92 protein-coding genes, 11 tRNA genes, 1 pseudogene and 2 riboswitches (1 of these 106 running past the window's edge) are annotated in these 115343 nt (G+C 41.2%); of the genes and pseudogenes, 71 read left to right on the top strand and 33 right to left on the bottom strand.

All coding sequences use genetic code 11. The annotated features are described in order from the left end of the window. A protein-coding gene (gene bamC, locus B6K83_RS09180; protein WP_085284626.1) for an outer membrane protein assembly factor BamC crosses the window boundary here: on the top strand, positions 1–474 show its end. The gene continues 612 nt to the left of window position 1, outside the view; 474 of the gene's 1086 nt are visible here — the last part of the coding sequence; its start codon lies beyond the left edge, outside the window; it ends in the stop codon at positions 472–474. A gap of 270 nt (positions 475–744) precedes the next feature. Here the strand turns inward: bamC and B6K83_RS09175 are convergent, their stop codons facing one another. From B6K83_RS09175 to B6K83_RS09160, 4 genes are all read right to left on the bottom strand, one after another. After that, a complete protein-coding gene (locus tag B6K83_RS09175) occupies positions 745–978 on the bottom strand; it encodes a DUF2789 family protein (RefSeq protein ID WP_085284625.1) in 234 nt (77 codons plus the stop codon). A 160-nt stretch (positions 979–1138) separates the two neighbouring features. After that, on the bottom strand, positions 1139–1705 hold the full coding sequence (locus B6K83_RS09170) for a paraquat-inducible protein A (RefSeq protein ID WP_085284624.1): 567 nt from the start codon (positions 1703–1705) through the stop codon (positions 1139–1141). 98 nt (positions 1706–1803) lie between these two features. After that, positions 1804–2418 carry a 5'-deoxynucleotidase gene (gene yfbR, locus B6K83_RS09165; protein ID WP_085284623.1) on the bottom strand — a complete coding sequence of 205 codons (615 nt, stop codon included), beginning with the start codon at positions 2416–2418 and terminating at the stop codon, positions 1804–1806. Positions 2419–2451: 33 nt separating this feature from the next. Continuing rightward, on the bottom strand, positions 2452–3666 hold the full coding sequence (locus tag B6K83_RS09160) for a pyridoxal phosphate-dependent aminotransferase (RefSeq protein ID WP_085284622.1): 1215 nt from the start codon (positions 3664–3666) through the stop codon (positions 2452–2454). A gap of 222 nt (positions 3667–3888) precedes the next feature. Between B6K83_RS09160 and B6K83_RS09150 the strand changes: the two genes are divergently transcribed. Then, on the top strand, positions 3889–4479 hold the full coding sequence (locus tag B6K83_RS09150; RefSeq protein WP_085284620.1) for a C40 family peptidase: 591 nt from the start codon (positions 3889–3891) through the stop codon (positions 4477–4479). Between the two features lie 81 nt (positions 4480–4560). Here B6K83_RS09150 and B6K83_RS09145 read toward each other — a convergent pair whose 3' ends face one another. Together B6K83_RS09145 and B6K83_RS09140 are read right to left on the bottom strand one after the other, a co-directional pair. Then, positions 4561–6273, bottom strand: a complete 1713-nt coding sequence (locus B6K83_RS09145; protein WP_085284619.1) for a proline--tRNA ligase — start codon at positions 6271–6273, stop codon at positions 4561–4563. A gap of 178 nt (positions 6274–6451) precedes the next feature. Continuing rightward, on the bottom strand, positions 6452–6823 hold the full coding sequence (locus B6K83_RS09140; protein WP_085284618.1) for an RNA-binding S4 domain-containing protein: 372 nt from the start codon (positions 6821–6823) through the stop codon (positions 6452–6454). 180 nt (positions 6824–7003) lie between these two features. Beyond that, positions 7004–7086, top strand: a riboswitch (cyclic di-GMP riboswitch). A 64-nt stretch (positions 7087–7150) separates the two neighbouring features. Here B6K83_RS09140 and B6K83_RS09135 point away from each other — a divergent pair. After that, positions 7151–7495, top strand: a complete 345-nt coding sequence (locus tag B6K83_RS09135; protein WP_085284617.1) for a DUF3718 domain-containing protein — start codon at positions 7151–7153, stop codon at positions 7493–7495. 198 nt (positions 7496–7693) lie between these two features. Next, a complete protein-coding gene (locus tag B6K83_RS18710; protein ID WP_101706240.1) occupies positions 7694–8014 on the top strand; it encodes a transposase domain-containing protein in 321 nt (106 codons plus the stop codon). Positions 8015–8498: 484 nt separating this feature from the next. Here B6K83_RS18710 and B6K83_RS09125 read toward each other — a convergent pair whose 3' ends face one another. Together B6K83_RS09125 and B6K83_RS09120 are read right to left on the bottom strand one after the other, a co-directional pair. After that, the gene (locus B6K83_RS09125) at positions 8499–9455 is read right to left on the bottom strand and encodes a sugar-binding transcriptional regulator (RefSeq protein WP_085284616.1); all 957 of its coding nucleotides are present in this window, start codon (positions 9453–9455) and stop codon (positions 8499–8501) included. A 99-nt stretch (positions 9456–9554) separates the two neighbouring features. Beyond that, positions 9555–10466, bottom strand: a complete 912-nt coding sequence (locus B6K83_RS09120) for a hypothetical protein (RefSeq protein ID WP_085284615.1) — start codon at positions 10464–10466, stop codon at positions 9555–9557. 570 nt (positions 10467–11036) lie between these two features. On the opposite strand from B6K83_RS09120, the gene tsgA reads away from it, so the two are divergent. The 5 genes from tsgA (at position 11037) to B6K83_RS09095 (ending at position 18404) form a co-directional block, all read left to right on the top strand. Then, on the top strand, positions 11037–12212 hold the full coding sequence (gene tsgA, locus B6K83_RS09115; RefSeq protein ID WP_085284614.1) for an MFS transporter TsgA: 1176 nt from the start codon (positions 11037–11039) through the stop codon (positions 12210–12212). Positions 12213–12261: 49 nt separating this feature from the next. Next, positions 12262–13674: an amidohydrolase family protein gene (locus tag B6K83_RS09110; RefSeq protein WP_085284613.1), complete on the top strand. Its 1413-nt coding sequence runs from the start codon at positions 12262–12264 to the stop codon at positions 13672–13674. 399 nt (positions 13675–14073) lie between these two features. Then, a complete protein-coding gene (locus B6K83_RS09105; RefSeq protein ID WP_158088332.1) occupies positions 14074–16440 on the top strand; it encodes a TonB-dependent receptor plug domain-containing protein in 2367 nt (788 codons plus the stop codon). A 74-nt stretch (positions 16441–16514) separates the two neighbouring features. Further along, positions 16515–17435: a hypothetical protein gene (locus tag B6K83_RS09100; RefSeq protein ID WP_085284611.1), complete on the top strand. Its 921-nt coding sequence runs from the start codon at positions 16515–16517 to the stop codon at positions 17433–17435. A gap of 30 nt (positions 17436–17465) precedes the next feature. Then, positions 17466–18404, top strand: a complete 939-nt coding sequence (locus tag B6K83_RS09095; RefSeq protein ID WP_085284610.1) for a cyclase family protein — start codon at positions 17466–17468, stop codon at positions 18402–18404. Positions 18405–19058: 654 nt separating this feature from the next. Here B6K83_RS09095 and B6K83_RS09090 read toward each other — a convergent pair. The 8 genes from B6K83_RS09090 to B6K83_RS09055 form a co-directional block, all read right to left on the bottom strand. Beyond that, complete coding sequence (locus B6K83_RS09090; RefSeq protein WP_085284609.1) at positions 19059–20219, bottom strand: RuBisCO large subunit C-terminal-like domain-containing protein; 1161 nt, start codon at positions 20217–20219, stop codon at positions 19059–19061. Then, complete coding sequence (locus B6K83_RS09085; protein ID WP_175474823.1) at positions 20216–21223, bottom strand: transketolase family protein; 1008 nt, start codon at positions 21221–21223, stop codon at positions 20216–20218. Before B6K83_RS09085 ends, B6K83_RS09090 begins: the two co-directional genes overlap by 4 nt. 3 nt (positions 21224–21226) lie before the next feature. Beyond that, positions 21227–22144, bottom strand: coding sequence for a transketolase (locus tag B6K83_RS09080; RefSeq protein WP_085284607.1), 918 nt, complete (start codon positions 22142–22144; stop codon positions 21227–21229). A 3-nt stretch (positions 22145–22147) separates the two neighbouring features. Then, positions 22148–23200 carry an S-methyl-5-thioribose-1-phosphate isomerase gene (gene mtnA, locus B6K83_RS09075; protein ID WP_085284606.1) on the bottom strand — a complete coding sequence of 351 codons (1053 nt, stop codon included), beginning with the start codon at positions 23198–23200 and terminating at the stop codon, positions 22148–22150. A gap of 73 nt (positions 23201–23273) precedes the next feature. Further along, positions 23274–24128: a purine-nucleoside phosphorylase gene (locus B6K83_RS09070; RefSeq protein ID WP_085284605.1), complete on the bottom strand. Its 855-nt coding sequence runs from the start codon at positions 24126–24128 to the stop codon at positions 23274–23276. 1276 nt (positions 24129–25404) lie between these two features. Next, positions 25405–25480 (bottom strand) — tRNA-Val (locus B6K83_RS09065). Between the two features lie 143 nt (positions 25481–25623). After that, positions 25624–25699 (bottom strand) — tRNA-Val (locus tag B6K83_RS09060). A 30-nt stretch (positions 25700–25729) separates the two neighbouring features. After that, a tRNA-Val gene (locus B6K83_RS09055) sits at positions 25730–25805 on the bottom strand. Positions 25806–26079: 274 nt separating this feature from the next. Between B6K83_RS09055 and gltX the strand changes: the two genes are divergently transcribed. Further along, the gene (gene gltX / locus B6K83_RS09050) at positions 26080–27492 is read left to right on the top strand and encodes a glutamate--tRNA ligase (protein ID WP_085284604.1); all 1413 of its coding nucleotides are present in this window, start codon (positions 26080–26082) and stop codon (positions 27490–27492) included. A 108-nt stretch (positions 27493–27600) separates the two neighbouring features. Here the strand turns inward: gltX and fabA are convergent, their stop codons facing one another. Further along, positions 27601–28116, bottom strand: coding sequence for a bifunctional 3-hydroxydecanoyl-ACP dehydratase/trans-2-decenoyl-ACP isomerase (fabA, locus tag B6K83_RS09045; RefSeq protein ID WP_085284603.1), 516 nt, complete (start codon positions 28114–28116; stop codon positions 27601–27603). A 178-nt stretch (positions 28117–28294) separates the two neighbouring features. On the opposite strand from fabA, the gene B6K83_RS09040 reads away from it, so the two are divergent. The 17 genes from B6K83_RS09040 (at position 28295) to B6K83_RS08960 (ending at position 39808) form a co-directional block, all read left to right on the top strand. Further along, positions 28295–28549, top strand: coding sequence for an anticodon-binding domain-containing protein (locus B6K83_RS09040; RefSeq protein WP_085284602.1), 255 nt, complete (start codon positions 28295–28297; stop codon positions 28547–28549). A gap of 163 nt (positions 28550–28712) precedes the next feature. Next, positions 28713–29357 carry a UvrY/SirA/GacA family response regulator transcription factor gene (gene uvrY / locus B6K83_RS09035; protein WP_085284601.1) on the top strand — a complete coding sequence of 215 codons (645 nt, stop codon included), beginning with the start codon at positions 28713–28715 and terminating at the stop codon, positions 29355–29357. Positions 29358–29359: 2 nt separating this feature from the next. Continuing rightward, a complete protein-coding gene (gene uvrC, locus B6K83_RS09030) occupies positions 29360–31213 on the top strand; it encodes an excinuclease ABC subunit UvrC (RefSeq protein WP_085284600.1) in 1854 nt (617 codons plus the stop codon). A gap of 69 nt (positions 31214–31282) precedes the next feature. Further along, on the top strand, positions 31283–31861 hold the full coding sequence (pgsA, locus tag B6K83_RS09025; RefSeq protein ID WP_085284599.1) for a CDP-diacylglycerol--glycerol-3-phosphate 3-phosphatidyltransferase: 579 nt from the start codon (positions 31283–31285) through the stop codon (positions 31859–31861). A gap of 147 nt (positions 31862–32008) precedes the next feature. After that, positions 32009–32084, top strand: a tRNA-Gly gene (locus B6K83_RS09020). A gap of 55 nt (positions 32085–32139) precedes the next feature. Further along, positions 32140–32213: transfer RNA gene (locus tag B6K83_RS09015), tRNA-Cys, on the top strand. Between the two features lie 4 nt (positions 32214–32217). Continuing rightward, positions 32218–32304, top strand: a tRNA-Leu gene (locus B6K83_RS09010). Between the two features lie 69 nt (positions 32305–32373). After that, positions 32374–32449: transfer RNA gene (locus tag B6K83_RS09005), tRNA-Gly, on the top strand. Positions 32450–32501: 52 nt separating this feature from the next. After that, a tRNA-Gly gene (locus B6K83_RS09000) sits at positions 32502–32577 on the top strand. A gap of 60 nt (positions 32578–32637) precedes the next feature. Continuing rightward, positions 32638–32724: transfer RNA gene (locus tag B6K83_RS08995), tRNA-Leu, on the top strand. A 48-nt stretch (positions 32725–32772) separates the two neighbouring features. Continuing rightward, positions 32773–32848 (top strand) — tRNA-Gly (locus B6K83_RS08990). Positions 32849–32935: 87 nt separating this feature from the next. Next, a tRNA-Leu gene (locus B6K83_RS08985) sits at positions 32936–33022 on the top strand. Positions 33023–33138: 116 nt separating this feature from the next. Then, complete coding sequence (locus tag B6K83_RS08980) at positions 33139–34215, top strand: tetratricopeptide repeat protein (protein WP_085284598.1); 1077 nt, start codon at positions 33139–33141, stop codon at positions 34213–34215. Positions 34216–34474: 259 nt separating this feature from the next. Further along, on the top strand, positions 34475–35788 hold the full coding sequence (locus B6K83_RS08975) for an outer membrane protein transport protein (protein ID WP_085284597.1): 1314 nt from the start codon (positions 34475–34477) through the stop codon (positions 35786–35788). 311 nt (positions 35789–36099) lie between these two features. Then, a complete protein-coding gene (locus B6K83_RS08970) occupies positions 36100–36327 on the top strand; it encodes a hypothetical protein (RefSeq protein WP_085284596.1) in 228 nt (75 codons plus the stop codon). Next, positions 36327–36998, top strand: a complete 672-nt coding sequence (locus tag B6K83_RS08965; RefSeq protein ID WP_085284595.1) for a DUF2959 domain-containing protein — start codon at positions 36327–36329, stop codon at positions 36996–36998. Before B6K83_RS08970 ends, B6K83_RS08965 begins: the two co-directional genes overlap by 1 nt. Before the next feature lie 131 nt (positions 36999–37129). Further along, positions 37130–39808 carry a DUF748 domain-containing protein gene (locus B6K83_RS08960; protein ID WP_085284594.1) on the top strand — a complete coding sequence of 893 codons (2679 nt, stop codon included), beginning with the start codon at positions 37130–37132 and terminating at the stop codon, positions 39806–39808. Positions 39809–39921: 113 nt separating this feature from the next. Here B6K83_RS08960 and B6K83_RS08955 read toward each other — a convergent pair whose 3' ends face one another. Beyond that, positions 39922–42531, bottom strand: a complete 2610-nt coding sequence (locus B6K83_RS08955; protein WP_092251269.1) for an EAL domain-containing protein — start codon at positions 42529–42531, stop codon at positions 39922–39924. A 519-nt stretch (positions 42532–43050) separates the two neighbouring features. On the opposite strand from B6K83_RS08955, the gene B6K83_RS08950 reads away from it, so the two are divergent. After that, on the top strand, positions 43051–43533 hold the full coding sequence (locus B6K83_RS08950) for a low molecular weight protein-tyrosine-phosphatase (RefSeq protein ID WP_085284592.1): 483 nt from the start codon (positions 43051–43053) through the stop codon (positions 43531–43533). A gap of 124 nt (positions 43534–43657) precedes the next feature. Here B6K83_RS08950 and rne read toward each other — a convergent pair whose 3' ends face one another. Continuing rightward, entirely contained in the window at positions 43658–46741 is a 3084-nt protein-coding gene (gene rne, locus B6K83_RS08945; RefSeq protein WP_085284684.1) for a ribonuclease E, read from the bottom strand. 648 nt (positions 46742–47389) lie between these two features. On the opposite strand from rne, the gene rluC reads away from it, so the two are divergent. Continuing rightward, entirely contained in the window at positions 47390–48352 is a 963-nt protein-coding gene (gene rluC, locus B6K83_RS08940) for a 23S rRNA pseudouridine(955/2504/2580) synthase RluC (protein ID WP_085284683.1), read from the top strand. Between the two features lie 202 nt (positions 48353–48554). On the opposite strand, the gene B6K83_RS08935 is transcribed toward rluC, so the two are convergent. Then, positions 48555–49142 (bottom strand): Maf family protein, encoded by a 588-nt coding sequence (locus B6K83_RS08935; RefSeq protein WP_085284591.1) that lies wholly within the window; start codon positions 49140–49142, stop codon positions 48555–48557. Between the two features lie 119 nt (positions 49143–49261). On the opposite strand from B6K83_RS08935, the gene yceD reads away from it, so the two are divergent. From yceD to pyrD, 32 genes are all read left to right on the top strand, one after another. Then, complete coding sequence (gene yceD, locus B6K83_RS08930) at positions 49262–49774, top strand: 23S rRNA accumulation protein YceD (RefSeq protein ID WP_085284682.1); 513 nt, start codon at positions 49262–49264, stop codon at positions 49772–49774. A gap of 36 nt (positions 49775–49810) precedes the next feature. Next, complete coding sequence (gene rpmF, locus B6K83_RS08925) at positions 49811–49981, top strand: 50S ribosomal protein L32 (RefSeq protein ID WP_085284590.1); 171 nt, start codon at positions 49811–49813, stop codon at positions 49979–49981. Between the two features lie 9 nt (positions 49982–49990). Continuing rightward, positions 49991–51025 (top strand): phosphate acyltransferase PlsX, encoded by a 1035-nt coding sequence (gene plsX / locus B6K83_RS08920; protein WP_085284589.1) that lies wholly within the window; start codon positions 49991–49993, stop codon positions 51023–51025. A gap of 91 nt (positions 51026–51116) precedes the next feature. Then, positions 51117–52052, top strand: a complete 936-nt coding sequence (gene fabD / locus B6K83_RS08915; protein WP_085284588.1) for an ACP S-malonyltransferase — start codon at positions 51117–51119, stop codon at positions 52050–52052. Positions 52053–52059: 7 nt separating this feature from the next. Beyond that, a complete protein-coding gene (gene fabG / locus B6K83_RS08910; protein ID WP_085284587.1) occupies positions 52060–52794 on the top strand; it encodes a 3-oxoacyl-ACP reductase FabG in 735 nt (244 codons plus the stop codon). Between the two features lie 164 nt (positions 52795–52958). Further along, the gene (gene acpP / locus B6K83_RS08905) at positions 52959–53192 is read left to right on the top strand and encodes an acyl carrier protein (protein ID WP_077286054.1); all 234 of its coding nucleotides are present in this window, start codon (positions 52959–52961) and stop codon (positions 53190–53192) included. A gap of 158 nt (positions 53193–53350) precedes the next feature. After that, positions 53351–54583, top strand: a complete 1233-nt coding sequence (fabF, locus tag B6K83_RS08900) for a beta-ketoacyl-ACP synthase II (protein WP_085284586.1) — start codon at positions 53351–53353, stop codon at positions 54581–54583. Positions 54584–54692: 109 nt separating this feature from the next. After that, positions 54693–55514: an aminodeoxychorismate lyase gene (pabC, locus tag B6K83_RS08895; RefSeq protein ID WP_085284585.1), complete on the top strand. Its 822-nt coding sequence runs from the start codon at positions 54693–54695 to the stop codon at positions 55512–55514. Next, positions 55511–56548: an endolytic transglycosylase MltG gene (mltG, locus tag B6K83_RS08890; protein ID WP_085284584.1), complete on the top strand. Its 1038-nt coding sequence runs from the start codon at positions 55511–55513 to the stop codon at positions 56546–56548. Before pabC ends, mltG begins: the two co-directional genes overlap by 4 nt. A gap of 48 nt (positions 56549–56596) precedes the next feature. Continuing rightward, complete coding sequence (tmk, locus tag B6K83_RS08885) at positions 56597–57235, top strand: dTMP kinase (protein ID WP_085284583.1); 639 nt, start codon at positions 56597–56599, stop codon at positions 57233–57235. A gap of 2 nt (positions 57236–57237) precedes the next feature. Continuing rightward, positions 57238–58173: a hypothetical protein gene (locus tag B6K83_RS08880; RefSeq protein ID WP_085284582.1), complete on the top strand. Its 936-nt coding sequence runs from the start codon at positions 57238–57240 to the stop codon at positions 58171–58173. Positions 58174–58175: 2 nt separating this feature from the next. Then, positions 58176–58502 carry a PilZ domain-containing protein gene (locus B6K83_RS08875; RefSeq protein ID WP_085284581.1) on the top strand — a complete coding sequence of 109 codons (327 nt, stop codon included), beginning with the start codon at positions 58176–58178 and terminating at the stop codon, positions 58500–58502. Positions 58503–58590: 88 nt separating this feature from the next. Beyond that, positions 58591–59367: a TatD family hydrolase gene (locus B6K83_RS08870; protein ID WP_085284580.1), complete on the top strand. Its 777-nt coding sequence runs from the start codon at positions 58591–58593 to the stop codon at positions 59365–59367. Positions 59368–59849: 482 nt separating this feature from the next. After that, positions 59850–61079: a nucleoside recognition domain-containing protein gene (locus B6K83_RS08865; RefSeq protein WP_085284579.1), complete on the top strand. Its 1230-nt coding sequence runs from the start codon at positions 59850–59852 to the stop codon at positions 61077–61079. 288 nt (positions 61080–61367) lie between these two features. Then, positions 61368–62069: a GntR family transcriptional regulator gene (locus tag B6K83_RS08860; protein ID WP_085284578.1), complete on the top strand. Its 702-nt coding sequence runs from the start codon at positions 61368–61370 to the stop codon at positions 62067–62069. A gap of 33 nt (positions 62070–62102) precedes the next feature. Beyond that, positions 62103–62993, top strand: coding sequence for a methylisocitrate lyase (gene prpB, locus B6K83_RS08855; protein WP_085284577.1), 891 nt, complete (start codon positions 62103–62105; stop codon positions 62991–62993). 83 nt (positions 62994–63076) lie between these two features. Beyond that, the gene (gene prpC / locus B6K83_RS08850; RefSeq protein WP_085284576.1) at positions 63077–64201 is read left to right on the top strand and encodes a bifunctional 2-methylcitrate synthase/citrate synthase; all 1125 of its coding nucleotides are present in this window, start codon (positions 63077–63079) and stop codon (positions 64199–64201) included. Positions 64202–64413: 212 nt separating this feature from the next. Beyond that, on the top strand, positions 64414–67032 hold the full coding sequence (acnD, locus tag B6K83_RS08845) for a Fe/S-dependent 2-methylisocitrate dehydratase AcnD (protein WP_085284575.1): 2619 nt from the start codon (positions 64414–64416) through the stop codon (positions 67030–67032). A 114-nt stretch (positions 67033–67146) separates the two neighbouring features. Then, positions 67147–68355 carry a 2-methylaconitate cis-trans isomerase PrpF gene (gene prpF, locus B6K83_RS08840; RefSeq protein WP_085284574.1) on the top strand — a complete coding sequence of 403 codons (1209 nt, stop codon included), beginning with the start codon at positions 67147–67149 and terminating at the stop codon, positions 68353–68355. A gap of 285 nt (positions 68356–68640) precedes the next feature. After that, positions 68641–69120 carry a GAF domain-containing protein gene (locus B6K83_RS08835; protein ID WP_085284573.1) on the top strand — a complete coding sequence of 160 codons (480 nt, stop codon included), beginning with the start codon at positions 68641–68643 and terminating at the stop codon, positions 69118–69120. Beyond that, entirely contained in the window at positions 69117–69404 is a 288-nt protein-coding gene (locus B6K83_RS08830) for a hypothetical protein (RefSeq protein ID WP_085284572.1), read from the top strand. Before B6K83_RS08835 ends, B6K83_RS08830 begins: the two co-directional genes overlap by 4 nt. A gap of 20 nt (positions 69405–69424) precedes the next feature. Then, positions 69425–70159, top strand: coding sequence for an RNA chaperone ProQ (gene proQ / locus B6K83_RS08825; RefSeq protein WP_085284571.1), 735 nt, complete (start codon positions 69425–69427; stop codon positions 70157–70159). A gap of 15 nt (positions 70160–70174) precedes the next feature. Continuing rightward, the gene (gene prc / locus B6K83_RS08820) at positions 70175–72211 is read left to right on the top strand and encodes a carboxy terminal-processing peptidase (protein WP_085284570.1); all 2037 of its coding nucleotides are present in this window, start codon (positions 70175–70177) and stop codon (positions 72209–72211) included. Positions 72212–72455: 244 nt separating this feature from the next. Further along, positions 72456–73913: a Na+/H+ antiporter NhaC gene (gene nhaC / locus B6K83_RS08815; RefSeq protein WP_085284569.1), complete on the top strand. Its 1458-nt coding sequence runs from the start codon at positions 72456–72458 to the stop codon at positions 73911–73913. A 116-nt stretch (positions 73914–74029) separates the two neighbouring features. Beyond that, on the top strand, positions 74030–76579 hold the full coding sequence (pepN, locus tag B6K83_RS08810) for an aminopeptidase N (RefSeq protein ID WP_085284568.1): 2550 nt from the start codon (positions 74030–74032) through the stop codon (positions 76577–76579). Between the two features lie 18 nt (positions 76580–76597). Continuing rightward, positions 76598–76813 (top strand): DUF2835 domain-containing protein, encoded by a 216-nt coding sequence (locus B6K83_RS08805; protein WP_085284567.1) that lies wholly within the window; start codon positions 76598–76600, stop codon positions 76811–76813. Positions 76814–77122: 309 nt separating this feature from the next. Then, positions 77123–79168, top strand: coding sequence for a DUF1302 domain-containing protein (locus B6K83_RS08800; RefSeq protein ID WP_085284566.1), 2046 nt, complete (start codon positions 77123–77125; stop codon positions 79166–79168). A 60-nt stretch (positions 79169–79228) separates the two neighbouring features. Further along, positions 79229–80578: a DUF1329 domain-containing protein gene (locus B6K83_RS08795; protein WP_085284681.1), complete on the top strand. Its 1350-nt coding sequence runs from the start codon at positions 79229–79231 to the stop codon at positions 80576–80578. A 311-nt stretch (positions 80579–80889) separates the two neighbouring features. Continuing rightward, on the top strand, positions 80890–81795 hold the full coding sequence (locus B6K83_RS08790; protein WP_233143891.1) for a WD40/YVTN/BNR-like repeat-containing protein: 906 nt from the start codon (positions 80890–80892) through the stop codon (positions 81793–81795). Between the two features lie 5 nt (positions 81796–81800). Beyond that, positions 81801–84116 (top strand): efflux RND transporter permease subunit, encoded by a 2316-nt coding sequence (locus B6K83_RS08785; protein WP_085284564.1) that lies wholly within the window; start codon positions 81801–81803, stop codon positions 84114–84116. 269 nt (positions 84117–84385) lie between these two features. Continuing rightward, positions 84386–89230, top strand: coding sequence for an NAD-glutamate dehydrogenase (locus B6K83_RS08780; protein WP_085284563.1), 4845 nt, complete (start codon positions 84386–84388; stop codon positions 89228–89230). A gap of 118 nt (positions 89231–89348) precedes the next feature. Then, positions 89349–90359 (top strand): quinone-dependent dihydroorotate dehydrogenase, encoded by a 1011-nt coding sequence (gene pyrD, locus B6K83_RS08775; protein WP_085284562.1) that lies wholly within the window; start codon positions 89349–89351, stop codon positions 90357–90359. A 162-nt stretch (positions 90360–90521) separates the two neighbouring features. Here the strand turns inward: pyrD and B6K83_RS08770 are convergent, their stop codons facing one another. Beyond that, positions 90522–91271 (bottom strand): hypothetical protein, encoded by a 750-nt coding sequence (locus B6K83_RS08770; RefSeq protein ID WP_085284561.1) that lies wholly within the window; start codon positions 91269–91271, stop codon positions 90522–90524. 222 nt (positions 91272–91493) lie between these two features. After that, entirely contained in the window at positions 91494–93158 is a 1665-nt protein-coding gene (asnB, locus tag B6K83_RS08765; protein ID WP_085284560.1) for an asparagine synthase B, read from the bottom strand. A gap of 342 nt (positions 93159–93500) precedes the next feature. Between asnB and B6K83_RS08760 the strand changes: the two genes are divergently transcribed. Beyond that, positions 93501–94691: a hypothetical protein gene (locus B6K83_RS08760; protein ID WP_085284559.1), complete on the top strand. Its 1191-nt coding sequence runs from the start codon at positions 93501–93503 to the stop codon at positions 94689–94691. A gap of 69 nt (positions 94692–94760) precedes the next feature. On the opposite strand, the gene B6K83_RS08755 is transcribed toward B6K83_RS08760, so the two are convergent. Both B6K83_RS08755 and gloB read right to left on the bottom strand, forming a co-directional pair. Further along, a complete protein-coding gene (locus B6K83_RS08755) occupies positions 94761–96413 on the bottom strand; it encodes a LysM peptidoglycan-binding domain-containing protein (RefSeq protein ID WP_085284558.1) in 1653 nt (550 codons plus the stop codon). A 79-nt stretch (positions 96414–96492) separates the two neighbouring features. Further along, a complete protein-coding gene (gloB, locus tag B6K83_RS08750; RefSeq protein WP_085284557.1) occupies positions 96493–97302 on the bottom strand; it encodes a hydroxyacylglutathione hydrolase in 810 nt (269 codons plus the stop codon). A 60-nt stretch (positions 97303–97362) separates the two neighbouring features. On the opposite strand from gloB, the gene B6K83_RS08745 reads away from it, so the two are divergent. Both B6K83_RS08745 and B6K83_RS08740 read left to right on the top strand, forming a co-directional pair. Further along, the gene (locus B6K83_RS08745; RefSeq protein ID WP_085284556.1) at positions 97363–98121 is read left to right on the top strand and encodes a class I SAM-dependent methyltransferase; all 759 of its coding nucleotides are present in this window, start codon (positions 97363–97365) and stop codon (positions 98119–98121) included. A gap of 59 nt (positions 98122–98180) precedes the next feature. Then, entirely contained in the window at positions 98181–98939 is a 759-nt protein-coding gene (locus tag B6K83_RS08740; protein ID WP_085284555.1) for a Nif3-like dinuclear metal center hexameric protein, read from the top strand. Between the two features lie 80 nt (positions 98940–99019). Here B6K83_RS08740 and B6K83_RS08735 read toward each other — a convergent pair whose 3' ends face one another. Further along, positions 99020–99772 carry an ElyC/SanA/YdcF family protein gene (locus tag B6K83_RS08735; protein ID WP_085284554.1) on the bottom strand — a complete coding sequence of 251 codons (753 nt, stop codon included), beginning with the start codon at positions 99770–99772 and terminating at the stop codon, positions 99020–99022. Positions 99773–100270: 498 nt separating this feature from the next. Continuing rightward, a riboswitch (Lysine riboswitch) is annotated at positions 100271–100459 on the top strand. Between the two features lie 209 nt (positions 100460–100668). Between B6K83_RS08735 and lysC the strand changes: the two genes are divergently transcribed. Continuing rightward, entirely contained in the window at positions 100669–102057 is a 1389-nt protein-coding gene (lysC, locus tag B6K83_RS08730; RefSeq protein ID WP_085284553.1) for a lysine-sensitive aspartokinase 3, read from the top strand. A 134-nt stretch (positions 102058–102191) separates the two neighbouring features. On the opposite strand, the gene queC is transcribed toward lysC, so the two are convergent. Further along, a complete protein-coding gene (gene queC / locus B6K83_RS08725) occupies positions 102192–102848 on the bottom strand; it encodes a 7-cyano-7-deazaguanine synthase QueC (protein ID WP_085284552.1) in 657 nt (218 codons plus the stop codon). Positions 102849–102917: 69 nt separating this feature from the next. Between queC and queE the strand changes: the two genes are divergently transcribed. From queE to B6K83_RS08705, 4 genes are all read left to right on the top strand, one after another. Further along, the gene (queE, locus tag B6K83_RS08720; protein ID WP_085284551.1) at positions 102918–103592 is read left to right on the top strand and encodes a 7-carboxy-7-deazaguanine synthase QueE; all 675 of its coding nucleotides are present in this window, start codon (positions 102918–102920) and stop codon (positions 103590–103592) included. A gap of 293 nt (positions 103593–103885) precedes the next feature. After that, a complete protein-coding gene (locus tag B6K83_RS08715) occupies positions 103886–104974 on the top strand; it encodes an endonuclease/exonuclease/phosphatase family protein (protein ID WP_085284550.1) in 1089 nt (362 codons plus the stop codon). A 139-nt stretch (positions 104975–105113) separates the two neighbouring features. Beyond that, positions 105114–105791 carry a DUF4386 family protein gene (locus B6K83_RS08710; protein ID WP_085284549.1) on the top strand — a complete coding sequence of 226 codons (678 nt, stop codon included), beginning with the start codon at positions 105114–105116 and terminating at the stop codon, positions 105789–105791. 519 nt (positions 105792–106310) lie between these two features. Next, positions 106311–106559: a DUF4282 domain-containing protein gene (locus B6K83_RS08705; RefSeq protein WP_085284680.1), complete on the top strand. Its 249-nt coding sequence runs from the start codon at positions 106311–106313 to the stop codon at positions 106557–106559. Positions 106560–106800: 241 nt separating this feature from the next. Here the strand turns inward: B6K83_RS08705 and pdsS are convergent, their stop codons facing one another. Together pdsS and pdsR are read right to left on the bottom strand one after the other, a co-directional pair. Beyond that, on the bottom strand, positions 106801–109035 hold the full coding sequence (pdsS, locus tag B6K83_RS08700) for a proteobacterial dedicated sortase system histidine kinase (protein WP_085284548.1): 2235 nt from the start codon (positions 109033–109035) through the stop codon (positions 106801–106803). A gap of 12 nt (positions 109036–109047) precedes the next feature. Next, entirely contained in the window at positions 109048–109764 is a 717-nt protein-coding gene (gene pdsR / locus B6K83_RS08695) for a proteobacterial dedicated sortase system response regulator (protein WP_085284547.1), read from the bottom strand. Positions 109765–110003: 239 nt separating this feature from the next. On the opposite strand from pdsR, the gene pdsO reads away from it, so the two are divergent. Next, positions 110004–110831, top strand: a complete 828-nt coding sequence (pdsO, locus tag B6K83_RS08690) for a sortase-associated OmpA-like protein PdsO (RefSeq protein ID WP_085284546.1) — start codon at positions 110004–110006, stop codon at positions 110829–110831. Positions 110832–111084: 253 nt separating this feature from the next. On the opposite strand, the gene B6K83_RS08685 is transcribed toward pdsO, so the two are convergent. The 4 genes from B6K83_RS08685 to B6K83_RS08670 all read right to left on the bottom strand — a co-directional run bounded on the left by B6K83_RS08685 (position 111085) and on the right by B6K83_RS08670 (position 113991). Continuing rightward, a complete protein-coding gene (locus B6K83_RS08685) occupies positions 111085–112185 on the bottom strand; it encodes a WD40/YVTN/BNR-like repeat-containing protein (protein WP_085284545.1) in 1101 nt (366 codons plus the stop codon). Positions 112186–112385: 200 nt separating this feature from the next. Next, the gene (locus B6K83_RS08680; protein ID WP_085284544.1) at positions 112386–112685 is read right to left on the bottom strand and encodes a hypothetical protein; all 300 of its coding nucleotides are present in this window, start codon (positions 112683–112685) and stop codon (positions 112386–112388) included. A 169-nt stretch (positions 112686–112854) separates the two neighbouring features. Then, the gene (locus tag B6K83_RS08675; protein WP_085284543.1) at positions 112855–113304 is read right to left on the bottom strand and encodes a hypothetical protein; all 450 of its coding nucleotides are present in this window, start codon (positions 113302–113304) and stop codon (positions 112855–112857) included. 36 nt (positions 113305–113340) lie between these two features. After that, on the bottom strand, positions 113341–113991 hold the full coding sequence (locus tag B6K83_RS08670; protein ID WP_085284542.1) for a hypothetical protein: 651 nt from the start codon (positions 113989–113991) through the stop codon (positions 113341–113343). A gap of 124 nt (positions 113992–114115) precedes the next feature. On the opposite strand from B6K83_RS08670, the pseudogene B6K83_RS08665 reads away from it, so the two are divergent. Then, a pseudogene (locus B6K83_RS08665) lies at positions 114116–114265 on the top strand (IS110 family transposase); the annotation flags it as partial. A gap of 430 nt (positions 114266–114695) precedes the next feature. On the opposite strand, the gene B6K83_RS08655 reads toward B6K83_RS08665, so the two are convergent. After that, a complete protein-coding gene (locus tag B6K83_RS08655; RefSeq protein WP_085284541.1) occupies positions 114696–114950 on the bottom strand; it encodes a hypothetical protein in 255 nt (84 codons plus the stop codon). Positions 114951–115343: the final 393 nt, after the last annotated feature.

Raw genomic sequence — 115343 nt, 5'->3', positions numbered from 1 at the left:
CAGCGTGCCGAAATGAACATGCTCAACGAAGTTATTGCACAAGTTGATTATCAATACCGTTTAAAACAGCAAGAAAACCGCTTGATGCGAGCCAACCAACTGTTTGTTAATTTAGGTGAAAATAGTGCTGGCGAAGCCGCATATATCGTTGAGATTGATGCGGACTTATTGTGGGCCAATTTGCCATTATTTTTTGAAGATCACGGCTTTACTATCAGCGATCTAAATGAATCAACAAAAATTTATTATGTTGACTATCAGCGGCCTGAAGCCAGTTTCTGGCAAAGTATTTGGGGTGAAAATCCTCCCGTTATTGATTTAAGCAATGGTAAATATCAATTTCAGGTAACGGCTAATGAAGGTCGCTCAATTGTAACTTTATATGATGAGCAAGGTGTGGCCTTATCTGCTGATACTTTGCAAAAGATATTTGAGGTTATGGAAGCCGGTTTATCCTTTAAAGAAGCTTTCTAGTAACGGATAAATTAACCGTGCACATGTATTATTGGAAAAGGGCCTTTAACGGCCCTTTTTTATGTTTAACCATGGCATATTTACAGCTGTTATTTGTTGGGAAGCAACATCACGCACTGTGACAAATACTTATCCGTTAGTGGCAGTTATTAGCTAAACTTTAAGCTTGGACAGCTTAGATTGGCAAAATAAAGCTGGGTTAATCGCGTTATTTTCGTGCTAATTTTTTCCGTCATCAGAGGGCTTGATAGTTATAACCGCTTCATTTAGTTAGGCTCGCAATAAGGCATCTAAGGTGTCAACCACTTCACTCCAGTCTGAGTCTAACTGAATGGCTTCTTGGATAAATTGAGCTTGACTGACACTCCAAAAAGGCGCAGAAACAAGTGTTTGTTTTTTTAATATGCCGCGATGGCTAGCAATAAACGCTTCTATATCTTTGTCACTGTTTTTTAAGCCCAATTGAGCAAATAAGCCGGCCATATCGTGCGCTGAACGATCCATAAAGTACTCCGCTAATAGCTGTGTAATATCAAAAAGCTAGCATCAATTAATTTGGTCATACTAGTATAGAAGTAATTTGCCTATTTTTAACCCTAGTTTGCGTTTTTATCTACCAAAGTAAAGTTATTGGCAAAATATAAGCTATCTGAAGATATTAGCGCTAATTAGATGTTTTATGAGCATTAAAGCTACTTAATGTTGTCCCAAAAAGTGCTAATAAACAGTAACCCGTAAAGTAGTAAAACCCCGCCCCTAAGGCTGATATTGTTTCACTACTGACTATAAAATTTAGCTTAAAGCCAAATAAAGCTAATTGTTGAGGGGAGGCGGTTTCGGCGTGATTGGTTGATAACACAGCTAGAAAAATAGCTACCACAAAAACATCGGCCATTGACCATTTACCAATCATGCTAATGAATCGATGGATCCGGCTTGCCAATTTTGCTTGGCGTGTTAAATAAGCAACACAGAGTAATAAAAATTTAACCATAGGAATACATATCGAAAAGATAAAAATTAATAGTGCCACTAGTAGGCGCTCATCTTGCCATAACTCTTGAATGGTTTGTAATAGTGACAAGTTTTTATCAATCAGGTTGTTGGACATTGCCACACCACTGGCATCAATGGTCATTGCCATATTGAGTGAAAACATGGGTAACAGTATGCCAGGAATGAACAACGCAATAGCGCAAACGTTTAACAAAAAGCCTAGATGTTTTAGCATGATAATTCGGTCATTTATTTATTATTTGGTGCTAAAGCTTAAGGTTTAAAATAGTAATTTCAAGGTCTGTAGCACTGGGTTTAATTCATACTTGGTTACTAAGGTGAGTTAGTCGTTGTATGAACTTCGTTGAGTTTGTCGACGGTTGCTGAGCAAGCGCTGATAAAGGTACTCATAAAATATTCTACTTCAGGCATTTGCTGTTTTAAGCTATTTAGTTTTAACTCTAAGCGCTCTTTAACGTGATCAAACTCATGATTTTGATGATTTAATTCATCAAGCGCCTTGATATATGCTACTAATATATCAGCGGCCTTAACGATTTGCTTATATTCTTGGTCGACATTATCTTGCACAATAATGTCAGTAAATAGGGCCTGAAATTCAGTAGGTAAAGATTCGAGGCATTGTTTTTCAGCTAAATATTCAATCTTTTTAAATTCGCGGGCAATTTCTGCGTTTGCATACTTAGTCGGGCTGACAATATCGCCAAAGCGAGTTTCGCTAGCTTCGTGGTAAAGTGCCACGGTGGCAACTTTGTCGGCATTAAGTTTACCGGCAAATTTTTGATTTTTAATCACAGCTAACAAGTGGGCAACAATGGCCACTTGATGTGAATGCTCGGCAACATTTTCTGGTTTGACACAAAACATTAACGACCAACGTTTGATCAGTGGCATTCTAAACAGCCAAGCGAGAAAGGTACTTTGCATTGTAAAACCTTATTTTTTTAAGTAGTTGTGAAGTTATTGGCGATAGGTACTAAAAAAATTTGCCAGTCGCTCTAAAGCGGGTTTTAACTCGTCAACATGGGGCAGAAAAACTAAGCGAAAATAATTATTTTGCTTGATATTAAACGCACGACCATGCACTAGCAGTATTTTTTCTTGTTTGAGTAAGTCTAAGATCATTTTTTCATCATCTTTGATGTTAAATTTTTCTTGGTCAACTTTAACAAATAAATATAATGCGCCCATGGCGGGGTTACAGGATAAGCCATCAATACTATTGATCATCTTATAGGCCAAGTCGCGTTGCTTTAATAATCGGCCATCTGCTTGTATCAGTTCGTTAATACTTTGATAGCCACCTAAAGCAGTTTGAATTGCATGTTGGCACGGCACATTGGCGCATAAACGCATAGAAGCTAATATGTTTAACCCCTCTAGGTAATCTTCAGCATGGAGTTTCGGGCCGGTGATAACCATCCAACCAGCACGAAAACCAGCAATACGGTAGTTTTTTGATAACCCACCCATGGTGATAATTAACACATCGTTGGCCAGTTTTGCGGTGGGAATATGCTGTGCTTGCTGATAGAGAATTTTATCGTATATTTCGTCGCTAAAGATAATTAAGTTGTGCTCGCGCGCTAGAGCAATAATGCCTTGTAAAATAGCTTCACTATAAACAGCGCCAGTGGGGTTATTAGGATTGATCAAAACAATGGCTTTGGTTTTATTCGTGATTTTTTTTGCCATATCATCGAGATTTGGATACCAATGGTTGTCTTCATCACATTGGTAATGCACCGGCTCGCCACCTGAAAGTGCAACAGCTGCCGTCCACAATGGGTAATCGGGTGCAGGAATGAGTACTTCATCATCATTGTTTAGTAAGCCTTGCATTGCCATCACAATCAGCTCACTGACACCGTTGCCAATATAAATATCATCAACGCTGACATCTAAAATGCCTTGCTGTTGAAAATATTGCATCACGGCGACACGGGCAGGGTAAATGCCTTTAGATTCACAGTAGCCTTGCGCGGTTGGTAAGTTGTGAATAACATCTTTTAAAATATCATCAGGCGCTTCAAAACCAAATGGTGCTGGGTTGCCAATATTGAGCTTAAGAATTTTATGGCCTTCATCTTCTAAACGCTTGGCTTCGGCCGCAACTTGACCGCGTATTTCATAGCAAACATTTTTTAATTTTGAAGACTTGTTGATTGTTTTCATAGTGGTGATCTTATCAATAATTGGTCAGTTAAGGCATTCGCAAGGCGAGCTACATCATGGCGTGCGGTCATTGTTACTAATAATGGCTGACTTTGAAACACTTACTTGCAACTTTTTTATAGCAAAACGCGAATATTTACAGCATCTTGTTATTAAGAACAAAATTTAAGCAATATCACCAAGCTAGTGTTTTGCGATTGCTCAGACACAGGAGATAACCTGATGCCGTTACCTTTATTATGGTTAGGAGTTGCTGCCGCCTCGGCAATAGCAGTAAAAGGTCTTGCAGATGATCGCAAGGCGCAGCAACGCCAGCGTTTGCAATATCGCTCGGCAAAAACTTTATCCGATTTAAAAGCACATGAGCCAAAGATTGCGAGCTATCCAACAGAGCTACTCATTACAGAGCAAGGGGTTCAGCCATGTGTAGGGGCAATTGTTTGTTGTGGTATTGGTGGTGTTTTAGAGCATACCGGTATTTGGATTGGCGATAATACGATAGTTGAAGTTGACGGAAACGGCTTAGTTAAAGCCGTATCGGCACAACGTTTTACTAAGCACCGCTCAGGTGAGAAAATATTTATTGCTTGTGATTCATTAGCTCAGCCGTTAGCGAGTGAGAAAGCAGCAGAGCTTGCCATTGCACAAATTTATCAGGTGCGTGACTATCATTTATTTGATAATAATTGCCACCAATTTGTTTGGCAGTGTTTTCATGTAGATAGCCAAACCATTACCACCTTTAAAGCTTTATCAAACAATATAGCGCACTTGTTTGACCGTGTTGTTTATTGGGACAATTGTGATTATTAACCTATAACAAATGGAACTCTAAAAAAAATGGCCTTGCAAGTTGTGCAAAGCCATTGTTAATTCGGGATAATTAGCGCTAGATTATTTCGTAAATAGTGACATTACATCGCTAATCGCCAGTAGAGACTTTTCGCCGCTAATGCGATTTTTCACTTCTATTTCTTGCTTGTCTAAGTTACGTTCACCGATCACTAATAACAGCGGTGTGCCAATTAATTCATGATCGGCAAACATCACACCGGGGCGCTCTTTGCGATCATCAAATATAACGTCAATACCAGCCGTTTGTAGTTGTTGATATAAGTGCTCTGCGGTTTCTTGTACGCGCGCCGACTTGGCCATGTTCATTGGTACAATCGCCACCTGAAATGGCGCAATAGCGGCCGGCCATTTTATACCATACTTATCGTGGTTTTGTTCAATTGCAGCCGCAACTATGCGCGACACACCAATACCGTAACAACCCATAGTTAAGGTTTGGTTTTTACCCGCTTCCGTTAATACGCCACAATTCATTGCTTGGGCATATTTTTCACCGAGTTGGAAAATATGGCCGACTTCGACACCGCGTTTAATGACAATCTTGCCTTCTCCACATGGGCTAGGATCACCTGCGACCACGTTACGAATGTCAGCAATGCTATAGTTTTTAGCATCACGGTCCCAGTTTGCACCACTATAGTGCACATCATCTTTATTGGCGCCACAAACAAAGTCGGCTAAGTGCGCGGCACTGCGATCAACGATAACTTCAACCGATAAGCCAACAGGGCCGATTGAACCTGCATGACAGCCTATTTCGTCTAGTAACTGTTGCTCAGTAGCAAAGGTTAATGGCGCTGCGACTTGTGGCAAGTTTTCTGCTTTAACTTCATTTAGTTGATGATCACCGCGCAACACCAAGGCGACAATAGGTGCTTGATTGTCGTCAGTTGCGATACCTTGTACCAACAAAGTCTTTACGGTTTTGCTGCTCTCTACTTTTAAGAAAGCGGCGACATCTTCAATGCTGCGCACATTTGGTGTTGCCACTTCAGTTAGTGCTGCTTTTGGCGTTGGGCGTTCGCCTGCCGGCGCTAGCGCTTCGGCTTTTTCAACATTTGCGGCAAAGTCGCTGACATCACTAAAGGCAATATCATCTTCGCCGGAGTCAGCTAATACATGAAATTCATGTGATGCGTCACCCCCAATTGAGCCAGTGTCGGCAATAACGGGACGATAATCTAACCCTAAGCGATCGAAAATTCGGCAGTATGCATCGAACATTACTTGGTAGGTTTTTTTCAAACAGTCTTCGCCTAAGTGAAACGAATAAGCATCTTTCATTAAAAATTCACGGCCACGCATAACACCAAAGCGCGGGCGAATTTCATCTCGAAACTTGGTTTGAATTTGAAATACATTTAAAGGCAGTTGCTTGTAACTACTGATTTCATTGGCAATCAGTTTAGTGATCACTTCTTCGTGAGTAGGGCCTAAAACAAACGGGCGCATATGACGGTCATTTAAGCGTAGTAACTCAGGACCGTAATCGTCTAAACGACCTGATTCTTGCCATAAGTCGGCCGGCTGCACCATAGGCATTAACACTTCTAACGCACCCGCGCGCTGCATTTCTTCGCGCACTATATTTTCAACTTTGCGTAATACTTTTAAGCCAGTGGGCAACCATGTATATAAGCCTGAAGCGACATTGCGCACTAGACCCGCGCGTAACATTAATTGATGACTGATAACTTCAGCGCTAGCAGGGGTTTCTTTCAAAGTTGAAAGTAAATATTGACTGGTACGCATTGAGCAAAAATTCCATTAGTAAGGGAGTTATAAATATGGTGTTATTCTATCAGGGCAGTTTCAGGGGCAAAAGGTTTAAATGCGCTGTGGCGTTAAAAATAACCACTACTTTTTAAAAACACTCACCTTTACCGGTTTAGCACCAAGAATATAAGCGTTGACAACAAAACATAGCAACTTAAAAGGAAATAGGTTTACGTTTAGCGGCTTTCGGCGCTGTGCTGTCGTGTGAAATAGCTTGTTTCCCTGAGTTTTTGGGATTTTTAGCTGTTATCTTTTTTTTCGCTACCTTGTGCAGGGCTTTGCTGGGCTCAATCGTTTTTTGTTCAATATAGTTAACCTGAATGACTTCACCGTTGAATTCTATAATATCATCGTGATAGATTTTTTTTCGTTTTTGAAATTCGACTTGATTATTTAACAACACATAGCCTTCGCTGATGACGATTTTCGCTTCGCCACCCCCGCCAACCATATTAGCGATTTTTAAAAGCTTACAAAGCTCTATAGGTTGCGTGGAAACATCGACACGCGGAATAACTTGAGTCATGACAGACCTATAATAATAAAACCTAAGCCGCCATTATAGCGGACTTGTTTAATAATGTCCTAAGCTTACGCCTTTAATGCTATAGCGAATAAAATTAATACCACAACCACTAAGCGCTTATTTTCATTGAACTATAAAAGTTACCTTGTTTAACAAGTATTTCTCTGTATAATGCGCCACCAGCAGAAACGGCAAGGTACTTGAAAAGGTGCTACGCAAAACTACCGGTCTAAGGGTATTCCTACGACAGCGGGGTTTCCAACGCAACTTAGTCCTAGTATTAAGAGTTCGTTTCATTATTTTACTTTTAATATTTTAAGGGACACCATGAAAAATATCTTATTAGCACTTGCCATTACTTTGCTATTGTCAGCATATTCTGCACAATCACACGCACAAAACGTTGCACTGTCGCTTTGTGAGTACGTTTCTGTTGATGATAAATCACGCTTACGCTCATTCTTAAAGACTAACAAATTAAAAATTCGTCAAATATTTGATGATGTTAAGTGTAACGGCCAAAACTTAGTAGCATTTGCCGGTAGCAATAATGCGATTAAAACCGGAAGTTTAATGTTAGCAAAATTACCTAAAGCAACCGTTGAAGGCTTAATTAGCACTATTTCTTCAACCGAGTTAACCGCGGTGGCACAAAAGCGCATTAATGGTTAATAACCAAGTTTTCTAAACAATGAAGCGGGCCAAAGCATAATGCCGATCAGTTAAGAAATATTTTACGAGCCATTGGTCGATCTGCTGGTTAGTTTATTAAGGCTGCTGAGTTTATTCAGCAGCCTTTTTTAATGCAACTTATTACCGCAATTTCTCTAGCCTAATGGCTATAACCCAAACTCAGAAGGCTTAGGTCAACTGAGTGACTTCTTATGCCCTGATTTCATCAAACAATGTGCTGAAACCGTTTATGTATCGACTAAAATGCGAAGAAAGTTACCTGTTGAAATGGCTGTTTGGACGATCATTTGTATGTCGTTTTATCGTGAAGACCGACTTTGGAGCATTGTCAGTAAGCTGGGTTTAGCATTGCCAGGTAAAAAATCGGCATTGGCTACAACCGATGAGAAAAAGCACTCAGTACGACGTCATTCGCTCTTTAGTGCGTCAAGACAAACTCATCAGGCTAAAAGCAACAGCACAAGCTTCACGCTACGTAGTAAAAGGCCAAGTATGTGAGCGCAAGAGCTATGAGGCATCGTGTTTAGCTATAACTTACTCTTATATTATATGGTGAAAATAGCACAAAAAATCCGAGACGCTGTGCCAAGCACCTGAGTATTACGACGTGTGCAATTGGTCTTATTAACTTAATTCACACCCTGTTTATCGAGCATGCCGGGCGGATCCTGAAATCAATAGAGCAACTTCAAGCACACGTTGAGCATCACATGTTACCGACAAAGCAGGAGCGAGTATATCCAAGGTGTGCTTGCGTTAAGGTTACAGTTACAGAACGGCTTTACTGAGATATAGGCTAAGTTACTCAGCTTTGCTGGCATATAGCACCTAAAGGATTTAGCTATTAGTCAAGGTGTTAGCAATATTATGCTTGCCCTGTTTACTGGGTTAGTGACGCTATATAAGGTCCAGATAACGTATAATTTAAACCAAGTTTAAATAGTGAAAAACAATAATGTTTACGCTGTTAATTGTTAATTAACTAAAAGGTAAGTGCATACAATGCTTCTGCTAAAGCCACATCGATCACTAACGTATCAATGATGTTACTTTTAATGACGCTATTCACCGCGTTAGCTTTGTCTTTCCCGGCGGCAACGCCAATAAGGTTATTAATGTTTTTTAAGGTTTCAAGATCGACAGAAACCATGCGTTCAGACCAAGGCGTGACGAGTTCTTTGCCGTTTTTATCAAAATAATGGCTTAATATTTCGCCTTCAGCCCCTTGTTTGTTAACTTCTTCTACTTCTATTTCTTTTAAATAACCCGCTTGCACCAAACTTGATTGTTTAGTAGCAACACCTATACCGACTAGGCCGATATTACAATTAGTGACCCACTTCATGGTATTGGCGACTGAAATATCTTTGAGCAGGGCCTGACAAACCATACTGTTTTCTAATAATACCGGCGCAGGAATGGTTTCTACCGGCGTATTAAGAACATTGCCAAGCTGTATAGAAATATTTTGTGCATTGGCCGTGCCCAGCCCTTGAAGATAACCGCCTAGTTGCACAACGCGATGTGGTGAGGCTTTGAGGTTTTTAACATACTTTGGAATATGGCTTAGGGTGCTGCTCCAACCGATACCTAAAATGTGATCTTTTTTAAGGTTCTGCTCTAAGTATTCTGCGACAGCAATACCAACGGCAATTTTTGCATCTTCTATATCACCATCATTTTCAACCACAATTATATGATTTAATTGACTTTCTGCGTATTTTGCTTGTAGTTGTGTTTCTAGCTCCATGGTGTGAGGCAACTTTTTGGTCATGCGAATTTCTACATAACCTTCGTCGACCGCTTTTTTTAACATGCGTACCACCGTCGGGCGAGATACACCAAATTGCTTGGCAATTTGCTCTTGGGTAAGTCCAGTCATGTAATACAGTGATGCGGCTTTAACGATTAAGGTTTCACTTTTGGTTAGCTCTGCCATATATTCCCTCAAAATCTACTCAATTACTTATCAACAAAAGCTTATAATTGCCTTTGAAAATAAGGCATTGTGCATAATACCTGAAATTTTTATCATCAGCTATGCTAATTCTGCTAGCACTTGATCGATTTTATCGAGAAACTGTTGTCTTTTTTCCAATAATTGTTCGCTACTTTGCATACCATCTAAGTATTGATAGTAGCCTTGCCCTTGTTGATCTGTGCTCCAAGTATTATGAGGAAAGAAAATCCATATCGGTTTAGGCGTGACTTTAAGAGAAATATCAGCATGAGACAAGTTTTCTAACCAATTAACAAGATCATTTATCACCTGCATTTCTTGGCTTTGAGTGGTTAAGTCTACAAAAGTAGAAAATACTTTTGACTCTTTATAGTAGCTATAACCTAAACCTTCGACACGGTTATGGGCACCCATCATCATGCCAAATAACAATGGCGCGTTGTCTTGATTAAGAAAGGTTTCTTTACCTTGATCTGTTAACTCTATTGAAGTTGTAGCTTGAAAAGCGCCGTCGATATTATCATCACAAATAACGAGTACACTGTCTTGCGCATAAATATAGCCAATTTTAGCCGCAACTTTCAACAGAGTCTGCGCGTTTTCTTTGCCATGTAATCTGGTTTTAATAACTACAGAGGGAATCGACTCACCTTCATAGCCACCAAGCATGACCTCATGACTGAGTAAGTCAATTTTTGCACTATCTTGCGCGATAACCGATTCAACTATACTTTGCGTCATGGGCATAAAAGCCTCACTGAAGTACACCATATCGGCAAAAGATAATGATAAAGTCTTGTTTAACCGTTGCGCTCCAATCGCTTTAACGGCAGTTTTGTGGGGATGTGGTGCATAGATGATTTCACAAAAATGAGTATTGTCATCTAACGTTAACGTGCTTGTTTTTTGCCCAACAGTGTTGGCTCCATTACTGCAACCATAAAAGGTGCTAATGACCAGCAACAGCCAGCTTGCTTGTAATAATTTCATGTTTATTTTCCTAAAATTTTGCGACGGCGATTTGTTGAGCGATAAATGACAACAGGAAACTCCGTCGTTTGAGGCAACCCTGTTGTACATATGTTCATGATGTGGTCATTTGTAACATGGCGTGGTATTATCAGCAAGTGCTTTCAAAAGATAGCTTTATTTAGCCCATGCTAGTTGCAGGTAAAAGCTACAAGCTATACTAGACGCTGCCTCAGTTTTTTATTGTTAGTTAGAGCAATGTTACCCGTTAGGTAACTAAAATTTATTACGGTGCAGATTTCGGTTAGCTATCATCAACAATGTGATGGCGTTTAATGAAAGCCGAAATGCTTTTAGCAGATAAATACGATGCTTTAGCTTGCTATTTAATAATTGCAGTGTTACAAATGCAAATCAGGTGAACTATTGTTTTGATGAAAATTTTTTACGCTAGTGAATTAACCGAAAATACAATTTATTAGTGAGATTTTCTCCGCTTTATGTTTAACAAACACTCATCACCAAGTGTGTGTTATCACTATTGTAGGCTGTTATTAGCTGATTAAATTTATTCGAGATGTGAGCAGTCGTATGTCCGTAAACAAAATATCATTAACTGTAATCAGTTTACTTATTTCTTTTACTTTATCAGGCTTTGGTACGCAAATAGGGTTATTGATCAAACCTATGTCAGAGCAGTTTGGTGTTGCGCTAACTTCAGCTTCATCACAGTTTTCTTGGTACCTTGGTGGTATTTTAGTCGGTAATATCTTGTCCTTAGCTATTTTTCGCTATTTCAAAGTTAAACTAGTGGTTATCAGCTGTTACTTAATGGTGTTTTTGTTAGCGCTATGGATGCACTTTGTGCCTGACTTTACAACTTTACCGTTATTACTCAGTATTATGGGGGTAGCTTGTGGACTGGGTGTTTGTGCTTCGAGTACTATCTTAACGGAAATATGGAGCGCTAAAAAGCGTGGTTCGTTATTGGTTTCTCAAGATGCCTTATATAATTCAGCCGGTATGATATTTCCGTTTATAACTGCCTATTTGCTAGCGAATAATTTTTCCTGGAGTATTGGTTACCTCGTTGTGGCATCAGCGACCTTACTGATTGTTATTCTTGCACTCTTTACCCGCTTTGATTTTGATACTAATACTCAGGCAACTGAAGATAAAAATACAGAATGGCATATTGGTCTTACCGTAGCCGGTATTTCATTATTTTTTGCGATTATTTGTAGCTTGACGCCGATTATTTGGTTACCTAATTATCTGGTTGAAAAGTTTGCCATTAGTGAAAATATGGCCGCCGAGATTATTCCGAAAGTATTTTTAGCGGCGTTAATTGGCTCTATCCTCTCGGCCTTTATCGTGGCTAAAATTAAAGTGCAAACATTTCTCATTTTTGTGGTGATGTTAGGATGCGGGAGCTTACTAACTTTCACGGCAATCGAATCACTTGCCAGCATCTCCTATATTGCTTATGCATTTGGTTTAGCGATTGCCGCCCTTTATCATTCATTTATGGCATGGGGCCTGTCTTATATTAAAAAGCCGAATTACCGACATGTGACCTTTATGTATTTATGTGGCGGCATTGGCGGCACGTTAGCGCCATATATGAGTAGTCTTTTGGTGGAAAAAAATAGCATAACTGCTGTGTTTATTGGCTGTGCAATCCTTTACGGTATCATTTTATTTATGATCTTAGCGCTCAAGTTTAAGCAAAGAAATAATGGTGTTATCGAAAATGCTATCGCATAAACTGGTCATTTATCCTTAGCTAAAGCATATTCGAATTGGATAGATCTAGATGAAAAAATCACATAAATATCTACAGCAAACACTTTGTGTGTTGAGCATGTTACTTGGCTTTATACCATTAACCTATGCCAAAGACGTGCAGGTCGATAGTATTGTTTACGGTGATTATGTTGTCACTATGATGCCTGAGCAAGCGGTCATTAAAGATGGCGCCGTAGCGGTTTTAGGCAATAATATTGTTGCCGTTGGCTCGCGCACTGCAATAGACAAAAAGTATAGCACTAAGCAAAAAATATTAGGTACAGGTCGAATTTTAATGCCGGGCTTAATTAACGGCCATACTCATAGTCCAATGACCTTGCTGCGCGGCTTTGCCGATGATCTCGATTTAATGACTTGGTTACAAGATTATATATTTCCGGTTGAGTCAACGGTTGTTAATGAAGACTTTATAAAAGTCGGATCTGAGCTTGCCTGTTGGGAAATGATCCGCAGCGGCACAACCACCTTTGTTGATATGTATTTTTACGCCAATGTGACGGCAAAAGTGGTGCAAAGCTGTGGGCTTCGCGCCATCATCACTGGCGTAGCACTGGACTTTCCTATACCGGGCTCGACTGGCTGGGATCAGTCATTTAATGACGCGGTGGCATTTGTTGAGCAATGGCAAGGAAAGCATGAGCGTATTACCCCAGGTTTTGGCCCCCACGCACCTTATACCGTCTCGCCTGAGCATTTAAAGCAAATAGCGGCGAGCGCGCAAAAAATGTCAGTACCTTTAAGCATTCATGTCGCAGAATCGGCTGCTGAAACTGATATTATCCAAGCACGTTATAAAAGCACGCCGGTTAAACATATTGTCGATTTAGGCTTGGCGCGAGGAAATTTAATTGCCGCGCATATGGTGCACCCTAATGTGGATGAAATAAACATGCTGGTTGAGCATAACGTTGGGGTTATTCATAACCCGACTTCTAATTTAAAGCTAGCCTCTGGCATTGCACCGATCAGTCAAATGTTAGCACAAGGCGTGCGTATCGGTTTAGGCACTGATGGCGCGGCAAGTAATAATGATTTAGACCTATGGGAAGAAATGCGCTTAAGCGCGTTAATTCATAAGGTTGAAATGAAAGACCCGACCGTTATCCCGGCATTAACTGCGCTAAAAATGGCCACTAGCATGGGCGCTGACGCGATTGGTCTTGGTGATGTGACCGGGCAATTGGTTGCTGGAAAACGTGCCGATATGATCCAAGTATCCTTTGATAGCCCACGATTAGCACCTATGTATGATGTTGTGTCACATCTTGTTTATGCCATTGACGCCAGTGATGTGGTTACCTCTATGGTGTCTGGAAAACTGCTAATGCAAGCGGGCAAAGTACTGACACTTGATGGAAAGCGCGTTAAAGCGGCGGCACATGCGAAAAGTGAAGTTATTAGGCAAAGTATCAAGCAATAACAAGCTTGATGAAAAATAACAGACAGTAGTATTGATTCGGTTGTAGCTTATTTAGTATTAGTTTGCACAAGCGCTAATTTTTAATTACGAATGCTGTTAGTGTTTCGAATTAATAAATACTGCGCCATCACTGGTCAGCCAGTAAGGTAAATTCCTGCCATAAATACAGTTTCTAAGCTAATCTCCTCGCTCATTTATCACGGTTGTTTTCTTGCGCTTCTAAATATTATGTGTTAAAAAAAGCGCAGCATTGAACATATGTAAAGATTGTGAACATGTGTAGTTGGTTGGTGGTTGATTTAGTGCATAGGGCTAAATTGCAATTTAATGGTTGATAGGGCGTAGAGCGAGATGAAAAAGATGGAGTCTAGATTTAATAAAAAGGCCTTGGTGTTAGCAATGAGTACTGCTTTGCTGGCAAGTGCGGTTAACGCAGAAGCAATAGAGAAAAATTCTGAAGCTGAAAAGGTAGAAAAAATTACCGTTGTTGGCAGTCGAGTGCCTGGTCGTAGTATTCAGGAAAGTACTGTGCCTGTTGATGTCATTTCAGCGGAAGACTTAACGCAATCAGCAACCATAGGCGGTGAAGTCGGCGGGCTGTTACAAGCCAATATCCCCTCATTTAACATGCCAAGACAATCAAACTCAGATGCTGGAGATATTGTCAGAGCGGCGCAGCTAAGAGGTCTCAACCCAGATCAAGTTTTAGTGTTAGTTAATGGTAAACGTCGTCACAATAGCGCCGTTATTAGTGCAGAATCAAAATTAGGCCGAGGTGCTGCGCCAGTTGATTTCAATGCGATTCCAGCCAGTGCCATTAAGCGAATTGAAGTATTAAGAGATGGTGCAGCGGCACAATATGGCTCAGACGCCATTGCCGGTGTCATTAATATTGTCTTAAAAAATAGCAGTGATGGCGGTAATATTTCAGTGTCATATGGGCAACATATGACTGATTTTAAACCAACTAATGAAAGCATCAACGATGGCAAGACTAAAATTTTATCGTTAAACAAGGGGCTTGATTTAGGCAACGGTTTTGTCAATATCAGTGGCGAATTTAAAGACAGGAAAAGTACCAACAGAGCGGGCTTTGACGAACTTCCTACTATAGGGTTTGCTGAGTGGATAGTGCCGGTACCTGCCAGCGGTAGTCCAGAAGCAGCAGCGAACGATGCTTTAGCCGGCCAGAAAAACTATCAAAGTGGTGATGGCGAGATCTCAGATATTAGCCTAGCGTACAACCTAGCATATGACGTATCGGCAGAAGCAACGCTGTACAGCTTTGGTACTTATGCAGACCGAGAAGCTCAGGGCTCGAATTTCTTCAGGTACCCCGTCAGTGCTGCTAATGTCACATCAGTTCATCCTAAAGGCTATATTCCCACTAGTATTGCCAATGTGAAAGATATTGCTATGACGTTAGGTTTAGAAGGTGAATATGCAGAATGGGAATTAGAAACGAGCCTTTCATACGGCAGTAATACCTTTGATGATGATTTAAAAAACTCCATTAACCCATCACTTGGTGCGTCAAGTCCAACTAGCTTTAACCGCGCTGAATATAAATATAGTCAAACCGTATTTAATCTAACGGCAGCTAAAGCCTTTGATCTTGGTTATATTCCGCTTTACTTCACCGCTGGCATAGAAGCACGCAATGAAGACTATTCAACCAAAGCGGGTGATGTTGAATCTTATATAGCAGGTGCAGATACTAGTAAAAGAGTGGGCTCACAAGGCGGTGCTGGACTTAGACCCGAAGATACGGTGAACGAAGACCGAAACTCGTGGTCGGTATTTATTGATGGGGAATTTGATCTTTCAGATGACGTGACCTTATCAACCGCCTTACGTTTTGAAGACTATAGCGATTTTGGCACTGATACTAACGGAAAAGTTTCAGCGCGGTGGGCGTTACTTGATGGCCTCGCATTAAGAGGCGCCGTTAGTACCGGTTTTAGAGCGCCGTCATTAGCACAGTCTTTTTATTCTGGCAGTAGCTCAAGTTTTGGTGATGGTGGCAGCTTAGTGCAAACGCTAAACTTACCGGTAAATGATGTCCTGGCACTTGCAAATGGCTCATCGGCGTTAAAAGCAGAGCAGTCAGTTAGTCGCAGTCTTGGTGTGGTTTACAATGTCGATAACTTCAACTTAACGGTCGATTATTACCAAGTTGATATTGACGATCGTATTGCGCTGTCAGAAAACATTTCTATTGATAATGTGCCAGATGTGAGAGCGATCCGGTTTTTTACCAATGTCGTTGATACGGAAACGAAAGGCTTTGATGTTGTTGCCTCATACGACCTAGATGCCTGGCATTTTATGGCGGCCTATAATAAAAATGACACTGAGGTTGTCAATAACCCTGACAATGCTGTGTTTGGCATCGAAGAAACCAATACCTTTGAAACCGCGGCTCCTGACGATAAAATTATCTTGTCGAGTCGATGGTCGAACGAAATCGTTTCTGTTTTAGTAAGAGCAACTCGCTATGGCGATACCACGCGGGTGTTTGATTTTGGTGACGGTTATGAGCCGACTCAAGTGTATAGCCCTAAATGGTCAGTTGATGCTGACGTGCAATATAATGTTACTGATGACTTAAGCGTGTCTTTAGGGGCCAATAACCTTTTAGATGAGTATCCTGATAAATCTATTTATGACATTAGCTACTTTGGTAACTTACCGTATGATGGTGGTATCTCACCGTTAGGTATTAACGGTCGTTTTGTCTATGTAAAAGCGTCATATAACTTTTAAGCTAAATAAGCAAAACCAATCGAGCGCATCACAATAAATAGTTATGATGCGCTCTTTTTTTAGGAGATTTTATCGTGCCGTTGAAAAAAGCTATTCATCTGATGCTAGTAACGTTGTTAATGAGCAGCTTGCTGTTCACCGCAAACGCGAGCTCTGCTGAAAGTCAAACAAGTCAAGGTATGGCATGTGAAATATTGTATGCCGCCCATCCGCATTATAAAGCGGTGCAAGCCGTAGGTGAAAATAGACTCAAGCAAACCACCTCGTTAAGTTTTCAAGAAACCGCAGCCTTTAGCCAAGCTTTTATGCCGCTAACGCAAGATATTATTAACAGCTTGGTAGCCGCAAACGGTAGCGATATCAAAGTGTTTGAGCAAGCATTAGTTATTGGTGGCTATGAAGGTGAGTCCGTCACTTCTGTGGCAATAAAGACCCAAGTTTTTAATGCCGCAGGGCATGAAAAGTTGTTAAAACTTGCCGCACATATTGGCTATGTCTACGCACAAGATAGCACCTTAGTGATGTGTGAAGGGAATGTGTACGATGTTGACAAAAATTGGCTCGCGCTTAAGTCAATCAACATCAAAGATCGAGGTAAAAGCGTATTTTTTGAAGAAAAGAATGTGCCTATTTTCTTTGGCATGATGATAGGGGCGTTTAACAGTCCTGAAAATGTTGGCTTTACTTTTTATAAAGATGCAAAGGTGTTTTCAACGTTAGCTGGCTCGGCGAATGCTAGTAAAGAGCTCGCCGTGGTAAAAAAGTTAGCGTCTTGGCTTAACGAACTCTCAAATGGTGATATTGAACTTGCAATTGTCACCAAAGATAGCTGGGTGTTTTTTCCTCATAATGATTGGCAAGCAGCGCCTTTAGGTCAATCATATAAAAGTTATATGGCGCAGGAGTCGATAGCAGGTTTAGATCTAAAAAGACAAAGGTTTTTAAAAGGTATTGACCAGTTTATGCAACAAAAAGCAAGCCGCAAATACGAGTAGTTAATATGTCTATTGTTAAGGGAAAAAAATATGAAAAATAAAGCAATTTTACTTATTTGTTTAGCGGTATCTGCATTTAGCACATCTGCATATAGCGAAGCAATAAAGCCAAAAGGGTTATGGGATTTGTATGAAAACACCCTCAAATCGGCAAAATATATTGATTTAACCCATGCCTTTGAGCCTAAACAAGCGGTTTGGGCGGGCTTTGGTAATGCGACCTTTAAACCGGCCATTGCTCATAAAGCGATGCCAGGGTATATCGACAAAGGTGAAGAATTTAGCTATGAAAAACATGGCTTTGTTGCCAGCGCTTACACCATTGAAACCGATCAATATGGCACACAGTTAGATCCACCGGCACACTGGAACCCTTATGGGGCAACCATCAGCGATCTACCGGCCACCTATGCCGTAAGACCATTAGTGGTGATTAATGTCGTTGATAAAGTGAAGAAAGATCCCGGTTATCATTTGTCTGTTGAGGATGTGCTTGCCTGGGAGAAAAAACATGGCCTTATTCCTGAAGGCGCGGTGGTGATGGTGCGCTCGGATTGGCATAAAAAATGGCGTGACATCGAAAGGTTTAATCAAAAGCCCTTTCCAGGAGTAGGGCTTGAGGCGTTAAAGTTTTTGCACCTTCAGCGTGACATTTTATTTCATGGTCATGAACCGCTTGATACCGATACCACACCAAACTTAGAAGGTGAACATTGGCTCATGCATAATAACTTTGCCCAAGCAGAAGGGGTGGCAAATTTAGATAAAGTGCCAGAGTCTGGCGCTTTGATCGCCATTGGTTTTGCAAAACCTTTAGGTGGCACGGGCGGGCTAGCGCGTTATATTGCAATTGCACCAGCTGACTGGTCGTATGGCACCAGTGTAAATGAAGTGCCTGGCGCACCTTTAAAAGCCCATGACAAGCCGCTAAAACGCGATGCCTTAGGAGTGATGAGGCCAACCAAGTAAGATGATTATTAAGCGGGCGCTGACTGCGCTCGCTGCCCCTTAGCGAATATTCCATCCCCTGAGTAGACAAAACATTTCTTGCTATTATCAGCTGCTTAACTCGAAAAATCCGCCAGTAAACCAAGCTTTACATCGGCTCTGATAGCATGATATTTGGTATTTATCTTCAGGTATTCCCCATGGCGCTGATGCCTGTGTTGACGCTAGCGGGCGTTCAGCCATTATCAGGCGTGGATAGTTAACGAGATAGCTGATGGCAACATTCATTGCATGGATAATTGCATATTTCATTACATAATTAAGCACGGCCAGTTTATCGTAGCCCTAACGTGGCTTTATTGTTATTTAGCATCAATGTTAAAGCAGAGGCGGGCCGCTTTGTCGGACTTTAGCATCGCTGCATGAAAGCAGGCGTGCCAATACTGTAAATTTAGTAGTACTTAAATTAGATAATAGGAGTTAGGTAATATTAGCTAATATAAACTCATACAGATTAATACGACCCAATAAAAAACGCCTAATACTCAGTTTATTATTTAACTGGTTATTAGGCGTTAGGTCTATATGTAAAGGTATCGCTAGGCAATTGTTAGTGAAAAAGGCGGTGAGTCTATTAGCGTCTTAATGCTCTGAGCTAAATTTACCCTAACACAGTTATTTCGCTAATAAGCGGACTTGTTGATTCACTAGCTGTCGTAATTCTTGGCAATTTTCAACAACGCCCTGGTCGCCTTTATGCAGCGCGCCGCCGATCAAAAACATGATATCTTTGCCATAAGCCTCAATCATCTCTGGCACGCTCGTTAAGTTCATACCGCCACCGGGTGAAGGGAAGATCGGCTTTATCGTACCCATATCACAGCTTGTACCTTGCACTATATTAAGACAAGCTTCGCGGCTAAACGAAAACCGGCCGCCAAAATTTGGATAAATACTGATATCAGCCCCGGCTAAACGCATAAACTGGCCAAATAACACCGCATGTGAATAACCACTTTGTGCTGAGGAGACCATGCCACCTAATAATGATGGATGACCTAATATCGGCAGGGCGATTTCGTCATCATCGGCAATGCAGCGCATGGTATCAAAACCTGATATGCCAGGTAATAACATTAAACCGCCAACACCTTGCTCTTTTGCCCAACGCGCATCGGCAAAAATTTGGTTAGCAGGGGTGTTAATGGTTGGCACATACTTACAACTTAAGCCGGTTTCTTTATTGGCCCGTTCAACGGCGGCTACACACAGTGGTACGCGCTCTCGAAAGGGGGCAAATACTTGATCAGAGATACCGTGATCATCTTTAATAAAGTGTATGCCGCCTTTGGCAAACTCATACGCCTGCGCTGCAAGCTGTGCTGACGATAGCCCCATCGGCTTTAAGGCCGAGCAAAATAGTGGGCTCTCGGGTTCATTACATAACTCACGTAAGCCTTGCATACCAAAACGCGGGCCTTTAAAGTGCTGAGTGAATGAATCAGGTAACAGCAACTGATTCACTTGCACACCGGGCTGCAAACTAATATTGCCAAAGATAACATTCATGGTTTGCGGTAAATTCGTACCGGTAATTTCTAAGGCGTAAGAAATGACCGCTTGCCACTGTGTTTCATTGACTTGTGAAAACGATTCCAGACGACCAAAGATATGGCGACGAATATCATCATCGCCTATCAACTCAGCTGGAAATTCAATGGTTTGTTCAATACAGATATGTTCGGCTCTATGTTTTGCTTGTGCTTCATTACCTGTGATGAAATAAACCACCGAAAAACGCTCACCCGAGACATTGAGTTGCGTATTTTCGATCATAGCGCCTCCACTTTAGCGCTGCTATTAGCATCTTCTATACGCACATTTTCAAGATCTGCTTCATTGATATTTAGCGATTTATTTAATAACTCTTCAACACCTTTGACTAAGGATATGGCATCAAGTCCGTATTCTTTCATTAAATAGTTTTTGCTAGCACCATGGGCGTACATATCTTTTAGGCCTAATCGAATTAACGGCTTGCCTATCGCATGCTCTGCCATTAATTCGGCCACCGCTGAGCCAAGCCCGCCAATTATACTATGGTTTTCCATGGTGATGACGCCGTTTTTGCTGCGCTTTATCGCTTCTAATACCGTTGGATCTGTAAAAGGTTTCAAGGTGGAGACATGTAAGTGATTAACCGAGGTGCCTCTGGTTTTTAATACAGATACCGCTCTTAATGCTTCTTCAGTCACTACGCTTGATGTCAAAATGGTCAGGTCATCACCGTCACTAAGTACCCGCGCACGGTTAAAGACCATAGGTTCATTTTTCGGGAATAAGCGCGGCATATCGCCACGTAAAAAGCGCACATACACGGGGCCATCAACGGCTTGCGCTACGTCGAGTACCGATTCAACTTCAGTGGCATCACCGGTATCAAAAATGGTCATATTCGGGGTTGCGCGCATGATAGCGACATCTTCAATGGCTTGATGGGTAACGCCACCTGGGGTAACAATACCGGGTAGGAAGCCCATTAGTCTGACTTTCAAGTTAGGGTAGGCAATCGACATTGCTAACTGATCATAGGGTCGACGATAAATAAACACGGCAAAGGTATGAATGAAAGGCGTAAAACCTTCTTTTGCCATACCCGCGGCCATGCCCATCATGTTTTGCTCTGCCATACCCATAGGGAAGAAACGGTCTGGGTAGGTATCGCGCCAGCGACCTACCTCACAAGAGTTGGATAAATCAGCGGTCAAAACCACCACTTCCGGCTTATCTTTTGACCATTCAATAAAGTTATTAACGTGTGGGCGTGAAACTATCTCCATGATTTATACCTCTTGAGCCATAGCATCATATGCTTTTTGAAAACTTGCTTTTTCATCTGCTGATGAAAAACGTAAATAGTGCAATGTTGGGCGCTTAGTTTCCATAATTTCAACGCCTTTGGTTGGGTTGGTTCTGGCTAAAATAAATAAGGGTTTGCCTTTGGTGTCTGTTTGCGCTAGGCGGTCAAAGGCCTCGATATCATGGCCATCTACATCAACAGCATAGGCGCCAAAGGCATTTAACTTATCCTCTAAAGAACCAATTGCCATCACCGACTCCATTGGTCCGTCACATTGTTGCTCATTAACGTCAACGATTACTTTAATATTATCTAATTTATAATTGGCCAGTGCTTGCACGGCTTCCCATGTCTGACCTTCTTGAAATTCGCCATCTGACATCATTACCCAAACATTACCGGTATCGCCTTTCATACGACGCGCTAAGGCAATACCGCCGGCAACACTCAGTGCTTGTGCCAGTGAGCCAGAGGTGACTTCTGCGCCAGGTGAGTGTTCTGCACTAATTAGCTCAACCGTGCTGCCATCTTGATTAAACTCTGCTAAGCCTTCGGGCGCCATTCTGCCAACTTCTATTAATGCCACATAAAGGGGCAGCGCATAGTGGGCAGGTGAGAATATAAATCTATCTAATGTTGGTCCTTTAGGGCCATTGTAATCCGCACCGGAAACATAGGGGCGTCCTTCACCTGGTACGCCTTTAAATGGCTCAGGGATCATCGGCGCCGTTGAAGGCCCTAAATTCATGCCTCGACAATACAGGTAAGCGAGCATTTCTGCTGAGGAACAAATTTGACTTAAATAGCCGCCATTATTTTGCATAACATAGCGAAAACCGCGTAAACGAATATTGGCAGCGACTTTTTTGACTTGCTCAGTCCACTCTATTTCTGCGTTCATATTTTATAGCTCTTTAATTTTTTGTAAGTTTTCTAAAAAAGGCGGATAAACAATGCCTTTTTCGGTAATGATAGCGGTGATGAACTCGGCTGGGGTAACGTCAAAGGCAGGGTTGTACACATCAATGCCGTCAGGGGCAACGCGCGCGCCATCAATCTCAGTCACTTCTTCTGATGCCCGTTCTTCAATTTCAATATCGGCACCGCATGAGGTTTCAAGGTCAATGGTTGATAGCGGCGCAGCAACATAAAAAGGCACGCCATTGGCTTTCGCCACCATCGCCAAGTTACATGTACCGACCTTGTTGGCAAAGTCGCCATTGGCCGCCACGCGATCACAACCAACCACACACATATCAACAGCAAATTTTTGCATGACGTGTGAAGATGCCCCATCAACAATCAGTTGGTGTGAGATACCTTGTTGTTGTAATTCCCAAGAGGTTAAACGCGCCCCTTGTAAGCGCGGGCGAGTTTCATCAACAAAAACATGTACCTGACGGCCAGATTCATGGGCCATTCTGATCACGCCAAGGGCAGTACCGTAATCAACCGTGGCGAGTGCGCCGGTATTACAGTGATGTATAAATGTCACCTTGTCTTTGGGTAATAACGTCAACGCATGAGTAGATAAATTTTTATTAATGGCAATATCTTCTGCTTCAAGCTCTTGCGCACAAGCGAGCACTAATTGGCGATATTCTGCCGCCGTTTTAGGCTGATGTTTTGCTACTCGCTCAGCCATTTGATCTAAGGCCCAAAACAAATTCACCGCAGTGGGGCGAGACGCTCTGAGTATGCGGTCAGCGTGTACCATAGACGCGGCAAGCTTTGCCACGTCATTAGACTCTTCATTGAAAACTGCAATAACTAAGCCATAGGCGGCGGCAACACCTATTACGGGCGCTCCTCTGACCGTCATGTCATTAATGGCCTGTGCTACGGCATTAACTGTGCTGTAGTTGTTATATTCAACTACACTGGGTAGCGCCTTTTGATCGATTAATCTAATAGCTTTTTCTTGCGCTAACCATTCAATACTTTTATAAGGTCTCATCTTGTTAGTTTCTCTTTACATCTTTAAAAATCATGCTTTATTCGGTTTGCTGCAACGGTTATTAACTGGCGTTTTAGCCGTATTTCAGAGTGGTTAGAAATTCAGCAAGCAAGGTGCGTAACTTCGGAACTATCTCAACAACACTTTCCCAAACTTCTTCTTCTGTAGTGATATTTGTTGAATTAACATCATGAATAGCCATATTGGTGATGGCGCTTATGGTCAAAACCTTCATGCCTGCGTTTCTCGCTACCATGACTTCGGGTACTGTCGACATGCCGACAGCGTCCGCGCCTATCATTGACAGGAAGCGTATTTCAGCAGGCGTTTCAAAACAGGGTCCGACAACAAAAGCGTAAACACCGCGATGAATCTTGATCTGATGTGTTTTGGCAATTTGCTCAGCGGTATTGATATACTCTGGATCGTAAGCTTTATTAAGTGGCGTAAACCTTGCGCCGATTTGCGGCATATGTGGTCCGCGAGTAGGGTCTAACCCCGCCATACCAACCAGATTAAAATGATCTTCAATCAGTACTAAATCAGCAACTTGATATGATTTATTGATGCCGCCAGCCGCATTAGTGATGATAAGTGTTTCTACCCCTAACTCTTTCATGACTCGAATCGGGAATGTGACTTGCTGCGGACTATAGCCTTCATAGATATGTATACGTCCTTGCATCAGAACTACTGGCACGCCAGATAGCATGCCGATACATAACTGGCCTTTATGACTGGGAGCACCGGAGACGCAAAAATGAGGGATATCGGCATAAGGAATAATAATAGCGTCTTCAACTTCTTCAGCTATTACCCCTAAACCTGATCCTAAAACCACGCCAACACTTGGTGTAATAGTAATTTTTTGTTTTATGAATGCTGCGGCTTGGCAAATGGCATCATAATCAAGTAACTTATCACTCACTCTCTTACTCCTAAATAAATAAACTCACAATTTACATCTGTAAAGCTCGTGAACTAATGTAAATGATTGCACTGTTTTGCAGTTCTTGCAACTTTTATCTGTGTTATTTAATAGCGAAAACCCAAGGCTAGTTTGCGATAGGTTACCTGAACACTGCTAATTCAAACACTTAATGACACGGCGATTTCTCGCTGATAGCAAACACAAATATGTAGCAAATTTTTTTCATGACATTGAGTCATACTATAAGCCAAGAATAGCTCTTAATAAGCAGTGTTAGCATTTAGAAATTAGATCAGGCGATAACGCATAGCAATTGCGTTTGTTCTGCTGTAAGCGCTTTTATGAAAAAAAAGGGATAGACGATACTGGGCTTGAAGTGGTGATTCGGCGCGGGTTGTAAAGAGTAGCAGGCGCTTTTAGTTTAAATAGATTATTAAAGCTATTAAAGAATTAAAGAATTAAAGAATTAAAGAATTAAAGAACTTAAGGATTTTAATAATATGGTGGATGATACTGGGCTTGAACCAGTGACCCCCGCCAAAGAACTTAAGGATTTTAATAAGATGGTGGACGATACTGGGCTTGAAGTTGTGATTAGGCGCGGGTTGTAAAGAGCAGCAGGTGCTTTTAGTTTTAAATAGATTATTAAAGCTATTAAAGAACTTAAGGATTTTAATAATATGGTGGACGATACTGGGCTTGAAGTTGTGATTCGGCGCGGGTTGTAAAGAGCAGAAGGTGCTTTTAGTTTTAAATAGATTATTAAAGCTATTAAAGAATTTAAGGATTTTAATAAGATGGTGGACGATACTGGGCTTGAACCAGTGATTCGGTGCGGGTTGTAAAGAGCAGAAGGTGCTTTTAGTTTTAATAGATTATTAAAGCTATTAAAGAATTTTAATAAGATGGTGGACGATACTGGGCTTGAAGTTGTGATTCGGCGCAGGTTGTAAAGAGTAGAAGGTGCTTTTAGTTTTAATAGATTATTAAAGCTATTAAAGAATTTTAATAAGATGGTGGACGATACTGGGCTTGAAGTTGTGATTCGGCGCGGGTTGTAAAGAGCAGAAGGTGCTTTTAGTTTAAATAGATTATTAAAGAATTAAAGAATTAAAGAATTAAAGAATTAAAGAATTAAAGAATTAAAGAATTAAAGAATTAAAGAATTAAAGAATTAAAGAATTAAAGAATTAAAGAATTAAAGAATTAAAGAATTAAAGAATTAAAGAATTAAAGAATTAAAGAATTAAAGAACTTAAGGATTTTAATAAGATGGTGGACGATACTGGGCTTGAACCAGTGACCCCCGCCTTGTAAGGGCGGTGCTCTCCCAACTGAGCTAATCGTCCATTAGAGTTTTAATTCTTTATGGCAAAGAATGGTGAACGATACTGGGCTTGAACCAGTGATTCGGCGCGGGTGGTAAAGAGTAGAAGGTGTTGACCTTATCACTTTTCCAACGCTAAATTATCTACCTCACTTACAAAATAAGTGGTGGACGATACTGGGCTTGAACCAGTGACCCCCGCCTTGTAAGGGCGGTGCTCTCCCAACTGAGCTAATCGTCCATTAGAGTTTTAATTCTTTATGGCAAAGAATGGTGGACGATACTGGGCTTGAACCAGTGACCCCCGCCTTGTAAGGGCGGTGCTCTCCCAACTGAGCTAATCGTCCTGCTCTGTGGGGGCGTATTATAGGGAGATCGAAAAAGCTGTCAACAAAAACTCAGTAATTATTTGCTATTTTTTTAACTATTTAGCTTAAGCGATGTAAATTTCAACAGACTGATGCTTTTGTGAACTCGTTTTGTTTGCTGTTATTGGTCATCTAGAGTTTTAACGTGTGAAAAGATGTATTTCCTGTGGTTGCCTGATAAAATATCGGCATCTTTTTAAACCTTGTTTAATTTGCTCAGCGTAGCAACTTTATTTATTTCATTGAGACCTTTATGACTTTAACAACTCGATTTGCTCCTAGTCCAACAGGATATTTACATGTGGGGGGTGCTCGTACGGCACTTTATAGCTGGCTTTACGCGCAAAAAAATGGTGGTGACTTTATTCTAAGAATTGAAGACACGGATATAGAGCGTTCAACCCAAGCTTCTGTTGACGCCATTATGGATGGCATGAACTGGTTAAACTTACCTTGGACTCATGGCCCTTACTATCAGACTCAACGTTTTGATCGCTATAAAGAGGCTATTGAGCAATTGCTTGCCACTGGCCATGCGTATCGTTGTTACTGCAGTGCTGAAGAAGTTGAAGCGATGCGGGCAGAAGCAAAAGCCAAAGGTGAAATAGAGAAATATAACGGCTTCTGGCGTGATCGTACCGATTACCCTGCTGACCAACCTTATGTGATCCGCTTTAAAAACCCTTTAGATGGTGAGGTGGTCATCAAGGACATGGTCAAAGGTGATATTACCATTAGCAATGAACAACTTGATGATTTAATCATTGCCCGCTCAGACGGTACGCCAACGTATAACTTAACCGTAGTGGTCGATGACTGGGATATGAAAGTCACACATGTAGTACGCGGTGATGATCATGTCAGTAATACGCCAAAACAAATCAATATCTTAAAAGCCCTAGGTGCAACTGTACCTGAATACGCGCATATTCCGATGATATTAGGTGATGACGGCAAGCGTTTATCAAAACGTCATGGCGCGGTTGGTGTCATGCAGTATCGTGATGACGGCTACTTACCCGAAGCGCTATTAAATTATTTAGTGCGTTTAGGTTGGTCACATGGTGATCAAGAGATTTTTTCTCGTGAAGAAATGATAGAACTATTTGATCTGAAAGACTGTAACCGAGCGCCATCAGGCTTTAATACCGAGAAACTTATCTGGGTGAATCAGCATTACATGAAAACGCTTGAGCCAAGCTATGTTGCCTCACACCTAGAGTGGCACATGAAAGATCAGGGCATCAACATAGCAAACGGTCCAGCGCTAGAAGAAATCGTCAAAGTGCAAGCGGATCGGGTCAAAACGTTAAAAGAAATGGCACAAATTAGCCGCTATTTTTATGAAGATTTTACCGAACTTGACGCCGGCGCCGTTAAAAAACATTTACGTCCAGTGGTTAAAGAGCCGTTACTGTTGGTTAAAGCTAAATTCGCTGCGTTAACTGATTGGTCACCAGCACCAATTCACGCTGCGATTAATGATACAGCGACAGAGCTTGAAGTAGGTATGGGCAAAGTGGGAATGCCATTGCGCGTTGCTGCTACCGGTGGTGGTAATTCGCCATCACTTGATATTACTTTAGCCTTGTTAGACCAGCAAAAAGTATTGGATAGAATTGATCAAGCGATCGAAGTCGTTGAAGCGCGTATTGCTAACAGCTAGCCTTATTCAGGACGGATCAGTCAGATAACAAAAAGCCAGCTAGTTAAGCTGGCTTTTTTATGCCCTGCATAGGATTAGTGCCTGTGACTTTAGCGATAAACTAGGCTTTTAAAATTTAGTCGTATCGGTAAACAAGCCTACCTTTAAGTCAGTTGCTGTGTAAATAACACGACCATCCACTGACACCGTACCGTCGGCAATGCCCATAAATAATTTACGTTTAATGACGCGCTTTAAGGTGATTTTGTAAGTCACTTTTTTTGCAGTAGGTAAAATTTGTCCGGTGAATTTTACTTCACCAACCCCTAACGCACGACCGTGACCAGGTCCACCAGACCAAGCCAAGTAAAAGCCCGTTAATTGCCACATGGCATCTAAACCAAGACAACCAGGCATTACTGGGTCACCTTTGAAGTGACAATCGAAAAACCAAAGGTCTGGATGGATATCAAGCTCAGCAATTATTTCACCTTTACCATGTTCGCCACCATCGCTGTTAATGCTAATTATTCTGTCCATCATTAACATATTATCAGAGGGTAACTGGCTGTTACCTGGGCCAAACATTTCACCGGTACCGGCTTTAATAAGGTCTTCTTTTGAGAACGAGTTTTTTTGTTCCATGGGGGTCACTTCTACAATAGATAATTTTCAAAGGCGCTACTTTAGCGAACACTTGTACGCTAAACAACTCCGAACAGTTAATTAAATTACCTTTTTACTTAACAAGGTGTCGTAAATCTGTAAGAATTAGTTATGCGTAACCTTCTATTTTGGTTGGCGATAATAGGGTAAGGTATTGATGAGTATAAAAAAGGCAGCATTAACTAATGCAGAGAAACAGAAACGTTATCGTGAACGACAAAAAGAGCGTGGCAAAAAAGAAATGCGTGGCTATTTATCACCTGAAGCACAAAAATGCTACGAATTAATTGCTGAACAAACAAAGTGGAATGATAGTATTATACTCAGTAATGCGGTTCGGCTAACGTATGCTGCTTATAAAAACGGCCAAGTTGGGCTATTAAATAGTTGGTTAAATAAAAACAAACTCTAGCGGTAGGCGCTTTGTTGAAAATAGACGTATAATAAATGCGTAAACAGGTGTTAAAGCGAGAATTTAGTTTGAGTTACTTTACATTTCACTATATTCTTTTTAGCCTGATTGCTATGTGTTTTATTACATAGTTTTTATCAAATAATTATAAGGTAAAGCAACGTTGATAAATGTTTTGTTAGTAGATGACCACGAATTGGTTCGGACGGGAATACGCAAAATCTTAGACGAAGTCAAAGGACTTAAGGTGATTGGTGAAGCCAAAACAGGCGAGGAAGCCGTACAATTTTGTCGTAAAGTCGAACCTAATGTTGTTTTAATGGACATGAACATGCCAGGTATTGGCGGCCTGGAGGCAACGAAAAAAATTATTCGCTATGCGCCTGATGTCAAAGTAATAGTGCTAACAGTTTATTGTGAAGATCCGATCCCAACCAAGGTTATGCAAATAGGGGCTGCGGGATACTTAACTAAAGGTACTGCCCCAAATGAAATGATCCACGCTATTCGTGCTGTTAATAGTGGTCAACGTTACATTACTCCTGAAATAGCGCAACAAATGGCGCTAAGCCAATTTAAAACTGCCGATGAAAACCCGTTTAACAGTTTATCTGAACGCGAGCTACAAATTATGCTGATGATCACACGCGGCGAAAAGGTGCCAGATATTTCTGAGCAATTAATTCTCAGCACAAAAACTATTAATAGCTATCGGTATCGTATGTTTGAAAAGCTCAATGTCGGTAATGATGTAGAGTTAACCCACTTGGCGATTCGCCATGGTATGTTGAAAACTGAAGTTTTGTAGTCTTGTCTGAAAAAGTATCCTCAAACCAGTGCAATACCTTTGATCATCAAGCGTTTTTAGCCGCAGTTTCTGAACAAGCAGGTGTCTATCGTATGTACGATAACGCTCAGGTTGTGATTTATGTCGGTAAAGCGAAACACTTAAAAAAACGCTTGGCAAGTTATTTTCGCAAAGATGTCGGTAGTACAAAAACTCAAGCACTGGTAAAACAAATTGCCGCGATAGACGTCACTGTTACCCATACCGAGGGTGAAGCGCTGATCCTTGAAAACAACTATATTAAAAAGTACCAGCCTAAATACAATATTTTACTGCGTGATGATAAATCATACCCTTATTTACTGATCACCGCCCATAAGCACCCTAAGCTTGGTATGCACCGTGGCGGTAAAAAAGTTAAAGGTGAATACTTCGGGCCGTACCCTACGGTTGGAGCTGTGTGGGAGAGCTTGCGCTTGATGCAAAAAATTTTCCCACTAAGACAATGTGAAGATAGCTATTATCGCGCGCGCAGTCGGCCGTGTTTACAATATCAACTTGGTCGATGTGCTGCGCCATGCGTTGATAAAATATCGGTAGCGGCCTATCAAAAGCAAGTGCAGTTAGCGAAGTTATTTCTTAAAGGCAAAAGCTCAAAAGTGATTGAGCAACTGGTGGCAAATATGGAAGATGCCAGCAAAGCGTTAGACTTTGAACAAGCAGCGAAATATCGCGATCAAATTGCCACACTGCGAAAAGTACAACAACAGCAACATGTCAGTGGTAGCGCTGCTGAAATGGATGTTATCGGTCTACATCGACATAAATCCCAAGCTTGTATTCACTTGTTATTTATCAGGGAGCAAAAAATCCTCGGCAGTAAAAGCTATTTCCCCACTGTACCTGTCGGTACCAGCGATAGTGAAATTATTGCCGCGTTTATTAGCCAACATTATATTGGTAATGAATTGAATTTAGGTGCAATTCCAAAAGAAATTGTTATTCCGCAAGCGATAGAAAGTCAACAAGATATCGTTCAGGTGCTGTCTGCACAAGCAGAGCGAGAGGTTAAACTTGCCCATAATGTTCGTACTGAGCGCGCGCAATATTTAAAGCTTGCCTGTACAAACGCCGCCACCGCATTATTAAGTAGGAACTCCCATAAAGAGTCGATGCAGGCAAGATTTTTAGCGCTGAATGAGGTATTTGAGTTACCTAATGGCATTACACGCATTGAATGTTTTGATATCAGCCATACCATGGGCCAACAAACGGTGGCCTCTAATGTAGTGTTTGATCTAGATGGGCCGTTAAAAAGTGATTATCGTCGCTATAACGTACATGGCATTACGCCTGGTGATGATTACGCCGCCATGGCCTTTGCTTTGGATAAGCGGTACAGCAAAGTGACCAGCGAAGAAAAAATGCCTGACATTATTTTTATTGATGGTGGAAAAGGGCAACTGTCTAAAGCAGAAGCGTTTTTTTCTACTATTGAGCATGTTAAAACGCCTTTGCTGGTGGGCGTTGCAAAAGGGGAGTCGCGAAAGCCTGGTTTAGAAACCCTCATTCTAGCCGGTAGTCATCAACTAATCTCTTTGCCCGCGACATCGCCGGCATTACATCTAGTACAGCATATTCGTGATGAGTCGCATCGTTTTGCTATTGCTGGGCACAGGGCAAAGCGGCAAAAAGCCAGTAAAAAATCAACCTTAGAGTCGATTCCAGGTATTGGAGCGAAAAAAAGGCAGGCATTATTACAATATTTAGGCGGTTTACAAGAAGTGTTGAAAGCAGATAAAGCGACCTTAGAAAAAGTACCAGGTATCAGTAAACTCCTAGCGAAAAATATTTATGATGCCTTGCATGACAATTAACCTGCAATCTGTGTAAAATGGCAGTCACTTAAGCGCAACACCTGTGTAAACAAAGAGTATTAATCACCTATGTGGACAATTCCCAACCAAATAACACTATTTAGAATTTTATTAATCCCCATTTTTATCGCGGTGTTTTATTTACCAGTATCTTGGAATCATTTTGGTGCCTTTGTGGTGTTTTGGTTTGCGGCAGTCAGCGATGCATTAGATGGTTATTTAGCGCGTCGCTTAAACCAGTCATCAGCCTTTGGCGCTTTTATTGATCCAGTAGCCGATAAGCTTATGGTGGTTGCTGCTTTAGTGATATTAATTCACGATTTACAAGTGTGGTGGATATCGGTATCAGCAATTTTAATGATTTCGCGAGAAATTTTTATCAGTGCTTTGCGAGAATTTATGTCATCACGCGGCCTAAGAGAGACCATTGCAGTATCACAAATGGGTAAATATAAAACTGCCGCGCAAATGTTAGGGATTATGGGGTTAATTTGGTATCCCAACTATGATATCCCATTAATTCTTTTTGAATTTCCACATCAGATATTAATATTTGCTGCCTATAGCTTTTATGCGATAGCGACAGTGTTGACATTTTGGTCTATGGTGATTTATTTCAAAGCGGCATGGCCTGAGTTAACCAAGTAATATCGAGCGCTAAGTACTAAATTTAGTTAAAAAAACACCATATTAGTCGCTTTTTGAGCAGTCAAAATAAAATTGATATTTAAGGGTTGACTCATCCGTTTTTCAATGTAGAATGCGTTCCCAGTTGACAGGGAGTCAACAGATGAAGCGGCTGTAGCTCAGTTGGTAGAGCATCACGTTGCCAACGTGAATGTCACGAGTTCGAGTCTCGTTAGCCGCTCCAATTTCTTTTAAAGAAAATTCTAAGGAATACTACCTTACTCGTAGTTGATGAAAACGGCGGGTTGGCAGAGTGGCTATGCAGCGGATTGCAAATCCGTGGACCTCGGTTCGACTCCGGGACCCGCCTCCATTTTGCCCGGGTGGTGGAATTGGTAGACACAAGGGATTTAAAATCCCTCGCTGGTAACAGCGTGCCGGTTCAAGTCCGGCCCCGGGTACCATTTCATCGACGTAAGTAGGGCAGTTAATACATAGTGGCATATGTATGGAATTGATTTGTAAATTATGAAGCGGCTGTAGCTCAGCTGGTAGAGCATCACGTTGCCAACGTGAATGTCACGAGTTCGAGTCTCGTCAGCCGCTCCAAATTACAAACCAGATAACATTAATGATTAAAGATAGTCATTAATGTAATGAAGCGGCTGTAGCTCAGCTGGTAGAGCATCACGTTGCCAACGTGAATGTCACGAGTTCGAGTCTCGTCAGCCGCTCCAAATTTGATAGGAAAACTATCGAGTAGTGCACCAATCACTACGTTAAAAATACTTCTCGTTGCCCGGGTGGTGGAATTGGTAGACACAAGGGATTTAAAATCCCTCGCTGGTAACAGCGTGCCGGTTCAAGTCCGGCCCCGGGTACCATACTGATTAATATGTTATCAATCAGTGTCAGTATTTAACTCTTTCGAAGCGGCTGTAGCTCAGTTGGTAGAGCATCACGTTGCCAACGTGAATGTCACGAGTTCGAGTCTCGTTAGCCGCTCCAATCTCTATTTAGACTTTAACTAAGTTGTTTTAACTTAAATAAAAGTCTCGTAATGACCAAGATTACGTTAAAAAATTACCTCTCGTTGCCCGGGTGGTGGAATTGGTAGACACAAGGGATTTAAAATCCCTCGCTGGTAACAGCGTGCCGGTTCAAGTCCGGCCCCGGGTACCATTTTTTAGCAATAGAAAAAATACCTTTGTTTTTCATCCCATACCCCGTTATGCTGTATTCTAAATTGGATAGCGAGCAGTGGTATTAGTATCTTGAAAAAACAGTTGTGTATTTTAATGTTGATACTATCCGTTGTCGGGTCTTGTCCAGCTCAGTCATTACAAGTAAACTCATTAATCAACTTATCCGAAATCGCTCCTAAACGCGCCTTAGCAGAGATTGAGCAGCAGTTAGCACAACCCGAGATAACTAACAGCGAGCGAGCAATGTTAACGAGCTTAAAGGCCGACACTGCTTATTACCTTGATCAACCTGATCTTATATTAGCAGCGGCAAAATTTGCCTTAGCCAGTAACCTTTTAAATCCTCGTTGGCAAGTAAAGACGTTAATTACCATGGCACGCGGCTATGAGCAAATGAAAGACTATAAGCAGTATTTAGCGACTGCTGAAGATGCGGTGCGCAAAAGCGATCAATTTGACTTAAAAATATTAAAAGCAGCGGCGTTGATTGAAAGAGCAACGGCAATTGCATTATTTGATGATTTTGAAAAAAGTAGCGCTGATTTAGCATTGGCCAACCGATACCTGATGGCATTACCTGATAACTTTACCAAGGGCGTTATGCAAGAGCGTTACACAGGTGCTTTGCGATTATTATCGCGATTTGAAGATGCTATTGCCTCACAACAAAAATCAATTAATATTTTTCAGCAAACCCAAAGCGTTCATTTTTTATCGATTTCACATTATAATTTAGGCCGTGTTTATGAATCTATCGGTGACGTAAAAAGTGCTATTAAACAGATGGAGCGCTCTTACCAGTTAGCGCAAGAAGATAATAATAAGCTAAATCAGGCGTTTTCTTTGTCGCGATTAGCATCATACCAATTTAAGTTAAATCAAACCGTTGAAGCAAAAAACACACTCAACAAAGCGATTCAAGTGGCAGATGAAAGCCCTTCGTTTAAGGTGCAGTTTCTCGCACGCAAAGATTTAGCCGTGTTAACGTGTAGCAACAATGTAAATCTAGCTTGTCAAGAAGCGCTAACTCATGCTATTAGCTTTGCCGAAAAGTATCGTATGTCAGTTGATAGATCAGAGTTAATGCAAAAATTAGCGAACGTTTATTTTCAAAACACACAATATCAATTGGCGTATCAAACCTTAAAGCAAGCTATTGCTTTAAGGTGAGAAAAGTAGCCAGTAGCCATACTGATTTACTAAAACCACAAAACTCACGCGATACGTTATGCTTTTTAGATAAACATTCAGTCTATTAGTTAGCATAACTTTTGTACAAATCATTACAAATCATTACAATTCATTACAAGTGTTTGATTGTTATCACGTATAATTTGGCCTGTTTTTTATGGTGCTAGATACTGAGCCGTTGTAATCACGCTCATATTGTTCGTATCAACATTTTCCTAATTACCGTGAGCAAACCTTCATGTTTCGAAAATCTCTTATTTTTACGTCGTTAGCGTTATCCGCGCTTAATAGTCAAGCTGCTTCTTTTCAACTTAATGAAACCAGTGCTTCAGGTTTAGGGCGGGCTTTTGCCGGTGATGCGGTTATTGCCGATGATGCTGCGGTAATAGCGCGTAACCCTGCGGCGTTGGCATTGTTTAAACAAGCAACTTTGTCGGTGGCGGCAACTTATATTGATCCTGGAGTTGATGTTCAAGGTGTCGCTGCGCCAGATCTACTTGGTGCAGGTTATGATGTGAGTCAACAGCAACAAAATAATGTTGTGCCGGCGGCCGTTATTCCCGCACTATATTTTGTTCGCCCAGTGAATGATATTTTTGCTTATGGAATAGGTGTCAATGCCAATTTCGGTCTTAAAAGTGAGTTTGCTCAAGACTATAGCGCTGGCTCCATTGGTGGTAAAACAGATTTAAAAACTATTAATGCCAATGTTAGTGGTTCATATCGGGTAAACGAAAATTTAAGTTTAGGTTTAGGGTTAAACCTAGTTTATGGTGAAGCGGAGCTCATTAGACACGCAGGGCATGTCTTAGCAAATGGGATCACGGTTCCTGGACTTGGTACTGTGGCTGCACCTATTCCTAGCCGCACTGAAATTGTCAATATGGCAGGCGATGATGTTGGTTTTGGTTGGCAAATAGGGCTAAATTATGAGTTAAATGACAGTCACCGCTTTGCCATTAGTTATCGCAGTGCTGTAGAGCTGGCATTTTCTGGTGAGTTTTCAGGATTAGCGACCGTCCCGCAAGCGGCTAATTTAAGCATTGACCTACCAGCAGTAGCTGAGTTCTCAGGCTTTCATCAGTTAAATGCAAAATGGTCAACCCATTACAGTGTTATGTTCACTCAATGGTCGAGTTTCGAGAAGCTAGAAGCTTATATAGGTGATGACCTTGCTTTTGAAAAAGTTGAAAATTTTGAAGATACTTACCGTTTTGCATTAGGTGCAAGTTATGACCTTAATCAGGACTTAACCTTAAGATTTGGTTTGGCGTATGATCAATCAGCGGCGCAAGACTACCGCTCAATTTCCATACCCGATAGCGATCGTTTATGGTATAGCGCAGGCGTTAACTATCAACTTAGCGCTAACGATAGCATAGACTTTGCCCTTACTTATATTAATGGCGATAGCGTGTTAGTTAAAGAAGAAGATGCGCTATTAGCGGGCTTGCCTGAGTCGTTAGACGCTGTTGTCGGTAACAAAGACTGGCACTTTAGCTCGGAAGGTAATGCGTGGTTATTGGCGCTACAGTATAATAAAAGTTTTTAAGACTTTTACCGTTATTAATTACCTTAGTCCAGATTAAGTATCGATTAATATTATAGTTATGCATTGATGTAAGCCATGCCGATAGGGCATGGCTTTTTATTATCAATATAAACCTACCACACCTTGTTTCCAATGCTGTATGCACGAATGAGCGTTTATTGTGAGCCGAGTTAGTGCTATTTGCTGATAAGTAAAGCCTAAATAGAATGATAGCAACCCATAAACAATCACTTAGCCGGCGAGGTAATGCTATACTTTTCACCATAAATCGATATATTAATAACAAGTATGTAACATTTAGGAGAGTTTTTATGGCGCAGCAAGGTTCGGGTGGTAATGTTTTAGCGGCAATCTGTAGCTTTTTTATTCCCGGTTTAGGGCAGTTAGTGCAAGGGCGGATTGTTCCAGCATTGTTATTTTTTGTTTTTGCGAGCATTTTTTGGGGTCTGTCTTGGTTAGTGTTTCCCATCGCTTTTGCCGCCATTACTCACTTGTGGGCGATTATTGATGCCGCTAAATTTTCCAACGGGCGTGGCTAATGGTTATCATCACACAATTTTGTCGCCGCTTTGCTAAAGCCTCATGGTTACTAGCGACACTGCTGCTGTTATCGGGTTGCCAGTCTGCATATTACTCGGCGATGGAGAAAGTTGGCGTTCATAAGCGCGATATTATGCTTGATCGGGTTGAAGATGCACAAAATGCACAAGAAGATGCACAGCAACAGTTTAAATCGGCATTAGATCAGCTTTCACAAATGATAAACTATGATGGTGGCGATTTAGCGACACAATATGAATTGGTTAACGACCAATATGAAGCGAGTAAAGCAGCTGCTGAAGAAGTTTCAGGCCGAATCGCTGCTATTGAAGACGTTGCCGATGCACTTTTTGAAGAGTGGAGTGATGAAATAGAACAATACGCCAGCAACAATTTACGTTTGCAAAGTCAGCAAAAGCTACGCACGACCCAACGCAAATATGAAGGGTTAATTAAAGCGATGCACAGAGCCAAGGATCGCATGGCGCCCGTTTTATCTGCATTAAAAGATAATAGCTTATACCTTAAGCACAATTTGAATGCACGAGCAATTGGCGCGTTGCAAGGGGAATACAACACCATTAAACGTGACGTTGAATTATTGGTTGCAGAAATGAATAAATCAATAGCGCAATCACAAGAGTTTATTGACTTGTTACAGCCAGAATAACAGGTTAAGCTTTAAATATACGGACGCTAACATGTTTTATGTTAGCGTCCTTTTTTGTCTTATTTATGATCGCCTAGCGAAAGTGTCATAACTTTAGGCAAGGCGTTGTTACTTCATTATAGGGATCCTGTATGGCGCGTTACTTCAAACGCTTGACTCAAATCGTTATTATCACCTTTATTAGCCTGTATTGCCTTATTTGGTTGTTTTCTCCGCTTGTGCTGCGCTTTGCTATTAATCATTACGGCTTACCTCAACCGTTACAGCTTACAGCAGAATCCAGTATTCGTTATAACCCATTTACCGCACATTTAACCATCCGTGATTTAGAGATGCGCTTAAACGCGCAACAAAGCGCTTTAAAAATACCTCGACTTAACGCAGAAATCAGCTTACACCAGCTGCTTTTTGATAAGATTTATATTTCGACCTTCAAGCTTGATGGTTTGTATCTTCCTATTACGTTAAATGATACCTCTTTTACCCTCGCCGGTTTTGAACTCAATGATGAGCGTATTGATAAATCTACAACAGACGAACAACCTGCAGCAGAAGCTCATGATTTTCCTTATCAAGTTATTATCCCTAAATTTACCTTAACTAACGCCACGATTGCGCTAAACCACTTTAATCGGCAGCACCTTGTCGAATTAACGTCATTGTCTTTAGCCAATATTTTGCTTGCTCAAGATGAGCAAGAAGTGCAACTAACACTGCAAAGCGAGTTTAATGGTGCGCCATTTAACGTTGCAATCAAGGGGCAATTATTACATCAACAGGGCAATGTTAATATTGGCTTACACGGCAAAGGTATTGACCTCAGTGCTGCACAAAACTTATTGCCAGCATCAACGCAGGCGTTGGCAGGCAAGCTAAGTTATACTGGCGATTTGCACCTTGAAATTGATGATGGAACAACCAGGGTTAAAAGTGATGCGTTTTGGTTTGCGCTTGATGAACTTAACTTCGCTGAGTCTGCTATTAGCACCAAGGTAGAAAAGCAAAAACTTAATTTACACGACTTAGTCATCACATTAGATGGCGATAATAACTTAGATGTTAATGCCCAACTCGTGTACGAGCTTACTAATGCGCATATAAAAACCAGCGCTAGCCCTGCTTTAACTGCAGCGGTAAACAAACTGAACTATGCCAGCGATTTGACCTTGCAAGCTCATGCAGCGCAAACTCAAGTTAATATTAAAACCGCATTATTAACGATTGCAGATTTGCAAGCGCAGCAGAATCGTATTGCATTTGAGGCTCAGCAACAACGCTTACAAGCGCATAATTTAGTCGTTAATTTAGACGCTGAACAAGCCATGAGTGTAAATGCTTTATTAGATTATCAACTCACGGGTGTGTTTGCGAAAAACACCGATACTAACGATTTGTTAGCTGAAGTTGGGTCTGCGGTTGCTAAAAGCGTGGCGCTTAGCTTTCATGACAATATAACGCAGTTAAAGCTAGATAAAGTCGTTGTGACTGAAAGTCAATTTTCAAAACACAACCAAGCGAATATGCCAGCCCTAGCCTCCTTTACACAACTACAGCTTGCCGGTATTGAGTATTCTCCAGACGTGGTGGCAGTAAATGATATAAAACTGTCGGGCCTAACGGCTAACGTGTTATTAGCGAAAGACAAACGTTTGGCAACACTCGTTAGCCTGAGCGACTCAGCGGCGAGTTCAACTGATGCACTAGCGAATAATAACAGCAAGACGCCGATACAAGCGCAAGCACCAGAGCAGGCAATAGCAGCGAAGCCGAAATCACATTCGTTGAAATATCAATTAGGGCAGTTTTCTTTACAAGATACCGCTAATATTACCTTTAAAGATGATAGTGTAACGCCAAGTTATCAACGAGATGTTGCCATTAAGCAATTGCACTTATCAACACTTGATAGCAGCAAGCCCGCGCAAAAGGTGTTACTGACAATGCAGGGTAGTAGCGATAAATATTCGAGTTTTTATTTTAAAGGTACGGGTTTTCCGTTTGCAACACAGCCAAGCTTTACCCTTGACGGGGAAGTAAAGGAGCTGAGTTTACCGGCAATATCGAGCTACATTAAGCAGGCCTTAAAGTATGAAATAGAAAGCGGCCAATTGGATCTTAAGCTTGCTGCAGGTTTAGATGGGCAACAATTAAGTGGAGAACTTGATCTACTGCTACGAGGAGTAGAAATGATTGCCGCTAACGATTATGAAATGAGTTTAGCGAAAGATACGAGCAGTGTACCGTTTAATGTCGCACTAGGGATGCTTAAAGACAGTGACGGTAACGTGGCATTATCATTACCACTCAAAGGCGATATTAGCTCGCCGTCTTTTGGTTTTTCTGGATTTTTAACTTTATTAGTAAAACAAGCTACTATGTCTGCTGCTAAAGACTACTTACTTACCACATTCGTACCCTATGCCAGTGTCTTAAAAGTTGCAATGGCCGCCGGAGAGTATGCATTGAAATTACGAATCAATGACTTGCATTATGCGCCTGGCGAAACCGAGCTTACGCCAGAGCAGATAGAGTTTAGTCGTCAAATGTCAGTGATGTTGGCAGAGCGTGGGGCCATTAATGTCAAACTATGTCCCATTGCCACTAGCAGTGACCTTGAGTTGGTCGAGCAAGAAAAAGCCAATAGCACTGAGCACATTACGCGTTTAATGGCACTTGCGCAGCAAAGAGTAGACCTTTTTAAAGCGTATATGGTTGAGCAGCTAAACGTACCTTCAGCACGACTATTATTTTGTACGCCGCAAATTGATAGTAAAAAAGGGGCAACGCCAAGAATAAAGTTTGTAATCTAAGCTTTGCTCTATTGGTTTAGCCCCGCAATAGCTGGCTATTGAAGATGAATAACACTATTTCGATGTTAACGAGTGATTCGATCAAAGCGCGTTATGAGCCGATAAGGTGTTATTTATTTCTCTGCCGGTAAAAACTCACCTTCTAAGCTTGCCGGTATTTGGCCATTAGATAGCTTGTTTAACCAAGTTAAGTAGTCGTCAAAAGACATAGGCTTAGCATAATAATAACCTTGGCCAATATCGCAGCCGAAGCTGCGTAATGTTTGTTCATCTAAACTACTATTAATGCCTTCTGCGACCACTTCGAGCCCCAAACCTTTGGCCATTTTTACCGTCGTCTCAGCGATAACTTTACGCTTATGATCGCGACATACATGTTCAACAAATTCGCGGTCAATTTTTAACTCTTGGCAGGGCAATTGCGTGACTTTTGACATCAAATCACAGCCCCCGGCAAAATCGTCAATACTGACGGTGATACCAATGTCGACCAGTTTATTAATGGTTTGCATTGCGAAATTATTATGGCCGAAAGACATTAGATCTGATAGTTCAAAAATAATTTTTTCTGCTTTAATGCCGCTGTGTTTAATTATTTCACTGATATTGTCGACAAAATCAGCTTGGATAAGATCCTTACTACTGATGTTTATGGATACCATATGATTTAAGCCGGTTTTTTCACTAAGGCTTGCTTGTTGAGCAAGTGCCGTTTCGATGATCCATAAGCTTAACGTCGGCATTAGCCCTAAATCTTCGGCAAGGGCGATAAAGGTTGCTGGTGCGATAGTACCTAGTGTTGGGTGATGCCAACGAATTAGACACTCACTACTGCACACTTTATTGGTTTTTAAGTCCACTTGTGGCTGATGAAATAATTCAAAATCTTTTTGAATGATGGCCTGCTGGAGCGCAATAGCAAGCTCCATTGAAGAATGATTTTGCTGCTGAGCTTTTGGTAAATAGTTAGCCCACTTAGTTAGGCTCGACTCAGCGTTTGTTGCAGCAATGATCGCATGATTGATTAATTGTGTGCTAGAGCTGCCATGCTCAGGAAAATGCGCTACGCCGATATAAGCAGATAATGGCAGTTTAAGGGCGTCAATTGCAAATGCCTCCGTGGTGGCTTGTTGGATGGAATTAATGAGCATAACAAGGTCATCGCTACTTTCCATGTTATTTATAACAAGCGCAAAACTGCCATTGTCGATATAACATAGTTTTTCTTGGTTATCTGTGATGGTCAGGACGGCATCATTAAACCGAAATAAAAGTGACAATTTGTGAAATAAATGTTGAAAAAATTTAATACGAGTTTGCTCGTCGATATGCTGCTCAATACTTTGCAACTGTTCTGGCCTAATGACCAACAGACTAAAACTAGTGATGCTCTTTGCTATCATTTGAGTAACTTTATGTTCTAAATTTGTTTGTCTTGGTAGCTGGTAACTTTGATGGTAGGCAATCATACTGAGTTTGCTTTGCTCATGTCGACGAATACGCTCAGCTAACGCAAAAGCCATAAAAGTTACTTCTATCATGATGGCAAAAAGTAGTGCGTTTGCCGTTAAAAAGCTATATTCAAGCAGATTCAGCAGAACTAAAGGTTGAACGGTAGCGCCGATCAAAAATGGCACCCAAGATAAAAAATAAAAACGTGCCCAAGCAAAGTCTCGGTTTATACGATAAAAAACCAACAGTAGCGCAATGATAAAAAATAAAGGTTGTAATACAAAAAATAGCTTGGCTTGTGCGATTTGCTCAAGTGTAAGTGAATATAAAGCGAAGATAGCTAAAAGGCCGGCAAAGCCTATCGCATACTTATAAGCCCAGTGTTTAATGCGCTCATAGCGTAAAAAGTAGATAGTGAACAGCAGCAGAAAAATAATCACGAGAAAATGAATAAAAATTAGATGCTGATTAAGCGTTTGCATCAGTGGCGTGGGAAAGAGAAAATAACCATATCCCTTTAATGATGAAACTAAAGCAAAAACAGATAATAAATAGCCAATATAGAATAAGTAGACTTTATCTTTACCTGCAGAAAATAACACTAAGTTGTATATCGCCATTATCATTAAAATACCAATAAAAGCGCCATAAACTAACTGTGAAAGTAATAATCTTTGTTGAAAGTCTTGTGGCGTGAATAACAGCAGTGGAATATTAGGTGGCCCCGAGGCCTTTAGCTGAATCAGGTACTCACTATGACCGAACTGATTTAACGTTAATAATGCAGCAGGATAAACATTTTGGCTAAGTTCTTGAGTGTTATCACCTTGATGATAAATTTTTGTAGCCGGTGTCAGTGGCTTGAGCTCGAAAACGGTAAAGGTATCAAGCAGACTATGTTCAGCCATTAATATGAGTTGCTGATGGTGCTTGTGAGTTATTGGCTCAGGTTGATTGTCTATACGGCTAAGGGGTTTAGCGACAGGGTAGTGCAGAGAAAGCTTTATCCAGTAGCTTTGTTTCGCTAAGGTATAAGGGATGTTATTTAACTCACTCGCAATAAAACTTTCTTCATTTAAGAGTTTTTCTACTGTGATGGTGTTGTTTTTATCTATGTAGTAGCTAGCTTTGATAACCATATCGCTGTTGAGTTCAGTGATATTTTTTTGGTCTATATCATTAATTAGACTTGAAAAGCTGATAATAATAGCTGCTAAAATCATGCTAATTAAAGCACTAGCAAACCATGTACTAAATTTAGAAAGTCTCAAAAGTCAATGCTCATAAAAGTTAAAAAATATAAAGGCCTAAGCCGGATTATTGCGCTTAACTAGGTTTGCCGTTATCAAGGTTAATAAAATAATATAACTTTTGCGCTAGCGTATGACTTACGAAGACTCGCGCGCTTGTTATTATTGTTACTACGGCTTGGTTATTCATTTTATTTACTGAGTTAATGTAACAAAATTATTGTCTTAACGCATAGTTTTCCTTAACTATTAGCAGCCGTTACGCTTGCCAACAACGAAAATAAAGCGGGTAATAAGCCAAGGTTAGAGTCTTGGCTCACCATAGTGGCGAGTTGTATGAATAACTCTTTAGCGGCACCAATTGTGAATCGCAATATAATAATTAATTAAAGAGTTTAAATATTCGACTTTATTTGTAATTATGTTCACTACAATATGTAAAATACTTATTAATGCCAATAAAGAGCAGCTGAAAATAGCCTGTTATCATGTAGTTTTCGACTTTTATTTTAGCCTGTTTTTAGACAAGGAGCCTTTTCAGTGAATGATGTTAAGCCATTAAAAGATGTAACGTCGATTTTATTCGTTTGTATGGGCAACATATGCCGCTCGCCAACGGCAGAAGCCGTTTTTAGGACTCAGGCAAAAGCACTACCCCTTACCATTGATTCGGCAGGCACGTTAGGATCGCATGCACGAGAAAAGCCAGATCATAGAGCGCAAAAAGCGGGTCTGGCACGAGGCTATAATTTTGATAAAATCAAAGCGCGCAAAGTTACCGTACAAGATTTTGAAAAGTTTGATTTAATTTTGGCAATGGATCAGCAAAATATCAAAGATTTATTGAAAGTGGCACCACAAGAGTTTCAGTATAAAATACAGTTATTTTTAGATTATGCCGACAATTTTCAAGAAAGCGAAGTACCTGATCCGTATTATGGTGGTGCCAAGGGCTTTCAACTTGTGCTCGATTTAATTGAGGATGCAAGCGCAGGTTTAATTAAACGTTTAACAACAACTTAGTTTATTGTTGTTCTTTAGTCGATAAGTTAAACCGGCATAAGTGCAAAACAGAAAAAACGCCAATTGCTAAGCAATTGGCGTTTTTGTTGTTCGTGCTTTTATCAACAAGTCTTATGGTTAACGTTTAATTAAGACTAGGATTTGTTGGCCCTGCCGAATGTCGACTTGTTGCATCGCTAACTAATGCTGATTTACCTGACTTGCTATGTGTCGCTCGCTGCTCGCTGGCAACAAAGTCGCGTGGAATTACGCCGTGACTAACAATAGTTTCTGGCTTTGTCATAGGTGCTGATGCTTTGCCTGCTGGCTTACTGGCGGCAGCTTTGACTTTACGCTTAATGTTTTTAACTTTAGCGCGCACCTTTTTAGGCTTGTCTTCTTGTTTTGTCGCCGTTTCTTCATTAGCAACTAAGTCAGGTGCCGTGTTGTCGCTGTTACTGTTGTTAGTGTTAGCTGCTACAGTGTCTTGCGACTGAGCATTTGTCTTAGTAGTGCTATTAGCATCAGTTGTAACAGGCTGCGTTTTTTCCGCCTTTATGGCTTCTTTTGCTGGCACTGCATCCGCGTTCGCAACTGGCTCGACATTTGCGCCTGTATCTGCTTTTGCATCTGTTTGTACTTTCGATTCTAATTCACTGGTGTTAGGCGTTGCAGGGGTTACTTGTACTTCAACATTAGTCGCTGCAGTTGGCGTATCGTCAAAGGGTAAATCCTGCTGAACTTCCTGACTCGTTTGGGCTACCGTATTCGCGTCTTGCTGAAGCTCAGAATTTGCATCGTCAACTTGGGCTGGCTCTGCACTGACTTTGCTTTGTGTTTTTGCTTCCTCATCAGTACTCTTTGACACACTTGTTTGCTTAACGGTGTCCGTTGCTACGCTATCGAGGTTTTGTTCAGGGTAGCGTGCCGTTACCGGATCTTCAGTAATTTCACTGTTGTTTTCCGATGTTTCTGCGTTTTGTCTGCGACGCTGCCCATGTGCACGCATATGGCGAGGAGAGCGACGACTTCTCGGGCGTTGCTCCTCTTTGCTGACGTTAACTGCTGGTTCTGTTGCCTTATTGTCAGCACTCGTTACATTCTCAACTGCGCTTGCTTGCGGTTGCTTAACTTCACTTTGCGCTTTATCAGCTATTTTAGCGACTTCTGGCGTAGTGGTTTGTTTGTTTTTATCATCAGCAGTGGCCGGCTGTTGATTAGCTGTAACACGTACTTTTTTGCGGTTACTACGACGTTGACGACGCTCTGCAACCTTTTCTTCTTTCGGCTTTTGTACCCTTTCTTTTTGCGGCTTGTTAGTACTGGGTTTATTTTGCTTATTTGCCTTATTGTCGCTGTTGTCTTGTGACTTGCGCTTGTCATGACGGCTATTGTCATTACGCGAATCACTGCGAGTATCATTTTTGTTGTTGCGGCGTTGACTTTGGCGCTTACGTTGTGGTCGACGCTCTTGATTTGTCGGCTTGTTTTCCTGTGGCGGTTGCGGCTCAGCTTTAACTTCGTCAGTGCTTACAAGTGACTTCAACCAAGACAGAATGCTACTAACCATGCCTTTTGACTCAACGGCTGTTGTTTTGGCTTTTTGCGTTTTTTCAGACGGTTGCTTATTTTCTTTTTTAGGGGCAGACATTCCCTGTAATAAAGGCTCTACACGTTTATTAGCTTCTTTGTCGAATTTAGGCATAACGGCTTCTTCAGGCGCATTTTGCTTAAATTCAACTTCATAGCTTGCTTCTTCAGTGCTTTCATCTTTCTTTATTCGAACCACTTCATATTGTGGTGTCACCATGTTGGGGTTAGGAATGATGAGAATGTTGACACTGTGGTGTTTTTCAATATGAAATACAGAACGGCGCTTTTCATTTAGCAAGTATGTAGCAACAGGCACTGGCACTTGCGCTTGTACTTGTTGGGTATTGTCTTTAATGGCTTCTTCTTCCATCAAGCGCAAGACTGACAGTGCTAACGACTCTACGCCCCTGACATGGCCGGTACCGTTACAACGTGGACATACCCCTTGACTTGTTTCGCCAATTGAAGGGCGTAAACGCTGACGGGACATTTCGAGTAGGCCAAAGCGTGAAATGCGACCTAATTGAATACGTGCTCTGTCTTGCTTTACAGCATCACGCATTCTATTTTCAACTTCACGTTGATGGCGAGCAGGAGTCATATCGATGAAGTCGATCACCACTAAGCCACCTAAGTCGCGCAAGCGTAATTGACGGGCAATTTCTTCTGCTGCTTCTAAATTGGTATTAAATGCGGTTTCTTCGATATCGCTGCCTTTTGTTGCGCGGGCAGAGTTAATATCGATTGATGTCATTGCCTCTGTTGGGTCTATGACAATAGAGCCTCCAGAAGGTAAGCGCACTTCACGTTGGAATGCGGTTTCTATTTGCGATTCAATTTGATAATGAGTAAAAAGGGGAACATCGTTTGTGTAAAGCTTCACTTTACTTAAAAAATCTGGGCGGACAACTTCAATGTGCTTTTTCACACTTTCGAATATTTTTGGTCGATCGATTAATACTTCACCGATGTCACGACGCAAATAGTCACGAATAGCTCGTAAGATAACATTAGTTTCTTGGTGGATTAAGAATGGTGCAGGGCGGCTTGCTGCAGCTTCTGAAATCGCGTTCCAATGATGCAAAAGTACATTTAAATCCCAATCAAGTTCTTCAAACTCTTTGCCTACACCTGCGGTGCGAACAATTAAACCCATGCCTTTAGGCAGTTTAAGTTTACTTAATGAGGCTTTTAAATCAGTCCGCTCATCACCTTCAATACGGCGAGAAATACCACCAGCACGAGGGTTGTTTGGCATGAGAACTAAATAGCTACCGGCAAGACTAATAAAGGTAGTTAACGCGGCGCCTTTTTGGCCACGTTCTTCTTTATCAATTTGCACAATGACTTCTTGGCCTTCGTGCAAAACTTCTTTGATATTTGGCCGACCTTGGAAACTATAGCCTTTAGGGAAGTATTCGCGTGCAATCTCTTTCATGGGTAAGAAACCATGACGATCGGCACCATAATCAACGAATGCCGCTTCTAGCGACGGTTCGATACGGGTGATTTTAGCTTTATAAATGTTTGATTTTTTTTGTTCGTGACCAGGGCTTTCGATATCTAAATCATAAAGTTGTTGACCATCAACAAGCGCTACACGCAATTCTTCTGACTGTGTAGCATTAATTAACATACGTTTCATAGTTTGTGTGACTCTTTTATAGTCACAGCCCACCATTGCTTAGCGCACAAAGCAATCTATCGCTATGGTAACAGCAGCTTGTCAGCCTCACGGGTGTCAATCTTACTACGCCATACTACGCAGTAAGCTGTTAAAATTTCCGAATTGTCTTAATAACTGCGCTAGTTTAAAGCGCAGCGAATTTGATTCTTTATGTGCTCAGCCTGTGTGCTGTGCGTAACAGAAAGTACAGTGCATCGTTAGTTTTAGTGCGATATTTTTATCGTATTTTCTAATGGCTTAACGATTGAAAATGTGACTTACTTTTCTGTTTAATTATATAATCGCTTTTTCACGCGGGACTAAATGTTTATGCGCGCTTGATTGACAAGTTACACGCGTCAATATCGCAATAGGCCTTACTTTCAATATTTCGACAATGATGTTAGATAAAACTGCCTAATATTAATGTGGCCGCATTTCGCCTCTTACGTCTCGTTTAAAGCATCCTTTTTACTCATTACAGTTAAATTGTAACGGTAACCAGATTATTATCACACTTTATTTCTAGATTAGCCAACAAAATCCTCGTTTTAATTGCCAGTATAGTGAAAAAAATATGTTAAACTGCGGTCAATGATAGTTGTTAATAAAGTTCCTATGACTGATACCGAAAAGCCACAAGTTAGATTTATAAAGGTTGACAGCGAAGATGCTGGTCAACGTATTGATAACTTTTTAATGAAAACGTTAAAAGGTGTACCGAAAAGTATGTTATATCGATTGTTGCGCAAGGGTGAAATTCGCGTTAACAAAAAGCGAACTAAGCCAGAGTATAAGTTACAAAATGAAGATCTTATTCGTGTGGCACCGATTCGGGTGTCGGAAAATACGAATGTGGTTTCAACTCAGCTGAATGTAGTGGCTAACTTAGAACAACAAATATTATTTGAAGATGACCGACTTATCGTTATTAACAAACCCTCTGGCATGGCAGTGCATGGCGGAAGTGGATTAAGTTTTGGCTTAATCGAGGCATTAAGAGCCTTGCGCCCCGACGCTCGCATGTTAGAGCTAGTGCACCGCCTTGATCGAGATACCTCTGGTTGCTTAGTAGTGGCGAAAAAACGTTCAGCGTTACGCCATTTGCATGAGCAGTTGCGTAATAAAACCGTACAAAAATATTATCATGCATTAGTTAAAGGACGCTGGTCGAGTAAGTTGACCCGAGTCACAGACGCATTAAAGAAAAATGACTTAAAGTCAGGTGAGCGTGTGGTGGTGGTGGATAACATTAATGGCAAAGCAGCAGAAACTCGCTATAAAGTGATTCAGCACTATAAAAATGCCAGCCTTGTTCGCGCGTTTCCCGTTACTGGGCGTACCCATCAAATTCGTGTTCATTGCCAAACCAAAGGCCATGCCATTGCCTGTGACGCCAAATATGGTCATGAAGATTTTGATCAGGAAATGAAGTCGCTAGGCCTAAAGCGCTTATTTTTACATGCCGCTAGCATAGAGTTTACGCATCCATTATCGGAACAACGGATAAAGGTTGAAGCGCCGTTGGAACCTTCACTCGAAAAACTTTTAAAAAAATTGACGAAAGCCACCGCGCATTAGTGATAAATGCGACGTTTAGTTGCCTAACATTCTGGCTTAAAAGCAGCGCTTTGTGGTCAGTTGTTCGTTTAACGCTTTCAGTAAAGTCAGGGCTGATACTCAATGTGACGCTGGCTTTAACTCTTCATTGCGAGCTTTAAAGATAAAACTCGCATTTATTTCCGTATAGATATATTTTTTAGCCTGTGAATATGGACCTAGCTTATTGTGCTGCTAAGACATCCACACCATGCAACTTTAACAGTGCAACCAATTTAATTAAGGGTAAGCCGATCAGGCTGTTGGGATCATCACCTTCAAGTTTTTTAAATAAGCAAATACCTAAGCCTTCACTTTTGAAGCTGCCAGCACAATTATAAGGTTGCTCGGCATGTAGATAGTTTTCTATATCGCTGCGTGAGAGCTCATTAAAGTGCACTAAAAAAGGTTCAATTAACGCTGTGGTATGATCTAAGCCACTATCATAAACACATAAGCCAGTATAAAAGGTTACGGTTTTGTTGCTGAATTTTTCCAGTTGTTTGACCGCGTTGTTAAAGTTGTGTGGCTTACCAAGTACTTCACCATCACACATGGCCACTTGATCTGAGCCTATAATAAGAGCGTCTGGATAAGCAGCAGCTACCGCCTTGGCTTTTTCAATTGCTAGTCGTTCGACGAGCTCAAGCGCTGATTCGCCGTCTAAGGGACTTTCATCTATATCAGGTTTGGCACACTCGAAGGGAATATTTAGTTTAGTTAAAATTTCTTTGCGAAACGGTGAGGTAGAACCTAAAACGAGTTTTTTCATTAATACTACTCAAAATATAAACAGTTAGCTGTTAATATATGGACTATCTTGAGTTTTTAAACAAATTTAGCTATTTTTCTTTTGACACTAGCCCACTGGCACTTTATTATGCGCGCCTTATGCAGAATCTTAAACTCCCGATAACGATAGACCCATCCAGAAGCGCACAACGAAAGTTAGTGTGTGAAGGATACTTTGAGGTATCTGGGATGAATAGATTGCTTGCTGTGTGTCAACCACAAAGCGAGCAAGTACAAGTTAACGCTAATTTTAGTGTGGATGAAGTGGGCTTAGTGGTCATCACGGGTCACTCATCGGCAACAGTTGCCTTAACTTGTCAGCGATGTACTGAGGAGTTCGAATTGGCATTAGAAGTAGACTTTACTTTTAGTCCGGTGAAAAACGCTGAAGCTGCAGCTGAGTTGCCGTCATATTATGACGCAATTGAATTAGATGAAAATGGTGAAGTTAATTTGCGAGAGTTAGTGGAAGATGAGTTTTTACTTGCGATTCCGTTAATTCCAAGGCATGCCATCAAAGATTGTCAGGCGCCGTCTGATAGTGTTTGGGGGGAGTTGCCTGAAGAGCTAGATAAACCGAATCCATTTGATGTATTGAAACAACTTAAGTAGTTAATTTTAGCTAATAACCGATTTTAGGAGTAGGCAATGGCAGTTCAAAAGAGCAAAAAGTCTCGTTCAAGACGTGGCATGCGCCGTTCACATGACGCAGTAACGACAACGCATTTATCAACAGATCCAGTATCTGGTGAAAGTCACCGTCGTCACCATGTAACAGCTGATGGCTTTTACAAAGGTGTTAAAGTAATCAATAAGTAATCTGTAGCGATTACCTTGATTAATCTAACCATAGCGTTAGATGTTATGGGGGGCGATCAAGGCCCCCTCGTAACACTTCCTGCGGCAATACTTGCGGTAGAGAATATCCCATATTTACAGCTCATCTTGTGTGGAGACGAGTCTGTTATCAAAACGCAGCTTTCACAGCAGCACGCTTTTCCCCATCCGAGAATATCTATCATGCCAACAACGCAAGTTGTTGAAATGGACGAAAAACCTATATTTGCGCTGCGCAATAAAAAGCAGTCATCAATGCGTAAAGCTTTAGATTTAGTGCAGCAAGGCAAAGCACAAGCTTGTGTCAGTGCAGGCAATACCGGCGCACTTTTTTCCATGGCGCACTTTGTTTTGAAAACCTTGCCTGGTGTTGAACGTCCTGCGTTAATTTCGGCTTTGCCCAGCAACGACCCCAAGCAGGATGTTTTTATGCTGGACTTAGGGGCCAATGTTTTTTGTGATTCCAGTGTCTTGTATCAGTTTGCTATTATGGGCTCTGTGATGGCGAAAGAAGTTAATGGCATCGACAACCCCAAGGTCGCGTTATTGAACATGGGCGAGGAAGATAACAAAGGCAGCGATCACATCAAGCAAGCCGCAAGTTATTTAGTCGCCAACGACGATATTAACTATATTGGCTTTATTGAAGGTAATGATATTTTTACTAATAAAGCTGATGTGATTGTTTGTGATGGTTTTGTTGGTAATGTTGCGCTAAAAACCTGTGAGGGTGTGGCAAGAATGGTGTATAAGCAACTACAAGAAATTATAAAAAAGAACTTAATCGCGCAAATAATGGGCAAACTATTGTCTAGACCACTAAAAAAACTCTTCAAACCTATGAACCCCGACCAGTATAACGGCGCAAGTTTGATAGGATTGCGCGGTATTGTAGTTAAAAGTCATGGTAACGCTAATGTTATGGCATTTTATGCGGCTATTTTAGAAGCGGTTACTGAGGTTGAGCGACAAGTACCAACTAAAATCAAAGATAAGCTTGAACAAGGTTTGTGCCAAAAGGCATAATATTTTGTCATCAAGTTTAACAATATAATAAATGTATTGCGAAGAGCGCGTTACATTATCACGGTAAAATTTCAAATAATTAGGTCTAGTAATGCAAAATAATTTAGCGTTTGTCTTCCCAGGTCAAGGTTCGCAATCTCTTGCTATGCTAGCAGATTTCGCTGATAACGAAGTGGTACAAAGTACCTTCTCTGAAGCTTCTGCGGCATTAGGTTATGACTTATGGCAATTGGTTCAACAAGGACCCGTAGAGCAGCTTAACCAAACCAATTATACACAACCGGCGCTGTTAACCGCGAGTGTGGCTATTTGGCGATTGTGGCATGCTTCATCATCAGTCAGCCCAGCACTATTAGCGGGTCATAGCTTAGGAGAATACTCAGCACTGGTGTGTGCTGGCGTGCTATCCTTATCTGATGCGGTGACGTTAGTTGAGAAGCGTGGTGAATTTATGCAAGCGTCGGTGCCAGAGGGTGTTGGCGCTATGGCCGCGGTTATAGGATTAGAAGATAAAGCAATAATAAGTGCCTGTGAAAAAGCCGCAAACGACGAGGTTGTATCTGCGGTTAACTTTAACTCGCCAGGGCAAGTAGTCATTGCCGGGCATAAAGCAGCCGTTGAGCGTGCAGGCGTATTATGTAAAGAAGCCGGCGCAAAACGTGTGCTGCCACTGCCTGTTAGTGTGCCGTCACATTGTGCGTTAATGAAAGATGCTGCAGATAAACTTGCACAAGCTTTCAATGCCGTGACCTTTAACACCCCTAATATTCCAGTGGTTAACAATGTCGATGTGGCGATTGAGTCATCGGTTACAGCGATTAAAACCGCATTAATTAAGCAACTATATAGTCCTGTTCGTTGGACTGAAACAATGCAGTATTTAGCACAGCAGGGCGTAGAACAAGTGATTGAGGCAGGGCCGGGTAAAGTATTGCAAGGTTTAATAAAACGCATTGATAAAACCATAAGTTGTCAATCGGTAAACGACAGTGCAACATTAACTAAAGCATTAGCATCAGTAGAGTAGAAATAATATGTTTTCATTAGACGGAAAAGTCATTTTAGTGACAGGCGCGAGTCGCGGCATTGGTAAAGCTATTGCCACGCAACTTAAGGCATTAGGTGGTAATGTGATTGGTACCGCAACATCTGAGCATGGTGCAGCAAACATCAGCGATTATTTAGGTGAAGGGCAAGGCTTAGTGCTTAATGTAACTGATGACGCTTCAATTAGTGCCTTGTTTGACACAATTAAAGAAAAACATGGAAGCGTTGACGTGTTAGTAAATAATGCTGGAATTACGCGCGACAATTTAATGATGCGAATGAAAGACGATGAATGGCACGACATAATAGATACCAACTTAACGTCAGTTTTCAAAATTAGCAAAGCCGTATTGCGTGCTATGATGAAAAAGCGTCAAGGGCGAATTATCAATATTGGCTCTGTTGTTGGTACTATGGGTAATTCTGGACAAGTCAATTACGCCACGGCGAAGTCAGGCTTAATTGGTTTTACTAAATCTTTAGCGCGTGAAGTTGCATCTCGAGGTATTACAGTGAACACGGTTTCGCCTGGTTTTATTGATACCGATATGACGCAAACATTGACGGATGAACAAAAAGAAGGCATTTTTGCACAGGTCCCTGCAAATCGTTTGGGTAAACCTGAAGAAATTGCCAGTGCTGTTGCCTTTTTAGCATCAGATTCAGCTGCCTATATTACTGGTGAAACACTGCACGTAAATGGCGGTATGTATATGGTTTAACATAAGTTTGCCTTTTGGCTACTTTATGTTAAATTTGAAGAAATTTTGCACTGTCAACAGGTTAGACCAGCGAAAAAGTAAAATTAGAAGCTTGCATGGTTGGCTATTGACGAATAAACTACACACAATTTTGAAAAATTGTATTTTCTAGTAAAGGAAAAAAAATGAGTACTATTGAAGAACGCGTTAAAAAAATTACTATTGAGCAACTTGGTGTAAGCGAAGACGAAGTTAAAGTTGAAGCTTCTTTTGTTGATGACTTAGGTGCTGACTCTTTAGACACTGTTGAATTAGTAATGGCGTTAGAAGAAGAATTTGATACTGAAATTCCAGATGAAGAAGCTGAGAAAATTACAACAGTTCAAGCCGCAATCGATTACGTTACTGCAAACCAGTAGTAGTAAACGAAGGTAATTGATTTCAGGCGGTATAATTACCGCCTGAATTGTTTTTATACCCTGATAATATTTGTAGCTGCTTTAACATACACTTATGTTTTTAGTTGTTATCGAAAAATACCTACTTTAATTCAATTCTATCGGAGGCAGCACATCTCATGAGACGCGTTGTAGTGACCGGTCTTGGCATACTTAGCCCATTAGGCAATTGTCCTGAATCTACTTGGCAAAACTTACTACTTGGTAAAAGTGGTATAACTGATATTACGCATTTTGATACCTCCGAGTATCCAACGCGTTTTGCAGGCTTAGTTAAAGACTTTAATGCAGAAGACTATATGGCTCGTAAAGATGCCAAAAAAATGGATTTATTTATTCAATATGGTGTAGCCGCAGGCCAGCAAGCAATCAAAGACTCTGGTTTAGAGATCACACCAGAGAACGCGCAACGCATAGGTGTCGCGGTTGGCTCGGGTATTGGTGGTTTAGGCTTGATAGAAGAAAATCATGCTAAGCTTTTAAAAAGTAGCCCGCGCAAATTGTCGCCGTTTTTTGTTCCTTCGACCATTATAAATATGATCTCTGGGCATTTATCAATAATGTTTGGCATGAAGGGTCCTAACATTTCCATTGTTACGGCCTGTACCAGTGGCGTACATAATATTGGTCACGCCGCGCGTATGATTGCCTATGGTGATGCCGATGCAATGGTGGCGGGTGGCGCTGAAAAAGCCTCGACAACACTTGGCATGGGGGGCTTTGGTGCAGCCCGTGCTATGTCTACACGAAACGACGCGCCGCAACAAGCATCGCGGCCATGGGATAAAGACCGTGATGGTTTTGTCTTAGGCGACGGTGCTGGCGTTGTGGTATTAGAAGAGTACGAACATGCGAAAGCCCGCGGTGCAAAAATATATGCTGAGTTAGCTGGTTTTGGCATGAGTGGTGATGCCTACCATATGACGTCACCTCCTGCAGATGGCGCAGGCGCTGCGTTAGCTATGCAAAATGCCATTAATGACGCGAAAGTTGATATTGCCAACATTGGTTACATTAATGCTCATGGTACTTCAACCCCAGCAGGCGATATTGCGGAAACTAATGCTGTTAAGTCGGTTTTTGGTGATCACGCATACCAATTAATGGTTGGCTCAACTAAGTCGATGACAGGTCATTTGCTTGGTGCTGCAGGCGCTGTAGAAGCTATCTTTAGCATTCAGGCTTTAGTTAATGGTGCTGTGCCTCCTACCATTAACTTAGATAACCCAGATGAAGGTTGTGACCTTGACTATATCGCTCATACTGCGCGCGACGCTGACTTAAATTACGCTTTATGTAATTCCTTTGGCTTTGGTGGTACTAACGGTTCTTTAATTTTTAAGAAAGTGTAAGCAGCAACTACGCCATACTGCTAAAGCAGTTAATTGCATATAAACATTAAAAGCACTTGCCCTCTAACGCTTAAGCCTGAATACTACTGCTAAGTATTCAGGCTTTTTTATGGCAGTAAAAGTGATTTGTTACGTTAACGGAATAAAGACTAGCAGGGTATCTGTTTTTGATCGTGGATTGGCCTATGGTGATGGCTGTTTTACCACCGCGTTGATCATTAATAATCAAGTACAGATGTTGCCGCAACACCTTGAGCGTTTGCAGATGCATTGTAAGCGTTTAGGTATAGCGAACATTGATATCAATGCGCTTAGCGCCACGTTAGGTAATGTTAGTGCCGGAGTAGAGGTAGGCGTTGTAAAAGTCATGGTTACTTGTGGTAGCGGCGGACGAGGTTACTCACGAATTGGTGCACAGCAACCGAGCGTTATCGTTACATTACATGACTACCCACATTTATATACACACTGGCAAGAACAAGGCATCCATGTTGGGGTGAGTAAGCAAAAGTTAGGCATTAACCCAATGCTGGCAGGACTAAAGCACTTAAACCGTCTAGAGCAGGTTTTGCTGCGCAATGAATTAGATCAGCGGCCAGAAGATGATTTGCTCGTTTGTGATATCAACGGCAGTATTGTTGAGTGTTGTAGTGCCAATGTATTCTGGTTGAAAGCAGGCCAATGGCACACGCCATCATTAACGAACGCAGGTGTTGCCGGCATAATGCGCAGTAAGATTTTAGCCATGAATCCCACTATTGAGCCAGGCGAATACACCTTAGCAGAATTAGATAATATTGACGCCATGTTTATTAGTAACGCCATATTAGGTATAGTGCCAGTTAACGTTTTTAAACAGCAAACATTGGACATATCTCTAGTAAAAAGTATGCAAAAACAATGCTTAACATTAGAAAACTTGTATAGATGAAGAAAGTACTTTTAAATATCCCTTGGTTGACTAAGCGAAAAGCGGCTTTTGGCATTATGACACTATTGTTTGTTGTTTTAAGTACTATAGTTTTTGTGCTGGCTATGCAGTTTAAATTACAACAGCCTTTACTATTAAAAGCCCCCGAACTGATAACGGTTAAAGCCGGAACATCCTTTAATGCCTTTGCTAGGCAGTTAGTAACTAAAGGTTGGCTAGAAAATGATTTTTGGCTGCGCAGTTATGGAAAATTAAAGCCATCACAAGCGGCGATAAAGTCGGGCACCTATCAAGTGTCCCTAGGTGCTAATAGTCTAGATTTATTACAGTTAATTGTCTCTGGTAAAGAGCATCAATTCGCTATTACGTTTATTGAAGGAAGTACCTTTAAACAAGCATTAACCCAGTTAGCAATACACCCAGAAGTCGAGCAACATGTGACGCACTTATCACTGACAGAAATAGCTAACAAGCTCAGTATTAAACAAGACAACCCTGAAGGATGGTTATTTCCAGATACATACGCATTTACTAAAGGAACTGCCGATCTTGAAATTTTAAAACGAGCTTATAAAAAAATGCAGCAAGCACTCGATAGTCAATGGCAGCAGCGGGCAGAAAATTTGCCTTACACATCGCCATATCAAGCTTTGATCATGGCATCTATTATTGAAAAAGAAAGTGGTAAGCATGCCGAACACCCACGTATTGCTTCAGTTTTTATCAATCGTTTAAACAAAAATATGCGCTTACAGACAGATCCAACGGTTATTTATGGCTTAGGAGCGCGTTTTAAGGGTGATATTACCTACGCGCATTTACGAGAGAAAACGCCGTATAATACCTATAGAATAAAAGGTTTGCCTCCTACGCCGATTGCATTACCCGGCGCGCAAGCGCTCAGAGCGGCGTTGCACCCAGAACAAAGTGATTATTTTTATTTTGTTAGTAATGGGGCGGGTGAGCATATATTTTCTACAAATTTAGCTGATCATAATCGTGCGGTGCACAAATATCAGCGCAAGAAAAACTAACCGCTATTTTGATTGGCGTTTGAACAATTTTCAATGGATATTTAATTAATGAAGAAAGGTAAGTTTATTGTTGTCGAGGGTATCGAAGGTGCCGGTAAATCATCAGCAATAGGGGTTATTGAGCAGGTATTAGAGCAGCATGGTATTGCGTTTATAAAAACTCGTGAGCCTGGCGGCACCCCCCTAGCAGAAGCATTGCGCGATATTGTTAAATCGGCAAGCCATGAAGAGCAGCTCACCCAAGAAACCGAGTTATTGCTTATGTATGCCAGTCGAAGCCAATTATTAGCGAATCGAATTTTACCCGCCTTAGCCAATGGCCACTGGGTTATCGGCGATCGCCATGATTTATCATCTCGAGCTTATCAGGGTGGAGGCAGACAATTTGATGATGCAGTAATGAATGCAATTGCTGACGTAACGCTCAAAGGCTTTACACCAGACCTCACCCTATATTTAGATATAGCACCAGAATTGGGCTTAGCGCGCGCGCAAGCGCGTGGTGAACTTGACCGTATTGAACTGGAAGAACTCGCATTTTTTCAACGAGTGCGAGATAAATATTTGAGTTTGGCCAACGCATCACCACGCACCTGTATTATCGATGCTAGTCAAGATATGGCGCAAGTACACAGTGAAGTCAAAAAAGCCGTTTCAGCATATATTAGCCAACAGCTAGGTGCGTAACAATGAAGTCTTGGTTAGTGGCAGTTCAGCAACAAATATCGCGGCAAATAAATGACAATAAATTACCACATGCATTATTGTTATCAGGCATACCAAGTGCAGGACAAGAAGATATCGCCCATTGGTTAAGCAGCGTGCTAACATGCCAAGCGCCAAAACAAGAAGCGAACTCTACTATACAGGCTTGTGGCCAGTGTAAACGCTGTACCTTGCTTGCCAGTAACAACTACCCCGATCACCTAAAGATAACCACAGAAAAAAGTACTATTGGAGTAGACTTAATTCGTAATTTGAGTCAGTTTTTCCAGCAGACTGCACAGTTAGGTCAAGTAAAAACTGCTTGGTTAGAGAATGCCGATACTATGACAGTATCGGCAGCTAATGCCTTGTTGAAAACCTTAGAAGAGCCCACAACTGACAGCTATATTATCCTTACCACAGCACACTTTGATTTGCTTTTACCAACAATTATTAGTCGTTGCCAACACATAGAAATACGGCCACCGGCAGGTCGAGCGCTATTAGCAACTTTGAATGGCGCCAATGGTGATGCCTTTGCTAACTTGACGCACTTAAGTGATTTAACAGATGATGACGCAGCAGAGGATTTTCAACGATTTCGGCAACAGGTAACAAGCTATTTTAATAACCTAGAATGCCGTGATCAGGTGTTAACTGTGTTGCTTAATCACTCATCTGGCTTTCGCTGGTTAGAAAAAATTGTTGTTGATCTTATGCGAGCGCATTGGAGCTGGCTTGAAGGTGAGCAACAACTCAATATTGACAGACAGCAAATTTGGCAATTATACAAAGCTGTGCAAAATGTTAATATAAAGCTGAAAACATTGGTGCAGGTAAACCGAGCATTGTACTGTGAAAAGTTACTTGCCGATATTGGTGTTATTTTATCCAATCGCCAGCCACAACTAGAGGAATAACTTTGGAAACTATTAACCTTGAATTTATTTCAGATCGTGATTTATACCAATCATATATGCCATTTATGAAGAACGGCGGTTTATTTATTCGTACTGCAGAGCACTTTGAGTTAGGCACTGATATCAAGTTAATTGTGACCTTACCTGATTCTCTAGAAGCGTCAGAAATTGTTGGTGTCGTGTCATGGATTACGCCCATAGGAGCACAAAATGGCACTCCCGCAGGTATCGGGGTGAGTTTTATTGAAGATCCTGACAATATTCGTAATCAAATAGATAAATCAATCGGGCGCTTACTGAACTCATCAGAGCCAACGTTATCCATGTAGCCCGCGATACTCGACATTAAAAAAAATTAGCCCCTAAACACGAACTGTTATCGTGTAATTTTTAGCACCTTGAGTGCGGAGGACCTGAGTGTTTATAGATTCCCATTGCCATTTAGATCGACTAAAATTGGCAGAGTTTGATAATAATTTAGATAATGTTATTGCAGCAGCGCGTGCAGCCAAAGTGAACACCCTATTAAGTGTTAGCGTGTCTTTAGCTGAGTTTCCTGCGATGGCTGAGTTAACTGCCGGTTATGAAAATGTTTGGCTAACCTGTGGCGCTCACCCCTTATATCAAGAGCAGCAAATCGAGGAAAAGCAACTCCAGGCACTTGCCAGTGATACTCGGGTCATTGCCATCGGTGAAACAGGCTTAGATTACTTTTATGCGCCCGAAACTAAGCCAGTGCAACTGGACTCATTTCGCAAGCATATTAAGGTTGCTAAACAACTGAACAAGCCCTTGATTATACATACCCGCGACGCTCAAGAAGATACCTTACATTTATTACGAACTGAACAAGCAGAGCAAGTAGGTGGTATTTTGCATTGTTTTACTGAAAGCTGGGAAATGGCTGAGCAAGCTATCGCCATGGGCTTTTATATCTCTTTCTCGGGTATTGTCACTTTTAAAAATGCCAGTGCGCTCAGGGAAGTTGCCAAGAAGGTTCCTGCTGATCGCTTTTTAATCGAAACGGATGCGCCATATCTTGCGCCTGTGCCTCATCGTGGTAAACAAAATCAACCTGCTTATGTTGTCGAGGTTGCTAAACATCTGGCCAGTATTCGTGGTACGAGTGTTGAAAATATAGCTCGCCAATCCAGTGAGAACTTTTATCGTTTATTTCCCATGACACAAGATTAATCTGCCGCTGCTATGACTATACGCTGTGTTAACAATTACTGATATGGGAAAGGCAATGGAAAAACAAAAAAAAGCCCCAAACTATTAGATTTGGGGCTTAGGGGATGGCTCAAAAGGAGATGAGCCTGCGCTAATAAACTGTGTCATGTTGGGGTCTTATCTAAACAAATTAATGTGCTAGCTTTGTCATTACATTTGTTGTTAGCTCCCAACTATAAGTGAGCGAGCATCAGGTTATAAATTAACCTTTAGCACTAAGTGTAGTGCATGACTTTAGAAATGCAAAGATTTATTGTTTGCTATTATCTTTATGAAATATAAAGAGTTATTGATATGCATTTATTGGGTTAGTAAATTTTTCTCACGGCTTTTCTACCGGTTTTACACAGCTTATACACGGCTATTACCTAGAGTGCAGGCTAGGTAATATGAACGTTATATGTCATATTAGCGACTAAAAATAAAAACCAAAGAGACAACACTTGTTAAATCGAATCTGGAGTGGCTTCTTTTTTATTGCCTTTGTTGCGGCCATGGTGCAATGGTTGCTACTTGGAAACGTGTTTATTTTCCAAGCACTAGTTAATGCTATCTTTGATATGTCAAAAGTTACCGTCGATATTGCCATTGGCTTGATCGGCATTTTAAGCTTTTGGCTTGGCATGATGAAGATAGCTGAACATGCCGGTATGATAGACAAACTCGCACAATTGATCTCGCCTTTGTTTGTCCGCCTTATGCCGACGGTACCTAAAGGGCACCCTGCAATTGGCTCTATGACCATGAACCTTTCAGCAAACTTTTTAGGTTTAGATAACGCTGCAACACCACTTGGCCTAAAAGCGATGCAAGATTTACAATCACTAAATAATAAAAAAGAAACAGCAAGCAATGCACAAATTCTGTTTTTAGTGCTAAATACTTCATCGGTTACGCTTTTTCCTGTGACGGTTTTTGTGTATCGGGCTCAGCAAGGTGCTGCCAACCCAACCGATATTTTTGTACCAATTTTGTTAGCAACATCAGCGTCAACACTTGCAGGGCTATTTGCGGTTGCTTTTGTACAAAAAATCAAGCTTTTTCAATATGTGACCTTGTTATATTTGATTGCAGGTATAGCCGTAGTAGCCGCTATTGCCGCCTACTTTGCGACTTTGAGTGCTGAGTTGCTTGCACAACAATCAGCTTTGTTCGGTAATTTGCTGATTTTTACCACACTGATCAGCTTTTTATTTTTTGCCTTAAAGCGTCAAGTAAATGTTTACGACAGTTTTATCGAAGGGGCAAAACAAGGCTTTGAAACGAGTGTTAAAATTATACCCTATCTGTTGGCTATGTTATGTGCTATTGGTGTTTTCAGAGCCAGTGGCGCGTTAGATATTTTAGTTGATGGGATTCGACAGCTCGTGTTGTTATTTAATGCTGACACGCGTTTTGTTGATGCATTGCCTACGGCCTTTATTAAACCTTTAAGTGGCTCAGGCGCGCGCGCCATGATGGTTGAAACTATGAATACACATGGCGCGGACTCTTTTGCTGGTCGCCTAGCCTCGATCGTTCAAGGCTCAACAGAAACCACCTTTTATGTACTCGCTGTTTATTTTGGCTCTGTGGGTATTCGCTATAGCCGTCATGCATTGAGCTGCGGACTCATTGCTGATTTTTCAGGTATTATGGCAGCAATTGGTGTGTGCTACTGGTTTTTTGGTTAATCACTACCATTGTCGACAGTTAGCGTAATTAATTTACTGTTATTTGCGCTAATGTCTAACTGCTGAAACCTTAACATCGGCGAAAACATTCTATAAGCCCCTTACAACACATCAGTTATCCCCTCAATAAACCTTGAAAAGTTGCTATAAAATAAAAAAACGACAGTGGCGTTAATCAATAGAAATAAGCAGAACAATATAGATTGTCGACAATAATGTTTGAATGACGTTGACTATTACAAATATATCGCTATTATTAGGGCTATGATTTTAAATGTGTCGACAATAATGGCTTTAGATAATCCAACCACACGAACCGCAGTTACTACGGCAGATAAAGTATTTGAGCAAATGTTGTACGCGATAGTGAACGGCAATATCAAGGCGGGCAGCAAAATTAGCGAGCCAGAATTGGCGAAAAACTATCAAATTAGCCGTTCAACATTGCGAGAAGCACTCAATCGTTTAGAGAAGTGTCATTTAATTGAGCGCAAGGCCAATGTGGGCTCGCGTGTTGTTGAGTGTTCAATTGCTGGGCTATTAGAACTTTATATTGTTCGCGAAGCGCTCGAGGGAATGGCGTGTCGACAAGCTGCAAGCAACATGACCGACGATGAAATTCTCGAAATGAAGGCGATGTTAGCACAACATGCCAATGTTAAGGCACTACGTGAAGGTGTTGCTTATTATCAAGAAGAAGGCGACTTAGACTTTCACTACAAGGTTATATTGGGAAGCCATAATCAACAGCTAATTAATATCTTATGTGGGCAACTTTACCACCTAGTGCGCATGTACCGGTGTCAATTTGGTATGAACAGCCCGCGTGCTACTAAAGCGTTTGATGAACACTCCCGAATTATTGAAGCCATTGCAGAGCGAGATGGCGAGTTAGCAGAGATGCTGATGAGGCGACATATCGCCGCATCGCGTAAAAATATTGAAAACAAAATAGCTCAGCAAAAACTTTCGACAAGCACCACAGCTTAACCCATTCACTTAAAAGTAAAAAAGGACAATAGAATGTCTCAACAATTATCACCCGGCGCGAAATTTCGCCAAGCGTTAGCGAAAAATAAACCCTTGCAAGTGGTTGGAACCATTAATGCCTATTGTGCCATGATGGCAGAGCAATTGGGTCATCAAGCCATTTACCTTTCTGGTGGTGGCGTCGCTAATGCGTCTTATGGATTGCCTGACTTGGGTATGACGTCACTTAATGATGTTATTGCCGATGTACAACGTATTACAAGTGCCTCAAGCCTACCTTTACTGGTAGATATTGATACCGGTTGGGGCGGAGCATTTAATATTGCAAAAACAATTCGTGATATGGAAAAAGCCGGAGCGGCGGCAGTGCATATCGAAGATCAAGTTGCACAAAAGCGTTGTGGTCATCGACCCAACAAAGAAATTGTTTCTACCGAAGAAATGGTTGATCGCATTAAAGCAGCAGTAGATGCACGCACCGATAAAGACTTTTTTATTATGGCGCGTACCGATGCATTTGCACAAGAGGGCTTAGAGGCTGCGTTAGAGCGAGCGAAGGCTTATGTAGCAGCCGGCGCTGATGGCATTTTTGCTGAAGCCGTGCAAACAGAAGCACATTACCGCGCCTTCACACAGGCACTAGATGTTCCTGTGTTAGCCAATATCACTGAGTTTGGTCAAACAGAATTGTGGAATAAAGCACAGCTAGGTGAATGGGGTTGCGCTATGGTGTTGTACCCATTATCAGCATTTCGCGCCATGAATAAAGCAGCGGAGTCGGTTTATAAAACCTTACTGGCAGACGGCGACCAAAAAGCTGAAATTGACAATATGCAAACACGCATGGATTTATATGATTACCTAGGTTATCACGACTATGAACAAAAACTTGATGCGTTGTTTTCAGAAGGAAAAAATAAGTAATCGCGATAACAATAACCTAGACGAGAATTAATTTAACCATTAATAACAACTCACTTGTTGTTAAAGGATGAGAGGAAAGAATGATGACAGAGAAAAAATTATCAGGTGCTGGCTTACGCGGCCAAAGTGCAGGTGAAACAGCTTTATGTACTGTAGGAAAATCAGGCTCAGGCTTAACCTACTGTGGCTATGATGTTGCAGATTTAGCTGAAAATGCGACATTTGAAGAAGTGGCCTATTTACTTTTTAACGGTGAACTACCCAATGAAAAAGAGCTGGCAAGTTATAAAGCAGAGCTATTTGCTATGCGCGATTTACCACCAGCATTAAAGTCAGTATTAAAGCTTATTCCTAAAGAAACACACCCAATGGATGTTATGCGCACCGGTTGTTCATTTTTAGGAAATTTAGAGCCAGAGCAAGACTTTTCTGAGCAACAACAAGCAGCTAATCGCTTATTAGCCGCGTTTCCAGCCATCATGTGTTATTGGTATAAATATAGTCATGAGCAAGTAGAAATTGACTGTGTTACTGAAGAAGACTCGCTTGCTGGGCATTTTTTACGATTGTTAAATGGTACAGAGCCTTCAGCCCAACATCGTCGTGTTATGGATGTATCGTTAATATTATATGCTGAGCATGAGTTTAACGCGTCGACCTTTACCGCCCGTGTTTGTGCGTCAACATTGTCAGATATGTTTTCGTGTATCACCGGCGCTATTGGTACTTTACGCGGTCCTTTGCATGGTGGTGCCAATGAAGCAGCAATGGATATGATTGAAAAGTTCGAGTCTCCGGCGGATGCAAAAGAAAAAATGGCCGGAATGCTAGCGCGCAAAGAAAAAATTATGGGCTTTGGTCATGCGGTTTATAGTACCTCAGATCCGCGTAATGTGATCATTAAAGCCTGGTCAGAAAAATTAGCCGCGGAGAATGGCGATACCTCGCTATATGATATTTCAGTGGCGTGTGAAGAGTTTATGTGGGAAAGCAAAAAACTATTTTGTAATGCTGACTTCTTTCACGCTTCTACCTATAACTATATGGGCATTCCAACGAAACTGTTTACGCCTATTTTTGTTTGTTCGCGTTTAACAGGTTGGGCTGCGCACGTTATGGAGCAAAGAGCCAATAACCGTATTATTCGCCCTTCAGCTGACTATATTGGCGCAGCGCCACGCAAAGTTGTCGCAATCTCAGAAAGATAGATAAGGCTAACTCTGTACGGCAATTTCAAACTGATAAGTGTTAGCTCAACAATAAAGAGTGGCCTATTTGCTTTGAAAATGCCGAAAGCCTCAGTGTCTAGTCACCGCGCTAGACACTGATTTTGTTTTTGAGTCTACTTTATTTATTACTTAAAGGCTGGCGATATTTAAATGTAAGCCTTTATCATCTAACAGAGCATGTGAAATAAATTATGAATTATGATTACCGCAAACCTTTACCAGGTTATAAAAATAATGGTGTTGGTATTGATTTTTTTGATACCCGTGAAGCTGTAGAAAACATTAAACCCGGCGCATATAAAACGCTTCCCTATACCTCTCGCGTACTGGCTGAACAATTGGTTAGACGTTGTGATCCAAAAACATTAACCGACTCATTAAAGCAAATTATTGATGGTAAGCAAGATCTTGACTTTCCTTGGTATCCGGCGCGAGTGGTCTGCCATGATATTTTAGGGCAAACAGCTTTGGTAGATTTAGCCGGGCTTCGCGATGCTATTGCTGAGCAAGGTGGCGATCCTGCCAAGGTCAACCCTGTGGTTCCGACACAGTTAATCGTTGATCACTCCTTAGCGGTAGAAGCAGCCGGCTGTGATCCTGATGCGTTTGATAAGAATCGCGCCATTGAAGATCGCCGTAACAAAGATAGATTTCACTTTATTGAATGGACTAAAACAGCGTTTAAAAATGTTGATGTTATCCCCGCCGGTAACGGCATTATGCATCAAATTAATTTAGAAAAGATGTCGCCTGTTATTCAAGCGCGCGATGGTGTCGCGTTTCCTGATACCTGTGTTGGGACCGATAGCCATACCCCGCATATTGATGCCTTAGGTGTTATTGCCATAGGGGTGGGGGGCTTAGAAGCAGAAACTGTTATGCTTGGCAGGCCGTCAATGATGCGTTTACCTAATATTGTTGGCGTCAAGCTTACTGGTCAGCGTCAACCGGGAATAACTGCCACTGATATTGTTTTAGCGATCACCGAGTTTTTGCGCGCTGAAAAAGTCGTGTCTGCCTACCTAGAATTCTTTGGTGAAGGGGCAAAAAGCCTGACCATAGGCGATCGTGCCACGATTTCAAATATGACACCAGAATATGGCGCATCAGCTGGGATGTTTTATATTGACGAGCAAACCATAGATTATTTAAAAATAACAGGCCGTGAGCCAGAGCAAGTGGCGTTGGTGGAAACTTATGCCAAGCACACGGGGCTTTGGGCCGATGACTTAGTTGAAGCCAAATACCCACGTGTTTTAGAGTTTGACTTATCAAGTGTTTGTCGTAATTTAGCCGGACCGTCAAACCCACACCGTCGATTAGCAACCGCAGACCTTGCTGAGAAAAATATTGCAAAAGACTTAGCAAGTTGCAATGCACAAGAAGCAAATGGCGAAATGCCTGATGGCGCGATCATTATTGCCGCAATTACCTCATGTACAAATACTTCTAACCCGCGTAACGTGGTAGCAGCGGGTCTGATTGCCAAAAAAGCAAACGAATTAGGCTTAGTGCGTAAACCTTGGGTGAAATCATCATTTGCGCCAGGCTCAAAAGTGGCTAAGTTATATCTTGAAGAAGCCGGTTTGTTACCCGAAATGGAAAAACTTGGTTTTGGTATTGTCGGCTATGCTTGTACCACCTGTAACGGCATGAGTGGCGCTTTAGACCCTAAAATACAACAAGAGCTGATCGAGCGAGATTTATATTCAACCGCCGTATTATCGGGTAACCGAAATTTTGATGGTCGTATTCACCCTTATGCAAAACAAGCGTTTTTGGCATCACCGCCGCTGGTGGTTGCTTATGCGATTGCAGGTACTATACGCTTTGATATCGAAAAAGATGTTTTAGGGCAAGATAAAAGTGGTAATGATATTACCTTAAAAGATATTTGGCCAAGTGATGAAGCTATTGATGCAATTGTTGCCGCTAACGTTAAACCAGAGCAATTCAAAAAAGTTTACACACCAATGTTTGATTTAGGCTCATTTGAACCTGCTAAAAGTCCCTTGTACGACTGGGATGAAAAAAGCACATATATTCGTCGTCCACCGTACTGGGAAGGTGCATTGGCGGGCGAGCGAACTATGAAAGGCATGCGGCCATTAGCAGTATTAGGTGATAACATCACAACCGATCATTTGTCACCCTCTAATGCCATTCAACTGAACAGTGCCGCTGGCGCTTATTTGCACAAAATGGGGGTTCCTGAAGCTGACTTTAATTCTTATGCCACTCATCGTGGTGACCACTTAACGGCACAACGTGCAACCTTTGCTAACCCGAAATTGTTTAACGAAATGTGTAAAGACGATAACGGAGATGTAAAGCAAGGCTCGTTAACCCGTATAGAGCCTGAAGGCACAGAGTCACGCATGTGGGAAGCCATTGAAACTTATATGGCCCGTAAGCAGCCGTTAATTATTATTGCAGGGGCAGATTATGGCCAAGGTTCATCACGCGACTGGGCGGCAAAAGGTGTGCGCTTAGCGGGTGTTGAAGTGATTGTTGCCGAAGGGTTTGAGCGTATTCACAGAACTAACTTAGTAGGCATGGGCGTACTTCCTTTGGAGTTTGCTAACGGTAAAACTCGTCACAGTTATCAAATAGATGGCTCTGAAACTTATGATGTACTTGGCGCGCCTGCAGCAGGCGGAATGATGACAGTGATCATGACCCGTAAAAATGGTGCAGTGGTAGAAATTCCAGTCAAGTGCCGACTTGATACCGCAGATGAAGTGTCAGTTTACAGCGCTGGCGGGGTATTACAAAAGTTTGCTAACGACTTTTTAAAGTCAGCCAGTTAGGTTTGTTAACCCTATGGCTAGCATGACTTAGCACATAGCATAACCACAACAAATGGCACAGTATAAGAACCGATACTGTGCCATTTTATCGTTAATTAATTCAAGGAGTCGATCATGTCTGATGATCCTCAAGTACACTTAGCTCAGGTTAAAATTCCCGCAACTTATATGCGCGGTGGTACTTCCAAAGGGGTATTTTTTAATCTTGCCGATTTGCCCGAGCGTTGCCAAGCGCCAGGGCCCGCACGAGACAATATGCTGTTGAGAGTGATCGGCAGCCCAGATCCTTATGGTAAACAAACCGATGGTATGGGCGGGGCGACCTCAAGCACCAGTAAAACAGTTATTTTATCAGCGAGCAGTGAAGCTGGGCATGATGTGGATTATTTATTTGGTCAAGTGGCGATTGATAAAGCATTTGTCGACTGGAGTGGTAACTGTGGCAATTTAACTGCAGCCGTTGGTTCTTTTGCTATTATGTCAGGGTTGGTCGATAAGCATAAAATACCGACTAATGGTATTTGTACGGTGCGTATTTGGCAGAAAAATATTGCTAAAACCATTATTGCGCATGTACCTATCACTAATGGACAAGTACAAGAAACCGGTGACTTTGAGCTTGACGGTGTTACATTCCCAGCCGCAGAGGTTCCAGTGGAGTTTATTGCACCAGTTGATCCCTCAGAAGCCATGTTTCCCACTGGCAATGTTATTGATAAGTTAGAAATTCCCGCGTTTGGTGAGCATAAAGCTAAAACATTAACTGCGACAATGATCAGTGCCGGCATTCCTACGATTTTTCTCAATGCCGATGAAATAGGGTATCAAGGCACAGAGTTGCAGCAGCATATTAATAATGATCAGACGGCGTTAGCTTACTTTGAAGCGATTCGTGCCGCTGGGGCGATAAAAATGGGGCTCATTCGTGATGTCAGTGAAGCCGCACAACGCCAACATACGCCGAAAGTGGCCTTTGTCGGGCCGGCACAAGATTATATTACCTCTAGCCATAAATCGGTATCGGCTGACAACATTGATTTAAATGTTCGGGCATTGTCTATGGGGAAATTGCATCATGCCATGATGGGAACAGCAGCTGTTGCCATTGGCACGGCGGCTGCAATCCCTGGTACTGTGGTAAACTTAGCTGCCGGTGGGGGCGATCGCGACTCAGTTGTGTTTGGTCATCCATCTGGCACCTTAAAAGTTGGTGCACAGGCAACAATGGACAATGGCAACTGGACGGTAAATAAAGCGATCATGAGCCGCAGTGCGCGTGTGCTGATGGAAGGTTGGGTACGAATCCCTGCTGATTCATTTTAAGCTTTAGCTATTGAAATTATCGTTGATTGGGTAGCAATTGAAAATCGCTGTTAGACGATATTGTCGCAGCGATTTTTTATTTGCATTCAAAAGCGCGCCGGCAAGATAATACTCACTGGTGAACCAAGCAAAAAGTACTCGATTAGCAATAAATGAAGCATAAAGTCAAAATTTAAACCACGAAATAAAATTAATTGACAGATAATAGCCAAATGAGACTGATAGCACTTTAATTTCGTACGTTATCAGGGTATGTTATGCGTTTTTAGTTAGGCGTAAGCATTTATGTCAAAAATTACCTTTTATCGTGACTTGTATCAGCAAGTAGAAGCTTTGATCAGTGATGAAGCCGACGTCATTGCCAATATGGCTAATGTCAGTGCTTTGTTGTTTGAACAATTAAGTGATGTGAACTGGGTTGGTTTTTATCGTCTGCTAAACGAAGAGTTAGTGCTTGGCCCTTTTCAAGGTAAAGTTGCCTGTATTCGTATTCCGCTAGCGCGGGGCGTTTGTGGAACAGCAGCGGCGTTAAATCAGGTACAACGCATAGATGACGTGCATAGTTTTGATGGTCACATTGCTTGTGATGCTCGTAGCAATGCAGAAATAGTTTTGCCAATAATGTTAAACAACAAAGTAATTGCGGTACTGGATATCGATAGTATCGCTTTTAACCGATTTGACAATGAAGATCAGCAGGGCTTAGAAAAAATAGTCCGCTTGTTCGAAGATGTTATGATTAAGCATGGCGTGGTAAACTTGTGAAAGAATTTGTAGTTATTCATGACTATTTAGTTTCGCCGGCAGTCGTGGGTGATTGGGACGGTCATGAAGATCTCGTTGCCGAGCGTATAAATGAAATTTATCATACAATATATGACTTAGCAGAAGAAGACATTGCACCAGAGGTGTTGGCAAGTTTGTTGTCTCTGGTGTGGGATACGTGGATAGGGCAAGAAGCCCTAGCTGAAATTGAAAGTGAAGATATTTATGATTGGTGCCGACATGTGTTGGAAAATCGCGAACAATATCTTGCAGAGCAAAATTAAAATTTTTAAAAGTTGTATTTATGGAAAATAAAGCAGAAAGTGAAGTTAAAGTGGTAGAAACGGCAACCGAAGACACAAACTCAGCGGTTGAAACAGAAGTTAAGCGAATGAGCACGAAAGAAATTATTGCTTATTTGGCAGAAAAGTTTCCTGCCTGCTTTTCGGTTGCAGGCCACGCAAAGCCACTAAAAATAGGTATTTTTCAAGACTTAGCAGAAAAACTTGCCGACGATGAGACTGTGAGTAAAACTCGGTTACGCCAAGCACTTAGGCATTACACGAGCAGCTGGCGATACTTAAAAGCGGTTAAAGTAGGGAGCTTTCGTGTTGATATTGATGGTAATCAGGCTGCTGAAGTTGATCAAGAGCAAGCGGATTACGCCAGTAAAACCTTAAAAGAAAGCCAAGAAAAATTTGGTAACAATAAGCCTAAAGATAAAACCGCGAAGAAGCCTTATAGTAATAAAAGCAATAAGCAGGCTGCTAAAGGAAGTGACGAGGCCGCGCCGAAAGCGGGTCAGCGTAAAGAAAAGTTTAATGCCGTTAAAGCAAGCAAACGAACACCAGCAAAGGCAGCTGTTAAACTTAAGCCTCTTGAAACTGCCAATGTAATGGTAGGTAAAAGTGTCAAGGTACAGCTAGGTCAATCGTCCATGGATGCGGTGATAACTGAAGTGTCAGGCACAGATGTTAGTGTGCAGTTGAACTCAGGTATGGTTGTTAAAACACAAGTTAAAAATATTTTTACAGAATAAGTTTGGAGTATGTGCATGCATAAATTTGGTCGTATAGCCGCTGCGGTAGCGTTATCACTTGCCAGTTTCTCTTTATTAGCAGAAAAGCAACAAGATAATCTCAACTTACCGGTGTTAGTGCCGGAAAGTCAACATGCGACCGCAACTAAGCGCATAGCGGCGCAATTTACGCGAGCACATTACAAAAAAATATCGATTGATGATGAACTTTCAGCGCAAATATTCGATCGTTACCTTAAGCAACTAGATTATGCGCGCAATGTTTTTCTATCCTCAGATATAGAAAATTTTGAACAATATCGTGATGAATTTGATACCGTTATTGCCCGCGGTAAACTCGATATTGCGTATGAAATATACAACTTAAATTTGCAACGCCGTTTAGAACGCTATGAATATGCCTTAGGTTTATTAGCCAGCGAAAAAGGCTTTAACTTTGAGTTAGATGAATATTATAACTTTGACCGCGAAAATGCGCCGTGGCCAAGCTCTATTGCTGAGCTCAACGAATTATGGCGCAAAAAAGTAAAGTATGATGCCCTTAACTTAACATTAACCGGCAAAGAGTGGGAAAAAGTACAAGAAATTTTAGGTAAACGTTATCGATATGCTATCAAGCGATTAAAGCAAAGTGAAAGTGAAGATGTATTTCAACTCGTGATGAACAGCTTTGCACGCGTAGTTGAGCCACATACGTCATATTTATCGCCGCGTAATGCTGAACGCTTTCAAATGGAAATGAATTTATCGTTAGAAGGGATTGGTGCCGTTTTGCGGGCTGAAGAAGATTATACGGTAATTCAAAGTGTTGTTTCTGGCGGCCCCGCCGATAAGTCAAATGCCTTGAAACCTAAAGATCGTATTGTCGGTGTTTCACAAGATGATGAAGAGTTTGTCGATGTTATTGGCTGGCGCTTAGATGATGTTGTGGAGTTGATTAAAGGCCCTAAAGGTAGCAAAGTCAGGTTACAAGTTTTAGGCGCTGATGCCGAAGATGATAGCAGCATTAAAGTGGTGTCTATCGTTAGAGATAAGATAAAGCTTGAAGACCGAGCGGCAAAATCTGAGGTTTACTTTGAAAAAACCGACGGTGAAAACGCTCAAAAACTCGGTGTGATCACGATCCCAAGTTTTTATAATAATCTTGCGCGCGATGTGAAATTAGAACTCGCAAAACTAAAAGATGAAAATGTAGCAGGTATTATCGTTGATCTTAGAGGCAATGGCGGTGGTTCATTAACAGAAGCAACCTTATTGACCGGCTTATTTATTGATAAGGGTCCTGTGGTGCAAGTGCGCGATGGTGCCAATCGTGTACAAATTAATAGCGATAAAGATGGTATAAGTTATTATGATGGTCCATTAACCGTGATGGTTGACCGTTATAGTGCATCAGCGTCAGAAATCTTTTCAGCAGCAATCCAAGACTATGGTCGAGGGGTTATCGTTGGTGAGCATACATTTGGTAAAGGAACAGTACAACAGCATAGGGGCTTAGGTCGTGTTTATGACTTGTATGAAAATCCTTTTGGCAGCATTCAGTTTACGATAGCTAAATTTTATCGCATCAATGGCGGCAGTACTCAGCATCGAGGTGTGTTACCTGATATTGCATTTCCATCGGCTATCGACCCAGAAGATTGGGGAGAAAGTAAAGAAGAAAACGCTTTACCTTGGGATCAGATCCCTAAAGCGCGTTACCGAAAACTGAACGACATTAGCCAAGATGTCTCATATTTAACGGCACTACATCAGGCACGAATTACTGAAAATAAAGAATTTAGTTATTTACTGTCGGATATCGAAGAATATAAGGCAGAAAAAGATGATAAATCCATATCATTGAATCTGGCCAAGCGAAAGCAAAAGCGCGCTGAGCGTAAAGCTAAGCAGCTATTAAGGGCCAATGAAAGACTAGTGATGTTAGGAAAAGAAAAAGTAGCAAGTTTAGATGACTTACCCGAAGATCTAGAAACGCTAGATCCATTTTTAGATGAAACAGCAAAAATCACCTTTGACTTAGTTTCTTTAGGTAAAGTTGCGAAAAAATAAACACATTATTCTTTAACAAAAAAACCACCTTTGGTGGTTTTTTTTGTTTATTCAGACAATTATCCATAAGATAATTTTTTAGTTATATTTACTGCATAGTTATTCTTGAACTGCTTATAAACAAAGGGCTAAATAACGATAGTTTTGTAAAAATAACTTGCACTATCAGCCAACAGTCGGCATCTTACTAGCACAAATATTTTAACTATAAAAATAACAAAGATAGTAAGGTGTAAATTTTCCTATGTCTGATCCTCAATCATTACGACAACCTACAATGTTGGACTCATTAACGCCAATCATGGTGTTAATTGTATTATTAGTTGCTGCGGTGACATTTTTTGGTGATAGTTCATCGCAAGGTCCCAATCAAATCGCTTTATTACTCGCCACCGGTGTGGCGGCCGTTATCGGGTTAAAAAATGGTTATACATGGCATGCCATGGAAAAAGCAATTGTCCATGGCATATCTATTTCATTATGTGCGGTACTAATTTTATTAGCTGTGGGTTCTTTAATTGGTACTTGGTTGCTCTCAGGCACTGTGCCAACCTTAGTTTATTATGGTTTAAAAATTATCGATCCTAGCTGGTTTTATGCCGCTGCATGTTTAGTGTGTGGTATTGTTGCCATGAGTATTGGCAGCTCTTGGACTACAGCCGCAACAGTGGGTGTAGCCTTTATTGGCATTGCCGGTGGTTTTGAATTGTCTGCTTCTGTTACCGCTGGTGCGGTAATTTCTGGCGCATATTTTGGTGATAAACTATCGCCACTATCTGAAACAACAAATTTAGCGCCAGCGGTTGCAGGTAGTGAACTATTTAATCATATTCGTTATATGTTATGGACGACAATCCCATCAATTTCTATTGCGATGATTTTATTTTTGATCATAGGTTTTAATCACTCTTCAACGGTTAATGGTGAAACCGAGAGTATCGCCGCGTTAACCAGTACCCTGAAAAATACCTATAACATTTCAGCGTTGAACTTAATTCCGTTATTGGTTTTACTTTTTTTAGCTTATAAGAAAATGCCAGCGTTTCCCGCCGTTGCCATAGGTGCCGTGTTAGGCGCAGTTTGGGCATTAATTTTCCAACAAGATCTTATTCTAGCTATGGCGCAAGACGGCGTTGACTCAACTAAGGGCATGATCATGGTAGTTTGGACCGCATTTTTTGACGGTGTTGTCGTTGATACGGGTAATCCAGAAATTGATCAATTACTTAGCCGTGGTGGTATGTCGAGTATGCTCAATACCATTTGGCTTGTGGTCACGGCATTAAGTTTTGGTGCAATCCTAGAGCATTTAGGCATGCTAAAGAAATTTGTCGAGTCTATACTAGCAACGGCAAAATCAATTGGCAGCTTAATTGCGAGTACAGTAGCGACCTGTATTGGTACAAACTTGATCACAGCTGATCAATACATGGCAATTGTAATGCCCGGCAGAATGTATAAAGAAGAGTATCAAAAGCGTGGTTTAGATCCTGTTGTGTTAAGTCGTACTCTTGAGGACTCGGGAACCATCACTTCGCCATTAATACCGTGGAATACTTGTGGTGCATTTATGTTTGCCGCCATGGCGTTAACTTCATATGATTATATCTTCTATTGTTTTTTTAACTTAATTAACCCGATATTAGCCTTGGCTTATGGTTATATGGGTTTTAAAATTAAAAAATTAGTGACAGAAAGTTAGCGGTTACAAAAGTTAATAACTATTCATAAAGCCTGTATATTACGGGCTTTTTTATATTTTAATTGTGCCAGAGCGGCATAAGTTGGCAACAAGCCAACTGTTTTTTGAGGGTCCCCATGAGTGATTTTACTCCGCGCTATTTAGCTGATTACCGTGCAGCATATTTTTCCATTACAAGGGTAGACTTAACCTTTGAGCTTGAGCATCAGAAAACGCGTGTAACTAATCAAATGCACTTTACGCGCAATAAAGCTCACAACTTGCCTTTAGTGCTTGATGGTGAGCAAGTCACGCTAGTTTCGGTAAAACTTGATGGCGAAATACTAGCGAGCACTGAATACCAAGTAGACGACCATAGCCTTACCCTTGCGGTCGATCGCGATGATTTTCAGTTAGAAATTGTCACAGAGATAAACCCTGCTGATAATACCGCACTCGAAGGCTTATTTAAGTCGGGCGATGCCTATTGTACCCAATGTGAAGCGGAAGGGTTTCGACGTATTAGTTACTACCTTGATCGCCCTGATGTTATGGCAACATTTACGACTAAAGTGATTGCGGATAAACGCCAATGTCCACACTTATTGTCAAATGGTAATAAAATTGCAGCCGGCAATTTAGCCAATGGCAAGCACTTTGTGCAATGGCATGATCCATTTCCTAAGCCAAGTTATCTATTTGCTCTTGTTGCGGGAGATTTTGAGGTATTGCGCGATCAGTACCTGACTATGTCGGGGCGAGATGTGGCATTAGAAATTTTTGTAGATAAAGGCAATATTAATAAAGCACATCATGCCATGGCGTCACTAAAGCGCGCAATGGCGTGGGATGAGCAAACTTTTGGTCTTGAATACGATCTTGATATATACATGATAGTTGCTGTCGACTTTTTTAATATGGGCGCGATGGAAAATAAAGGTTTAAATGTCTTTAACAGCAAGTATGTTTTAGCCGATGAAACCAGTGCAACCGACGTTGACTATTTTAATGTCGAGGCTGTAATTGGCCATGAATACTTTCACAATTGGACCGGCAACCGTGTTACCTGTCGCGACTGGTTTCAGTTAAGTTTAAAAGAGGGGCTTACAGTTTTTAGAGATCAGCAATTTAGTGCTGATATGCATTCAGCCGCTGTAACACGCATACAAAATGTTAGAGTATTGCGCTCACAACAATTTGCCGAAGACGCTGGCCCAATGGCGCACCCAATTCGTCCTGAAAAAGTAATAGAAATGAATAACTTTTATACCCTAACCGTATATGAAAAGGGCGCTGAAGTGATTCGCATGCTACACACCATACTCGGTAAAGAAAAATTCAGGCAAGGTTTAGACCTATATTTTTCGCGCTTTGACGGCATGGCGGTGACCTGTGATGATTTTATTAATGCGATGGCAGATGCGACAGGTACCGATCTTGAACAGTTTAAATTATGGTATTCGCAGTCCGGAACACCGCTACTTACTGTCAGTGAATATTATGATGAACAAAATGCTCAATACCACTTAACCATAGCACAAAGTAACAATGAGCAACCGGCACTACATATCCCAGTTGGCATAGAGTTAATTACCTCTGAACAACAAAATGATGCCCATTTATTGGCACTGACCAAAGCAAAACAAAGCTGGACTTTTGAAGGCGTCAAAGAAAAGCCAGTGCTAGCATTATTAACTGATTTTACCGCGCCGGTAAAAACTAACTTTCCCCAATCAGATCAAGCGCTAGCCTGTATTATGACCCGAGCCGATGATGAGTTTTGTCGCTGGGACGCTGGGCAAAAGTTATTAACAACGTATATCACGCGCGTGATGAAGCAACCGCAAATGAGTTTGCCTGATAGTTTATACCAAGTGTTTGAATCCATATTAAGTGCAGATACTGCGGCTGCTTTTAAAGCGGAGCAACTGACTTTGCCAAGCTTTAATGAGTTAGTCGATAGTATTGAAGCAGTAAATCCTATTGCTTTGCTTGATGCAATTGAAACAGTAAAACGCAGTTTAGCCAAGCAGTTAGCGCCGCTATTTTTAAAACAATACCAGGCAAGCGCGCAAGCAGGCTATAGTCATGACGGTATTGCGATTGGTAAACGTGCCTTGAAGAATGTGTGTTTATCGTATTTGGTAACATTAGATAACCATGAGCACTTGTTATCTCAACAGTATCAAAGTGCCAATAATATGACCGATACCTTAGCGGCATTAAGTTGCGCAGCCGCATATCCTTCGCAAGAGCTCAACACACTGATGGCAGACTTTGCGATAAAGTGGTCAGATAATACGCTAGTAATGGATAAATGGTTTGCATTACAAGCGAGTATCAATAACGACACTATTTTTGATAAGTTATCGGATTTAATGGCGCACCCGCTTTTTAGTTTAAAAAACCCCAATAGAGCGCGTGCCGTCATTGCTGCATTTACTCAAAACAATCCACGGTATTTTCATTGTGCTAGTGGCCGAGGTTATCAATTTTTAATTGAACAACTAGTGCTACTTAACGATATTAACCCGCAAGTCGCATCGCGATTAATCACGCCACTGATCCAGTTTAAATCCTTAGATGCAAAGCGGCAATCGATGATAAAAGAACAACTCGTGAAATTGCAACAGCATGATAAACTGGCAAAAGATCTACAAGAAAAGGTAGATGCCGCGTTGGCATAATGATAACAGAGCCTAGCGATGAAGTATTATTTTAACTTGAATATGACCAGCCAAGACTTTTTACCTTATTACCAAGGCCAAGTGCGAGTTATTAAAGTTACCACATTGCAGGGATTAACCCTTGAATTTCCCGCGATGCACTTGCGCGCTTTTTTAACGGCAGGCGGTATAAAAGGGCAGTTTTGTTTACAGACCAAGCACAATAAATTTATCTCGCTGAATAAAATTGCATAATTAGAGCCTTTGCTTTAAACAGTGGTCAGACCATCATAGCGAAAAGCTTGAGTACAGAAGATGTTATGATAAGTGTTATTTCTGTCTACTATATGCGTATCCCGATATAAACATAAAGCATGTTTTAAACGGGTGTTTAAAACATGCTTTTGGTCTCGCGTCTTATTTTATGGCAAGTCTTTAATATAAAGGGGTTTAAGTCAGGTTTTAGCACTTGCCACTTGTGTAAAATGATGTAATTATTGTTTTATAACCAACTGGGTTTCAGATAAAAATAAAAATACAGCATCACCTCTGGGGAGAAAAGAAATGAAACAAAACCTTCGCAACGGTTTTTACAAAAAGCCTCTGGCTTTAAGTATTGCCGCCGCTTTAATGACCATAGCTAGTGCTAATGTGCAGGCAAAAAACTTTCAGTTAGGAGACTTTGATATCAGCTTTGACTCCACTTTTTCTGCCGGTACAAGTTGGCGGGTAGAAAACCGTAATTGGAATGACAATGTCGGCAAATCAAACAATGCCAACAATGGTTTTGATTTTAGCCAATATCACCCCATCTTAAATGTCAATCCAAATGCCGCTACGGTATGGAATGGAGCGGGCAGTTACTCCACCAATGGTGATAATGGTAACCTCAACTTTAACGCTGGTGAAAGCTTTTCAAAATTGATTAAGGGCTCACACGAATTAGATGTTCGTTATGAAAACCTAGGCTTTTTTGCCCGTGGTATGTATTTTTATGATTTTGCCATGATGGATAGTGACCGCGCATGGACTAATCCGAGCTCTGGTAAAGTTAATGACCCATGTCGAGACAGTGAGGCGCGTGAGCAAGTTTGTCGTGATGTTCGATTACTTGATGCTTTTGTTTATGGTGATTTTGACCTAGGAGAAATGCCGTTTTCAGTTCGTATCGGTCAACAAGTGATTAGCTGGGGTGAGAGTACCTTAATTTCTCACGGTATCAGTGAGCTTAACCCTGTTGACATTGCTCGTCTTAAAGCGCCAGGTGCTGAATTAAAAGAAGCCTTTATTCCTTTTGGCGCTGTCTGGGCTTCACTTGGGGTCTCTGAAAACTTTAACGTAGAAATGTTTTACCAATACAATTGGGAAAAAACGGTATTACCAGCACCAGGAAGTTATTTCTCAACTAATGACTTTGCCGGCGATGGTGGTCAATTTAACAACGTACAATTAAACTTTGCCAGTAATCCAGACATGGATCTGGACTCGATGATCAGCAACTTAAATGTTCTGCGTGAACAAATTCTCAATGGCAATGTTGCTATGGCTGATGCGGCGAGTGCCTATGTAGGTGGCTTTCCAACTAAATTAACCTTGCGTCAAGCTGATGCGGAAAATGAACCGGAAGATGGTGGCCAATATGGTTTGCGTTTATCTTGGTTCCTGCCTGAATTTAATGATACTGAAATTAGTTTATATCACATGAATTATCACAGTCGTCGTCCGGTATTCTCTGGTATTACAGCAGACTTTAGCGGCGCAGCACTTGCCCATGATGTTGGCATGTTAGCGACAACCGAAATTACTCATGACAATTATACTGATTTACAAGCATTTTCACGCGTACAACTCGACTATATAGAAGATATTAAACTATACGCATTAAGCTTTAATACAGCTATTGGCACTACCTCAGTGGCAGGTGAAGTGACCTTCCGTCAAGATGAACCATTACAAATTGATGACGTTGAGTTGTTGTTTGCTGCCATGCCACAACAATTAGCCAATGATTTAGGGCGCGATGAACTTGATGGTATTTCGCAGATGCCGGTTTTTGCAGGTGGCTCACGCGCTAATGGCTTTGTGCTATCAGATACCATTCAAGCACAAATGACCTTTACCCATTTATGGGGACCAACCTTTGGCGCTAGCCAATTGGTTACTTTATTGGAAGTGGGTGGTATCGATATTCGCGATATGCCAGATAAAGAAGTCTTACGCCTAAATGGCCCTGGTACCGCGAGAAACGGTGGCGTTGCAGGTAAAGAAGGCTTAGAAATCGCTTTACAAGATGGCGTAGAAACCAATCCGTTTCCTAGTGCATTTGCTTGGGGCTATCGCTTTGTAAGTAAGTTAGATTATAACGATGTCTTTGCTGGTATTAATGTGTCACCTAAAGTGGTGTTTTCACATGATGTTAATGGTATTACCCCAGACCCATTGTTTTTATTTGTCGAAGACAGAAAGTCGGTGTCATTAGGCTTAGGATTTGATTATCAAAGCCGTTGGTCAGCTGACATAAGCTATAACAGCTTTTTTGGTGGCGTAGGTACCACTAATCAAATGGAAGATCGCGATTACGTGTCTTTTAACATTAAGTATTCTATTTAAGGCAGTGTGAGGATTCTTTTCATGAAAAATATTTTAAAAAATAGCTTTAATAAAGCGACTATGGTGTCTTTAGCGGTAACTATAGCGTTGGCATCAACAACAGCGAACGCCAAGATCACTGAACAAGAGGCGGCTAAACTACAAAAAGAATTAACGCCTTTTGGTGCTGTGCGTGCAGCAAGTGCTGATGGTTCTATTCCTGCTTGGACTGGTGGCATCACTGAAGCTCCGGCTGGCTATAAAGTTGGCGATCACCACATAGACCCTTTTGCCGATGATAAAGTTTTATACACCATAACCAGCAGCAACTTAGCGCAATACAAAAGCTTGTTGACGCCAGGACAAATAAAGCTATTTGAAACCTATCCTGATAGCTACAAAATGAATGTCTATCAAACCCGTCGTTCTGCCTCATACCCAGCGCATGTTTATCAAGCAACATTGGACAATGCAGTCAGAGCAGAATTAGTACAAAACGGTAATGGTATCGTGCAGGCTGCGGTCGGCGTGCCATTTCCAATTCCGAAAGATGGTTTAGAAGCTATCTGGAACCATATTTTGCGTTATCGTGGTGAAAAAATCACCCGTCAAGGTGGTCAAGCTGCGCCAACCGCTTCCGGTGATTACACTTATATGGGTTTTGATGATCAATTGCTTATTCCATACGGCGTTAAAGGCGTAAAGGCAGAAGAATTACAAGCAACCAATATTTTGTTTAAATTTAAACAAAAAGTGACAGAGCCAGCACGTTTGGCTGGTACCGCGCTGCTTGTACACGAAACCATGGACCAAATTAAAACGCCTCGTCAGGCATGGACTTATAATACTGGGCAACGCCGCGTTCGTCGTGCACCTAATGTTGCCTACGATGCGCCAGGTACAGCATCAGATGGCTTAAGAACTACCGATGATTTTGACATGTTCAATGGCGCGCCAAATCGCTACAACTGGACATTAAAAGGCAAGCAAGAGCTGTTAATTCCTTATAATGACTACCGCTTACATAGTGATGATTTAAAGTATGATCAAATCTTGCAAGCAGGGCATATCAACCCAGAGCTAGTACGATATGAGAAACATAGAGTTTGGGTTGTTGAAGCGAACTTAAAATCTGATACGCGTCATACATACAAGAAGCGCGTATTTTACATAGACGAAGATAGCTGGCAAATTGCGGTCACTGATATTTATGATAACCGCGACGAACTTTATCGTGTCGGTGTTGCCCATGGCATAAACTATTATGAAGTACCTACTCAGTGGTCAACGTTAGAAGTCTTTCATGATTTACAATCTCGTCGCTATATTGCTATGGGACTAGACAATGAAGCGGAAATGTATAACTTTTCAGCAGAGTTGAAAGATGTAGACTTTACCTCTTCGGCGCTGCGACGTGAAGGTCGAAGATAAGTTTAAAACCTCGATAAACGGCTGGCACCTGCTAGCCGTTTTTGTTTAACTTATTCATACGATTAATAATTTTAATTCTTTGTTTTTTTAGCTAAGCTAAAGGCAGAGACTTGGTAGTAATAGGCATAGCGCTTTATATGAACTCATTACATTACTATCTATTTTGAGGTTTTTTAGCCATATTATTCCTGTTGATGGAGCACTTTAATTAAATTATGCGCCTTTTTGTTATTTTACTTAGTATTTTTATAATACCTATTCTTAGCGCACAAACCCTTGACGCAAGGCATGCGCCTTTAGCCAGCAAATCTTTGTTGCTCGATATAACCTTGGTTAGTCAAGATAAGTTGGTGGTGGTTGGTGAGCGCGGTCATATTCTATTATCATCGGACGGTGTGCAATGGCAGCAAGCACAAGTACCTGTACAAACAACATTAACCGCTGTTTATTTTGTTGATGAAATGCACGGTTGGGCTGTTGGTCATGACGCAACAATTTTAGCGAGCAAAGATGGTGGTCTAAGCTGGCAAATACAACAACACTTGCCTCATGTGCAAAAACCTTTATTAGATGTTTTGTTTCACGATGTCGATAATGGTATCGCCGTGGGAGCATATGGCTTGTTTTATCGGACCCAAGATGGCGGAGAAAACTGGCAAATTGAATATCACAATGAATTTCTTTACCCAGAAGATCAAGCGTATTTAGCCGAGTTAAAAAGTCAAGATGAAGAAGCATACTTGGATGAGCAAGGCAGTATTTTACCTCATTTTAACCGTGTCGTTGCTGATGGCCGAACCTTATATTTGGTGGGAGAAATAGGTTTAATTGCTAAAAGTAATGACTTTGGCGTTAGTTGGCAAAAGTTCGATGAGATATACCAAGGTTCATTTTATGATATCAACCGCACCCAAGAAGGTAATTTATTGGTTGTGGGCTTAAGAGGTCATATTTTTCGCAGCCTCAGAAACGGCACGCCTTGGCAACAGAGCTCTAGTCATGTTACCGCACTGTTAAGTGCTATTGTACTTAGCGATGACCAACGAATATTTATTCTTGGCAATAATGGTGTTGTGCTCGAAAGTCAAGACGATGGTGCTAGCTTTACTAAGCATATACAAAAAGATGGTAAAGCACTGATCGCCGGTGTGTGGTATAAAAATAATATCGTTGCGGTCTCAGATGTAGGTATTAAAACCATTAAGGTAACGAAGTAACTGTCATGAATTTAAACTCTTTATTAAATATCGTTGAAGCGACACTGTTTCGTCGCCGCCTTGTTGTATTGGTTATTTTTGCATTAACCAGCATATTTTTATTATTTCAAGCCAGTCAAATAAAGCTTGATGCCGCATTTACCAAGCATATCCCGCTTAACCATAGTTATATGAAAACATATTTGAAGCACCAAGCAAATTTTGGTGGCGCCAATAATGTTTTAATATCCGTTTGTGACAGTAGCGGAGATATTTTCAATCCAGAATTTTTTACGGCTTTAAAAGGCGTACACGATAAATTATTTTTTATTCCCGGTGTAGATCGCATTCAGGTTAAATCGTTATTTTCACCTAGTACGCGCTTTGTTGAAATTGTAGAAGATGGCTTTGCCGGTGGTCCAGTGATCCCTGCAAATTTTCAGCCAGATGAAGCGGGCTTAGCGATCGTAAAAGGCAATATCGAAAAAGCCGGTATTGTTGGCAGCATAGTCGCCGACGATTATAGCTGCTCTATGGTAAAAACGTCGTTAATGGAAATAGACCCTAATACCGGGAAAAAGCTAGACAGTATCGTGCTTGCTGAGCAACTCGAAAATGAGATTCGTGCCGAATTCGAACAGGGCAATATTTCAGTTCATATTATTGGCTTTACTAAAATGGTTGGTGATGTTGCTAATGGCGCTAAAGGGGTCGTCACCTTTTTTGCCATTGCTATCGCTATTACCACATTAATGGTGTTTTGGTTTTGTCGTTCGTTAGCCTTAACCGTGTTGCCAATTTCTTGTTCATTAATTGCTGTGATATGGCAGTTAGGTATGTTATCAACGTTAGGTTTTGGCCTTGACCCTATGTCGATACTGGTCCCGTTCTTAGTTTTTGCTATTGGGGTTAGTCACGGCGTGCAGATGATCAACTCGGTCGCTAAAATAGTCAAAAACGGTAAAACAAGCAAAGAAGCTGCGCAATTAAGTTTTAGATTGCTACTAGTTCCTGGGGGGATTGCCTTGCTATCTGATACCGTGGGCTTTATGACATTATTGTCAATTGATATAGGTATTATTCGCGAGCTTGCCATTACCGCATCCTTGGGGGTGGCTATGATTATTTTAACCAACTTAGTCCTTTTACCTCTGTTGATTTCTTACCTGAGTATAGACAGCAAAACATCAAAACAAACGAATAATCAGCCAGCCTCAGATAAAGTTTGGCGTTTAATGTCTGCTGTGGCAACACGGCAATTTGCAGTGGTTATTTTAGCCATTACTGCCTTGTTATACGCTGTTGGTTTGTATTATGCGCAAAACATGAAGATTGGCGAGTTGCATGCAGGTGCGCCGTCATTGCATGAAACATCGCGTTATAACCAAGACACCTTTCTGATCACGGATAAATACGCAATTAGTGTTGATTATATGTCGGTGATTGTAGAAACCACAGCAGATGCTTGTACCTATTACGATCAGATGGATATTATCGATCGTTTCCAGTGGCGGATGGAAAACATTGCAGGGGTACAATCTGCGGTTAGTTTAGCGTCCATCGCTAAAATTGTGAATGCTGGCTATAACGAAGGCAACCCAAAGTGGCGAGTACTTTCGCGTAATCAGCAAACCTTAGTGCAATCTATCGCTCGGGTACCATCGTCCAGTGGCTTATTAAATAGCGACTGTAGTGTTATGCCAGTGATTTTATTTTTAGAGGATCATAAAGCAGAAACCATTAACCGCGTCGTTGATGCCGCAAAGCAAGTGGCTAGTGAGCTAGAGAATGACACTTTAGCATTTAAGCTTGCCTCAGGCCCTGTTGGGGTAATGGCGGCCACGAATGAAGCGGTAGAGGCTGCCCAAATTCCTATGATGCTATATGTTTATGGCGCAGTAATTGCCTTGTGCTTATTAAGCTTTAGAAGTTTGCGAGCCACTATCGCTGTGGTTTTGCCACTGTATGTGGTATCGACGCTCGCACAATGGTTAATGACAGAGCTTAATATCGGCCTTACAGTGTCAACGCTACCAGTGATAGCGTTAGGGGTAGGTATAGGCGTTGATTACGGTATTTATATTCTGTCAACCATGAGCGTAAAATTACGACACGGCGCTAGCGTGCAAAGTGCCTATTTTGATGCCTTGAAAGAGCGGGGCAGTGCGGTGCTGATCACAGGTATTACACTTGCGATCGGTGTCTCAACTTGGTTTTTCTCAGATTTGAAGTTTCAAGTTGATATGGGCATCTTATTAACCTTTATGTTTTTGGTCAATATGATTGCCGCTGTGCTGGTACTACCAGCTATTGCTGCTTTTCTGTGGCCACAGCGAAAATAATTTAGCTATTTTTTAAAAATAAATAGTGCATAATTAAACAAGAAAATGACCGAAAGGTCATTTTCTATTTATAACTACTGAATAAATAAATTTTGTCGCTGTTTGAGTTACATAAAGCCACAATTTTTAAAGTAATATATCTAAAATATTGCTCGCAATCCCGCGAGATAGTTAATATGATCGCCCAGATAGTCTATTCTTTGTATCAAGAAATATCAGACTGTAAATGTAAATAATTTTTCAAGCGTTTTATCCAAAAGGAAAAAGGCATGGCGTTAGTAGACGGTTTACCCTCTGTGATACTTTCGAACGTAGCACAGTTAATAGAAAAAAAAGTTCCAGCAGCAACAGCTCCACTTGTGAAACAATTTGCTGAATTGCTATATAAAAATATTTCAACCTTAGATTTAGAACATCGTAATGACAGTGATATGTATGGTGCGACGTTAAGTCTTTGGAATACGTTAAACGATCACCAAGATGATAAACCTGTTATCAAAGTCTTCAATCCGCAGGTGTCTAAGCATGGTTGGAAATCTAGTCATACCATAATCGAAATTATCGTTAGAGACATGCCGTTTTTGGTTGATTCGGTAAGGATTGCGCTAAGTAGACTAAACCTTACGCCGCATTTAATGCTTAACTCTCCTATTAAAATAATTCGCGATAAAAGTAAAAATATTAGCGCCTTAGCTGCTGCGGTAGATCAGTCATTTAAATCCACATCGGTAGAAACTGTATTTTTTATCGAGATTGATCGTCAAAATGACGATGCCGTATTTAATAAAATTAGTAAAGAACTGCATTCTGTAGTGCGCGAAATCTCATTAACTGTTGATGACTGGCGTCCAATGCAAACTCGCTTATCAGAAGTTATTGATGAAGTTAAGCAAGCTAAAACATTACCTTGTTCGAAAGAAGAACAACTTGATAGCATTGGCTTTTTAGAGTGGGTGCTAGCCGATAATTTTACCTTACTTGGATATCGCTCTTATGATATTAAAACCTTAGAAGGTGATATGGCGCTGACCGCAAATGTTGACTCTAGCCTTGGTTTAATGAGTCAATATGAAGGTACGAAAGATCGCCTTATTTCTACGCTTAGTGAGTCAGCGCGAGAAGTTGCGTTAGGCAAAAACCTGCTGATTTTAACAAAAACAAATGCCAAATCGCGTGTGCACCGGCCTGCACATCTAGATTATATCGGTGTTAAGCGCTTTGATGCGCAAGGTAATGTCATCGGCGAAGATCGTTTTGTCGGTTTATTTGGCTCGGCTTATTACACCAATAGTGCCTTAGATTTACCGCTGATTAAAACTAAAGTGGCAGGTGTTTGTAAAGACTCAGGTTTTGCAGCAGGCACTCACGCCTACAAAGCGTTAATCAATATTCTTGAAACTTACCCTCGAGACGAAATACTCCAAAGCTCACCTGCTGAGTTATTAAAAAACGTGTTGGGTGTATTTCAGATGCAAGAGCGTGACTATTCCGGCTTGTTTATGCGCCGAGATGCATTTGATCGCTTTTATTCATGTATGGTTTATGTGCCGCGTGAGCGCTATAACACAGCATTGCGGGTCGCCACACAAAAGTTGTTACAGCAAGCATTAGGCAGTACTGAAGATGTTGAGTTTACGACTTACTTCTCTGAGTCTGCACAAGCGCGTACACATTATATTGTTCGAGTAAACTCAACCAAAGCAGATATCAACGTGAAAGAAATTGAAAAGAACTTAAATCATGCCGCTCGTAGTTGGGATGATAATTTAGCAGATGCCTTAAACACACATAAAGGCGAAGCTAAAGGCAAAGCGTTAAGCCGAAAATATACCAGCTTTCCACAAGCGTATAAAGATGAAGTATTACCCGGTACGGCGATTGTCGATATTGAGAAGTTTGAAGCATTATCACCTGACAATCAGCTAGAAATGTTGTTTTATCAACCACAAGAAGAAAGCGCTGACAGCCGATTCGTGAAGTTAAAACTTTTCCACAGTGGTGAGCCGCTGCATTTGTCTGACGTTTTACCTATGTTAGAAAACTTTGGCTTGCGTGTTATAGGTGAAAGCCCATACGCGGTAAAAGCCCAAAATGGTGAAGTGTATTGGATTTTAGACTTCTCAATGCTTTTAACTGGTAAAGGCCAGTTTAACTTAGAAGTAGTGCAAAGTTTATTCCAAGATGCATTTGCCAAAGTTTGGACCGGACAACTAGAAGACGATGGTTTTAACCGTTTAATTTTAGGTGCTGAACTAGGTGGTCGTGAAGTTTCTATTTTACGCGCTTATGCGAAATACGAACGTCAAATTGGTGGTACATTTAGCCAAAACTATATTGAAGATACGTTTGCACGCTACCCAGAGATAGCAAAACTTATCATTAAGCTCTTTAATCTGCGCTTCTCGCCAGCGAAAAAGCAGAATGAAAAAGCGATTGAAAAAGTGATCACAAGTATTGAGTCTTCGCTCGATAATGTGGCTAACTTAGATGATGACCGTATTATTCGTCGCTTCGTTGAAATGGTTAACGCGACAATTCGTACCAACTACTTTCAGCCTGATCCGGAAACGGGTGAAAAGTCTTATATCTCGTTCAAAATCTTGCCAGAGCAAATTGCTGACGTACCTTTGCCGTTGCCTAAATTTGAAATATTTGTTTACTCGCCACAAGTTGAAGGTGTTCACTTGCGTGGTGGTAAAGTGGCTCGTGGTGGCTTACGTTGGTCCGATCGTCGTGAAGACTTCCGTACTGAAGTATTAGGTCTGGTCAAAGCACAACAAGTTAAAAATGCCGTTATCGTGCCTGTAGGCGCTAAAGGTGGCTTTGTTTGTAAACAACTACCCAATGGTGACAGAAACGAAATCTTTGCTGCAGGTAAAGAATGCTATCGTACCTTTATTCGCGGTTTGTTGGATATTACGGATAACATTGTTGCCGGAGAAGTTGTGCCGCCAGCCAATGTTGTGCGCCATGACGATGATGACCCGTATTTAGTTGTTGCTGCCGACAAAGGTACGGCAACATTCTCTGATATTGCTAACGGTATCGCAGACGAGTTTAATTTCTGGTTAGGTGACGCATTTGCCTCAGGCGGTAGCGTAGGTTATGACCATAAAGGTATGGGTATTACCGCTCGTGGTGCATGGGAGTCAGTAAAACGTCACTTCCGTGAAATGGATATCGATTGTCAAACCACTGACTTTACCGCGGTAGGCATTGGTGATATGGCAGGTGATGTTTTTGGTAATGGTATGTTGTTATCTAAGCACATTCGTTTGCAGGCGGCATTTAACCATTTACATATCTTTATTGATCCAGCGCCTAATGCAGCGACAACCTATAAAGAGCGAGAGCGCTTATTTAATACTCCTGGTTGCTCATGGACGGATTTTGACAGTGCATTAATTTCTGAAGGTGGTGGCGTTTTTGACCGCTCGGCTAAGTCGATCAAGCTAACACCACAAATTAAGAAAATGCTAGGTACACAAAAACAAAGCATGGCACCAAATGACCTTATTCAAGCCATATTAAAGATGAAAGTTGATCTTTTATGGAATGGTGGTATTGGTACTTATGTGAAAGGCTCTAAAGAGTCACACCTTGAAGTCGGTGATCGTGCTAACGATTCGCTACGCATTAATGGTGCTGACCTGCAAGCTAAAGTAGTCGGTGAAGGGGGTAACTTAGGTTTTACTCATTTAGGCCGAATTGAGTTTGCAGCAAAAGGTGGTCGTATTAATGCTGACTTCGTTGATAATGCCGGTGGCGTTGATTGTTCTGATAATGAAGTTAACATCAAAATATTGCTTAATGGCTTAGTGCAAAACGGTGACTTAACCGTTAAGCAGCGTAATAAAATTCTTTATGACATGACCGATGAAGTCGGCGATATTGTTATAGATGATTGTTACCGCCAAACACACTCGCTTTCGGTTACCGAATTACGAGGTGGTAGTGCCTTAAAAGAGCAAGCGCAATTTATTACTGAACTTGAGCGCTCAGGTAAGTTGGACCGAGCGTTAGAGTTTATTCCAAGTGATGAAGAAATTGCTGAACGCTTAGCCTTAGGTAAAAACTTAACTCGCCCTGAGCTATCAGTACTGCTTGCGTATAGCAAAATGGTATTAAAAGAAGAGTTATTAGACCCTGAAATAACTGACAACGAATATCATCAATCATTGCTTATTGAAGCGTTTCCTAAGCAGCTACAAGATAAGTACAGCGCACAGATGCAGGAGCATCCGTTACGGGCGGAAATTATTGCCACTAAGTTAGCCAATAGCATTGGTAACTACATGGGCTTTAACTTTGTTCATCGTATGAAAGAAGAAACAGGTGCAACGACGGCAGAAATAGCCAACTGCTACGCTATGGCTAGTGCCGTGTTTGAGTTGTCTGATATTTGGAAGCAAGTGACGAACTTAGATAACAAGATATCGACAGCGATACAAACCGAAATGTTGTTCCAATTGCGCAGAACCGTGCGTCGTGCAACACGTTGGTTCTTACGCCATCGTAATAAAGCCTTGAACATTGCAGAGTCAATTGCGTTTTATCATGCAACATTTGCAGAGCTATCTAATACCATTAGTCAATATATGGCAGAAGATGAAGCCGCGCAGATTAAGCGTGTAGAAAACGACTTAGTTAATGCCGGTGTACCTGAGTCTTTGGCGTTAAGAGTGTCTTTATTAAGCACATTATTCTCTGCGATGGACTTAGCAGAAATCTCTAAATCTGAAGCGGTATCGACTGAGTTAGCAACTGATCTGTACTTTAAATTGGGCACTCGCCTTGATTTACACTGGTTCTTAGATCAAATTACCTCTCAACCAGTGAACAATCATTGGCAAGCACTCGCTAGAGCGTCTTTTAGAGAAGAACTAGATTGGCAGCAACGCTCATTAACGTCGGTGATCTTACGCAGCAGCGAAGGTGAAACTGACGTCGATAAGATGTTAGAAAGCTGGCTTGTCGAAAGTGCACAACCACTTGAGCGTTGGCAGCATATTTTAGCTGACTTTAGAATTGGTAAAACTCATGAGTTTGCCAAGTTCTCAGTTGCTTTGCGTGAACTTATGCTGTTAAGTTTGCACTGTGATCCAGTGAAATAAGTATTAAGCTTCATTAAATTAGTGTTAAAATCCCCGCCATAAACGGGGATTTTTTTTGCCAATTTTTCAACAGTAAGATTAAAGCGCAGTTTTTAGCAGCGTCAATTAAAGAGGTATTATGTTCTACTCAGCAATTCGTAAGGTATTTTTTAAAATCGATCCTGAAACTATTCATGAGTGGACGATAAAAACTTTTAAGGCCACTGGAGCTACGCCACTTAATCATTTATATAAACAAACGGTCGTTAATAAGCCGGTTGACGTTATGGGCATAAACTTTCCAAACCCCGTTGGCTTGGCCGCAGGACTAGATAAAAATGGTGAGTGCATTAACGCATTCGATGCTATGGGGTTTGGTTTTGTTGAAGTGGGTACGGTGACACCGCGCCCGCAACCTGGCAATGAAAAACCGCGTATTTTCAGATTGCCAGAAGCCAATGCCATTATTAACCGCATGGGGTTTAATAACCATGGCGTTGATTATCTTGTTGAGCAAGTAAAAAGTGCTAATTTTCGTGGCGTTTTAGGGATTAATATTGGCAAAAATAAAGATACGCCAGATGAAAATGCCAAAGATGACTACATTCATTGTATGCGTAAAGTTTATAACTTTGCTTCCTATATTACGGTAAATATTTCCTCACCTAATACCCCTGGTCTGCGTTCTTTGCAGTATGGCGAAGCACTAAATGAACTGTTGGCAAGTTTAAAATCTGAGCAAGCGAACTTAGCTGAACAATATGAAAAGTATGTACCAATTGCGGTGAAAATAGCGCCAGACTTATCAGCCGAGGAAGTCAGCTCTATAGCAGAGTGTCTGATCGCTAATAACATTGACGGCGTTATCGCGACTAACACTACCTTAGCGCGCGAACAAGTTGCTCATCTGCCTTTTGGTAATGAACAAGGGGGCTTGAGCGGCAAGCCAGTACAGCAACAAAGTACAAAAGTGATTAAATTGCTCGCTAAAGCACTTGATAATAAACTGCCGATTATAGGTGTTGGTGGTATTGATTGCGCCGCTGATGCACAGGAAAAAATAGCTGCTGGCGCTAGTTTAGTGCAGGTTTATACGGGTTTCATTTATCAAGGGCCGAAACTTATTAAGGAGATAGTTGCGGCTTTGTAACTTTTGTAACTAAGGTGTATAGCACTGGGTTATCATGCGTTAGCAATAATATTGCCATGATAACCCTAGCACTTACCGTAAATTTAAGCACAGCGAGAGCTGTGCTGAAAAATTTTAGTCATAAGTCAATTTTGCAAAAAGGTCTATAAATTTTTAAAAGCCTTATCTTACTAACCTAGCTTCTAAGCGCTCAATTCTTTCCAGCAATAACTGTACGCTGGTGTCCAGTTCATTGATACTGGTTGCGGTTATGATTTGTTTTTTATCGCGACTGGTGGCAGCAGCGGCTAAGGTGTTTACTTCCGTTGCTAACTCATCAATGTCTGTTTTTAAGCGTGTCGCGGCGATCACCTGCTCAGACACGGCGTTGATGGCAAATTCAGTTTCAGTTACTTTATCCTGTAAATTACCTAAACGTTCATTATGCTGAGCTAGTGCACTGATATTTTTTTGTTGCTGCTGTGCTAAGTCATTACGCTGTGAATTTAACGTTTTTATTTCTTGTTGATTACGACGCCATGCTGATGCCCATAATTTATCCATTTCAGACAGCAATAATTCTGTTTTCTCACTAATAGCTTCAAGCTTTACTTTCAATGCCACGGTTGACTCACCCATTTCTTCGCCAGTGGCTGAGAGCTGATTTTCTAAAAGTTGTATTCTTTCATTGCTAGCATTAACTTGCATCGCTTGGTTTTGTTGTTGTTGGTCAAAGTGCCAAACCGCAAGAGCTAAGCCAATATAAGGAGCAATTAACAATATTTTAAATGGCATTGAAAGCGACTTAGTTTCCTGAGCCTTTAGCTTTGCCTGTGGGTTTTGTTTTGCTTTGATATCCGGCTTACGATTAGCTTTCACTTGATCTTGGTCGAGCGTAATGGTTGGAATTTCGGGTTCTTCACGTTTTGACAAGAGCAGTTCCTACAAATAAAAGCTATTGGGCGATTTATTCAGCTCGATGGCGACAGTGATCATTTCAATAGCGTGATGATAAAAGTACAGTTGGCAGTAACTTTATAATATTTAGTATATTTTGTACAAAAAAACCGACGAAATTCGTCGGTTTTCTCTTACTTTGTTTAAGCTCAAGGTATTTATCCTTGTAACTGCACTGATCTTAACTGCAAGCTAAGCTTAATAGCTATCATGGTGAACACTTTGCACAGCGCGACCTGACGGATCGGCCATATTGGCAAAGCTTTCATCCCACGCTAATGCTTCTGGCGTGCTACAGGCAACGGACTTACCGCCCGGCACACACTCGGCTGCAGAGGGTAATGGAAAGTGTTGCTCAAAAATACAACGATAAAAATACGCTTCTTTGGTGTCTGGGGTATTCACAGGAAACTTAAATGCTGCGTTAGCTAACTGTTGGTCGCTAACTTGGCTTTCAATATGGGCTTTTAAGCCATCAATCCAGGAATAACCAACACCGTCTGAAAACTGCTCTTTCTGACGCCATAAAATTTCTTTTGGTAAATAACCTTCAAAAGATGAGCGTAAGATCGCTTTCTCCATCTTACCATTGCCACACATTTTATCCGCAGGGTTAATGCGCATGGCAACATCCATAAAGTTTTTATCCAAAAACGGAACACGCGCTTCAATACCCCATGCCGACATTGACTTGTTTGCGCGCAAGCAGTCGTACATGTGCAGTTTATCGAGTTTGCGTAATAACTCATTATGAAACTCTTCGGCATTTGGTGCTTTATGAAAGTATAAATAGCCGCCAAATATCTCATCGGCCCCTTCGCCTGAAAGTACCATTTTTATGCCCATGGCTTTGATTTTTCTCGCCATTAAATACATAGGTGTTGACGCGCGAATGGTGGTGACATCATAAGTTTCTAAATGATAAATCACTTCTTTTAATGCATCTATACCTTCTTGCTCAGTGAAAACAACGCTATGGTGTATGGTGCCTATGCTATCCGCTACTGTTTGTGCAGCAACTAAGTCTGGCGATCCCGCCAAGCCACAGGCAAAAGAATGAACTTTGGGCCACCAAGCTTCAGATAAGTCGTTTTCTTCAATTCGACGCGCGGCAAATTTTTGTGTTATTGCTGAAATTAATGAGGAGTCCAGGCCGCCAGAAAGCAATACACCGTAGGGCACATCGGTCATAAGGTGGCTTTTTACCGAATCTTCTAATGCTTCGCGTAACTTTTCTTTGCTGGTATTGTTATCTTTGATGGCAGAATACTTTTGCCAGTTACGTTGATAGTATTTAGTCAGTTTACCTACTTTACTATCTAAAATGTGACCGGGAGGAAACTCAGCAACGGTTTTACAAATTGGCATTAAGGCCTTCATTTCTGAGGCAACATAAAAGTTGCCGTCTTCATCATAACCGGTATATAACGGAATAATGCCAATATGATCACGTGCGATTAAGTAACTATTGTCTTTTTCGTTATATAAACAAAACGCAAACATACCTTGAAGTTTATCAACAAAGTCACTACCAAACTTTTCATACAGTGGAATGATCACTTCACAATCAGAAGCCGTTTGAAAGTCATAGTCTGGTGTATGATGACTGGCTAAGGCTTTATGATTATAAATCTCACCATTTACTGCTAGTATCAAAGATTTGTCACTGCTATATAGTGGCTGCGCACCATGTTCAGTATCGACAATAGCTAAGCGTTCATGAACGAGTATCGCCTTGTCGTTATTGTAGATGCCAGACCAATCTGGACCACGATGACGTAATAAACGAGAATATTCTAAAGCTTTTGGACGTAGTGCATCGGCACCGGTTTTAATATCTAATATACAAAAAATCGAACACATTGAAGTGCTACCCCTTTATATTTATGAATGACAAATTGTCAGCAAGAACCACATCAGGAGATAACCTGAAGGGAAGGTGCGTAATGCTCTGAAGTAAAAAATAAGAGTTTTTACCGAAAAGTAATCGCACAGCAACATATGCTGTACCGACACTTTGACAGCATTTTATAAAAAATCAATAGAATTTTTACTCTATTTTAGTGAAAGTTTAAAAAAGTGTTTTTAATCGTCCAATTTAGCGCTAGTTTTAACATTTGTGATCCCTTAAACTGCCAAATAAACAATTGAATATGTTGAAGTCCAGTCGGATTTCATGTCGATAACTTGATTAAAGAGAGATTAATGTTCAGAACTGATAAATTAAAAAAGTCGAGTTTGTCTATCGCAATAGTATCCTTGTTCGTAGCCACCTTTAGCAAGGCACAAGTGCTTGATAAAACGGTATTAACGGTAGAAGAGTTACGCATTAAAAAAGCGGTTGCACTGATGCCTGAGATAGCTAATCGGCTTTCTCAACGGGTAGACAGTTACCGTCAACAAGTTAATCGCGCCAATAATTATACCGCGCTGACGCAATTAACTATGCGTCATGGCAGTGCCCTTTGGCTTGATGCCAAAACATCGTTTAATCAATTAAATGATTATGATGATCGGCCATTATATTGGGCGCGCTTACAAATGACCAAGGCGTTACGCTCCGCTCCTGCATTTGCCGAATTATTTGCCAACCAACAACATAAGCTGTTGTGGACTCTGGAGCTATTATCTCGTGGTCAACAAGATATTAATTTTAATAAAAATGCAGATAAAAAAATATTATTGACGGGTTTTGACCCTTTTTTTCTTGATCGCCATATAGATCAAAGTAACCCTTCAGGTGTTGTCGCTTTAGCGCTTGATGATGTCGTTGTCAGCATTAATGGACAAACCGCAGAAATTGAAGTGCTGATTGTGCCAGTGCGTTTTGCTGACTTTGATCAGGGCATGATAGAAGAAATGCTAACCCCTTATGTGCAACAAAAATCGGTTGATATGGTATTAACCGTGAGCATGGGAAGAGAAGATTTTGATTTAGAACGTTTTCCTGCGCTCAGGCGCAGCGCCAATGCACCCGATAACCAAAATGTCTTGACCGGCGCAACAAAAAGTACGCCATTAGTGCCGCAGCTAAAAGGCAAGCCTTTATCTGGGCCTGAATTTGTCGAGTTTAGTTTGCCAGTATCAGCAATGAAGAAAGCGTTAGGAAAATATCAAGTGCATGATAACCGTAAAGTTTCAACACTCGCTGGCGGCACAGTGAACGCGCAATCGTTATCGGATATTATCAAGCATACCTCGGTAACTGGCTCAGGTGGTGGCTATTTGTCGAATGAGATTTCTTATCGTAGTATCTTATTGCGCGACAAGTATAATTTGAGCTTGCCTGTTGGCCATATACATACCCCGAAAATTAAAGCCTTTGATCAACAAGCATTGATGGATATTGTTAATCAAACCAAAGGCATTATTACCCAAGGTGTTTCTGCACTCTAGTATAAGAACCAAAAAAAGCGCTAATCATGCCAATTAGCGCTTTTTATTGTGGGTAACTATTTTATCGCGTTAAATGTTATTGGTAACGTCTACCGATAGCTTTAACATTTGCCCCGGTTGTAAATATTTTTTTCGGCTTAGGCTATTCCAACGTTCAATATCTTTGATTGAAACATTAAATTTATCCGCAATACGCGCGAAAGAGTCACCTTTGCGCACACGATAATTAATATTGCGCATTATTGCTTGCTCATTTTGTGCTTGGTTAGCACTGAGTAAGTTTTTGCTGGTGGTTTTTTGCCAGATAACCAGTTTTTGACCCAGTTTAATGGTATCGCGTGGAGCCATGCCATTCCATTTTGCAATGCTGCGGGTGGACACCTTATAGGTACGACCAATATCCCACAGGGTATCACCGGCTTTGACGAGATGAATACGTTTTTCACCTGCCAATACTTTATTTTGTGTTTTTGCTAGGCGCTGATTTTGTGATAATAAATAGCTGTCTAAAGAAGCGGTAGCGACAGGGATCAATAAATACTTTCCGGCTCTAATTTGCGTGCCTTTGATGTTATTCACTTGTTTGATCAAGGCAATTTCAGTGTTAAAGCTTTGGGCAATTTTTCCTAAGCTATCACCATTTTTAATTTTGTAACGTTGCCACGCTAAGCGCTCATTTGGTGATAACTTGGCAAGCCCCTGTTTAAATGTGGCGACTTTATGGTTTGGCAATAATAAATAGTGTGGGCCATCGGGATCTGTAGCCCAGCGGTTAAAGCCCGGATTAAGTCGTTGCAATTCGATTAACGGCAATTCGGCAAGTTGCGCTGCTTTAGCAAGGTCAAGTTGTGAGCCAATATTAACTTTGCTGATCACCGCACTATTGTCAATTTCATGTAGCTTTATTTTTAACTCGTCACTGCGCTTAACAATATCGGCTAATGCCAGTAATTTAGGTACATAAGCGCGGGTTTCTTTAGGTAGATCTAACGACCAAAAATCTGTAGCTAGATTTTTCTTCTTGTTGTTTCTTACCGCTCGTTGCACCCGACCTTCGCCTGAATTATAAGCGGCTAAAGCTAGCATCCAGTCGCCATCAAAAAATTGATGTAAATATTGCAAGTACTTAATCGCACCTTGGGTCGAGGCGACAACATCACGTCTTCCGTCATACCACCAGTTTTGCTTCATGCCAAAGCGCTTACCTGTTGCTGGTACAAACTGCCACATTCCTGACGCACGGCCATGGGAGTACGCAAAAGGATCAAAGGCACTTTCAACTATGGGTAATAGGGCAATCTCTACCGGTATGTTATTCGCTTCAATGGCTTCGACAATATAAAACAAAAATGGCTCAGCACGTTTAGCAACACGATTGAGATAACTTGGGTGTTTTAAAAACCAGTTACGTTGTGCGGTGATACGTGGGTTTTCAGGTATTTCAAAGCTAAGATTAGTGCGTATTCTTTGCCATACATCGTTACTTATATAGCTTTCTTGGCCCTTTTTACCTAGGTCGATGTCACCGTCTGCGATGGGATGAATAATATCTAACGCTTCATCTTTTAGTAAGGCTTGATTGATTTCAACCGCAGAGGCCACGTCGATTAATGCCTGAGCATCGGCGTTAGTGTCATGATTTTGCGCGTTATTTTGTTTTAGTACTGATTGGCAGCCGGATAACAGCATTACCGCTGCAATTGATAATGTTATGTACTTCATGGAATATCTATATAAATTTACTTGTCGCCAGTGTCACTTATTTGCCATGTTTATTCAAGATAATGACCGATAAATCGCCTTAAAACTTATCTTTTAAGGTACGAATAATGGTAAATGCGGTTAGCTTATCGGCTACAATTTCACCACTCAGATCCGTAACGCTTTCTAACATGCTGTTGGTGTGACAACGCAAAAATGGATTGATCTTCTTTTCCAATAAGATAGACGTTGGTATGGTCGCAGTGCCTTGTTCGCGTAATTTTATTACCTTGTTGTAGTAATGGATTAGCTCACTGTTAGTGGGTTCAACCGTCAGGGCAAAATTAAGATTCGCTAAGGTGTATTCATGTGCACAATAAACCCGCGTACGCTCTGGTAATGCACTGAGTTTTTCTAACGAGTTAAGCATTTGTGCCGGCGTACCTTCAAATAATCTGCCGCAACCGGCTGAAAACAAGGTATCTCCGCAAAATAGGTTGTCTTGTGATAAATAAGCAATATGGCCGCTGGTATGTCCAGGCACACCAATAATAGAAAATTCAAAACCTAAGTCATCGAGCGTTATCTTATCTTCATCACTAAGGGCAACGTTACGATCAGGGATATTTTCGTTTTTGGGTCCATAAACTGTTATTGGCCAACCATTGCTTTGGCAATAAGCCACCAGTTCCTCAATGCCGCCAACATGATCAGCATGATGATGAGTGATTAATATGCTCGATAATTGTACACCTTGTTGTTTAATAAAATTGATACAAACATCGGCATCACCGGGATCTACCAGTGCTATTTTATTTGTCGCATTTGAGCTTATCGCCCAGATATAATTATCGGTAAAGGCTTTGATCATGGAAACTTGCATATTTGTCGTCTCTTCACTTTGCGCCATGGTGGGCTCCTGAGTATACTGATAGCATGATTATACTGATTTTTTATAACCTTTAATATAATGAAACCAGCACTTGCGTTTCGCCAGCCTCACTATCCACAGTCATGGCTTGATATTCCTAATGGTGAATTGATTGTCGGCAATATCAATCAAGTCTTATCACCTTGGTGGGCAAAGTTTTTCGGCTATCATTTATTAAAAATTGGCGCATTAAGCGACGCGATAAATAGCGAAGAAAGCCCGATTAAGCATCAATTAACCTTGAGCAATAAGTTAGCAAACGCCGATATTATCGCTGATATTGATGATTTACCTTTGTTGCAACATAGTATTGATGTTTGTGTTTTATCGCACGCGTTGGAGTTTTCATTGGACCCGCACCATGTGCTGCGCGAGGCTAATCGGGTTTTGATCCCTAATGGTTACTTGGTGATCACAGGCTTTAATGCCATGAGTCTCGCTGGCTTAAACCAATTTGTGCCTTATCGTCGCAAACAAGCGCCATGGAATGAGAGACTATTTTCGCCGATGCGGGTAAAAGATTGGTTACACTTAATGGGGTATGAAATTCAGCTTGATCAGCGCTTTTTGCACTCTTCTTTGGTGGGCAAAGTATCACAAGGCCCTTTTAGTCGCTATTGGCAGCATATAGCCGCACGATTTTTGCCAAGTTTTGGCTCTGTTTATGCGGTTATTGCTAAAAAGCGCCAGTTACCGTTAACGCCAATAAAAGCGAAGTGGCAACTAGGACCGAGTTTTGAACCAGTGAAAGTGCCGAGTATGAACTCTTCTAGAAAAAATAATCATAAAATTACCTAAGTCATAGCAGCCAATAGCTCTTGACACAATACACTTATAACTTGAGGTCAGAAAACCCCATGCAACGTGAAGAATTTGAAAGTTATTTAAATACCTTATTAAAACCAGAACAAATTAAAGATTTTTGCCCTAACGGTTTACAAGTGCAAGGCAGTGCTGTGATTAAAAAAGTGATCACAGGTGTTACGGCCACGCAAGCTTTAATTGAGCAAGCCATTGCAGAAAAAGCCGATGCCTTAGTGGTGCATCATGGTTTTTTTTGGAAAAATGAAAGCTATGTCATTCGCGGAATGAAGCATAATCGTATTAAAGCCTTGTTAACAAACAATATTAACCTATTTGCTTATCATTTACCTTTAGATATCCACCCTAGCTTAGGGAATAACGCCCAGTTAGCTAAGCTATTTTCCATTGATAATGTTGCGCCATTAGAAGTTGGTAATGAACTCAGCGTAGCGGTACGCGGCGACTTTTCAACACCATTATTGCCACAACAACTTGAACAGCGTATTAATCAGCAATTAAATCGAGCCTGTATGCATATTGCTGCCCCATCAAATAAAGCGATTAAGACAGTGGCTTGGTGCAGCGGTGGCGGACAAGGTTATATTGAGTTGGCGGCAGAGCAGGGCATAGATGCCTTTATTAGCGGTGAAGTGTCTGAGCAAACAACGCATGTTGCTCGAGAAATGGATATTCATTTTTATTGTGCGGGTCACCACGCAACTGAGCGCTACGGCGCCAAAGCGCTCGCGGCACATTTTAATCAGCATTTGCCAGTCGAGGCGAAATTTATTGATATTGATAACCCAGCTTGATGGTGTCGGCGCTTTTGCGTCGGATATTAAGTTCAATAGGGTATATACGCTGCCTATGCGGGTAAAACGCTTGTTGGCTATTAGCGATTAAACCACTGCACTATGCGGCCAAGTGTTTCATGCCATGCGGTCGTGGTTTGCTGCAACTTTTTGGCATTGGGGAAGTAATATGACCAAGGGGTTTGGTTATTACGTTTTACCCAAGGGCTAGCAGGCGCTGCAATGGCGTTAACACCATATTGCTCAAAGTAGGCCATAGCGCGCGGCATATGATTAGCGCTGGTGACTAAAGCGACATGTTTGTTGATTACCCTAGGTGCAATTAATTGTGCTTCTTCTTCAGTATCTTTAGGAAAGTTTTCCGTTAATATTTTATGAGCGGGCACCCCTAATAATATCGCGGCTTGTTTGACCTTTTCTGCATTAGAGCTTTCATCGCCGCCAGTAAAGCCTGAGGTGATCATTTGTGCTTCTGGATGCAGTCGGTAAATTCGAACTGCCTCAACAAGGCGCTCTAACGAACTTGACTTTAACTGACTAGTGGCCGGCAAGCCAGCCACTGTGGTGTGTACTCCGCCTAAGACAATAATATAATCAAGCGCTTGCTTACTTTGTGTAAATGCAGGGTAATTGTTTTCTAAAGGAGCCATTAAGCGATCTGAGATTGGCGGTAAGGTCGTAAAGATTAATAACGCACTAGCGCTAACTAAAGCAGTAAAACTAAGTTTAGGTTTGGCACGAAAAAAAATAATTGCCATCAATAATAGGAAAACAATAATACTCAGCGGCATGATCATAAAGCTAATGAGCTTTTTTAATAAAAATAAATCCATCTTTAAAACTCCAATACTTGGGTCTGTTGATCTTTCGAAATGACCTTTACAGCGACTTGTGTGTATTTAGACAAGGCAGATGCTGTGGCGTGCAGCGAGCTACACGAACAGGTGATAACGCCGTATCAATTTCATACCAGTGCTGCCGTTAGGTGCATTTAAAACGCATGTACGCTTTGTTGCTTGCTTTTTAAATAGCCTAACGATTATTCAATGCTCGCGCCGCGTTTAAAGCGGTTTAAAATTGAATAAATATCAACCATGAAAGATCAACAGCCCCTAACAACAAAATCTAAAATATACCTAAAATTCAAGCATAACAATTAACAATACCTAGATCAGCAGCGATTAATATCAATTTATTAATTTAACCGTTTAAAGCGCTGTTGATATTTGATTTTAAATGCGCTTTAATGACTGCGTTGAAAATTAGAATTTTTACTCAAATTGACAAGCTTGCCATGTAGGGCATGTAATTTATGAGAAAAATTTAAATTTCACACCAGAAGAGGTGCAATTGCCAGGTAAATAACTCGAGGAGCCATCCATTGACAGTTATTGAGGGGGACAATTGCCGAGAACAGTGGTATGGGGGCATATCATGTTCGGTCACTAAGGCTGAATCCTTAGGGCTGTCACCACTAAAAAACACGTTTTTTTAGATTTAGGTGGAGAGCTTCTGGCTGAACAGTACTGCATTAACTAACGGTTGCCTTAACCTGATTCGCGTTACGCTCAGTCATGCTCTTCCTGTTTTATTTAGGGAGAATTTTTATGTTAATATCTCATTTTACCAATCGTCGTGACGATAATATTGTCGCTGCATTAATAAAAATTTCAGCGCTTGCTAGGCTCGGGGGTTTAGTTATTTTAAGTCGATGTCTAGGAGCAGCCTCATGTCAGTAGCGAAAAGCAAGCCATTGAGCAATAATCCGTACATTACCGTGGCAAAATTTGGTGGCACCAGTGTCGCTGACTATCAAGCCATGTTGCGCTGTGCCCACATTATTAAAAAGGATCGTACAAATCGTGTGGTCGTTGTCTCAGCGAGCGCTGGGGTGACCAATCATTTAGTGCGTTTAAGTCAAGCTGGCATAGGTGCAGAGGAACGTGAAAACATTATTGCCGCTATTGCTCGCATCCAGTTTGCAATAAGTTGTCAGTTAACTTGCCAATCAGCGTTAGACGAAGAAATAAATGAGCTATTAAGCGCATTAAGCCGTTGTGCAGCGCAACAAGCAACTGATTACAGTTTACAAAATAGTGATGAAATTTTAAGTTTTGGTGAGCAATTTAGTTCTCGTATTTTTGCCCAAGTTTTGCAAAGCATTGGTGTTAATGGTCATTATTTCGATGTCCGTCAAGTGATGAAAACCGACAGTTTATATGGCAAAGCGCAAGTAAACTTAGCCCAGCTCAGTACACAAGCCAAGGCGTTACTGCGGCCTAAACTTAACGAGCAAGTCGTTGTCACTCAAGGCTTTATCGGCAGTGATCAACTGGGAAAAACCACTACCCTTGGTCGTGGTGGCTCTGATTATAGCGCGGCGTTAATCGCTGAAGCGATTCAAGCCAATAACGTGAGTATTTGGACCGATGTAGTGGGTATTTTTACCACAGACCCACGCATAACGGGGCAAGCGCGCTCTATTAAAGAGATAAGTTTTGGTGAAGCTGCAGAAATGGCAACCTTTGGCGCAAAAATATTACATCCTGCGACGTTAATTCCTGCCATGCGCCAAGATATCCCGGTATTTGTTGGCTCCAGTAAAGAGCCAGATGCTGGTGGCACGCGCATACAACGCACGGTAGATTCTAATCCAACTTATCGCTCAATTGCGCTGCGGCGCGAGCAAACCTTGGTTACAGTCAAAAGCCCTGAAATGTTACACGCCAGTGGCTTTTTAGCAAAAATATTTACAGTATTAGCCAAACATCAGCTTAGTGTTGATTTAATTACCACCAGCGAAATCAGTGTTGCCCTGACATTTGATAACCCTTTTGGCAGCACACAGGCATTATTGACGCAAGCTGTGGTTGCAGAGCTAGAGCAATTATGTGAAGTCAGCGTTGAGCACGGCTTAAGTTTAATTGCGGTGATCGGTAATAAAATTCATGGTTCAACCGGCGTCGGTAGCCGTATATTTGAACAGGTAAATGATTTTAATATTCGTATGATTTGTCACGGTGCAAGCGAGCATAATTTGTGTTTTTTAGTGCCAGAGTCTGACGCCAATCAGGTAGTTGAACGTCTACATGACACATTATTTAGCAACCAAGGGTAGCATAAGCTAAACGCGACATCAGTCTATGTTGTAACGCAAATAGCATAACGTATTGGCGGTTTGTTGACAGCGAAAAGGGACATCAAAAATGTCCCTTTTTAGTTGCTAATTTAGTTTCTAAGCTGATAGCCTGACTATTCGTAAGCAATAGGATCAGTTACGTTATTATCGGCAAACGCTTCTAAGCGTTCTTGACAGGCTCCACACTTGCCACAGGCTTTTTTACGGCCATTATAACAGGTCCAAGTATCTTGATAATCTAGCCCCATTTTCAAGCCATCGGTTAAAATTTCTGACTTATTGTTGGTTAAATATGGACTAAAAATCTCCACTGCTTGGTAGTTGGCAATTTGACAAACCTCATTCATTTTCATGACAAACTCAGGACGACAATCAGGGTAAATATCATGGTCGCCAGAATGAGCACCATAATAAACTTGTTCAGCTTCAACTGAAACAGCATAACCAACCGCTAACGAGAGTAAAATCATATTGCGATTTGGCACCACAGTAGATTTCATATTATCAGCTTGATAATGACCTTCTGGGATCTCAATGTCATCGGTTAACGACGAGCCAGCCAGCAACTGATTAATAGCAGAAATATCAATAACCTTATGCGAAACCCCTAATTGCTGGCATACCTTACTCGCGCAGGCAATTTCTTTCACATGCTTTTGGCCGTAGTCAAACGTTAAGGCATATACCTCTTTGCCGTCTTTTAGGGCACGGTTAAGCACAGTGAAAGAGTCCATGCCACCAGAAAAAATTACTACGACTTTATTACTCATCTTTGCAAACCTCTTGGGGTATAATAAAAACACGCGCATTTTACTTGAAATCAACTAAGCAATAAAGCAATGACCACACGTTATAAAATAAATGAATTGTTTGAAACTCTACAAGGTGAAGGCTCTTTTACTGGCCAACCATCCATATTTCTTCGCTTACAGGGGTGTCCCGTGGGTTGCTCATGGTGTGATACTAAGCACACCTGGGAAATTCATCCAGAATTAGAAGTTAATAGCAAACAATTACTGAGCAAATCTGAAGAAACCGAGCAATGGTCGAATTTAACGCTAGATGAGATGGCGGCGATATTTTCTCAGCAAGGCTTTCAAGCCAAACATATTGTTATCACAGGCGGCGAGCCATGTATGGTAGATTTAACAGAGCTTTGCCATTATTTTGAAGCGCAAGGTTATAGCTGCCAAGTAGAAACCTCAGGCACTTTTGAAATTAGGGTTTCAAAGCAATGTTGGGTTACGGTTTCGCCAAAAGTAAATATGCGCGGTGGTTATAAAATACTCGCCAGTGCCATGCAACGTGCCAATGAAATTAAACACCCGGTGGCCACCGAGCAACATATCGATGATTTAAAAGCCTTACTCGCTGAACATAAGGTTGAGCATAAACAAATTTATTTACAACCCATCAGCCAAAAACAACGCGCCACTGAGCTGGCAATTGCATCTTGTATTGCCAACAATTGGCGTTTATCTGTGCAAGTACATAAGTACATAGGGATTGAATAAAGGCTAGCTAAGTTAATTTAGCCAATAAAAATTAGGAGATGAGATATTTAACAGCGAGCAAGTGTTTAGAGTTTGATGTCGCTTATTTTTGACCAGACATTTATTACCAGATGTATCAAACGTGAACTTTACCCTTCACAATTATTGTTTTGAGCTTTTTACATTACCTTGTTAGTCTAAACGGTAATCGAGCGACAACAGTAATGGCAAAAAAGTCAGATATTTCCCTATTGTTGGCTAATACCTCAAATCGTTTAAATTTGACTTTTTTCAAATCAAGGTAGATTAAAACAATGACTTTATTCCTTGCTTGTTGTACCGCATTAACCCTAGCGTTGACCTTACTGCCGCTTTCTCGTCACCCACATTGGCTGGTAAGGGGAATGGACTTTCCTAGGCTGCAATTCGCGATTTTAATTATCGTGCTGCTGATTGTCGAGTTGCTAGTTCTCGATACGCACTCAGCATTGACTTGGGGGCTAGTTATAATCACAACTGCGTGCTTAGTATGGCAATTATGGTGGATTTTACCGTATACCTTGGTATGGCGCGTGGAAGTTAAAAGTGCTAACCATAGCCATGCTGATAGTCAAATTAGTATTCTTACCGCCAATGTTCTCACCCCTAATCGTCATTCAGACTTACTCGTCAATCTTGTTCGTGAACACAAGCCGGATGTTGTTGTCACTTTAGAGTCAGACCAGTGGTGGGAAGATCAGCTAAACGTTTTAGAGCGAGATATGCCTTATAGTGTAAAGTGCCCGTTGGATAATTTATATGGCATGCATGTTTATTCTAAACTTCCAATTCAAGAGCAAGAAATTTCATTCTTAGTTGAAGATGATGTGCCATCTATCCATGTAACATTAGCGTTAAGATCAGGAAAAACCATTCGTATGCACTTTGTGCACCCAGCGCCGCCAAGTCCGACTGAAAACCCCCAGTCAGCTGAGCGCGACGCAGAGCTTATCATAGTTGCTAAAAGTGTAGCCGATAGCAAGTTGCCTGTCATAGTGACAGGAGATCTTAACGACGTCGCTTGGTCAGCAACAACGCGCTTATTTCGAAAAATTAGTGGATTACTCGACCCAAGAGTTGGCCGTGGCATGTTTAATACCTTTCATGCCGACTTTGCATTTTTGCGTTGGCCTTTAGATCACCTATTTCATAGCCATCACTTTACGTTAAATTCTATTAAGCGCTTACCTTCGATTGGCTCTGATCATTTTGCATTACTGACGAAACTCACTTATTCTGCGATATTAAAAGGCGAGCAAGTCGGGCTAGATGCCGATGCGTCTGATCACGACTGGTCAAGCGATATCATCGAAGAGCAGAACGTAACTAAGGACGATGTACCGCAATTTGGCGAGCAAAAATAAGGCCTTTAAGTCTAAAACTTGATGTAGAAGTCGCCTTATAATTATCAAACTTAGTCAACTACAAGACAATAACCACACTTGCTATTATGCGCTAGCAATTGTCGCTAACTCACTAGGCAAACATGCAAAGGATAGAAACATGTCATTATTAAAATGGGGCGGCTTAGCCGCGATAGTCGAAGCCTGTACTTATATATTTGGCTTTATTTTATTTTTTGGCATTTTAAATACCACCGGCCTGGAAACACCTAAGCAATACCTAAGTTTTGTTATCGAACACCGTGATAGTTATTTTTTAGGTTATTTGATCAGCGGAATTTTATTTAGCTTAGCATTGATTATTCTAGTGCATGCAACTTATCAAACGTTTAAACAAGTCTCGCCAGAGTTTATTAACATCACTACCATTATTGGTTACCTTTGGGCTGGCCTTGTATTAGCCAGTAGCCTTATTTTTCTCTCTAGTCTAGGGCCAATAGCTAAGTACCATGCAATCGATCCTGACGCCGCATTAGTGATAAATCGCAGTATTACTATTGTGGTCGATGCCTTAGGGGGCGGTATCGAGCTGGTTGGTGCGCTTTGGGTGCTAGCGATTAGTTATGTCGGGCTAAAAGGTAAAATATTTAGCCAGTGGTTGCATTATTGGGGCGTGCTGGTGGGACTTGCTGGTGTACTGACCATTTTTGCTGGGTTTTCGTTTCTTGCCGACAATGGCTTTTTTTCCACAACAACGGCAATTTTTGGTTTAGGGCAAATTGTTTGGTTTTTAGGGCTAGGCTTTGCAATGCTTAACGCAGGCGCAAAGCAAGCGTAGTTGTAGCAGCAGCGCTGCCGAACAAGCTAATTAAAAACGCGCTTGGCTAACCAGTTAAGCATTACTTTTTTCCCTGATTTAAAACAAGCATATTTTATGAAGTATGGGCGGCGTTAATAACGCTTAACGTATTAGGTAAAGCTTACCTTGTTTATGTTATTAACAGCCACTTATGTCATTAACGTCAACGTAGTGTGGTGAAATCAGCAAACGCTGTGAGCCTACAAAGCCTTAGCTAAACTAGTAGCAATTCAAAAAAAATAATAGTACCTATAGTTTTTTAATACCTTTTATATCAGTTGTTTGGAAGCAACTGTTTCGCTCTTCCTATGACAATGTCTCTTATGCTATGGTTAAGTAATGAGCACTGGTATAGCTTATTTTAGCCATAGAGCTTACTTTTAATGCTTAGCCCAAATAAGCCAGTGCAAATAGTTTCATGCTTAGGCTAATAATAACAACGCCGCAAGCCGAGCGTAGATGAACACTGGCGTTATTAATAATAAAAAGGATTTACCTATGAAAGATGTATTTTTTTTCGACTCAATGCTGACCCCTAAAATCATCACCTTTGTTTATTGGCTGATGCTGTTAGGCTCATTGGTTTCAGGCTTAGGCACTATGTTTAGCGAATATGGCGGCGGCTTTTTAGCAGGTTTAGGTATTATTGTTGGTGGTGCGATAGGTTCAAGAATTTGGTGTGAGTTGTTAATTGTGCTGTTTAAAATTCATGAAAACCTACAAAAAATTGCGCAGAAGCCAGAGTAAATCTCGACGATTTATTAGTTAAGCGCAACCGTGGCGTTGTTGAGACGACTATAATGTAAAAGCCCAGCAACTTGATGGTTGTTGGGGTATATGTTGTAAGTGTCGGACAAGCAAATGTGCAGCGAATTAACCGAGTTTTGTAATGAGTTAAATTCAAATACAAAAACTCATTCAAAGCTGCCATGCAGGTTAATGGTTAGCGTTTTAAGCTTATGTAATTAACTGTTGTAATGCCGCAGCGTTACTTATGTAACGGCAGTGTAATAATAACGTCAACGCCAGATAGGCGTTGATTGTTTTGCGCTTTAATGCTGCCATGATGAAATTGGCAAATTAGTCGTGCTATGTATAAACCCAAGCCTAAATGTGGTTGCTGGTTATTATGTTTATCTCTGATCGAGACCATAGAGTCAAATAACTGCTCACTCATTTGCTCAGGTAATAGCTGGCCTTGATTACTGATTGTTAAACTGAGCACCTGTTGATGGTTATGGACGGTTACGCTGACATGATCATCTTCGGAAAACTCAACCGCGTTGGCGATAACTTTATCTAATAATTGCGCGATATGCTCTGGTGAGCCTAGCACTTTATAACTTTCACGGTTTACTTCCTTAAACGTAAAATTAATCTGCGGATATATCAAACGATACCCTTGCATACAGCCGTTAATGACTTGCCCTAAGTCGAACACGCTTGGTTCAGTATGATTTAAAATTTCTTCAATACGGGTTGCTTCATTTATATTAGTTAAAATTAAGCTTAAGCGTTCAACTCCTTGTAAAGCCCGTTGTAAATAGGGGTTTTGTTTGGTCAGCGCATTATCGGCGTTGCTATTTTCACTAGCAGTTATTAGCGCGGCAGAGTTTGCTTGCTGTTGCATGGCTAAGGTTTCTAGTGAGGTTCGCACCACGGCAATTGGGGTGCGTAGTTCATGTGATAAGCGCGATGACATATTTTCTAAATAATGATTGTACTGACCCAAACGGTTAACGGCGGTTGAAAAACTGCGGGTGAGATCGCCTATTTCATCGTTACTGTTTGAGGTTGCAACCGTGCCATTTATGCGCCCGTGTTCATCAATGGCTAGCTCGGCTTGATTACTCAAGGCCCTAATGCGATTGGAAATACGCGAGGCAAATAAGAAAAACGCCAGTGCGCCTAATAGCATAATGACGATAATCGAGCTAAACAGCTTTTCCAGCGCTTGGTTGCGTAAGGTTCGAATGCCATTGGTGGTTTCTTCAACAATAACCGCGCCTTTTACTTGCTCATTAATATACACAGGGTAGGCGGCAGAAAGCACAACCGCTTTTTGATCTGTGGTTAAGCGCCATTGTGACATAGGCTCACCCTTTAGGGCGCTTTCTATGTGTTTGCCGGTAAGGTTTTCTGAGTCATAGAGTTGGTCAATAAAGTTACTTGGTGGCTGGGTTAAGATCGACTCGTAAATGGGTTTAAGTATTTTGCTTTCAAATGTTTGCCAGGCGGTTAGCAAGATATTGCTATCGTCATTGTTGGCAAGCTGATTGTTTAAGTTTACGTGCTTATTCCACACGCCACTGGCATTTTTTATGTCACCAGTTGAGGCTAATACCCTGTGGTGTTGATCCACTACCCAAATACTTGAATTGGTGTAGCTCATACCTTTAACTATGCGTTCAATTTCTGGCGATGGCACTAAAATTGTACCTAATGTTTCAGGCGAGCTGGGATCGGCGGAGCCTATCGAGGTTTCTATGCTACCTAAAGGTTGGTCAACATCATGCACGGCAAAGGCGATATTATCGTTAAATTCTGTTAACGGCACCCGCACTTCAACATCATAACCTTGCGGTGTATCTCGCCAATGGCCTTGAATTTGTCGCGCGGGTACAGGAATGTTATGGGCAACATCAGTAATACGGTAGGCGTCAATCCAACCTGTGGTTTTATTGCTAATAATAAAGCGACTAAAGACGCCGTTTGGGTTAATAAAAGCAAGCTCAATATGATCGTTATGGCTAATACTGCGGGCGTTAGTATCGCGATAAATTACCTTGTCGTCGACAACGGAAAAATACAGGTATAAATACTTACCATAAGTACCCACTGCAGCGGTTAAATTTATCGATAACTCTTGTGCACTTAATTGCTGATAAAGTTGGTTGTTTTGTTGGTAAAAGTGCGCTTTATTAGCAAAGTCAGGCCAGTCATTATTTAAACCGTCAAGTTGAATAGGGGCAGATAAACCATAACTGTATAAGTCTTTACCTTTTTCTACACTCGGTAAAAAGCTGGCTTGATTATTAAATAAATTATCCCGCTCATGTAAGGCGGTGGCGAGTGCTCTTGCGGTACCTACTAGGGTTTGCTCTTGTCCATACCTTAAGTACTTTTCCATTTCCCAAACGTATTGATAACCAAACCAAGGAATAGCAAATAAAAACCCAGATAATAATAATAGCTTGCTGCGTAAGCCAAAACGCCACTTCATGAATAATGTACCCTATGAGCTCGGTGCTACAGCTGCTGGATTTTGATTCCATCGATAGCCCATGCCGTAGACGGTTTCGATACAATTAAACTCACTATCGAGCGCGCTAAATTTTTTACGAATACGTTTAATGTGTGAGGTAATGGTGGAGTCATCAACATAGATATTGGAGTCTTGCATCAACTGACTACGGTTTTTAACATGGCCTGGGTGCTTGGCTAGGGCATAGAGCATCCAAAATTCAGTAATGGTTAAATCCACGATTGCTCCTTGCCACTCAATACTCATGCGTTGACTATCTATGGTTAACGGCCCAAGTGTTAGCAGGTGATCTGCTTGCTGTGGTTTGCCCAAAGCATCTTGGCGACGAAATAGTGCTGCGATGCGCGCGGCTAAATGCGCCAAACTAATGTCTTTGGTTAGGTAATCATCAGCGCCAATGCGTAAACCCGATACCGTATCCACATCACTATCGCGCGCAGTTAAAAATATTATGGGCAAGGTGCTAGACACAGAGCGCAACCATTGGCAAAGCTCAAAACCGGCATCGTATTCTTGCTCTAAGCCGATATCTAATATAGCTAAATTAGGCAATCGTAGGTTAAAGGCTTGCATAGCCGTTGCCTTATTGGCATAGGTTTGCACTTGATAGCCTTGTAGGCGTAATACGTCAGCGTAGTTTTCTCTGATAGCCGCGTCATCTTCAACGATCGCAATCCGTTTTGACATAATATGCAATGTTCCTAGTGGAGATTTGTGTTTGATAATATCGAATAAATGCTAGTAATGCTGTTAATTATTGCAATTGCCATAAAGTTGCCACATTTGCCCCGCGCATTGCCATATTTACGGCCCTTAGTGGTCGTTTTCTTGCGGTTTAATAACACCATCAAAACCAAACAGCGAACTAAGTGCTTATGTTACTTAGTTGGCAATAATTTTTAGACATAAACCGCAAGGAATATAAAATGAACGCTAAAGTATCGCTATTAACACCAATATTTCCAACAAAAACATTAATTAACGTCGCCTTGATCTCGGCATTAACCGTTAGCCCTGTATTTGCCAATAGTTATGAAAGCCCGAGCCAGCAAAATGTTGAGCAGCAAAAAGCTGCGCAATTAAAAGAAGAAATTGGCTTTGGCACTGGCATGGTAATAGGGGCGATAGTCGGTGGGCCAGTTGGCGCTTTTGTTACCGGGCTTGCTGGTAACTTTATTGCCAAAAATATCAATGCTGAAGATGAAATTGAGCAATTAGCCAGTGCCTATCAAGCGCAAAAACAAACCAATGCAGACACTTTGGCGCGTTATCAACAAAAAATGACACAAGTAGAGCAAAATTATCAACGTCAGTTATTAGCGTTACAGCAAAACTATCAAGCCACCAGCGAGCTGCAAGCGGCTAACTTATTAATGAGTTTACAATTTTCTACAGGCTCTAGTGAAATTAAACCGCATTATAATGAGCAAATTGCCAGCTTAGCGCGCATAGTAAAGCAGTCACCCAATTTAACCCTAGACTTATCGGGCTACACTGATAAGCAAGGCAGTAAAACCTTAAACCACGCGTTATCTTTAGCCCGTATTAATGCAGTAAAAAATGCCTTAATTGATCAAGGGGTAGCGGCAGAGCGCATTAATTTGTTTGCCTTTGGTGAGCAAGACAGTGTTGTTGCCTCAGCCGAAAATAAAGTCAGCTTTTATGATCGCCGTGTGGTCATTAAATTAAAAAATAGTGCGCTAGCTGAAACACAACAAAGCCTAGAAAGTAATCAAACGGCAAAAAATTACTAAACGGGTAAGTATTGCTACGCTGTTCACCCATAGTGTTACAAAGTCAAAGCTTAGGGCTTTGACTTTGCTATATGGCTGTGTTGATGCCACGTCTAGCATTTAAAGCGCTTTGTACAGCCGCTTTTCAGCGTCAAAGCGCTAAATTTTAGGCTATCAGCATCACTAGTTTTCATTATTACTTAGGTTATGGTGGCAACTTATGTGATCTTTATTGAACGTAAAGCATTGAAATCAATAGCAGATGCACATTGAATTACCCGCAGTTTATATCAGTAGTACTAACCGACTTAATGCCATTATCCCAAAGGCCTAAATAAAGTAGGTTTTCTGTTTCGGTTTGCACCATTAATAAACTTGTCACCCCACCTTTGCTAACTTCGTTTGAAAAATCGTTACTGACCCAAGTATCCCCGTTGTCACTACTGCAAAGTACGGTTAATGGCTGCACTGCATCGCCTTTGTTATAACTAGCTGTGTACAATTTTCCGGCATCGTCTATAACAATATCCCAATAAAACTGGTGGTCAACATCACCTAGTGGCTGCTGCCAGCTTGCTCCATTATCTCGACTGATTGCTATACCACCTTCACCACCAACTAAAACAGTTTTATTGTCGGTTGGGTGGATCAACCCCCCTTTAAAAACTGACGGATTTGGCAGTAAGTCACTCCAAGTTGTCACGCTAGCGTCAACAAGTGAATAACGACTTAAGTAGCCATTTTCGATCGGTCCTTGTCCACCAAACCAAATCAATTGTTGAGATGGGTGAGGTAAAATAAGTGCTAAACCAGAAGCTAATCCATCCCAAGTGCCAGCTAATAGCGTCCAGTTTTCTGCTGAGCTACTGGCAACGGCAAAAGAAGTATTGCCTACAGCATAAAGTTGATTATTCACTTGATCATAAACAATATTATTAATAGCAGTATACTCGCTACCGCCAAAATTATGGTTTATGAGTTGCCAGTTTTCACCACTATCTTGGGTCATATAAAGTGGTGAGGGCTCAGCGTATGGGCTAGTGCCGACCGTTTCCATTGCAGCTATATAATGTCCTTGGGAAATTATTGCTAAGGCTATCACTTCATTTGCGTTTGGTGAGCGATCTTGCCACTGTGCATCAGCATTAGCTCGCCAAAATAAGCCTTGTGTTGTTGCAGCGAGCTGGGCTTCTCCATCTAGATATAAATGGTTCACCGTAACAGCGTTACTCAATTCTGTGTTAATTACAGTTGCCGGCGGCGGGGGAGGTGTAGGCGGTGTTGGTGTTTTTTTGTTATCAGAGCTACCGCCACAGCCATAAATAAATAATGTAGCGATTACTATTACGCTTGAGTGTATTAAGTTCCTCATCATTAAGCATCCTTTCATTTCTTAAAAAAAGCAAAATTTGACTACTTAATAGGCAATGTTATAAAAATACTCGCGTAATTTCAAATACGTGCGCGACTGAATGTTTAACCAGCTTAGCAAGCTAAAAGCTTGTTTTGAGATTAAAGTTAATCTAGGCGCCCATAATAACTGTTGTTTATTGACGGGAAGAAGGGTCACATGTGTTATGTTTTTAGCTCTTGAGACAAAACATCTTCCATTGTTTCGTTTTGAGGCAAATTTTTCTCTAGTATGTCGACTAGTTCACAATATTTTGGGGCGTTACCTAATTGTGGTGATACAATAGTAAGAAAGACTAATAGGAATGCTAAATAAGTAAAATTGTCACCTGACAGTGAACCAAATAGCATTGCTAATAGAGCACCAATCATTAAAGCAAATAAGATAGGTTGTATCCGTTTGCTTTTGTTCCGCGACTTAATTGCCGCTTCAATAACTGCAACTTCTTTTTGAGTCATATCCATAACCAAATACTCCTGAAAACATAACGCTTTAAAATTTATCAAGGCACCAATAATTTATCAAGACACCCATAACGCCTCACTCAGAGACTAAAAATTGATGGCTTAAATAGCGCGGCACGAGCACAGTCAGCTGTTATTTGTGCTGCTTTAACGATTTCTTATAACGACTTTACACTGTTTTATTTTTGATAAAAGCGACTTCTGATGCAGTTGTCCAACACGCAATAATTAAGCATAAATCCCCTAATTCAACTAAATCATCTAACCCCATACTTCTGGAAATAATTATCAAAACTACTGAAGGTATAAAGCCTGCTACAAATGAGTTTTTGAAAAACCAATTGTGCCCATAATACGCATATACAGCCCCAATCAAGCTACCAACGACAGCTAGCAACAAGTAAGAGAGAAAACTTAAAATTGATAAAGTGCCTTCATCATAAAAATACGCTACTAATAAAAATACTATTGGGAATGTTAAAGCAGTAGTTGTTAGTTTGGTCATATCTTCGCGATTCACTGAATCATCCTTTTCGTAACGCCGCGCTCTGCGGAAATTTTGGAGCGAAGCAGAAATTTTTTCCGGCACCAGCGCTTTGTTAGGCATTTCAAAGCACATTCCTGACTCCTAATTATATACTCGGTAGATGAATTACTAAGTCCATCTCAGTGCAAAAAGTGCTTTTTCATAAAGGGTTGGAAGGTGTGTGGCGTCTTTTTTCGCCTGCTCTATATTCTTTGCGATCCAGGGCTTGCGGTTCCTAGCTGTAATCTCTCCGGTCACATCATGATCAGTCCGGTATCTGAGCACAAATTTGTCTGGATACTTGGAAGAAAACGTAATAAATGCACCGAAACTGTGAGTCGATTCATTAGGATGTTCAACAAACAAACCGGAAAATGAGCATCGGTCTTGGTTAACTGAGGTCGGCGATTCTATACGCAGTTCAGATGGTTCATCTCCATCCCACAGAATATTCACGAGAATATGGGAATCACTCTGCTTAACGATTAAAAACCCCCCATTTAGATGTTCGTACTTACATAACTTAGAGAGACTAAATATGCGCGGTTCCTCAAATTTCCATGTACCCCTAATATTTGGAGAAGTTGCCGCATACTTAAGCAGTAACATACGCCATCCGTAATGATCGTAAAGCAGTACTATTATATTGAGAACCGTCGCTATAAGACCCGCTTGTAGAAGTGTAAATAGATTCCATTCGCCACTCTTAAAATATGAAATGACAGCTGTTAACACTCCAACAAGAATGACGAAAAGGAGGACTTTTGTTTTTTTTGCCATGATTATCTCCTCTCCACACTTATAAATGTGTAACGCCTAACGAATGATATGGACTCCCCTTACCAAACGGCATCTATGTACCATATTGAAAGGTGTTAAAGCATTCAATTAAAGGAGAGACCATATGTCTTTAATTAAAGCTGTTGGCATTGATTTAGCCAAGTTAGTTTTTAGTATTCACGGTATTTACCAACATGACAAGTATAAATTACGCAAAACAGTTAAGCGAAACAAGCTGTTAGCTGAAATCAAACTTATCAAGACTCCCATAATAACTGCTATTAATGCACAAGCAGTGAAAATACTCTCAAGATTACACATCAGCGATGAAAGCTGGTTAAAACTCACCAACCACTTTGAAAAGATATTCACTGGTGCAGTCGGTACCGCCGAGCACTTAGCTGAATTTACTGAGCATGTCGGCTTAAAAAGAGCGCATGGTATCGCCAATGCCCAGGCTTGGTTAAATAGCGCCTAAGCACTCATACCCATATTAACAACAAAAAACAAATCGCTACTGTGATACAGCAAGTCCAGCGTGCCTGAAATTCAACGATAGCCGAGAAAAACATCAACATTGCCCATAACTACCGAACCAATGGCATCAATCAGCGGTATAGATTCATCGTTTATCGTCCTCGCCAGGTTTTATTTTTGCTCAGCGCTATTATGGGTGGCTTATTTAATTCGTATGATTATACGAATTAACTTTGGGGTCTTAGCAAATACATTAGAATTCCAAATGCTAGCATCCATAAAACCCCCGCACCAATGTATATACCTGCATCATAAGATTGTTGGATACTATAAAAAGCCGTTAAAAAAGGTGTAATAAATGTTAACCCTTTAAAAATTGAAAATAGTATTTTTTTTGTTTTAATAGCGCCTTGCTTCAACCTTTTCGACTCTAATACAGTATCAATAACAGCATCTATTTTATTTTCTTTTTTATCACTCATAGTTCATCCCTTAAAATATTTGACCGGTTTAAACACATAACGCTCAAATAACAGACTAAAAATAGTGGGCTAAAATTGCGTGGAACGAGCGCTAGCCAACTGTTTAGCGTCCGTTTAAGTAATTTGTTATACGCAAACGTTACTGTACCGCTCGTATTATAAGATGTGCTGTAGGAGTTGTGAGTAAAATTACAATATTTTCTCACACATACGTCTACTTGTTTCATACATCACACCTTCTTTTGTTTTATATGCACTAACCAAACGTAAGCGTCCGGTGATCAGCACCTAGCTAAGCTTTACATTCCAAGGTAGCAGAGCTTCAACATCAACATTTTGATCACTGAGTTGTTCAAGACAATAAGCAACATAGTCGAAAGGAGTTAAACCATT

This window comes from Colwellia chukchiensis (genome assembly GCF_002104455.1).
GTDB lineage: Bacteria > Pseudomonadota > Gammaproteobacteria > Enterobacterales > Alteromonadaceae > Cognaticolwellia > Cognaticolwellia chukchiensis.
Note: the sequence above shows the minus strand (reverse complement) of the source record. Positions and strands in the feature narration are given on the sequence as shown.

Excerpts from the sequence above, each read along its gene's own strand:
- B6K83_RS09175 (WP_085284625.1), bottom strand. The coding sequence starts at position 978 with ATGGATCGTTCAGCGCACGATATGGCCGGCTTATTTGCTCAATTGGGC.
- B6K83_RS09170 (WP_085284624.1), bottom strand. The coding sequence starts at position 1,705 with ATGCTAAAACATCTAGGCTTTTTGTTAAACGTTTGCGCTATTGCGTTG.
- yfbR (WP_085284623.1), bottom strand. The coding sequence starts at position 2,418 with ATGCAAAGTACCTTTCTCGCTTGGCTGTTTAGAATGCCACTGATCAAA.
- B6K83_RS09160 (WP_085284622.1), bottom strand. The coding sequence starts at position 3,666 with ATGAAAACAATCAACAAGTCTTCAAAATTAAAAAATGTTTGCTATGAA.
- B6K83_RS09150 (WP_085284620.1), top strand. The coding sequence starts at position 3,889 with ATGCCGTTACCTTTATTATGGTTAGGAGTTGCTGCCGCCTCGGCAATA.
- B6K83_RS09145 (WP_085284619.1), bottom strand. The coding sequence starts at position 6,273 with ATGCGTACCAGTCAATATTTACTTTCAACTTTGAAAGAAACCCCTGCT.
- B6K83_RS09140 (WP_085284618.1), bottom strand. The coding sequence starts at position 6,823 with ATGACTCAAGTTATTCCGCGTGTCGATGTTTCCACGCAACCTATAGAG.
- B6K83_RS09135 (WP_085284617.1), top strand. The coding sequence starts at position 7,151 with ATGAAAAATATCTTATTAGCACTTGCCATTACTTTGCTATTGTCAGCA.
- B6K83_RS09125 (WP_085284616.1), bottom strand. The coding sequence starts at position 9,455 with ATGGCAGAGCTAACCAAAAGTGAAACCTTAATCGTTAAAGCCGCATCA.
- B6K83_RS09120 (WP_085284615.1), bottom strand. The coding sequence starts at position 10,466 with ATGAAATTATTACAAGCAAGCTGGCTGTTGCTGGTCATTAGCACCTTT.
- tsgA (WP_085284614.1), top strand. The coding sequence starts at position 11,037 with ATGTCCGTAAACAAAATATCATTAACTGTAATCAGTTTACTTATTTCT.
- B6K83_RS09110 (WP_085284613.1), top strand. The coding sequence starts at position 12,262 with ATGAAAAAATCACATAAATATCTACAGCAAACACTTTGTGTGTTGAGC.
- B6K83_RS09105 (WP_158088332.1), top strand. The coding sequence starts at position 14,074 with ATGAGTACTGCTTTGCTGGCAAGTGCGGTTAACGCAGAAGCAATAGAG.
- B6K83_RS09095 (WP_085284610.1), top strand. The coding sequence starts at position 17,466 with ATGAAAAATAAAGCAATTTTACTTATTTGTTTAGCGGTATCTGCATTT.
- B6K83_RS09090 (WP_085284609.1), bottom strand. The coding sequence starts at position 20,219 with ATGATCGAAAATACGCAACTCAATGTCTCGGGTGAGCGTTTTTCGGTG.
- B6K83_RS09085 (WP_175474823.1), bottom strand. The coding sequence starts at position 21,223 with ATGGAGATAGTTTCACGCCCACACGTTAATAACTTTATTGAATGGTCA.
- B6K83_RS09080 (WP_085284607.1), bottom strand. The coding sequence starts at position 22,144 with ATGAACGCAGAAATAGAGTGGACTGAGCAAGTCAAAAAAGTCGCTGCC.
- mtnA (WP_085284606.1), bottom strand. The coding sequence starts at position 23,200 with ATGAGACCTTATAAAAGTATTGAATGGTTAGCGCAAGAAAAAGCTATT.
- gltX (WP_085284604.1), top strand. The coding sequence starts at position 26,080 with ATGACTTTAACAACTCGATTTGCTCCTAGTCCAACAGGATATTTACAT.
- fabA (WP_085284603.1), bottom strand. The coding sequence starts at position 28,116 with ATGGAACAAAAAAACTCGTTCTCAAAAGAAGACCTTATTAAAGCCGGT.
- B6K83_RS09040 (WP_085284602.1), top strand. The coding sequence starts at position 28,295 with ATGAGTATAAAAAAGGCAGCATTAACTAATGCAGAGAAACAGAAACGT.
- pgsA (WP_085284599.1), top strand. The coding sequence starts at position 31,283 with ATGTGGACAATTCCCAACCAAATAACACTATTTAGAATTTTATTAATC.
- B6K83_RS08980 (WP_085284598.1), top strand. The coding sequence starts at position 33,139 with ATGTTGATACTATCCGTTGTCGGGTCTTGTCCAGCTCAGTCATTACAA.
- B6K83_RS08975 (WP_085284597.1), top strand. The coding sequence starts at position 34,475 with ATGTTTCGAAAATCTCTTATTTTTACGTCGTTAGCGTTATCCGCGCTT.
- B6K83_RS08970 (WP_085284596.1), top strand. The coding sequence starts at position 36,100 with ATGGCGCAGCAAGGTTCGGGTGGTAATGTTTTAGCGGCAATCTGTAGC.
- B6K83_RS08965 (WP_085284595.1), top strand. The coding sequence starts at position 36,327 with ATGGTTATCATCACACAATTTTGTCGCCGCTTTGCTAAAGCCTCATGG.
- B6K83_RS08960 (WP_085284594.1), top strand. The coding sequence starts at position 37,130 with ATGGCGCGTTACTTCAAACGCTTGACTCAAATCGTTATTATCACCTTT.
- rne (WP_085284684.1), bottom strand. The coding sequence starts at position 46,741 with ATGTTAATTAATGCTACACAGTCAGAAGAATTGCGTGTAGCGCTTGTT.
- rluC (WP_085284683.1), top strand. The coding sequence starts at position 47,390 with ATGACTGATACCGAAAAGCCACAAGTTAGATTTATAAAGGTTGACAGC.
- B6K83_RS08935 (WP_085284591.1), bottom strand. The coding sequence starts at position 49,142 with ATGAAAAAACTCGTTTTAGGTTCTACCTCACCGTTTCGCAAAGAAATT.
- yceD (WP_085284682.1), top strand. The coding sequence starts at position 49,262 with ATGCAGAATCTTAAACTCCCGATAACGATAGACCCATCCAGAAGCGCA.
- rpmF (WP_085284590.1), top strand. The coding sequence starts at position 49,811 with ATGGCAGTTCAAAAGAGCAAAAAGTCTCGTTCAAGACGTGGCATGCGC.
- fabD (WP_085284588.1), top strand. The coding sequence starts at position 51,117 with ATGCAAAATAATTTAGCGTTTGTCTTCCCAGGTCAAGGTTCGCAATCT.
- fabG (WP_085284587.1), top strand. The coding sequence starts at position 52,060 with ATGTTTTCATTAGACGGAAAAGTCATTTTAGTGACAGGCGCGAGTCGC.
- acpP (WP_077286054.1), top strand. The coding sequence starts at position 52,959 with ATGAGTACTATTGAAGAACGCGTTAAAAAAATTACTATTGAGCAACTT.
- fabF (WP_085284586.1), top strand. The coding sequence starts at position 53,351 with ATGAGACGCGTTGTAGTGACCGGTCTTGGCATACTTAGCCCATTAGGC.
- pabC (WP_085284585.1), top strand. The coding sequence starts at position 54,693 with ATGGCAGTAAAAGTGATTTGTTACGTTAACGGAATAAAGACTAGCAGG.
- mltG (WP_085284584.1), top strand. The coding sequence starts at position 55,511 with ATGAAGAAAGTACTTTTAAATATCCCTTGGTTGACTAAGCGAAAAGCG.
- tmk (WP_085284583.1), top strand. The coding sequence starts at position 56,597 with ATGAAGAAAGGTAAGTTTATTGTTGTCGAGGGTATCGAAGGTGCCGGT.
- B6K83_RS08880 (WP_085284582.1), top strand. The coding sequence starts at position 57,238 with ATGAAGTCTTGGTTAGTGGCAGTTCAGCAACAAATATCGCGGCAAATA.
- B6K83_RS08860 (WP_085284578.1), top strand. The coding sequence starts at position 61,368 with ATGGCTTTAGATAATCCAACCACACGAACCGCAGTTACTACGGCAGAT.
- prpB (WP_085284577.1), top strand. The coding sequence starts at position 62,103 with ATGTCTCAACAATTATCACCCGGCGCGAAATTTCGCCAAGCGTTAGCG.
- prpC (WP_085284576.1), top strand. The coding sequence starts at position 63,077 with ATGACAGAGAAAAAATTATCAGGTGCTGGCTTACGCGGCCAAAGTGCA.
- acnD (WP_085284575.1), top strand. The coding sequence starts at position 64,414 with ATGAATTATGATTACCGCAAACCTTTACCAGGTTATAAAAATAATGGT.
- prpF (WP_085284574.1), top strand. The coding sequence starts at position 67,147 with ATGTCTGATGATCCTCAAGTACACTTAGCTCAGGTTAAAATTCCCGCA.
- B6K83_RS08835 (WP_085284573.1), top strand. The coding sequence starts at position 68,641 with ATGTCAAAAATTACCTTTTATCGTGACTTGTATCAGCAAGTAGAAGCT.
- proQ (WP_085284571.1), top strand. The coding sequence starts at position 69,425 with ATGGAAAATAAAGCAGAAAGTGAAGTTAAAGTGGTAGAAACGGCAACC.
- prc (WP_085284570.1), top strand. The coding sequence starts at position 70,175 with ATGCATAAATTTGGTCGTATAGCCGCTGCGGTAGCGTTATCACTTGCC.
- nhaC (WP_085284569.1), top strand. The coding sequence starts at position 72,456 with ATGTCTGATCCTCAATCATTACGACAACCTACAATGTTGGACTCATTA.
- pepN (WP_085284568.1), top strand. The coding sequence starts at position 74,030 with ATGAGTGATTTTACTCCGCGCTATTTAGCTGATTACCGTGCAGCATAT.
- B6K83_RS08805 (WP_085284567.1), top strand. The coding sequence starts at position 76,598 with ATGAAGTATTATTTTAACTTGAATATGACCAGCCAAGACTTTTTACCT.
- B6K83_RS08800 (WP_085284566.1), top strand. The coding sequence starts at position 77,123 with ATGAAACAAAACCTTCGCAACGGTTTTTACAAAAAGCCTCTGGCTTTA.
- B6K83_RS08795 (WP_085284681.1), top strand. The coding sequence starts at position 79,229 with ATGGTGTCTTTAGCGGTAACTATAGCGTTGGCATCAACAACAGCGAAC.
- B6K83_RS08785 (WP_085284564.1), top strand. The coding sequence starts at position 81,801 with ATGAATTTAAACTCTTTATTAAATATCGTTGAAGCGACACTGTTTCGT.
- B6K83_RS08780 (WP_085284563.1), top strand. The coding sequence starts at position 84,386 with ATGGCGTTAGTAGACGGTTTACCCTCTGTGATACTTTCGAACGTAGCA.
- pyrD (WP_085284562.1), top strand. The coding sequence starts at position 89,349 with ATGTTCTACTCAGCAATTCGTAAGGTATTTTTTAAAATCGATCCTGAA.
- asnB (WP_085284560.1), bottom strand. The coding sequence starts at position 93,158 with ATGTGTTCGATTTTTTGTATATTAGATATTAAAACCGGTGCCGATGCA.
- B6K83_RS08760 (WP_085284559.1), top strand. The coding sequence starts at position 93,501 with ATGTTCAGAACTGATAAATTAAAAAAGTCGAGTTTGTCTATCGCAATA.
- B6K83_RS08755 (WP_085284558.1), bottom strand. The coding sequence starts at position 96,413 with ATGAAGTACATAACATTATCAATTGCAGCGGTAATGCTGTTATCCGGC.
- gloB (WP_085284557.1), bottom strand. The coding sequence starts at position 97,302 with ATGGCGCAAAGTGAAGAGACGACAAATATGCAAGTTTCCATGATCAAA.
- B6K83_RS08745 (WP_085284556.1), top strand. The coding sequence starts at position 97,363 with ATGAAACCAGCACTTGCGTTTCGCCAGCCTCACTATCCACAGTCATGG.
- B6K83_RS08740 (WP_085284555.1), top strand. The coding sequence starts at position 98,181 with ATGCAACGTGAAGAATTTGAAAGTTATTTAAATACCTTATTAAAACCA.
- B6K83_RS08735 (WP_085284554.1), bottom strand. The coding sequence starts at position 99,772 with ATGGATTTATTTTTATTAAAAAAGCTCATTAGCTTTATGATCATGCCG.
- lysC (WP_085284553.1), top strand. The coding sequence starts at position 100,669 with ATGTCAGTAGCGAAAAGCAAGCCATTGAGCAATAATCCGTACATTACC.
- queC (WP_085284552.1), bottom strand. The coding sequence starts at position 102,848 with ATGAGTAATAAAGTCGTAGTAATTTTTTCTGGTGGCATGGACTCTTTC.
- queE (WP_085284551.1), top strand. The coding sequence starts at position 102,918 with ATGACCACACGTTATAAAATAAATGAATTGTTTGAAACTCTACAAGGT.
- B6K83_RS08715 (WP_085284550.1), top strand. The coding sequence starts at position 103,886 with ATGACTTTATTCCTTGCTTGTTGTACCGCATTAACCCTAGCGTTGACC.
- B6K83_RS08710 (WP_085284549.1), top strand. The coding sequence starts at position 105,114 with ATGTCATTATTAAAATGGGGCGGCTTAGCCGCGATAGTCGAAGCCTGT.
- B6K83_RS08705 (WP_085284680.1), top strand. The coding sequence starts at position 106,311 with ATGAAAGATGTATTTTTTTTCGACTCAATGCTGACCCCTAAAATCATC.
- pdsS (WP_085284548.1), bottom strand. The coding sequence starts at position 109,035 with ATGAAGTGGCGTTTTGGCTTACGCAGCAAGCTATTATTATTATCTGGG.
- pdsR (WP_085284547.1), bottom strand. The coding sequence starts at position 109,764 with ATGTCAAAACGGATTGCGATCGTTGAAGATGACGCGGCTATCAGAGAA.
- pdsO (WP_085284546.1), top strand. The coding sequence starts at position 110,004 with ATGAACGCTAAAGTATCGCTATTAACACCAATATTTCCAACAAAAACA.
- B6K83_RS08685 (WP_085284545.1), bottom strand. The coding sequence starts at position 112,185 with ATGATGAGGAACTTAATACACTCAAGCGTAATAGTAATCGCTACATTA.
- B6K83_RS08680 (WP_085284544.1), bottom strand. The coding sequence starts at position 112,685 with ATGGATATGACTCAAAAAGAAGTTGCAGTTATTGAAGCGGCAATTAAG.
- B6K83_RS08675 (WP_085284543.1), bottom strand. The coding sequence starts at position 113,304 with ATGTGCTTTGAAATGCCTAACAAAGCGCTGGTGCCGGAAAAAATTTCT.
- B6K83_RS08670 (WP_085284542.1), bottom strand. The coding sequence starts at position 113,991 with ATGGCAAAAAAAACAAAAGTCCTCCTTTTCGTCATTCTTGTTGGAGTG.
- B6K83_RS08655 (WP_085284541.1), bottom strand. The coding sequence starts at position 114,950 with ATGAGTGATAAAAAAGAAAATAAAATAGATGCTGTTATTGATACTGTA.